The organism is Meiothermus sp., assembly GCF_026004075.1.
In the GTDB taxonomy this organism is placed as follows: Bacteria; Deinococcota; Deinococci; order Deinococcales; family Thermaceae; genus Meiothermus.
Map to the genome: position 1 here is coordinate 1,158,080 of NZ_BPIK01000001.1, position 114,755 is coordinate 1,272,834.

Genomic DNA, 114,755 nt, shown 5'->3' on the forward strand with positions numbered 1-114,755 from the left:
AGGTGGCGGTACAACTGGTCGAAGAGGCCGAGCTGGGGGGCAGGAAACCCACCGACTGGTCTCGCTGGCTCATTCTGGGACTGGCGGTAGGGTGGAGCGTATTCCAGGTCTGGGCTACCTGGATAGGCTCACTGGATCAGCTATTTTTTCGGGCAGCCCACCTGGCTTTTGCTTTCGCCCTGGTGTTTTTGGTCTATCCCTTCAACCGCCGTAGCCGACGCGACCGGATTCCCCTGTTCGATTGGATTCTGGGAATTACCGCAACCCTCTCGGCTGGCTACGTCATGTGGCAGTACAAAGAGATGATTGAGGTGCGCGGTGGACTGGCTAACCAAACCGACCTGGTTGTGGGCAGTGTAACTATTTTGATGCTGCTGCTGGCCGGCTGGCGCTCGCTGGGGCCAGCCATGCCAATTATCTCTGTTGTGTTTATGCTGTTTGCGCTTACTGGGCCACAGGGCCTTTTCCAGTGGCAGATGCCGGGCGTGCTGGGCCAGCTGCACGCGGGGGTGCAGTGGCGCTCGCTGGTTAGCCAACTGTTTATGAATGCCTCGGATAGTATCTGGGGTACGCCAATTGGGGTAGCAGCCCGGACGGTTTTCGTGTTTGTGCTGTTTGGGGCCATCCTCGAGCGGGCCGGGGCCGGCAAATGGTTCACCGACCTGGCCTTTAGCCTGCTGGGCGGGGTGCGTGGAGGCCCGGCCAAAGCCTCTATCGTTTCCTCGGCCCTCACGGGCGTGGTCTCGGGCTCCTCGATCTCCAACGTAGTCACCAGTGGAACCTTCACAATTCCGGCCATGCGCCGGGCCGGTTATTCTGCCGAGAAAGCCGGTGCGGTTGAGGTAGCGGCTAGCTCCAACGGGCAGCTCATGCCCCCCGTGATGGGGGCGGCGGCTTTTATCATGGCCGACTTTCTGGGTGTACCCTACTCGGCACTGGTTCTAATGGCAGTGGTTCCAGCCTTACTAGCCTACACAACGTTGTTTATTCTGGTTGACCTCGAGGCGGTCAAGCTTGGCCTGAAGGGCTTACCTAAAGCCGATTTGCCTAAATTCTGGCCGACCTTGCGAGCCGGTTTGCACTATGTTTTCCCCCTGGCCTATTTGCTGTACGCCCTGCTAATTATCGAGCTATCGCCCGAGCGAGCTGCCCTCAACACCATTTTTCTAATGATCGGCGTAGCGTTGCTACAGGAGGTATATATCGCCCTGCGCTCCGGGCACGGAATAGGGAGTGGCCTGCACTCATTTGCCCGCATCGTGATTGAGGGCTTTGCCAACGGGGCCCGTAACATGGTGGGTATTGCTATTGCCACCGCACTGGCAGGCATCATCATCGCGGTGGTGCTCATTACCAACATCGGTTTTGGCCTGACCGATCTGCTCCAAACCATTTCCGGGGGTAATCTGCTGGTGGCTTTGTTTTTGGCCCAGCTCATCAGTCTGGTCTTGGGCATGGGTTTGCCGACAACCGCCAACTACGTGGTGATGGCTAGCTTGGTGGTTCCGGTGATTACCAAAATTGCTGGACAAAGCGGCATAGATTATGGCTCCCTCACTTTTTCGGGGATTGAAGTGCCAATCGTCAAAATAGTGGCTCACATGTTTGCCTTTTACTTTGGCATTATGGCCGATTCCACCCCTCCGGTGGCCCTCGCGGCCTATGCGGCCTCGGCCATTGCCAAAGGCGACCCCTTCAAGACGGGCATCCAGGGCTTTATCTACGAGCTACGGACCGCCTTGCTGGCCTATATGATCTTCTTCAACCCCGGCTTGCTGATGATTGGGGTGGAGAGCGTGCTCGAGGGCGGGCGCATCGTCGGAACCGCCTTGCTGGGGCTCACGGCGTTCTCGGCAGCCACACTTGGATATTTGCTGGGGCCGGCAAACGGATTGCAGCGCCTGCTTTATCTGGTCGCAGCTTTTATGCTTATGCCCAATAATCCCAATACCGAAATAGTGGGAATTGGGATAATGACCCTGACCACTCTCTGGCAGTGGTGGGTTCGAAGAGCAGCGAGTAAAACTGGGGCTGCATAGGCCTGTCCAGACGGCTCCTATACCACGTAGCACCGAGCCATGGTTATGCAGGATCTTTGCGAGACGGATATGAACCAAAACTTGACCTTCGACGCGAATGAAAATTTTCTGGACGGAACTACTTGACCATGAAGCACCCCTGGCTTTGAGGAGGCGTGGCTTAGTACAGCTCTCCGCCCTGACTTTGTTGCTTCAGCTTTTGCACCTGGGACTAGCCTGGCTGGCAGTGCCCGATTTATCGGGATTGCCGCAGTGGGTCACCTGGGGGGTGAGCGGTTTTTTTACTCTGCTGCTGCTTGCTATCGGGGCACTTCAAATTCGCCTTTTAATTAAGAAACCTCGCCTCGAGCCCGTGCGACAGGTTTTTTTGAGCGCGTTTTGGCTGGGGGCGGCCTGCCTGGCGGCTATTTTTGCCGCCCGGCTAGGTTTTCACCTTGGGGTGGGTTTTTTTTTGTTGTTGGGCTGCCTGGGCTACGGGGTTGCCTTTGGGCGCTTGTGGCTTGGGCTGCAGAAAGCGTAGCCACCAGGGCTTGTTACGTGGGGCGGGTTTCGCCAGCAGCTGCTTGATCTGAGGCAGCGCGGCCTCGGCCCGCTTTCGGCCTAGTTCATAGGCTAGATGAGCTTTAGTGTAGTCGAAGGTTTCGATGGGGGGATCGGCCTCCAACGAAATTACCAAGGCGGCCTGGGCCAGCGCAATACTCAAGAGCCGTCGACGCGAAGCCTCACCAGCCTGAAGAGCTGCCTCCAGCGCACTCTTGGGAGTATTGGGTGTTACCCGATTGGATACATCCACAGCTACAATCGGCCCAGCCTGCAAGGTTTTGGCTGCGGTAACCGGCACTTTTTCGGCTACATCACCATCTACCAACAACCTGCCATGCCAGAGCACCGGAGGAAAAATGCTGGGCACGGCACTGCTGGCGGCCAGCGCCTCGGCAACTGGCCCGGCCCGTAGCATTACGGGCTCTCCGGTGGAGAGATCGCTAGCCTGGATGACCAATGGGATAGGGCTATCTTCAATCCGACGATCGCCGAACAAAGCTCGATAGCCCTCACGAATTTTGACGCCTTCGGCTAAATAGGGCCGCCGCACGAAATCAACCAAGCGGGTCACCTGATGCAAAGCGCCATTCTTTTGCAAACGCTCGAGCTCGGGGTCTTTGAGCCACTCGCTGAGCTGGCTGTGATGCACCTTGATGCCAAAAGCAAATAAAGCAGCGGCCAGCGCGCCAGCAGAGCTACCGGCCAGTCCAGTGATGGGAATGTTGGCCTCGGTGAGCACGTCGAGTATCGCCGTATGCGCGCTGCCGCGCACACCACCACCCCCGAGCGCCAGCACGATGCCATCCATGTATTACCATGGTAGCAAAAAGTTAGACTTAGTGCAGTGATATTGATTAAGATTTGGCTAAAACTCTTTTGGCATGGGTTGCTCGGTGCATTCGTCCCAATTTGAAGGTGGGAGCGGAGTGCAGGCAAATGCATCGCGACCAGGGCCGGATCAAAATTAGAAGATTATCACATGGGGTCGGGGAATAGGGGTAGCATAGAAGGCATGATTCCAGAGCTATCCAAAGTGCCGGGCGTGCTGGGTGAGATTTCGCGCCAGCGCTTGCGTGATGTGATGGAGCTCGAGGCCCAAGAATGGCCGAAGCCGTCCCTTCCACCCTCGTTTAGCCAGGCCTTGCGCTTGCCCGGCTTATCCCTGATTGCCGAAGTAAAGCGCAAGAGCCCATCGCAAGGGGAGATTGCGCTGGAACTCGAGGCAGCCGAGGTAGCTAGAGCGTATGTGGCCGGTGGGGCCAGGGCCATCAGCGTACTTACTGAACCACACTACTTTGCTGGATCCGTTCGGGACTTGCAGGAAGTGCGCCGGGCGGTCGACGTTCCAGTTCTTCGCAAAGACTTTACTGTGCACCCCGTTCAGATTGCCGAGACCAGGGCCCTGGGTGCTTCGGCAGTGCTGCTAATTGTGGCGGTGCTCGGACGCTGGATTGAACAATACCTGGAGTTGGCGCGGCAGGAGGGTCTGGATGCCCTGGTGGAAGTACACAGCGAAGCTGAGCTCGAGCTGGCCTTATCGGCGGGTGCTTCAATCATCGGAGTTAATAACCGCAACCTGGCCGATCTGAGCATTGACCGCAGCACCGCCCCGCGCCTGGGCCGCCTGGCTCGAGCGTCTGGTTTCCGTGGCTTGCTGGTAGCCGAGTCGGGTTATAGCGAAGCTGCACAACTGGCTGAGCTCGAGGGCCTTTTCGATGCCGTCCTAATTGGAACCAGCCTGGCCCGTAGCCACAACTGGCAAGTTGCGGTGGCTCAGATGACCCGCTCGTAACAGGGGTGCGGGGCTAGACTGAAGATGAATCGGGGGTGCGCCCAACAGAGGTGTGGTTTTGCAGCCCCAACCGCCTTTAGGTATAGATTGGTGCTGGGGCAGCGTTTTTGATCACGGCTCGGGTTACTTCGAAAGGTTCAGTTAACACTCGACGATAAAAAGTTCGCTCCAAACCCGCGTCCACCCCCCTGAGAGCGCCGCGATAACGCGAGGACTCCATGGCCTATTACCTGAGCTTGCTTGGCCCACCTCAGCTTTGGCTGGATGGCAAGCTGGTTCCGTTGCTACCACGCAAGGCAGTAGCAATGGCGGCCTATCTGGCTGTGGCAGGCCACCCGGTAGACCGGGGCCGTTTGGCTGATTTGCTATGGGAGGGTGACGAGGAGGGGGTTCGTAGAAACTTGCGCCAGGAGCTTTTTCGTTTAAAAAACACATCCTGGGAGCTGGTGTTTGTGCAGACCCCTACGGCAATTGGGCTGGGGCCGGTGGAGGTCGACCTCGAGGTTTTTCTGGCCCGGATGGCTAATGGCGCCTGGGGAGAGGCGGCGGCCCTGTGGCGGGGTGGCTTTCTGGCTGAACTGGAACCAAAAGCTTCGGAAAGCTTTCTGGATTGGTTGATCCCAGAACGGGAACGCTGGGCAGGCCTTTACCGCGAGGCCTTACTCGGACTGGCCCGTAGCCACGAAGCCTCGGCCAACTATCCCGAGGCCCTTAAGGTGTACTCGAGGCTTCTTGGCGATGATCCCTTGCAAGAGCCTGTGCAGATGGCAGTAATGCGCCTATACCTGCAGATGGGCGATCGTGCAGCGGCGCTACGACAGCTCGAGCAGTTTAGAAGCCAGCTACGGGATCAGCTGGGCCTGGATGTGAGCCAGGAGATGCAGGCGTTTGGAGTGCAGGTGCGCGAGGGTAGGCTCCTGACCAGCCAGAATGGTCTCCCTTATGCGTGGGGTGAGCCACCACTGGTAGGGCGCGAAAAGGATCTGCTCTGGCTCGAGGCCCACTGGGGTCAGGGCTTGCTGCTACTGCTGGGAGAGGCCGGGATGGGTAAAACCCGACTGGCACTGGAGTATGCCCGACACCGGACGGGCACAGGGCCCGCCGAAGTACTGCGCATCCGCCAGCGCGAAAGCGGCCAGGAGATTGGGTTTAGCGCTGTTTTAGAGGTGTTGCGCCAGGCTTACGAGGATGGCAGGCTGGATCACCTGGAGTCGCCCTGGCGAGAAGAGCTGGCCCAGCTTTTGCCTGAGCTGGGTACGCCCCCTGCCAACGCTCATAAAGCCCGATTCTTCGAGGCACTCTGCAGGGGTTTTCAAGCCATTGTGCGCCCGGGCGGGGTAGTGTTGTGGGATGACCTGCACTGGTTGGACTGGGCTAGCCTGGAGTTTTTGCCCTACCTGGTGCGCCGGGCCAGGGGTTTGGGTTTGGCGCTGATTGGTACCTCGAGGCTCGAGGCGCTGCAGAAGAATGTCCTCGTACGCAGGGTCTTGCAAGACCTGGCCCAGGAGGGACGTATGTACCAGCGGTTGCTCGAGCCCATCGATCAGCCAGCCCTGGTGCAGTTACTGCGACAGCTATCGGGCCAAAAAGAAGGGGGTGGGCGCTTTGCCGAGCGCTTGCTTCAGGCCACGGAAGGCAACATGTTTTACATCCTCGAGACCCTGCGCTACCTCTTCGACCAAGGGGTGCTACGGGCCGAAGGTGGTGCCTGGCATACCCCCTTCGATAGCTTTACTACCGACTATCGCGAGCTGCCCCTACCCCCCAACGTGCGCGATGCCCTCCTGGAGCGCTTGCGGCGTATTGGAGAGACCGCGCTGCTTATCGTGCAGGCTTTTGCTCTGGCTGATTTTCCCCTGTCTCCGGAGCTTGTGGCGTGCTTGCTGCGGGGGCTCCAGGCCCCTATTGCCGAGCTGGAAAACCTAACCCAAGGGGGATTTTTGCGATTGGACTCAACTGGCTACACCCTGCGGCACGAGCTAGTACGGCAGACCGTGCTGGCTGAGATGAGCGAGTCCCGCCGCCGCTGGTTGCATGCCCGGATTGCCGATGTACTGCGTGAAGTATCCGGCCCGCTACCTCAGATGGCAGCACACCTCGAGGCTGCCGGCCAGCGCGCAGAGGCCTATGTGGCCTACCTGGCAGCAGCGCGCAGCCTGCGCCGGGGGCCGCTGGCCCGGCAAGCACTGGAATACTACCAGCGGGCCCAGACGCTGTGTCCACTGCTGGAACCCGAGCTCGAGCGGTTTCGTATGCTAGTCGAGGCTGCCGAAACCCGTGTCGCGCTGGGCCAGTTGCAAATTCCTGAACGCCAGGAGATAGGCCGCCTGGCTGAGAATTTGGGTGACCACGAACGCTTTCGGATGTTTTTGCTCAGTACCGATGTAGCCCTAGTCTCGGGTCGGGTGGCCGAGGGTATCCAGGCAGTGCGCGAGGCCATGCGGCTGGCCCAGACACCCTGGCAGCGGGGCCACGCCCTGTTCAAACTGGCCTGGCTCGAGTACCGCGGTGGCGACCCCGATGCCCAGCTCGAGCCTTTGCTGGCCTCCATCCAGGCTTTCCACGATATCGGTAACCAGGCCATGGAAACCCTGGCCTTGCGCAACCTTTCGGGCTACTGGTTCCGCTTGGGCGAGCTGGAACAGCACCAACAGGTTTATACGCAGGCCTATGCGCTCGCGGCCCAACTTAAAGACGACCTGCTGCTGCGCCGGCTGCGGGCCGATAAGCTGATGGTGGACTGGGTCAAGGGCGACTATGCCGCCAGCACGCAGGTAGCCGACCTGCTCTACCAGGAGGCCCGCGAACGCGGCGACTGGTGGGCGGTGTGGGATGCTTTACTGGGCCTCCTGCTCAATGCGGCAGCGCTGGGCCTGGAGCCCGAACTCGAGGCCACCGTACAGCGGGCCATGGTCGAGGCCGCCGAAGTCGGGGCCTGGCGCGACCTGGCCCTGCTCCGCTCCGACTACGGCAACGCCCTGATGGTCTCGGGCCGTCTGGAGGAAGCCCAGCGTGAGCTCGAGGCCGCCCTACGCGACCTGCACGAGATGGGTGAGCGGGCCCGTCTGGGCCATGTGCTTTTCAACCTGGGCTTTACCCTGCTCGAGCAGGGGCATCTTGAACAAAGCCGACAGACCCTCGAGCAGTCGGTGAAGGTCTGGCGCGACAGAAAGGAATACCGCCACACTGCCCGCTCACTGGCAGCCCTGGCCCTGAACCATTTACGGGCCGGTAACCGCAAGAAAGCCCGGCAAACCTCGGCAGAGGCTTTTGAGCTGCGCGCGCCGTGGGCACTGGGCATCTATGACCTCCCCTTGGTTCTGTATATCAGGGCGCGGGCCCTGGGAGACAAGCAAGGGGCGGACTTACTGGCCGAAACCCAGAACTTGCTACGTAATTTGGCGCAGCAGCTACCCCCTCACCTTGGCGAGCGGCTTTTGCAAAACCGGTATGTGGCCTGGGCTTTGAGCAAAGTGCCTGAAAGATGACCCCGCCACAAAACTGAAAAGCAAACGATGGATTGAAGTGCGCTTTACTCAGAACAGTAACGGCGATATAACGCCAGCCTTGCTAGCCTCTAGCTGGCTACAACCTGAAACCCATCAACATGGTTGAGCTCGGAGGTTTGTATGAAACGTTTATTGTGGCTCCTGAGCATGTGTTTGATTTCCCTGCTGACGGCCTGCTCCGGTGGGGGCGGCGGGGGCACCACCCCGAGCCTGGTGGTCTCGCCCAAGACCGCGACCCTAGCCGCGGGCACCGGCAACGCCACCTTCAACGCCACCCTCAGCAACGCCACCGGCACCATCAACTGGGCACTGAGCCCTAACCTTGGTACGCTCTCTGCCACCACCGGCACCTCCGTCACCTACACCCCGCCCGCCACCGTGGCCAGCACCACCAGCGTCACCCTCACGGCTACCTCGGGCAGCCTGAGCGATACCGCCACGATTACAATTAACCCGCCTACTACCATCACGGTAGCCGGTAAGGTGCTCAAGTTCAACGGCGATCCCATTGACGGCGTGAGTGTCCAGGTCAGGGACTCGACCGGCGCGAAACCGCTGGTGCTTTCCAACGCGTCGGGCGACTTCAGCGTTTCGGGCGTGCAAACCCCATATACCCTGTCGGTAGTTCCCAACGCGGCGACCGGCCTGCTGCCCGTCACCTACGCGAACGTGACCCGCACCGACCCCAAAGTGGTGGTGACTACGCTGGCCGCGCCGCCCACCTTCTGCACCCTGGCCAACTCGACCCTGAACATCACACTCTCGGCTGCGGTGGGTGCCGGGAACACAGGCCGGGTCTACTTCGTGGGGGACGGTGTGAGCATCGCCCCGCTAATCTCCTTCCGGCAGTCGGGCGCCTTGGCCCCAGGAGCGACCAACACCTCCATTTCGATCACCCACGATAACTCCCTCTGCGTTCCCACTATCAACGGTAAGGCGTTGTTTATCGAGCGGGACGGGGGTGGTACGGTCGTTAAGGTAGCCATTGACGATGTTAGTGTCACCACCGGCAACGTGACCAACAAGAGCCTGACCGTCGTGCCCGCCACCTCCAGGACGATTTCGGGCTCTGTAGCCTTCCCATCCGGCATCGCTTCTGCACAGGTGGTCGCCTCCATTAAGGTGAACAACTCCTACGTCCAACTACAGCCATTCGCCAGTACAACTACGGCCAGCCCCAACTACACGCTGGCCGTAGTGGATCTGCCCGGAATCCAGTATCGCGTGACCGCTATTGGTGGTGCTTTCCCGCAGCAAAGCTGGGAGCATAGCGACATCCTCAACGTCGCCCCTGGCAACCTGACCGGGATTAACCTGAGCTTGGCGAGCTTGGCCGCCACGGTTGGTCCGGTTGGGGCCATCAACACCACCACGCCGACCTTCTCCTACACCCCGGTGAGCGGGAAGAACTTCTACTACACATATATGGCTGGGGGCGCAGGTGACACGTGGCTGGGAGCCACCACCGATACCTCCATCACCCTTCCCAGTGGCCTGCCAGCGCCGGCCCGCAACGCGGTTGGGAGCGCTTACGCCTGGTACGCGCTCAACGCAATCAACGTCCGCAATCCCGGCTCCAACGTAGCGGATGCAATCCTGGACGGCCGTCTAGTCAAACACTCGTTCTTCTACAACTTAGCGCTCTACGAGCCCGACCAGATCGCCTCAGGTTCACTCAACTTTACCGCGACCAACTACAACATCATTCCATAGCAATCCCGCCTACATGGCAAAGGCCGGGGAGCGATTCCCCGGCCTTCTTTCGCAGGTGGCTCAAAACCGGCTGGCCACCCTGTCCCAGTTAATCACGTTCCAGATGGCCGCCAGATAGTCGGGGCGACGGTTCTGGTACTTGAGGTAGTAGGCGTGCTCCCACACGTCAATGCCCAAAAGCGGTGTGTGGCCTTCCATCAGGGGGGAGTCCTGGTTGGCAGTGCTATAGACCTGCAGCTTGCCGTCTTTGTCCTTGACCAGCCAGGCCCAGCCGGAGCCAAAGCGGGTCGCGCCAGCCTGGGTTAGCTTGGCTTTCAGTTCCTCGAAAGAGCCGAAGGTGGCATTGATGGCCTCGGCCAGCTTGCCGGTGGGCTCTTTGGAGCCACCGGGGGTAAGGATGTCCCAGAATAGGGTGTGGTTGTGGTGGCCGCCGCCGTTGTTGCGCACCGCGGTGCGGATGTCTTCGGGCACCTGGTCAATTTTGGTCAGCAGATCCTCGAGGCTCCAGCTATGCAGCTCGGGGTGCTTTTCCAGAGCTGCATTCAGATTGTTCACATAGGCCGCATGGTGCTTGCCATGGTGAATCTCCATGGTCAACGCGTCAATGTAGGGCTCCAGTGCATCCTTGGGATAACCGAGTTCGGGTAGTTTGAACGGATAACTCATAGTTGAACCTCCCAGGTGTACTCTATTACCGCATGTCCGGTTCGGGCTGTGACTGAGGTCTCAAAATGCCGCTAGTTGTGGGTCATCTCTAGGGGCACCACCCACTTATCAAATTCTTCCTCGGTTAGGTAGCCCAGCGCCAGGGCTGCTTCTTTGAGACTGGTACCTTCTTTGTGGGCCTTTTTAGCGATGGCTGCAGCCTTGTCGTAGCCGATGTGGCGGTTGAGGGCGGTGACCACCATTAGGTTTTTCTCTAGGTTTTCTCGGATACGAGGTAGGTTGGGTTCAATACCCACCGCACAGTTGTCGTTGAAGGCGGCGCAGGCATCCCCCAGCAGTTGAATGCTGGTCAGGACGTTGTACACCATAACCGGCTTGAACACGTTGAGCTGGAAATTGCCCTGGGAACCCGCAAAAGCCACCGCCGCATCGTTCCCAAAGACCTGGACGCACACCATGGTCATAGCTTCGCTCTGGGTGGGGTTGACCTTTCCTGGCATGATGGAGCTGCCGGGTTCGTTCTCAGGGATGATAATCTCGCCAATCCCATTGCGTGGGCCCGAGGCCAGCCAGCGTACATCGTTGGCCATCTTCATCAGAGCCCCGGCCAGGGTACGCAGGGCGGCGCTGGTGGTGACCAGAGCATCGTGGGCTGCGAGTGCGGCAAATTTGTTTTTGGCCGAAACAAAGGGGAAGCCAGTTTCCTTGGCAAAATACGAGGCGGCCAGGTCACCAAACTTGGGGTGGGCGTTAAGACCAGTACCCACCGCCGTTCCGCCAATGGCCAGCTCATAGAGGCCCTGCTCGGCGTGGCGAACCTCTCCAAGACAGTAGTCTATCTGGGCTACCCAGCTTCCAATTTCCTGCCCCAGGGTAATGGGGGTGGCGTCCTGCAGGTGGGTGCGGCCAACCTTCACCACATCCTTATAGGCCTCGGCCTTGGCGGCCAGGGTATCGCGCAGCTTTTGCACATTGGGGTATAGCTGTCGGTGCAGCTCCTCTACTACCGCGATGTGCATGGCCGTAGGGAAGGTGTCGTTGGAGGACTGGCCGCGGTTGACATCGTCGTTGGGATGAATAGGTTTTTTGGAGCCCAGCGGACTCCCGGCCAGCTCATTGGCCCTGTTGGCAATGACCTCGTTGGCGTTCATGTTGGTCTGGGTACCGGAGCCAGTCTGGAAGACCACCAGTGGAAAGTGGTCATCCAGCTTGCCGGCAATTACCTCGTCGGCAGCCCGCACGATGAGGTCGGCCTTCTCTCGAGGCAGCTCACCCAGATCGGCGTTGGCTAAAGCCGCCCCTTTTTTTAGGATGCCCATGGCCCGGATGATGGAGCGGGGCATCTTGAAGCGCTCCTGCCCAATCGGGAAGTTCTGTAACGAACGCTGGGTCTGGGCCCCCCAGTAGCGGCTTTCTTCGACCTGCACTTCGCCCATGGTGTCGGTTTCGATTCGGTATCCCATAGCGGCTATATTCTATGGGCTTTGGCGGTCGGGATGTAGGGACGGCCTGCCCAGTTAGAACGCTCGAGCGCTATTCCTAACTGCTGAACGGTACAACCTGCTTTAGAAAAGCCTAAACAGTGATGCCTCGCTGGAGTTTCCAATAAACAAAACCGTAAAAGAGGATCAATAGCCCGCACACCACAGCCCCGCCCCAAAATGGGCCGCTGGGGCCCAGCCAGTCCCATAAAAACCCACCTACCGCCGGTCCGGTGGCCGCACCCAGTCCTTCCACTACCATCAAAGATCCCCAGATGGCTGCCCGATTCTCTGTGGGTAACAAGCGCACCAAGAGCGCATTCCAGCTAGGCACGAAGGTGGCAAAAGCCGCACCGCCCAGCAGGCACAATAGCAGGAATTGGGGGTACGAGGGTTGCTGCGCAATCAACAAGAAGATGGCTGCTAAAGTGCCCAAGCTTGCAGTTAAGGGAAGCCAGACCCCTTTGCGGTCAGGCAGGCGACCGAAAACACCTGCACCCAAAAAAACCACCACCGCCGCCAAGCCGATGGCCAGGTAAAGCTGCCACTCGGTGAGCTTGAGCTGTGTCAGAGTGAACTTAAGGATAATCAGATTGAAGAGGTTTTGCAAAAAAAGCTGAGCGAAGGCGGTTGGAACGACGATCAATACCGGCACGAGCTGTCGAAGGCTAAGGCTATGTTTCGGCAAAGGCTCCCGGACGCCCAGGCTAATCAGACCCAGCAGGGTGACCAAACCCAGGGCAACAAAGAGAAGCAGCGAGGTGCTTTCAGGCAGATTTTTTATAAAAAAGGTTCCTAAAACCCAGCCCAGACCAATCCAGGGCATTACCAGAAACTGTGAATAGGCGATGGCCCTTCCTTCCCGTCCGGACACGGCAATTCGGCTAGCAAAAGATAGATAGCCCGGCTGCAAACCAGAGATACTAAGGCCCCACAGCAACATACTGCCCAGTAAAAACCAGCCATTTGGGTTGAGAATTGTACCGGACAAAGCCAGCAGGCCTACCAGGCCCGAAAGCACACCCACTGCGCCAAAGCCTATGCGCTGAACCAGAAAACCACCCACTCCGCGACTCAAAGCTTCGGTTAGAGAGTGAACAACCCAGGCCAGGCCGACCAGACTCAGGCTAAGACCTAATTCCTTGGATGAGAAGGGCATGTATACCCAGAAGAAGGCCGAGCGAGTGAACTCCAAGAGTCCCAGCGTGGAGAGCATCGCGATGAATTTGGGAAATTCTTGCTTCTGCCATGGAAGCTTGTCCAAGGCGTTCATATGACCCTCCTCGGGGCTCTGGGAGCTCTAAGGCTGGCTCTAAACCAAAGGCAATATAAAAGATATGCTGCCGTCATTGTACTAAGCGGCCCATTGAGCCGAGCCGGCTCTGCTTGGTGGAAACCCATACTGCGATTCTAACAGCCTATCCGGCGCTCAATAAGCAAAAGGTATCGACTACGAGATGCTGCTTGCTTTTGACCCGCGTACTTTCCCTCGTTGTTGGCCGTTCGGTTTTGCGGAAACTCATATTAAAGCTGATTGTTTGATTCCGGGGAGGTACGGAACCCCTCGAGCCAGCCTTTCCAGATGGGTTTTATACCCTGTGGCCCCTTTTTCAGGAGGCGAACCGCGAACACCCCCAGGCTATTCAGTAGCCAGTAGGTTTTGCCAAGGGGCCCAAAGGCATCGGAGCGCACCAGCCAGGCCCGGTTGCGGGCCTCGAGGTAAAACACCTCGTCCGAAGCGTTGATTGCCGAGCTATAGGGGTTGCGGGTTTTGTGCACCACCAGGCTGTCTCGCACGAGGTAGCCCACCCCCCGGCGCAGCAGGCGCCCGCTGTACTCGAGGTCGTCGTTGTACAAAAAATAGGCCGCCGTTGGAAGGGGATGGGTTTGGGCGGCTCGCAGATTGACCAGCATGGAGGCATACGTGCCAAAGCGAACTGGCATCAGACCTTGGGAATGTGCTTTGAGCATAAGAGCCGGCCTGCGGAGATCGGGCCAGGGTATGCCCATGGGATGAACGCGCCCGTCTACCCAGAGCAGGCGGCTCAGCACAAGGTTGGGCTCGGGGCCGATACCTCGAGCCCGCTCCAGGCCCTCCAACAGCTTCTGGAGGCTGTCGGGCCTTGGGTGGGCGTCGTCGTCGAGGAGCCAGACCCAGTCGAAATCCCTTCGGCGGGCCTCGGCCAGCCCAAAGTGGAAACCCCCGGCAGCCCCGGTATTGCGCTCGAGGCGCAGGTGTTCAACCTCACGCTCAGCCAGCAGGGCCGGGGTGCCGTCGGTAGAGGCGTTATCAACCACCAAAACATGATCGGGGGGGCGATCCTGCGCGGCCAGTAAGTCCAGGCACTCGGCCAGCAGGTGCTTGCGGTTGTGGGTGACGACCAGGGCCAGTACTTTTTCGTTCATAGTATCGCTTGGATTTCTGCGGCAATTTTAGGTATAGCTCCCTGCGGCCCATTGCGCTCAAACCCCTCTCGCCGTGCCTCCTCCCGGGCTTCAGGGTTCAGCAAAAACAGCCGAACTGCCTCCGCTATGGTTTCTGGTTTAGCCTCCACTAAGCGCATAGCCTTGCCCAGCAACCGGCTTTGCCGCAGGGCGTTGGGGTAGATGTACTGCGGCCCTGGGGTGGGGAAGGCCACCACCGGGATACCCATTCCGGCCGCCTGTTCGCTGGCAGTGCCGGCGGTGCCAATAGCCACATATCCCACGTGCAGAATAGCCGAAAAGCCCCCCCGCAAGAGCCAGACCTGCTGACCGTTGTGTTGGGCGATGGCGGTTTGCTCATCCTGGATGGCCAGGGCCCAGCCCTCGGCCAGCGGTACGTTGGTAAAGTCGCCGGCCCAGGCCACCAGGGGTTGCAGCTCAGGTAGCAGCGCAGCAGTTTGCAGCATGAGGGGCAGGCTGAAGCGCACATCGGCCCGGGTGCCGGGCAAGAGCACCAGCACCTTGCGCCCGTCCAGCAGCCCGTTCAAATCGCGCTCAGGAGGGCCCAGGGTGTCCATAGCCATACTGCCCACAAAACGGGCCTTATGCATGCCAAGCTGCTGGGCCCGCTGCTCACTGAGCTTGTCCCGCACATATACGGCCCGTACAAAGCGGTGCATCCAGCGCTCGTAGAACATATAGTCTTCGGCGGCGAACTGGTTGGGCTGGCGCAACCGCTCCCACACACTTCGTCCTGCCCAGTAATGGTGCGAAATTTGAGGCTGAAGGTGAAAAAGGGGCAGCCGCCCCCAGTCCGAGGCCAGCACCCCCACGGCCAGCGCGTAGGCATCGCCTACCACCGCAACAGCCCGCACCTCGCGGCGGGCAAGCTGGGCTGCGCGGATTTGCAGGACGATTTCTTGCAAAAAACCCGCCTGCAGGTCGGCCAGCAGGTTTTCCAGGCTGTTGAAGGGAAAGCCCCCGGAGGGCATCTGTTTGCGTGGCCCCAGGATGCGTTCAACGCGGCCTTCGTAGCGCCGGCCCGGGCCTACCAGGGGCAGCGCAACCAGTCGCAGGCCCTCCAGGTGCTGGCAGAGGGTGGCCCCAATCAGGTCTTCGGCGTTGCCGCCCGAGATGATAAGTACGTCGGTCATGGTGTTTTGGAAGGGGGGCTGGTGAACCCCTGCTCGAGAAAGTGTTGATCAAAAGCGAAAGCCTGGCGGATGTTTTGTTCTCGCATCCACAAAAAGCTCACCCAGTCTACCAGGCTTACCTCTCGACGCCCGGCGCTAAGCAAGGCAGCCAACGCCTGCTGATGCAGGGCCAGGCTCACAGGGTATAAGGCTATCACGCCCATTAACGCCTCGAGCGCGCGCACGGCTTCTATCCCCAGCCGGCGCTGTACCAGGGCAGTGATTTCTACCCCCACATAGGTGTGCGTGCAAAGGGGCTCACCTTCTTCCAGGAGCATCTCCCAGCGTTCTTTGGCTTCTAGATGGTTTTGGTCGTCCCGATCTAGAAGGGCATACAGGGCCGAGGTGTCAACGAGGGTCAAAGGCCTCCTCCAGGTAGCGGTCGTGGTTTTTGCTCACATCCTGCAGGCCCGAAGCAAAGCGCCCCACCACGCCCAGGGCCTGTTCTTTGCGCCAGCGGTAGGCTTGTTGTTTTTCTTCCAACATTCGATCTACGGCCCTGCGCACGGCCTCCGCAACGGAGATACCCTCGCGCTGAGCCATTTCCCGCAGTTGTTGCCACTGTGCTTCCCCGAGCTGTACCTGAGTACGAACCATGCTTAAATGATAACATCAGACGCTACAATGATGGCATTCGCCCGCTAGAGCCGCCGGTAGTGCAATCGGCGCTGTCCCTGTAGACTGGAGCCGACACCCCCCAGGTTTTCCTGGTGGGCTTCGATGATTTGTTATGAACCTTACCGAGCCCTCTGTTCTGAACCGCTACCTGCCCGGCCTGCCCCAGGTGGCCCGCGCGCTGATCTTCGCCCAGCACCCAGGCCCCCGGGTGCTGCTCTGCCCCGAGGAGCGGCTGGGTTTGTATTCCGACCTGGGCGCGCTGGGGGTCTCGGCCTATGTGAACCCTGGTTTGGAAGCCATCGGCGAGGCCGGGGTGGTGGTGATGAGCTACCGCGCGGCTCTCGAGGGCTTTCCCTCCCAGCCCGAAGACTGGCGGCTGGTGCTCGAGGTGGGCCGGCGCTACCTGCGCGACGAGCTGCTGGAGCGCCTTTTGCGCATGGGATACCTGCGCGAAGAGGACTACCGCGTACAGGGGGACGTCCTCGAGCTGGGCGGGGTGCGCCTCGAGTTTTTTGGTGACGAGCTCGAGGTGCTGAAGGTAGACGGCCAGCCCCGCCAGCGCCACGTCCTCACGGCCCGTGCGGGCAAGGCCGAAGCCTGGGACTCCCACAAGATTCTGCACTTCCCCGGCCCGGTCTTCCTCGACACCCCGGCCCTGGCCCCGGAGGCACTGTGGCCTTTGCTGGCCGGGCGGGATCGGGTGGCCTTTGGCCTGGGGGGGCCCGAACTGCCCACCTTGTCCCTGGACTACAAGCCCCTGCCCCCCTACCGGGCCCGCATCTCCCAGTTTGTCGAGGATGTGCATAACTGGGTGGGGGCGGGCTGGTCGGTGGTGTTCTTTTATCGCCACGCCAAAAGCCGAAACTACCTGCTCTCCAAGCTTCAGGCCCGCTACCCCGACCTGGCCGTGGTTTCCACCCCCACCCTGGGCCCCCGTCCCGGCAGCCTCAACCTGGTACCGGCCTCCTTCGAAGGGGCTTTCCTCGAGCCCGAGCGCCGCACCGTCTACCTGAGCGAGGCCCACCTGTACGCCTTCGGCGGGGCCGAGGTGCTGCGTAACCGCAAGCTGCTCTCCGGCGAGGAAACCGACCCCGGCGCCCTGGCCGTGGGCGACTACCTGATCCACCCCGAGCACGGCATCGGCCAGTACCTGGGCCTGGAGACCCGCGAGGTGCTGGGGGCCCAGCGCGACTACCTGGTGCTGCGCTATGCGGGCGAGGCCCGGATGTACCTGCCGGTCGAGCTGCTCCCGCTCCTGAAGCGCCACCCTGGCACCACCGACGACCCCCCGGCGCTTTCCTCGCTGGGCAAGGGCGAGTGGAAGCGGAGCCGCGAAAAAGCCGCCAAAGATGCGGAAGAACTGGCCCAGCGTATGCTGGTGCTGCACGCCAGGCGCGAGGCCACGCCGGGACGGGCTTTTGGGCCGCTGCCGGACTGGGATGTTCTTATTGAGCAAAACTTCCCCTTCGAACTCACCCCCGACCAGCAGAAGGCCCTCGAGGAGGCCCTGCGCGACCTCGAGGCCCCCCGGCCCATGGAACGCCTGATCTCGGGTGACGTGGGCTTTGGCAAGACCGAGGTGGCCCTGCGGGCGGCCTTCCGGGTGGTGGGGCATGGGGCCCAGGTGGCGGTGCTGGTGCCCACCACCCTCCTGGCCGAGCAGCACAAGGAGACCTTTCAGAAGCGCCTGGCGGGCCTGCCGGTGCGGGTGGCGGCGCTCTCGCGCTTCACTTCCGAGCGCGAGGCCCGCGAGGTACTGCGGGGCCTCGAGCAGGGCACGGTAGACATCGTGATCGGCACCCACCGGCTGCTCTCGCCCGACGTGCGCTTCAAAGACCTGGGCCTACTGGTAGTGGACGAGGAGCACCGCTTTGGGGTGGGCCAGAAGGAGCGCATCCGCGAACTCAAAGAGGCCGTGGACACCCTCTACCTCTCGGCCACCCCCATCCCCCGCAGCCTCTACAGCGCCCTGGTGGGCCTGCGCGACCTCAGCAGCATCCAGACCCCGCCCCCCGGCCGCAAGCCCATCCGCACCCTGCTGGCCCCCTACGACCCGGCCCTGGTGCGGCAAGGCATTATGGACGAGCTCGAGCGCGGTGGCAAAGCCTTCTACGTGCACGACCGGGTCGCCACCATCCTGGCCCGGCGTAGCTACCTGGAAGCCCTGGTGCCCGAGGCCCGCTTCGGGGTGGTGCATGGGCAGATGCACGAGTCCGAGGTGGAGGAGACCATGCTGGCCTTTGCCGAGGGGGCCTTCGATGTACTTCTAGCCACCACCATCATTGAGTCCGGCCTCGACATCCCCGAGGCCAACACCATCCTGGTTGAGCGGGCCGATAAGCTGGGCCTGGCCGCGCTCTACCAGCTCCGGGGCCGGGTGGGGCGGCGCGACCAGGAGGCCTGGGCCTACCTCTTCCACCCCCTGCGCCTCACCGAAGGGGCCGAACGCCGCCTGGCCGCCATTGCCGACCTCTCCGACCTGGGCTCCGGCCACCTGCTGGCCGAAAAGGATATGGAAATCCGCGGGGTGGGCAACCTGCTGGGCCCCGAGCAGCACGGCCACATCCGCGCGGTGAGCCTGGAAATCTACACCGAGCTGCTCTCCGAGGCCATCCGCAAGCTAAAGGGCGAACAGACCGAACCCGAGCGCCACGTGACCCTCGACCTACAGCTCTCGGCCCGGCTCTCCCCGGAGTACATCCAGAGCCCCGCCGCCCGCAGCCGCTACTATGGCCGCCTGGCCGAGTGCAAAAACCTGGCCCAGCTCGCCCGCCTGGTCAAAGAACTCAAGGAGCGCTACGGCCCGGCTCCCCAGGAGGTGGAGAACTTCCTGGCCCTCACCCGCCTGCGCCTGCTGGCCGAGGGCCGGGGGGTGGTCTCCATCACCGAGGACATGCTGCACTTGCAAATCGCCTTCCAGACCTCCGCCCTCGACTACGACGCCAAAGCCCTGCGGGCCCTGCCCTTCCGGGTCGAACCCACCCAGTACCCCCCCGGCTTCCGCATCCCCAAAAAAGGCCTGCGCCCCGAGGAGTATGTGCAGGCCCTGAGCGAGGTGCTGTACCTGGTGGGTTGATGTGTACTGCGAGAGTTTAGGCCTTAAGTTGCATTTCCACCCAGGCCACCACCCGCCGGGCAAGCTCGAGGGCTTCTAGGTAGGCGGCCTCATCCAGATCGGGGTAATCCCCTGGGTAGCGGGTTACCACGGCGTAAAAAGACAGCACCTCGGCAGCTTTGATCTCCTCCGGTACGGCCATGCCTGCTGCTTCCAACTGCTGCAACAAGAGGCCGATGTCGTGTGTTTTGGGGAAGGGCTGATGGTATGCCAGCAGCAGGGCCTAGAGGGCTTTTTCGGTGGCTTGCTGCGCGTCGAAGCAGAGGTCTTCGTAAAGAATTTCTGGGGCGAGGCGGCCTGCGTTGGCGCGGGCAAGGCTACCTTTGGCCCGCAGTAACCAGGCTTTTGGGTTGTTGCCCTTACCCGGCATACACAATCTGACCGTTGCGCTGCGCTTCGGAGTAGATGGGCATCCAAGCCTTGCGCGCGCGCTCGAGCTGTTCAGGTGTAGTCAGAATCAAATCTACCCCAAAGCTCCGCCTAACCTGACCAAGGCAGCGGTACAAGGCTTTATAGTTTTCTAGGGTGATGTACTCCTCTGGTACCACCACCAGCAAATCGTAATCGCTGTCGGGGCGGCCTTGGCCTTTGGCCCTCGAGCCAAACAAAATAATCTGCCGGGCCGGCACCACCTCCAGGATGCGCTCCAACACCGGCTTTAGCTCGGGGTGGTTCATGCTTTTATGCTAGCACGCCATCTGTGCTTCTACCCAGGCCACCACCTGTCAAGCCAGATATCCAGCACTTCAAGCGCTGAAGGATTTGGCCTTTGACAACTGGTCGTTTCCTGCGGCCGTACCGTAAGATAAGCGTATGGACAGAAGAATACGGGTACTCATAGCAAAACCAGGTCTCGATGGTCACGACCGAGGGGCCAAGGTGGTGGCCCGGGCCCTGCGCGATGCAGGAATGGAGGTCATTTATACGGGCTTGCGGCAAACCCCAGAGATGATAGTCTCTGCTGCTTTGCAGGAAGACGTAGATGCTATTGGCTTATCGGTGTTGTCGGGGGCGCACATGCACTACTTCAGCGAGGTGCGGCGGTTGCTAAAAGAACAGGGCGCCGACGACATTTTGCTCTTTGGCGGTGGCATTATCCCCGACGAAGACGTACCCTATCTCAAAGAGATGGGCGTGGCGGCGGTTTTTGGGCCTGGTACCAGCACCCAGGACATTGTCGACTTCCTAAAGAAAGCCACCCCGCAACGCTGGGCTGCTCAGGGATAAGCCACTCGGGAGGATAACCATGGCAACCCCTCGAAAAACCCCCAAGGCCAGCGGAAAAAAAACCACCTCTAAAACCAAATCCCAAGCAAAGCCCACCGCATGGGTCAGGGTGCCCGACGAAAACGAGGTGCCCGAGGATGTGCGGGTGTTGTTTGGCAAGTTCAAGGAAAAAACCGGCTTTATCCCCAACGTAGCCCGCAACTTTGCTCTCACCCCCGAGCACTTCCTGCGCTGGTTTCGCTACTACGACTATTTGATGCGCAACGAAGGCCAGAGCCACCTGACCCGCAAAGAGCGCGAGATGATCGCAGTGGTGGTCTCTTCGGCCAACGAGTGCGAGTACTGCCTGGCCTCCCACTCGGCCTATTTGCGCGAGATTGCCGGCGACCCTGTGCTGCCCGACGTGCTCGCGGCCAACTACCGGCGGGCCCACCTGACGCCCAGAGAGCACGCCCTGCTCGAGTTCGCCCACCAGATAACCGTGGACTCTGCGGTGATGAGTTCTGCCGATGTGCAGATGCTTCGCGCCATTGGGCTTTCCGACGAGGCCATTTTCGAAGCCGCTCAGGTTGCGGCCATGTTCAACTTCACCAACCGCATTGCCAACGCGATGGGTTGGGTGCCCAACGAGGAGTACTACTACCAGCACCGGGACAAAAAGTAGACTGATGCTATGGAAGGCTTGAAGCCTTTTGGCTTGTGGGGATTAATTGCGGTTTTGGTGGGGGGCCTGATTTACCTCGCCCAGTGGCAGGGCTGGATTCCCGGTACGTTTCCGTACTGGGCGCTGGGCGTAGTGCTGATACTTGCGCTGGGATTTGCCAATTTGCTGGCCAGAGGGCCCCGGTAACCCACAGACTTTATGCTATCCCTGTAGCCCGTTTATCGGGTGCCTAGCGTTCTAAAGATGAGTGTACAGTACTGGTTCGAAAGCGCCTCGAGGGTTAGTTTGCCGCCGGGGCGATACCAGTGATACGTCCAGTTAAGAGCCGAAAGAACAAATAGGGCAGCAAGCCGAACATCTTCAACCTGAAACTGGCCCTGCTGCACACCTGCTTCAATCACTCTACGAAAATGCGCTTCGTAGGCATCCCGCCGGGCGGTAATTTTACGTTGTAGCTCGGGGTTTAAGAACTTCCACTCGTGAAAGAAAACCGTGGCATTGTCCAGCTCACGCACGATGACCTCGAGGTGTCCCCGCACGAGACGCTCGAGCTGCTCCTTGGGTGAAAGATCGGGGGATATCGCTTCGGCGCTGCTCAAAAACTCATCCGCGGCCCGATTAACCAGCTCAAACAACACCTCTTCTTTCGACTGGATGTGGGCGTACAGGCTGCCTCCCTGTAGATTTACAGCCCTGGCCAGATCCCGCATCGACGTTGCATGAAACCCCTGACGGCTAAATAACTGGCCTGCGGCATCGAGAATTTCATCTCGACGATTGGCCTTTTCTCCTTTAGCCTCTTCAAACGAACGATTGTTTGACACCCTGGCGCCGAGTATAGGATTTGTAGGGCACTGCGTCAATCCAAGAGCCTGCTTCAAGCAATTATTGCGCCGACTTGCCCGCTTTGGCTGGCTTGACGTTAAGAGGGGTGGAGCCTACAATACCTTTTGCTGTTGCGGCGCGGTGAGCGTAGCTCAGCCGGTTAGAGCACCGGTCTGTGGAACCGGGGGTCGTGGGTTCAAGTCCCATCGCTCACCCCAAAACTCGAAGGGAAAGGCCTGTAGAGGCTTTTCTCCTCATGCGCGGATGGTGGAACTGGTAGACACGCAAGACTTAGGATCTTGTGCCGCAAGGTGTGGGGGTTCAAGTCCCCCTCCGCGCACCACACAACCCCGGAATGAGCCGGGGTTTTTGCGTTTTATAGCGACTGTTTTTTTGATGACAATCTATCCGATACGACCTTCGATAAGAAAAACCCCTCTGCAAAGAGAGGGGAAGGAGGAGGGGCGATGCCAACAAACCTAGGGTAGGAAGGACCAGCCGTTGCGGTACTTGAGCAGGAGCGCTTTTTCAACCAACACTTTGTTGAAGTCGCCAAGCACGTTGGGTAGCATCACCTGGAATTGCCGCGGCGGGAATAGATGATTGCCAAGGATGATGACCTCCTTGTTTCCGGCGTCCATCACGCATACCGCGGGCATGGAGCCAAAGGACTTGCAATGTAGGTTGTTGAGATTGCCGTGCAGAATCTCACTGATGTTGCGGGCAGCAACCTTGGCCATCTCATCTGTAGGGAAGCCGGTTTTGGGAACACCGAAAGGCACATCGCCCTTGAAGGGGTTGGGTACTTTGGCCGCCAAGCCTACGGCAAAAACGTTGGGATAACGGGTGCTTTGGTAGCCGTCTGTTACCTCCACAAAGCCTTTGGCATCGGTTAGCTCGGGGGTATTTTTCATCACGTCGGCACCCTCGAAGGGTGGTACCAACATGGTGAACTTTGAAGGCAGAAACTCGCCGGAAGCGAGCATCACACCATCGGGACGAACCTCGGTGATGGCGGCATTAGCGCGGTAATCAATGCCCTGCATTTTCAGGAAGGTCTTGAGCATGGTTTCCCCACCGCTCATGCCACCGATGCCGAAGTGTCCGAGTTTGGGCTCGGGAGTAACCCAAGTGATACTGACCTGCTTACGCTTGCCGGCCTTGCGTACCTGATGGTCGAAATTGAACAGATACTCGTAGCCTGCGCCCATGCAGCTAGCACCCGGCACTGCACCAATTACTACCGGGCCTGGGTTTTGCAGGAATTGCTTATAGGCCTCGTAGGTTTTTTCAGCGTCGGGTGGGGTGAAGATCGAGTGCGAATAGCCCTTGGGCCCCAGGCCTGGCACGGCATCCCAGGCCAGCTTAGCACCCGTAGCGATGACCAAGAAGTCGTAGTCGATGACGGTTCCGTCGGCTAGCTCTACCTGGTTATCCTGCGGCCTAACCTTGGTGGCCTCACCCAAGATGAACTCGATACCTCCACGACGGAAGGTTTTTTCGGCGTCGAAAGTGATATCCGACACCTTGCGGCGACCAAATGGCACCCAGATGAGGGAGGGGATGTAAACAAACTCTTTTTGCCTCGAGACCACCATAATCCTGGCCTCTTTGCCCAGCCTACGCTTTAGCTCGAAAGCGCTGGTCATTCCACCGAAGTTTCCGCCTAGTACGACGATGTTTTTCATATCTTGCTCCTTGCTTCACAAACTACTACATACGGGCAGGGGGTATACAGGGTCAGGTGTCCCGCCTACATCCGCTTCCGAAATTGCCGATACAACACTGAGGGTCGGAGGGCTCGCTGATGTTGCCGGTGTGTTGGCTTTACTCAAAGATCTCTGCAAAACACTTCGAACTGTGTTACTGGAGATGCCGCAGGTGCATCTCAAATGCACCCGGGGTTGTAAACTATGACCTTGGCGACCCCTGCGGTCGAACTCGAGGTGTGTTGTGGCAGAAATTTTAGAACGCGATGGCTACAAGGTAAAAATCAAGGTGGAGGTTCCCGCCAGCCAGGTTGAGCAAACTTACCGCTCGGTTTTGAGCGACTATGCCAGCCGGGTCAGGGTTCCAGGTTTTAGGCCAGGGAAGGCTCCGGCCAAGGTTATCGAGGCGAAGATAGGGAAAGAGTCCCTGCTCGACGAAGTCAAAGAGGTTTTGCGCGATGAAACTTTCCCCAAAGCTGCCCGCGAACTTTCACTCCTGCCGGTGGGTGCTCGAGTTCTGGAAGAACACCTGACCTTTGGAGAGCCTTTCGTTTACACTGTTGAGGTCGAGAACTACCCGGAAGTAAAGCTTCCCGACTGGCGCTCGATCAAGCTCGAGGTCGAAACGCCCGAGCTTACCGAAGATGTGGTCAACCGTGCGCTAGAGGATTTGCGCAGCCGCTACGGCGAAATGGTGGCCGTGGAGCGGGAAGCCCAGGCCAGCGACCACGTGTTTATCGAGACCGACGACGGCGGCCGCTTCCCGGTGGTAATGGAGAATGCACAGCCCCACGTGCGCGAGGCCTTGCTGGGCAAGAAGGCCGGTGACGAGGTGTTGGTACCGGTAAAAGACGGTGAAAGCGTAGTGCGCGAGGTTAAGACCAAGGTGCTGGAAGTCAAGACCTTGCAGTTGCCTGAACTTGACGACGAGTTCGCCAAAACGGTGGGCGAAGATAACCTCGAGGCCCTCAGGGCCAAGGTTCGGGAAAGCCTCAAGGCACAGTTTGAGCGCGAAACCCAAAACACCAAGGCTTCGCAACTACTGGACAAGCTGGCCGAGGCGCTCGAGGTTGAAATTCCCCCTACCATGCAGCTACGTGAGGAGCGCAGTTTGCTGGAAAGCCTGGCTGAAGACCTACAGCAGCAAGGGATCGATATTAACGAGTATCTCAAGCAACTTGAAAGTGAAGGCAAGCTCGAGGAGTTCAAGCAAAACCTGAGCCAGAGCGCAAGTAAACGCCTGCGCCGCTCCCTGGCGGTGGAAGCCCTGGCCGAAGAACTCAAGACCGAGCTAAGCCAGGAAGAGTTCAACGAATTTTTGGCCGAAGTGGCCCGCTCATACCGTACAACACCCTCGAGGCTCCAGAGCGAACTTGGGCAGGAAGCCATTGCCCGCTTACGAATCCAGCGCTTGCACGACAAGGCCCTCATGGAGGCTGTAAAAATCCTCGAGGGTGCTCAAGCCTGAGCAATACTGATACTGATAACGGCAGGGTCGGGGAGACCCTGCCGGATCCGTTTTGACTGGTGTGAACTGTTTTGCGCCAGTACCAACCTCGATTGGTTTGCTGCTATACGGTAGCGGAAGCTTTTCTATTCGACAGCTCCGCCATGCTCCGACCAGCCTGGCAACAATGCTTCTGGAGCGCGGCAGCCGTAGGATTCAACAGGATGGCTTTCTTATTTTCCTTCGGTTAGGAAGGCCTTCTAATCCGGCATAACAGCCCTATGTGCGCCAATGCCCTCTTGACCTCAACTTCAGTCATACAATAGAGCCGATATGATCGTTCCATATGTCATCGAACAAACTGCCCGTGGCGAGCGAGTCTACGATATTTATAGTCGCTTACTCAAAGATCGCATCATTTTTTTGGGTACGCCCATAGATGCTCAGGTAGCCAATACGGTTGTGGCGCAAATCCTCTTTCTGGCAGCGCAAAACCCCAATCAGGAGATTCGCATGTACATCAACTCACCTGGTGGCGATGTGGATGCGGGGTTAGCCATTTACGACACCATGCAGTTTGTGACGGCCCCGGTTTCGACCATTTGTGTCGGGCTTGCGGCTTCGATGGGCGCCGTGCTGCTGGCGGCTGGTGAGCGCGGTAAACGCTATGCCTTGCCGCATTCCAAGGTAATGATTCATCAGCCCTGGGCGAGGGGTTTGGGTGGACAAGCCACCGATATTGCAATCCAGGCCGAACAGATACTAAAGACCCGTAAGGTGCTCAACGAGATTCTTGCCCGGCACACTAACCAGCCGCTGGAAAAAGTCGAGCGCGATACCGAGCGCGATTACTACCTTACTGCCGAAGAAGCGGCGGGCTATGGACTGGTAGATCAGGTGGTTAGCCGTGAGACGCTCTAAGCCTTCTTGTAGCTTCTGTGGCAAAAAACACCCTGAGGTAGAGCATCTGATTGAGTCGCCCCTGGGCGAGGTGTACATCTGTAATGAGTGCGTCGAGCGGGCCAACGATCTTCTGACTGCTGAACCCAAGCCCAACTTTGTAGGGCCGCGCCACCTACCCAAGCCGGCTGAAATCAAAAGCTTTCTCGATCAGTACGTGATCGGCCAAGAGTTGCCCAAGAAGACCCTTTCAGTTGCAGTGTACAACCACTATAAGCGTCTTCTGCACCCGGAGGCCGAGGTTCAGAAGTCCAACGTGCTGCTGATTGGCCCGACCGGAACTGGAAAAACCCTGCTGGCCGAGACCCTGGCCCGAATGCTGGATGTACCATTTGCTATCGCCGACGCCACCACCCTCACCGAAGCAGGATATGTTGGCGAGGATGTGGAAAATGTCTTGCTGCGCCTGCTTCAAGCAGCCGACTTCGATGTTCAAGCAGCAGAGAAGGGTATCATCTACATCGACGAGATCGACAAAATTGCCCGCAAGTCTGAGAACCCCAGCCTAACCCGTGACGTTTCGGGAGAGGGTGTACAGCAAGCTTTGCTGAAGATCATCGAGGGCACGGTGGCCAACGTTCCGCCACAGGGCGGTCGTAAGCACCCCCATCAGGAGTTCATCGCGCTGAATACCAAGAACATTCTGTTTATTTTGGGTGGGGCTTTTGATGGCCTCGAGCGTATTGTGCTTTCGCGTGTGGACCAGAACCCCATTGGTTTTACACGCCCTAAGAAGGCCGAAGAAAAGCCCGAGGTGATCCCCGAAGACCTCGTTCGATTTGGCTTGATTCCGGAATTTGTAGGCCGTATGCCGGTGATGGTGCAGCTCGAGGCCCTCGACGAAGAAGCCCTGGTACGTATCCTGACCGAGCCCAGGAACGCCCTCATTCGCCAATACCAAGAGTTGCTGCGTATGGAGGGCATCGAGATTAGGTTTACGCCGGGCGTTCTTCGCGAAATTGCCCGCCGCGCCCTTAAGCGCGGTACAGGTGCGCGTGGTCTGCGCTCTGTTATCGAAAAGGCTATGGTGGAGCTGATGTTTGAGCTGCCTTCCTCTGGCGTCAAGGAGCTGGTCTTCGATCTACCTCACCTCGACAAACCGCTGATGGCGCTCGAGGAAGCACGCTTACGCCAGGCCTCCTGATACTTTTTTATCGCGCCGTACTACAGGGGTACGCATTCAATCCATCAAAGAGCCACACCTCTGCCAAAGCTTCTATACCGAACCAAAAAAGCCCCGCCTAGCGGGGCTTTTTTCTTTATGCACTTACTCACGATTTGAGTTCATGATGGCTATGTAGTGCAGGATGGTGGCCAGGGAGTTGGCCAAAGCAGCCACGTAGGTCATGGCAGCAGCGGTTAGAACGGCACGAGCGCCCTTCATCTCGCTGCTGTCAAGGAAGTTCATCTTTTTGAGGATGCTCAGGGCCCGGTTAGAGGCGTCAAACTCCACTGGAAGCGTTACAAGCTGGAATAGCGCGGCAGCAGCAAAGAGCCAGATGCCGATGTTCATCAGCCCGGTCGCGCCCATGAACATCCCGGCGATGAAAATCCAGGGCCCCCACATGCTGCCGATGCTGGCTACCGGCAGGATGCTATGACGTACCCGCAACCAGGCGTAGCCCTTAGCGTCCTGCAGGGCGTGTCCTACCTCGTGCGCCGCTACCGCGAGGGCGGCAGCCGAGGGGGAGTGGAAATTGGGCTCCGAAAGTCGCACAGCTTTAGCGATGGGGTCGTAGTGGTCGGTCAGAGCCCCTGGTACCATCTCAACCCGCACGTTGTGCAGACCGTAGGCGTCTAGAATTGCCCGGGCTACCTGCTCGCCTGTAACACCTCGACTATTGGCGACCCGACTATAACGGGCATAGGTGCTCTGGAGCCAGAACTGGATAAAGAGCGTGGCTACAAAAACTATGATCATCAACAAGAACGTTATCGTCATTAACTCCTCCTACACATACAAAGGTAGCAGAACCACTATAAGTAATCTGAGCTTTGGGTCACTAGCTTACGAAATTTCTACATTCGAGCCAAAGCCGCCTGACTACGGCTGCAAAGGCTGACTGCGCACCGTGAAGCGCAGGGCGGTACGTTCCTCGCTCTCGAGTTCTAACTTTACAAAGGCTGGCTTCACAACCAAATCAAGGTTATCTGGAGCAATGTACCCCCTGGCAATGGCAATGGCCTTAACAGCTTGATTGACGGCTTCAGGGCCGATGGCCTGCACCTCAACCTCGTTTTGGGAGCGCAGCAGTGCAGCTATAGCGCCTGCAACAGAGTTGGGACGTGACTTGCCGGATACACGCAGCGTTTCCACAAAACCTCCTAGTACACCGTCCGCTGATAAGAACCACGTAACATTAACAAATGTACGAAAACTGCCGGATTTACTCCATAACTGGCCCCACTTTTACCCTGATGGGTTGTATGGGCCGGTAGACGTAACGCACTTACCAGCATTCTAAGAGCAGAGGCGAAGCGATGTCAAGAAAATACGTATGCATAGGGGATCTCATGGGCTTGCACGAGCTGACCAACTGCTCCCAGATAAACCCTGCACACACTGGGCTCCAAACTGCAAATTGCGGGGTTCTTACACCAAACCCTTGTATTGACGAGGGCTGGGGTGATTCGTATACTGCTTCAAATCTTCGCAAACTTATGCGAAGATCCCCCCCCTTACATCATGCTCAAACCCGGAGGTCTGATAGATGAAATTTAGTGAGGCATATCCTGGTATACCAAACGGCCGTGACGCTTGTGGCATCATTGCAATCGCCGAGAAAAGTGCGCGCCCAAGCCACGCCAACGTGCAGCGTACCATCGAAAGCCTCTATAGAATGGCGCACCGGGCCGGTTTGATTCGGGGGGAAGGCGATGGTACGGGCATTCAGACCGACCTACCGCGGGAACTCTGGGCTGGCTACCTCTACGAAGCGGGGCTGGATAGCAACCTGGCGCAAAACCCCCGTTTTTTTGTGGGGCACTTCTTCGTACCCAAAAGCGAAGGCGCCCGCATCCAGGAACTGTTTGACCTGTTCCGGGTAGAGGGCTCCAAACGGGGCATCAAGCTCCTCTTAGAGCGCAAAGGGGAGACCAACAGCCGTGTGCTGGGGCCGGTCGGCAGGCGCACCGAGCCGCTTTTTTACCAGGTGGCGGGCCTATCCACCGACGGCGACGGCCCCTTGTGGGAGCTGGGCCTCTTGCTCGAGCAGCGCTTCCCGGTGCACGTGGTTTCGCTCTCCACCGCCACCGTGGTCTACAAGGTGCGTGGCTCTGCCGAGATTCTCAAGCGCTATTTCCCCGAGCTTTCGCGGGCCGAGTACAAGTCCACCATCACCCTGGGCCACAACCGCTACTCCACCAACACCATGTCCACCTTCGAGGCGGTGCAGCCCTTTGGCCTCCTGGGCCACAACGGTGAGATCAACACCATCGAGCGGCTGCGGCGCGAGGGGCGCTTTCTGGGCATCCCGCTTACCGGCGGCTCCGACTCGCAGGATCTGAACCGCATTTTAGAGGGCCTGCTTTACCGCTTTGGTCTCTCCTTGCCGGAGGCCATGGATGTGGCCTTCCCGCCCATCCTGGGTGAGATTAAGAACTACTCCCCAGCCCTGCAAGACCTGTACATGAACCTGCGCCAGCGTTTTGGCCCGCTGGCCCAGGGCCCCGCCGCCCTGGTGACACGCCACCGCGAAGAGGCGGTGTTCGGCACCGATGCCATGGGCCTGCGCCCCTTGTGGTTTGTCGAGACCGATTCGGAGTACGTTTTTAGCTCGGAGCGGGGCGTGTTTACCGTGGAGGAGTTTGTTTCGGAGCCGCGCCCGTTTGCCCCCGGCGAGAAGATGTACCTGCGCCTCACCCCCGACGGGGCCCGCCTTTTCCCCTTCGATCGTCACCAGCGGCAGGTGCTCGAGCGCATTCTGACCAAAACCCACAGCCTCGAGGGCTACGCCGCCCACCTGGCCGGGCCCCGCTATGCCTCGGTTCCGCCGCTGGCGGGGGGTAGCGAGGCTCAGGTCGAAGACAAGCCCGCTCCGCCTTCGCTAAACCTCGAGCGGGCCTACGGCTGGGATCGCTGGGATGCGGGCTACCTCGAGGCCCTGGCCGAAAACGGCAACGAGCCCATCGGCTCGCTGGGCTACGACGGCCCCATCGCGGCTTTGAACCCCGAAAAACCCAACCTCTCGGAGTTCTTCAAGGAAACTGTGGCGGTGGTGACCAACCCCGCCATCGACCGCGAACGCGAGATTGAGCACTTCTCCACCCGCAGCATCCTGGGCCGGCGCCCCCTGCCCGACGGGCGCGGGGCGGGCCACGTGGAAGAGCTGGTGGTGCCCCTGCTGCTCGAGGAAACCACCTCCTCGGTGGGGGCCATTGCCCAGGGTCAGGGCACCCTCACCTACGAGGAGGCCCTGCGCCGCTTCCAACACGCCGTCTTGCCGTTGCAGTTTTCGGTAGAGGAAGGAATTGTCGCAGGCCTCAAGCGCCTGCAGGAGGCGGCGGTCGAGGCTGTCCGGGGTGGGGCGGAGCTGCTGGTGCTCTCGGATCGCGGGGCTTTTGAGGGCGGGGTCTGGCTGGATGTGTACCTGGCCCTGGCGGCGGTGGGCCGGGCCCTGGAGGAGGCCCGCGACGAAGAGGGCATTTCGCTACGCCGGCGCACCTCGCTCCTGGTGCACTCCGGCGGGGTGCGCAACCTGCACGATATAGCAGTCTGTTTGGGTCTGGGGGCCGATGCGGTGGCCCCCTGGCTGATGCAGCAAAAAGCCCAGGCTTCCAAGGGTACGCTGGGCTTACAGAACCTGCTCGAGGGCCTCAAGAAGGGCCTGGAAAAGGTCATTTCCACCATGGGCATCCACGAGGTGCGGGGTTATGGGCGCATCTTCAGCGCCATTGGCCTCAAGCCCGAGCTGGCCGAGTACTTTGGCATCCGCAACTTTTTGGGTTCCGAGCGGGCAGGTTATGGCCTGCTGGAGCTCGAGCGCACCCTTCTGGAGCGGCTCAACCTGCTCAACGCCGAGAAGGTACCCCCGGCCAAAGACTTCCGCTTCAACTCCCGCATTTTCAAGGCGGCCATGGATGTTTCCTCGGGCCAGTCGCCCTACGAGCACTTCCAGGAAAAGGTACGGGGGCTCGAGCACGAGTCGCCGGTTGCAGCCCGGCAGCTTCTGGGGGTCAGGTTCCTGGACAAGCCCGGGATCAACCCCGAGGAAGTGGACCTGAGCGTGGGCGGGCACTCGCTGCCGTTTGTGATCACCGCCATGAGCTTCGGCTCCCAGGGCGAGGCCAGCTTCCGGGCCTACATCGAGGCCGCCAAAAAGCTCAACATGGTCTGCATCAACGGCGAGGGCGGCGAAATCCCCGATATGCTGGGCAAGTACACCCACTGGCGCGGCCAGCAGGTGGCCTCGGGCCGCTTCGGGGCGCACGCCTACATGCTCAACTCGGCGGGCTTCATCGAGATTAAAATCGGCCAGGGGGCTAAACCCGGTGAGGGGGGCCACCTGCCCGGCAAAAAAGTTACCGCAAAGGTGGCCGCGGCGCGCAACGCGGTGCCGGGTGTAGACCTCATCTCACCCTCCAACAACCACGACCTCTACTCCATCGAAGACCTGGCCCAGCTCATCGAAGAGCTCAAAACCGTGAACCCCAAGGCCAAGGTCTCGGTCAAGGTGCCGGTGATCCCCGGTATCGGTACCATTGCGGTGGGTATCGCCAAGGCCGGAGCCGACGTAATCGCCTTGTCGGGCTTCGAGGGGGGTACGGGGGCGGCCCGCTGGCACGCCCTCAAGTACGCTGGTCTGCCGGTGGAGATTGGGGTGCGCCGGGCCCACCGGGCGCTGGTGCGGGCGGGTATGCGCGACCGGGTCGAAATCTGGGCCGATGGCGGCCTCAAAACCGCCTACGATACCCTCCGCATGGTGCTACTGGGCGCCGATCGGGTGGGCATGGCGACCATGGCCATGGTGGCGATTGGCTGTACCATCTGCCGCCAGTGCCAGATGGACACCTGCCACGTGGGCATCGCCACCCAGATCGAGACCGTGGAGCAGGCCCAGGCCCACGGGCTCAAGCGCTTTGTGCCCCAGGAACTCGAGCGGGCCGTGGAGCAGCTCACCACCTTTTTTGGGGCCAAGGGTCAGGAGCTGCGGCGGCTGGTGGCGGCCCTGGGCGTCGGCAGCCTGCGCGAGCTGGTCGGTCGCAGCGACCTGCTGCTGCAAGAAGGCCATACCGATGAACTCGACCTCGGCTACTTCTTTGAGCCGGTCTCGGCCCCGGAGTGGCTGGGCGAACGTTCGGCCCATGTGCTGCGCAAGCCCCTGAACCAGCTCACCCGCTCCATCACCGAGGTCATCACCCAGGCCTATGCCGAGGGTGGGCGTGAGCTGTTGTTCCAGGAAGGGCCGGTAGGCTCCACCGACCGGGCCCTGGGCACCCATCTGGCCGGTGAAATCGCCCGCCGCCGTCTGTACGGCAAAGGCTGGGATGCCAAGGTGGAGATTCGCTTCGATGCCGGGAGTGTGGCCGGCAACGGGGTGGCCGCGTTCAATGTGGAGGGGCTCGAGATTGTGGTGGAAGGGGGCGCCCAGGACGGCATCGCCAAGAACGCCTACGGCGGCAAGGTAGCCATCCTGAAGGGCCGCAACCCCTTTGGTCAGTACGTAGATGGCTCGGTGGGCAAATCCTTTGCCTATGGGGCCATCGGCGGCCTGCTGATTGTGGAAGGGCAGGCCGACAGCCGCTTCTGTATCCGCCTTTCCGGGGCCGATGTGGTGCTGGCAGGGGAGCCCGACCGTCCGGTGCAGGACGAGCTGGGCAATATCGCGGCCCGGGCCCAGGCCAAGGGTTTCGCTTTCGAGTACATGACCCGCGGTCGGGCGGTGGTGCTGGGTGACCCCGGCCCCTGGATCTGCTCGGGCATGACCGGCGGGCGGGTCTACCTGCGCTACTGGCCCGAGATGGGCCTGACTGAAGAAGCCATGCAACGCCGGCTGGCCAAAGGGGCCAAGGTGGTCATCCAGAAGCTGGACGAGCGGGGCATTGCCGATGTGCGCGAACTGATGAGCGCCTACCTCGACGCTTTGCGCGCGGCGGAGCGGGAAGATAAAGTCGAGCGGTTGCTCCGGCTGCTGGCCGACCCCGCTGCCCACTTCCGCATGGTGTTGCCCGTCAACCAGCAGGTAGCGCAGGAAGTCAGCACGGAGTAGCGGTGCTTTCAAGCCGATTCAAAAAGATAGTCTTCAAGCAAACTCCAGAAAGCTATCTTTTCGGATCCTAGCTTTGCCACGCGGGTAACTCTGGTTGGGTTGTTTTATCAGCCCTGGTTGGCGCATTGCCCGAATCTGGTAGTTATGCAGCGTGGTGTTTTCGGGCGTGCCTAGCAAAACGCGCCCTAGATGTCCTTTCTGCTTTGTGGCGTGGGCCTGTTCAGTATTATTGTGTCAAGGTACAATTGTCCCTGATGGAAGCGGGGGCGTTGCTGAGCAAACTGATTAGCCGTACCGGCCTGCTCGATCAGCACGTCCAAACACTGCGCAGGCTCGAGCCCCTGATGGCCCCCATGGCCTCGGAAATTGCGCTGGCGTTTTATGATTACCTGGGCCGGGACGAGGAGATGCGGGCCATTTTGTGGGAGGTTCCGGGAAGGGTCGAGCGCCTGTATCAAAGTTTTGCCGACTGGTACCGGGGCCTTTTTTGTGGGCGATACGACGCAGAATATGCGGAAAAGCGCGCCCGCATTGGCCTGGTGCACGCGGCGGTGGGGGTTAAACCCAGCTTTATCATGCCGGCTTTTGGCATCGTGCAAGAACTCTCGCTCGAGCACCTGCGCAACACCCTGCGTACCCCCGAAGTCTTTAGCGCGGTGGAAGCCTTCGAGAAAATCATGGCCATTGAGGCGGGCCTTATGCAGGACAGCTATATGCAGGCCATGGAGTATGGCTATCGCCTGGGTATGGCCGCCGACCAAGAAAAAGCCCTGGTAGTGGGAGCACGGGCCATTTTAGGAAAGACCAACTAACCTTGTAGATCATGAGCCTTCCAGAGGCCTGCGATAGAATCCCTGGGATGAATGCCGGAGCGCTGCTGCAAACCCTGGTGCGACGCACGGGCCTGACCGAGCTGCACATACAAACCTTGCGGAGCCTCGAGCCCATCGCCGGCCCGCTGGCGCCCGAGGTGGCCCTGGCATTCTACGACTACCTGGGCCGCGACCCCGAGATGCACGAAATTCTCTGGAGCGTGCCGGGCCGGGTAGAGCGGCTATATCGGTCGTTTGCGGCCTGGTACCGCGAGCTTTTTTCCGGTCAGTATGACGCCATTTACGCTGAGCGCCGGATTCGTATCGGACTGGTACACGCCCGGGTAGGGGTACGCCCCAGCCACTACATTCCAGCGGTGGGCATTGTGCAGGAACTGACCCTCGAGCACCTTCGCAATGCCCTGCGGGGGCCCGAGATTCTGGCGGCCATGACCGCCTTTGAAAAGATTATGGCCATCGAGATTGCCCTCATGCAGGAGAGCTACTTCAGCGCTTTGACCGAGGGTCTCAAGCACACCCACGATGAGCAGGCGGCCCTGGTCGAGGGGGCACGGGTGCTACTGGAGAAAGCCTGCTGAAACCATCACCAAAAGCCAAGTTTCCCGTGATATCAAAATCGCCTGCGCGATTCCAGTAAAGTCGCTGACCTCAGGACAAAAAATCGTGCGAAGGGCGGGAAGTCACTCAAAATAGATCCATCACTTGCTGAAATGACGGGTTTTATTTTGCAAGTTTTGAGTATGCTGTAAGGGCATGAAAACCACCCCGCTTTACCAAGCCCATCTGGCCCTGGGGGCTAAGATGGTGCCTTTTGCTGGTTACGAGATGCCCATTCAGTACACCTCCATCACCTCCGAACACCTGGCGGTGCGCGGGCTGGCGGGTATGTTCGATGTGAGCCACATGGGTGAGTTCTGGATAAAGGGGCCGGGGGCGCTGGATTTTTTGCAGTACGTCACCCTGAACGATGCGGCCAAGCTTAAGGTGGGCCGGGCCCAGTACTCCATGCTGCCCAATGCACAGGGGGGCGTGGTGGACGATATTTATATTTATCGCACCGGCGAGGAAGAGTACCTGATGGTGGTGAACGCCGCCAATATCGAGAAGGACTGGGGGCATCTTCAGCGCCTGGCGGAAGGCTTCGAGGTGAGGCTCGAGGACGCCTCAGACGCTTTCGCCCTTATCGCTGTTCAAGGCCCCAATGCTGTGGCGATATTACAAAAACTAACCGATACCGACCTGGTCTCGCGCAAAAAGAACGACACCTTTATGGGGAAGCTGGCGGGCAAGTGGGCCCGTTTCGCTCGAACCGGCTATACCGGTGAGGACGGCTACGAGGTGTTCGTGGCCCCCGACGAAGCCACAGCGGTCTGGGAAGCCCTCCTGGCTGCCGATGTGACGCCCTGCGGCCTGGGTGCGCGCGACACCCTGCGCCTCGAGGCCGGCTTTCCCCTATACGGCCACGAACTTACCGATACCACCAACCCTCTGTGCACACCCTTTGGCTGGGTGGTCAAGAGCCAGAAAGAGTTTTTTGGTAAACAAGCCATGCTGGAAGCCGTTTGCGACCGCCGGCTGGTGGGGCTGCTGGTCGAGGGAGGGATTCCCCGCGAGGGCTACCGGGTGCTGGGAGGGGGCAAGGAGGTCGGCATCCTCACCTCGGGAACTCACTCCCCAGTGCTCAAAAAGGGTATCGGACTGGCCTATGTGCAGTCCGAATGGGCCGAGGTGGGCACATCGCTGGAGGTTGAGATTCGTGGCAGGGCCGTGCCGGCCGCTGTGGTCGAGACGCCTTTCGTGAAGCGCTAGATGGTGGGCCTTTTAGGCAATAAACTGACAGCCGAGGTGAGACGATGAACTATCCTACAGAGCTCAAATACACCAAGACGCACGAATGGGTTCGCCTCGAGGGCGACGTGGCCGTGGTGGGCATCACCGATTTCGCCCAGGATGCCCTGGGGGATGTGGTGTTTGTGGACTTGCCGCAGGTGGGTAAGGCCGTAGAGGCCGGGTCGGCGGTGGCGGTGGTGGAGTCGGTCAAGACCGCCTCCGACATCTACGCCCCGGTAGCCGGAGAGATTCTCGAGGTCAACAGCGCCCTTTCCGACAAACCCGAGCTTATCAACCAGTCGCCCTACGGCGAGGGCTGGCTGTTCAAAATGAAGATAAACCCGGCAGACCTGAACGGGCTCTTGTCGGCGGCGGAGTATCAGGCCGTGGCAGAAAGCCAGTAACCCCCTAGCTAAAACTGTACAAGTGTCACTTTTTGAGCTGTGCTGGTTTGGGCTATCATGGCTCTGGTACAAGTAGCGCGCTGCTGATGGGAGAGATGGGCCCGTCCCACGCCGAAGGAGCAACCACCCCGGAAACTCTCAGGCAAAAGGACCACAGCGGCACAATCTGGAGAGAGGCGAGAACCGCCCGCCGACGGGATAACACTCTCAGGCAAAAGGACAGATGGGGTCAGTGGAGGAGACCGCATGACCCCTGAACGCAAACCCCGTTCCACCGATTTCTCGCGCCGCCACATTGGCCCCACCCCTGCGGACATCGAGCAGATGCTGCAAGCCGTGGGGGTTTCCTCGCTGGAGGAACTCATCCAACAGACCGTGCCGGCCTCCATCCGCGAGGCCGAGCCGCTCGACATTGGCCCCGGCCTGAGCGAGACCGAGATGCTGGCGCGCATGCGGGTCATCGCCAGCAAGAACCAGGTGTTTACCTCGCTCATCGGGCAGGGCTACTACGGCACCATTCTGCCCCCGGTGATCCAGCGCAACCTGCTGGAAAACCCGGCCTGGTATACCGCCTACACCCCCTACCAGCCCGAGATTAGCCAGGGCCGCCTCGAGGCCTTGCTCAACTTCCAGACCATGGTGGCCGACCTCACCGGTCTGGACATCGCCAACGCCTCCCTCCTGGACGAGGCCACGGCGGCGGCCGAGGCCATGGCGGTGGCCCAGCGCAGTTGCAAAGCCCCGCGCACGGCCTTTTTTGTGGACAGGAACGTGCACCCCCAGACGCTGGCGGTTTTGCAGACCCGGGCCGAACCCCTGGGCTGGCAGCTGGTGGTGGGCGACCCCGAGACCGACCTGAACCCGGAGGGGCTGTTCGGGGCGATCTTCCAGTACCCCGACACCCTGGGCCAGATCCGCGACCTGCGCGGCCCCATCGAGCGGGTTAAGGCGGCTGGCGGGCTGGCAGTGGTGGCCGCTGACTTGCTGGCCCTGACCCTGCTCACCCCGCCCGGCGAGCTGGGGGCCGATATCGCGGTGGGCTCGGCCCAGCGCTTTGGGGTGCCCATGGGCTACGGCGGGCCCCACGCCGGTTATATGGCGGTCAGGGACGCCCTCAAGCGGGCCCTGCCGGGGCGGCTGGTGGGGGTTTCGATCGACTCGAGGGGCAACCGGGCCTACCGCCTGACCCTCCAGACCCGCGAGCAGCACATCCGCCGCGAAAAGGCCACCTCCAACATCTGCACGGCGCAGGTGCTGCTGGCGGTGATCGCCTCGATGTACGCGGTCTACCACGGGCCCGAAGGCCTGCGCGAGATTGCCCAGAGCGTGCACGACAAAACCGCGGTGCTGGCCGCGGGCCTGAAGCGCCTGGGTTTTGAGCGGGTCAATGCCCACTTCTTCGATACCCTGACCATCCGGGCCGAGGGCCGGGTAGAGGAAATTTTGGCCGAGGCCCGCCGCCGCCGCATCAACCTGCGCAAAGTGGACGAGGCCCACATTGGCATCGCCCTCGACGAGACCACCACCCCCGAGGTCATCGAGGCGGTCTGGCAGGCTTTTGGGGGCGACTTCAAGTACCAGGACTTTGTCCCCGAAAACCACCTACCGGCTGCTTTGCAGCGCACCAGCCCCTACCTGACCCATCCGGTCTTCAACCGCTACCACTCCGAAACCGAGCTGATGCGCTACATGCGCCGCCTGGCCGACCGCGACCTGGCGCTCGACCGCGCCATGATTCCCCTGGGCTCCTGCACCATGAAGCTCAACGCCGCGGCCGAGATGATGCCCATTAGCTGGCCCGAGTTCGCCAATTTGCACCCCTTTGCACCCGCCGAGCAGGCCCAGGGCTACCATGAGCTCTTCGAGACCCTGAGCCGCTGGCTGTGTGAAATCACCGGCTACGACGCGGTCTCGCTCCAGCCCAACTCCGGGGCCCAGGGCGAGTATGCCGGGCTGCTGGCTATCCGGGCCTACCACCGCTCGAGGGGTGAGGGGCACCGCAACGTCTGCTTGATTCCTTCCTCGGCCCACGGCACCAACCCGGCCTCGGCCCATATGGCCGGGATGGAAGTGGTGGTGGTGGCCTGCGACGCGCAGGGCTACGTGGATCTGAACGACCTCGAGGCCAAAGCCAAGCAGCACGCCGACAGACTGGCGGCGGTGATGGTCACCTATCCCTCCACCCACGGGGTATTTGAGGAGAAGATACGCGAGCTGTGCGAAATTGTGCACCGCTATGGGGGACAGGTCTACCTGGACGGAGCCAACCTCAACGCCCAGGTGGGGCTGGCCAAACCCGGCCACTACGGGGCCGATGTCTCGCACCTCAACCTGCACAAGACCTTTGCCATCCCCCATGGCGGCGGTGGGCCGGGGATGGGCCCCATCGCGGTCAAGGCTCACCTGGCCCCTTTCTTGCCGGGGCATCCCGTGCTCGACGGTGGGACGGCCCCGGTGGGGCCGGTGGCGGCGGCCCGCTACGGCTCCGCCTCGATTCTGCCCATATCGTTCGCCTACATCTGGATGATGGGCAGCGAGGGGCTCAAGCGGGCTACCGAGGTGGCCATCCTGAACGCCAACTACATTGCCAGCCGGCTCGAGCCCTACTTTCCGGTGCTTTATAAAAACGAAAAAGGCCGGGTGGCCCACGAGTGCATCCTCGACCCCCGGGCCTTCAAAACCCGCTGCGACATCACCGCAGAGGACATCGCCAAACGCCTGATTGACTACGGTTTCCACGCCCCCACCATGAGCTTCCCGGTGCCCGGAACCCTCATGGTGGAGCCGACCGAGTCGGAGTCGAAGTACGAGCTTGACCGCTTTATTGACGCTATGATTGCCATCCGCCAGGAAATCGCCCAGATCGAGCGCGGCGAACTCACCGCCGAGGAAAGCCCCCTGCGCCATGCCCCCCACACCGTGCTGGACATTGCTGACGAGCACTGGAACCGCAAGTACACCCGCGCTCAGGGCTGCTTCCCTGCCGGCCAGTCGGCCATGGATAAGTACTGGAGCCCAGTTAACCGGGTCGATAATGTCTATGGCGATCGCCACATCGTTTGTTCCTGTCCGCCGGTGGAAGAATACGCGTAGGGGTTGATACCGTTTCCGCTTGAATCTGAATCCTTCACCGCTATGCGTAGCCAAAGGCGAAGGATTCAAGGGATTCAAGCCGACCGAAGGGAGTAGAAAAGCATTTCGGCAGTATTGTTTTCAAAAGTGAACGATACTGCCGAAATGCGTATTGAGTGGCCCGCCAATCTCCAGCGCGAGGTTTTACCCCGGCTAAGGCAGGTTCGAACACTCGCAAATGAGCTGGTGTGATGCCGGAAAACGCGGTGCTAGAGAAAATCACCCAGAATGCGCTCCACCTGGTCGGTTTCGATTAGAAAGGCATCGTGACCGTGCGGGCTGTGAATTTCGCGGTAGATGCCGCCGCTCAGAGCGGCCATCTCACGGACTTCCTGGGCGGTATAGAGCACATCGGTATTGATGCCGACGAACAGGCTGGGGATATGCTTTAGCTGGCGCAGGGCTGCCTCGAGGCTCCCACGTCCGCGGCCCACATCGTGGGTATCCATAGCCTCTGAGAGGGTTAGGTAGGCGTTGGCATCGAAGCGTTTGGCGAATTTTTCGCCCTGGTACAGCACATAGCTCTCCCCTCGCTCCGGGTGCTGCTGCCAGCGCAGCCGGAAGGAATCGGGGGAGCGAAAAGAGAGCATGGCAATGGCCCGGCCGAGCTGAAGCCCCAAGGGCTGTTCGGTGTAATAGCCGCCTCGGTAGCCGGGGTCGGCCAGCACCGCCTCGCGCGAGAGTCGGTTGAAGGCCCGGGCCCAGGGGCTGTGCACCGGCGGCGCGGCCAGCACCACCATCTTGTTCACCCGTTCGGGGTACAGCAGGGCAAACTCCAGCGCCACCATGCCCCCCAGGCTGCCGCCCAGCAGGGTCACCTGTTCGATACCCAGAAAGTCCAGCAGCTTGGCCTGGGCTCGAGCCAGGTCGCGCACGGTGAGCTTGGGAAACTCCGGGCCATACGGGCGACCGGTCTCGGGGTTCTGTGAGAGCGGGCCGGTTGAGCCGTAGCAACTGCCGATGTGATTGGCGCAGATAACGAAATATTTATCGGTATCCAGCATCCGGCCCGGCCCGGCCAGCTCGTCCCACCAGCCATCGGGCCCGAAGGCCTGATCCAGTTTGGGCAGGCTGCGCAGGGTTTCCTGGGTATAGGTTCCGGCCAGATGTGCCGAGCCTGTCCAGGCGTGGAAGACCAGCACCGCGTTGCTGCGCTCAAAGTTAAGCTGGCCGTAGGTCTCGTAGCGCATGCGCAGCTCGGGCAGCACGCCGCCGTACTCGAGGCGGAACCCGCCTGCCACCAGGGCCTGGGCCGGTACCGGCGGCGGCACCCGGCCCCGGCTTTTGGGCGGCTTGATCAGCAGGGCTTCGTGGTCGCCCCAGGCTTCTTGAATAAGCAGATCAGTCATCTTATGCGCCCTCGGTACGCTGCAACGCGGGGTCAGACGCCCACCCTCGAGCGCAGGGCTTGTTTGAGATCAGCTTGGATGTCTTCGATGGCTTCCAGTCCCACGCTAATCCGCACCAGCTCGGGGTTGACCCCAGCGCGAACCTGCTCCTCCGGCGATAGCTGGGAATGGGTGGTGGAGGCGGGGTGAATTGCCAGGGTGCGGGTATCGCCCACATTGGCCAGGTGGGAGACCAGCTCGAGCCGGTTAATAAAGCTCTTGGCAGCCTCGTACCCACCCTTGAGACCGAAGGTAAGCACCGAGCCTGGCCTGCCCTTGAAGTACTTCTGGGCCTTGGCGTAGCTGGGGTGATCGTCTAGGCCGGGGTAGTTGACCCAGGCTACCTCGTCCTGCTCACGCAGCCAGTGGGCCAGGGCCAGGGTGTTCTGCACGTGCCGCTCGGAGCGCAGCGAGAGGGTCTCGAGGCCCAGGAGCAGCAAGAAAGCCTCGAAAGGCCCCAGGCACTGCCCCTGATCGCGCAGGCCGTCCACGCGGGCCTTGATGATGAAGGCCAGGTTGCCCAGGGCCTTGTGCAGCTCGAGGCCGTGGTAGCCGGGCTGGGGCTGGGTAATCAGGGGGTAGCGCCCGTTGTCCCAGTTGAAGTTGCCCCCGTCCACAATCAGACCGGCGATGGCCGCACCGTGCCCCCCGATCCACTTGGTGCCGGAGTGGGTTACCACGTTGGCCCCCCACTCGATGGGGCGGAAGAGATAGCCCCCGTGCCCAAAGGTGTTGTCCACAATCAGGGCGATGCCCTGCTCCTGGGCGGCCTGGGCGATGAGTTCGAAGTCGGGGATGTTGAGGGCTGGGTTACCCAGCGACTCCAGGTACCAGAAGCGGGTTTTATCGTCGGTCAGGCGGATAAAATCGTCCACGCTCTCCGCGCTGTCGGTAAAACGGCTTTCGATGCCGAGCCGGGGCAGCGTCACTTTGAACTGATTGATGCTGCCACCATAGAGGTTGGGGGTAGAAACAAAATTATCGCCGGCCTGAGCGATGTTTGTGATAGCCAGGAACTGCGCGGCATGGCCTGAGCTGGTAGCCAGGGCTGCCACCCCCCCCTCGAGGGCCGCGATGCGCTTCTCCAGCACATCGGTGGTGGGGTTCATGATGCGGGTGTAGATGTTGCCGAACTCCTGCAACCCAAAGAGCCGGGCAGCGTGGTCGGCATCCTTGAACTGATACGAGGTGGTGGCGTAGATGGGTACCTGACGGGCCCCGGTGGTGGGATCAGGGCTATAGCCGGCGTGCAGTTGCAGGGTTTCGAAACGGTGTTTTTGTGACATGCTGCTCTCCTACCGTCTGGTGGACAGGGGCCAGAGCCGTCTGTCCTAAAGGGTTTGTCCGCGTGGGATTTGGGGCGCTTTTGGTAGGAGTTTTGCTATAGCAAAACCCCCTACCAGACGTTCTTTTATGACTGGAAGGGGGTACGGCTTGTGCGTTCCCTTCTCTTATCTTTCCCAGCTGCCAGGCTATGCCTAGCCTCGAACATTGTGTGCCTACAAAGTTCGGCAGTTGGGCCGGAATTAGCACCGTGCAAAAAGCTTTCTGGTGATGATCAGAAACTTTTTGTGGGTTGCTGCGACTTCACAGGGCCGAATCCCTCCATCGCTCTGGATAAAAGAACTTTCTGATTTTGGCCGCGCCCCAGCGCGGATAGAAGTGAGTGTAGATAGACAACCGGTGTATGTCAAGCCCGAAGCCTGCGGGGCTTTGGGTAGGTTTGACACAAAGCGGACTGACCTCTAAAATACCGATTGCTGTCCTGCGGGATTCGCAGCAAGCGATTCCGAACGACTGATCCGAACTGGGGCATCGTCTAATGGCAGGACAACGGTCTTTGGAACCGTCGGTCGTGGTTCGAGTCCACGTGCCCCAGCCAGCAACAGGGCGCCAAAACCCGAGGGTGAATATCCCTCGGGTTTTGTCTTTTTTGGGTGATTCTGTGGTTTGTGGGTTCAGGTTTTGGCCCGCGGCGGCTCTCCACGTCCACTGCCCAGCCCTGCGGCTTGAGCAAGATGCTGGCTTGGAAAAGGCTTTGGTTTTACAAGCTGTGATATTTGGGGCTAGGGCCTGGCGTTCGGTTTGGTACTATTTGACCTATATGGCGGACGCAGTGCCAAGCAATAAAGTGTTGGTGGTTACCTCGAGCCAGACCTTACGCGCATTACTCGAGCTGGTTATAGAGGAGCACGGTATTGAAGTTCAATTCCACGAGACAGCTAAAGAGGGCCTGGATTACCTGAAAGCGCACACCCCCCGTGCAATTGTGCTGGACGATGCAATAGAAATAGATCCTTTCTCAATCGCTTCCAGGCTCAAAATGAGCCGCCGACTGAGGGAAGTGCCGGTCGTGCTCCTTACCACTGATGGAGACGAGCGAACCAAGCTAACGGCCGAGTTCGCTAGAGTCGATCACGTGATTTCTAAACCGGTAGACCGTAAGGCATTTTCTAACATCCTTCGCCACCTGCCACAACAGCAACCCAGCGCATAGGAGTGAGAAATACCTCAGCTGATCCACAACTGTAACCCGGTGTGAATGTAGCTTTTTTACCCTGCGCAGAATACGGCATCGCCTGCTGCTGTTTTGGGGTCAAGCTGTGAGCAGAATCGGACAATTTGTGGCTTTTTGCCAAAACTGCTCTTACAAACCCTCTAATCTACTGCTGCTAAACTGAAGCACGTGCATAGATTGATCCGAGTTTTGCGGGTGGTCATATTTGCAGGGATTCTGGGGGTTCTTGGGGCTGGGGGATATGTATCCTGGTTGCTGCTGCGCGACCTGCCCAGCCTCGAGACCCTCGAGGATCTGCGTTTTACAGCAACCTCAACATTTTTTACCCGCGATGGCATACCCATCGCCGACCTGGCCTCGGTAGAGAATGGACGCGCTATTGCCCGGCAGCTGGTACGGTTATCCGAAGTATCGCCAGCTGCAGCCGTAGCGGTAGTGGTTTCGGAGGATCAGCGTTTTTTTAGGCACTACGGTATAGATTTTATCCGCCTGCTGGGTGGCCTGTACTACACCTTCCGTGGCGACCTGCAGGGGGGCTCCACCATCACTACCCAAGTGGTTAAAAACACCCTGCTCAAGGATCTGGCCTTTGAGCGCAGGGGTATAAGCGGCCTCGAGCGTAAGCTCAAGGAGTTTCCACTGGCCATCCAGGTCGAGCGGCGCTACTCCAAAGAAGAAATTTTGGAAATGTATTTGAACGTGGTGCCTTGGGGGGGGAACGCACAGGGAATATGGGCGGCTGCCCAGGCCTATTTTGGCAAGGAACCTTCCGAACTCAACCTGGCCGAGGGAGCTTATCTGGCCGTTCTGATACCTGCGCCCAACACCCGCTACCTGGACTTTAGCGCAGCCCGGCGCCGCATGAAGGTTCTGCTCAGCAATATGGTTTCGGAGGGGTGGGTTAGCCAGGCCGAAGCGGATGCGGCTTGGCGCTACAATTTAGTGCCCAAGGGCTGGGAAGTGGTCTACGACGAGAACGGTAACCTAAAATCGGCCAAGCTTGTTGACCCCAGTGTTCGCATCGTACCTGAGCGAAATGTACGCCTGGCCCCTTACTTTGTGTACGAGGTACAGCGCTACTTGAAAGAAAAACTTGGCGCAGACAAGCTCCGCGATCAGGGGGGCTTGCGTATCATTACTACCCTCGACCTCAGAATGCAATCCGCTGCCGAAAAGGCCGTTACGGGTCGTCGCCTGCCCGACCAGGCGCAGCTGGCCTTGGTGGGCCTCGAGCCCAATTCGGGCGAAGTGCTGGCTATGGTGGGGGCACGCCCTGGCACCGAAGGTGAATTTAATCGGGCTACCCAGGCCTGGCGTAGCCCCGGCTCGGCCATCAAGCCATTTACCTATGGTGTGGCCCTGGAGGCTGGCTGGACGCAGGCCACTACCGTGCGGGACTCGCCGGTGGAGTACCCCACACCCAGGGGCGTATGGCGACCCAAAAACTTCGATGGAACCTACCTCGATCGCCCGGTCAGCATCCGCTATGCCCTGGATCGATCTTTGAACCTGCCGGCCATTCGTACGGCAGAGGCCATCGGGGTTCAGCGACTGGGCGATAAACTCCGGGCTGCTGGCTTTCGCCTGACCAACAATATGGCCGTGCTGGCTAACGCGATTGGTGGAGGGGCTGATATTACACCCATGGGCCTAGCAGCGGCTTACGCCAGCTTTGTCAATGGCGGCTACCGAGTCGAACCACAGCTTGTGCTTCGTGTAGAGGATAGCAATGGTCGCATAATCTTTCAGCCTGAACCCAAAAAAGTTTTGCTCTGGACGCCACAGGTCGCCTACCAGATATGGGACATGCTTAAAGGCTACGTTTACGATGTGCCCCCTGGGTTTCGCTCGAGCCTGGCAGCAGGGGCCCGAATTCCTGGTCGCATTGTCGGCGGAAAAACGGGAACCAGCGACGAGGCCATTGACCTGTGGTTTGCAGGAGCGACACGAGGCCTGGTAGCCACCCTGTGGATCGGCCGGGACGACCACAAACCCCAGCGTATGGGCGGCGTAGAACCGAGCAGTTCGATGGTAAACCCCCCGATCTGGCGCGACTTCGTAGAACAGGCACTGCGTGGCCGCCCGACGGGTGATTTTCCGCAGCCCTCGGGACTGGTCTTGGCCAACTTCGACTTGCTTACCGGCAACATAAGCTCTAGTGGTGTAGCAGCGCTGTTTCCTGCCCGCCAGCTACAGCGTATCCAGGCTTCCAATACCCAGCCTGCCGTGCTGGATGCCCCACCACAACCCACCTACATCACGCGTCCGGGCCCGGCAGTGGCCTCGGGCAAGGCCTACCTTACCATCGCGGTAGACCGTGTGACCAACTGCTTGGCTGCCCCAGACACCCCTACCGAACGGGTGGTATGGCTGCAAGTTTCGGAGGGTGGGATTGGCGAGTACCAATGTAACTGAGGGTGATTGGCACAAAGATCACCCCAGCCTGAAAAGCACCCTTGCGAAGCCGGCAATGATGTCACCCACAGGGCTCACTCCTCAAAAATCGTATGCCGTGCTACACTGCCTTCTAGCAGCTTTCTTAGGGTGCGTATTGTGCCTTTGCGTGTAGATGTGTTACACTAACGTTTGTGTTTTGTGGCCTGCACCCCAGGTGTGCCCCACAAAAAGCGTAAGAGCCAGCCGCCGCAGGGATTTTTTTCGCCTGCGGAAGAACCCTGTTAGCTTACGAAAACCCCCTAACGACCCCAAGCATGTCGTAGCTGCACCGACTGGGTGCAGACAAGAGCCCACGGGTTATGAGGTGTTTTGATGAAGATAGAGCGGTTCGGCAAGATTAAAGAAGTTATTCCCCTTCCACCCCTCACCGAGATCCAGGTCGACTCTTTTGCCAAAGCCTTACAGGCCAATGTTCCCCCTTCCAAAAGGGAGAACATTGGGCTGCAAGCGGCCTTTAAAGAAACCTTCCCAATTGAAGAAGGGGAGAAGGGGCGAGGGTTGGTGCTGGATTTCCTCGAGTACCGTCTGGGTGAACCACCCTTCGGTCAGGATGAGTGCCGTGAAAAAGACCTGACCTACCAGGCCCCCCTTTACGCCAAACTGCTGTTGGTGCACAAGGACACAGGCCTTCTCAAAGAAGACGAGGTTTTTCTGGGTGATCTGCCCCTCATGACCGAAGACGGCTCATTTATCGTCAACGGTGCAGACCGGGTGATCGTTTCGCAGATTCACCGTTCGCCGGGGGTGTATTTCACCGCCGACCAGGCCCGTCCCGGCAAGTATGTGGCCTCGGTTATTCCCCTGCCCAAGCGCGGCCCCTGGATTGACCTCGAGTTCGAGCAGTCCGGTGTGGTAGTGATGAAGGTCAATAAGAAGAAATTCCCCCTGGCCCTTTTGCTAAGGGTGCTTGGGTTCACGGCCGAAACCCTGAGCAAGGAGCTGGAAGGTTACCCCGATCTGCTGCCAGGCTTGCTGGAAGCCCAGTTTCGGGGTACCAAGGCCCTCGAGATGGGCATAGACGAAGCCCTCTTGAAGCTCTTTACCGAACTGCGCCCGGGTGACCCGCCCAAGCGCGACAAAGCCATCACCTACCTGCACTCGCTGTTGTCCGACCCCCGCCGCTACGATCTGGGAGAAGCCGGAAGGTACAAAGCTCAGCAGAAACTGGGCATTCAGCTATCCGGCCGCATGCTGATCAGGTTCGAAAATGGCGAGTTCAAAGACGAAGCCCTGCTGCCGGTACTCAAATACCTATTTGCCCTGCAAAGCGGTGAAACTGGCTACGAGGCCGACGACATCGACCACTTGGGTAACCGCCGCATTCGCACCGTAGGCGAGCTGCTGGCCGACCAGTTCCGGGTGGGGCTTTCGCGCCTGGCTCGAGGGGTGCGCGAGCGTATGCTCCTGGGGACACCCGAATCGGCCACCCCGGCCAAGCTGGTCAACAACCGCCCGCTGGTGGCGGCCATCCGCGAGTTCTTTGGTCGTAGCCAGCTCAGCCAGTTCAAAGACCAGACCAACCCACTCTCCGAATTGCGTCATAAGCGCCGCATCTCCGCCCTGGGGCCGGGCGGCCTGACCCGCGAGCGGGCAGGCTTCGACGTGCGCGACGTCCACCGTACCCATTACGGCCGCATTTGCCCTATCGAAACCCCCGAAGGCGCCAACATCGGTCTGATTTCTTCGCTGGCCTCGTTTGGCCGCATCAACGACCTGGGCTTCATCCTCACGCCTTACCGCAAGGTGGTCAACGGGCGGGTCACCGATCAGGTTGATTTCATGACCGCCACCGAAGAAGACCGCTACGCCATTGCCCAGGCCAACACGCCGCTCAAGCCCGACGGCCACTTCGATACCCAGCAGGTGGTGGTGCGCAAGAAGGGTGAACCGATTGTCATGCGCCCTGAAGAAGTGGAATACATGGACGTTTCACCCAAGCAGATTTTTTCGGTGAACACCAACCTGATTCCCTTCCTCGAGCACGACGACGCCAACCGCGCCCTGATGGGTTCCAACATGCAGGCCCAGGCGGTGCCGCTGCTGCGCGCCCAGAGCCCGGTGGTCATGACTGGAGTGGAAGAACGTGTGGTGCGCGACTCCCTTACTTCGTTGTACTCCCACGTAGATGGGGTGGTGGAGTACGTAGACGGCTCCAAAATCCTGGTCAGGGGCGAAGATAAAGGCCTGTACGAATTCAACCTGCGCCGCTTCACTCGCTCCAACCAAGGAACTGCCCTTGACCAGCGTCCCCGTGTTTCCAAAGGCCAAAAAGTACGCAAGGGCGATCTGCTGGCCGATGGCCCGGCCTCTGAAGAGGGCTATCTGGCCCTGGGGCAGAACATCCTGCTGGCCATCATGCCCTTCGACGGCTACAACTACGAAGACGCAATTGTAATCTCCGAAGACCTTCTGCGCCGCGACTTCTACACCTCGGTGCACATCGAGCGCTACGAGATCGAGGCCCGCGACACCAAGCTGGGCCCCGAGCGCGTAACCCGCGATATCCCCAACCTATCCGAGGCCGCCCTGCGCGACCTTGACGAGGACGGCGTGGTGCGAATTGGGGCCGAGGTTAAGGCCGGGGATATCCTGGTGGGCCGTACCAGCTTCAAGGGCGAGACCGAGCCCACCCCCGAAGAGCGGCTTTTGCGCAGTATCTTTGGTGAGAAGGCCCGTGATGTGAAGGATACCTCCCTGCGGGTGCCGCCCGGCGAAGGGGGCATCGTGGTGCGCACCCTGCGCCTGCGCCGCGGCGACCCCGGTGTGGAACTCAAGCCTGGCGTGCGTGAAGTGGTGCGGGTGTATGTGGCCCAGAAGCGCAAGTTGCAGGTGGGCGACAAGCTGGCCAACCGCCACGGTAACAAGGGCGTGGTCTCCAAAATCTTGCCACCCGAGGACATGCCGCACATGCCCGATGGTACGCCGGTGGATATCGTGCTCAACCCGCTGGGTGTGCCCAGCCGTATGAACCTGGGCCAGATTCTGGAAACCCACCTGGGCCTGGCAGGCTACGAGTTAGGCATCAAGTTTGTAACGCCGGTTTTTGATGGTATTACGGAGGACGAGATCAAGCAGTTGCTGGGCAAAGCCTTCGATAAGAAGTGGGAGGCTCGCACCAAAGCCGGTTTTGGCCTGGATAACCGCGAGCGGGAGGTGCTGGCCCGGGCGGCGAAGCTGGGGTTGGTGAGCGCAGACGCCAGTGAGGTGGAGCAGCTCCGCGAGGTGTTCCAGCAGGGCAAGAGCGTGCTTTACGACGGCCGCACCGGCGAGCCCATCGAGGCCCCAATTGTGGTGGGCGTGATGTACATCATGAAGCTTTACCACATGGTGGAAGATAAGATGCACGCCCGTTCCACTGGCCCCTACTCCCTCATCACCCAGCAGCCCCTGGGCGGTAAGGCACAGTTTGGTGGACAGCGCTTCGGGGAGATGGAAGTTTGGGCGCTCGAGGCCTATGGGGCGGCCCACACGTTGCAGGAGATCTTAACCATCAAGTCCGACGATATCGAAGGACGTAATGCGGCTTACGAAGCGGTGGTGAAGGGCGAGGATGTGCCCGAGGCCAGTGTGCCGGAAAGCTTCAGGGTGTTGGTGAAGGAGTTGCAGTCGCTGGGCCTGGATGTGGAGACCTACGACGAAAATTCCCGCAACCTGGACATCTTTGAAGGGTTGGCCAGCAGGCGTTAATTGTGGATTGAATTCCTGGTGCGAGACAGTAAGCACAAAAGGAATGGCGCCATTTCTTCAAACTGGCAGTGCACGGAGTGAGCGATGATCAAACGAGAAGTTCGCAAAGTAAGAATCGGCCTGGCTTCTCCGGATAAGATTCGGAGCTGGAGCTATGGCGAGGTTGAAAAACCCGAGACCATCAACTACCGCACCCTGAAACCCGAACGCGATGGGCTGTTCGACGAGCGCATCTTCGGGCCGCAAAAAGACTATGAGTGCGCCTGCGGTAAGTACAAGCGCCAGCGCTTCGAGGGCAAAGTGTGCGAGCGCTGTGGGGTGGAGGTAACCAAGAGCATCGTTCGGCGCTACCGTATGGGGCACGTGGAACTCGCGACTCCGGTGGCCCACATCTGGTACGTCAAGGATGTGCCCAGCAAGATTGGCACCCTGCTCGACCTATCGGCCCAGGAGCTGGAGCAGGTTCTGTACTTTGCCAAGTACATCACCATCGACCCCAAGGGGGCCATGCTGAACGGCGTGCCGGTGCAGAAGCGCCAGCTCCTCACCGACGACGAGTACCGCGAGCTGCGCTTTGGCCGGCAGGAAACCTACACCATCCCGGCCGGTGTCGAAACCTTCGTCAAGGACGGGGACGAAGTAAAAAAAGGCCAGGAACTGGCCCCCGGCGTGGTGAGCAAGATGGACGGGCTGGTGCTCTTTCGTTTCCCCCGTCGCATTCGGGTGGAGTATGCCTTCAAAGAGCGGGCCAGCCTGACCCTGCCCAGGGCGGCCTGGATTGAACAGGAGACCTACAAGCCGGGCGAGCCTTTGGCCGAGCTCGAGGCTTCCTACCAGATCACCAGCGAAGATGCTGGGGTGGTGGATCTGGAAGAGCTGAGTGACGGTGCTCTGGTCAAAATCCTCGACCCGGACACCGCCGCGCTCGTTGCGATTTACCTGATTCCGGCCGGTATGCACCTCAAAGTGGGGCAGGGCGAGCTGGTCGGGAACGGCGACGTGCTGGCCCAGGGCAAAGGACAGCTTCGGATGCCCAAAGGCCTGAAGGTCGAAAAGATGGTGGCCGAAACCTCCAAAAAAGAGGTACAGCTCAGCTTTACCCTCGAGCGCACCCGTGTGGCTGACTACCCCCTCCAGCCCCATATGCACGTCCTGGTTGGTGAGGGCACCCAGGTGCGCAAAGGCGACAAGCTGGTCGGGGCCATCGAGCCGGAGGAAGAGGTCTACGCCGAGGCCGACGGGGTGGTGCACCTGCACGAGCCGGCCTCCATCGTGGTGATGAAGGCCAAGCTCTACCCCTTCGAAGACGACGTGGACGTGACCAACGGCGACCGGGTCTCACCCGGCGATGCCCTGGCCGATGGCGGCAAGGTCACCTCGGAGATCTACGGCCGGGTGGAGGTGGACTTCATCCGCATGGCAGTACGGGTGATCGAGTCCTACGACATCGACGCCAAGATGGGGGCCCAGGCCATCCAGGAGCTGCTCAAGGAGATTGACCTGGGTGTGCTCGAGGCCGAACTGGTCGAGGAGATGAAGCACCCCAGCCGGGCCAAGCGGGCCAAGGCCCGTAAGCGCCTGGAAGTGGTGCGGGCCTTCCGCGACTCGGGCAACCGCCCCGAGTGGATGATCCTCGAGGCCGTGCCGGTGCTGCCCCCCGACCTGCGCCCGATGGTGCAGGTAGACGGCGGGCGCTTTGCGACCTCCGACCTCAACGACCTCTACCGCCGCCTGATCAACCGCAACAACCGTCTGCGCAAGCTCCTGTCACAGGGTGCGCCCGAGATGATCATCCGCAACGAGAAGCGGATGCTCCAGGAAGCCGTGGACGCCCTGCTGGACAACGGACGCCGGGGCACGCCGGTTACCAACCCCGGCTCTGACCGGGCTCTGCGCTCCCTTACCGACATCCTCTCGGGCAAGCAGGGCCGCTTCCGTCAGAACCTGCTGGGCAAGCGCGTGGACTACTCGGGCCGCTCGGTGATTGTGGTGGGGCCGCAGCTCAAACTGCACCAGTGCGGTTTGCCCAAGCGCATGGCCCTGGAACTCTTCAAGCCCTTTTTGCTCAAGAAAATGGAGGAGAAGGGCATCGCCAACAACGTCAAAAGCGCCCGCAAGATGCTCGAGCGTTCCCGCGACATCAAAGACGAGGTCTGGGACGCCCTGGAAGAGGTCATCCACGGCAAGGTGGTGCTCCTGAACCGCGCTCCCACCCTGCACCGCCTGGGCATTCAGGCCTTCCAGCCGGTCTTGGTGGAGGGGCAGAGCATCCAGCTTCACCCGCTGGTCTGCGAGGCCTTCAACGCCGACTTCGACGGCGACCAGATGGCCGTGCACGTGCCGCTATCCAGCTACGCCCAGGCCGAGGCCCGCATCCAGATGCTCTCCTCGCACAACATCCTCTCGCCGGCCTCGGGTGAGCCGGTGGCCAAGCCGGCCCGCGATATCATCCTGGGCCTTTACTACATCACCCAGCTCCGCCGCGAGAAGAAAGGCCAGGGTCTGGAGTTTGCCAGCATCGAAGAAGCCCTCCAAGCCTACGAGCAGGGCCGGGTGGCCCTCAACGCTAAAATCAAGGTAGCGGGCAAGGAAACTAGCGTGGGCCGCCTGAAGTACGTCTTCAGCAGCGTGGACGAGGCCCTGCTGGCCGTGCAGAGCGGGGTGGTGGATCACCAGGATGTGGTCACGGTGCGCCTAGGCGACAAGCTGCTGGAAACCTCGCCGGGCCGGATGCTGTTCCTGCGGATTGTGAGCGAGGCCATCGAAGACCCCGAGAAGGCCCAGGAACTGGTGAACCTCGAGGTAGCCCAGGAGAAGAACTCCCTCAAAGACCTGGTCTACAAGAGCTTCCTGCTGCTGGGCATCGAGAAAACCGCCAAGCTCCTGGACGCCCTCAAGTACTATGGCTTCGTGCTCTCCACCACCTCGGGCATTACCATCGGTATCGATGACGCGGTGATCCCGGCGGAGAAGAAGCAGTACCTGCAGGAGGCCGACGCCAAGCTGGCTCAGATCGAGCAGGCTTTCGAGATGGGCCTGATGACCGAAGAGGAGCGCTTCCAGCAGATTTTGCAGCTCTGGAGCCAGACCACCGAGAAGGTCACCAGCGCGGTGTTCAAAAACTTCGAGGAAAACTATCCCTTCAACCCGCTCTACGTGATGAGCCAGTCGGGGGCCCGTGGGAACCCCCAGCAGATCCGCCAGATCTCCGGGATGCGCGGCCTGATGGCCAAGCCCTCGGGTGAGACCTACCCGGTGCCGGTAAAGGCCTCCTTCCGCGAGGGCCTCACGGTGCTGGAGTACTTCATCTCCACCCACGGGGCCCGTAAGGGTGGGGCCGATACCGCGCTGCGTACCGCCGACTCGGGCTACCTGACCCGCAAGCTGCACGATGTGGCCCACGAGGTGATCGTGCGGGAGGCCGACTGCGGTACACCCGACTATATCTCGGTGCCCCTCTTGCAGTTCGACGAGGCTTTCCGCAACAAGCGCCTGCGCAAGAAGGGCGACATTGAGTCGGGGCTGTATGGTCGCACGCTGGCTAGAGAGCTCGAGGTCAGGGGCCGGGTCTTCCCGGAAGGGCACCAACTGAGCCTCGAGGACGTCAATTTCATCGTCAAGGCTGCCGAAGAGCGCCTGATTGAGGAAGTGCCGGTGCGCTCGCCCCTTACCTGCCGCACCCGCTACGGAGTCTGCCAGCAGTGCTACGGCTGGGATCTGTCGGCGGCCAAGCTGGTCTCGATTGGCGAAAGCGTGGGGGTGGTGGCCGCCGAGTCCATCGGCGAGCCCGGCACCCAGCTCACCATGCGTACCTTCCACACCGGCGGTGTAGCCACCGGCACCGACATCACCCAGGGTCTGCCCCGCGTGATCGAGCTGTTCGAGGCCCGTCGCCCCAAGGTGAAGGCGGTAATTGCCGAAATTGACGGAACAGTACACATCGAGGAGCTCGAGGACAAGGTGGTCATCTACGTCTCGAGCGAGGGCTTCTCCAAGGAGTACAAAGTGTCCAAGGAGACCCGCATTACCGTCAAGGAGGGCGAAACGGTGGAGGCCGGCCAGCCCCTGACCCGCGGTGCGATTGACCCCCACCAGCTTCTGGAGGCCAAAGGCCCCGAGGCGGTGGAACGCTACCTGACCGACGAAATCCAGCGCGTCTACCGCGCCCAGGGCGTGAAGCTGCACGACAAGCACATCGAGGTCATTGTGCGGCAGATGCTCAAGTACGTCGAAATTACCGACCCGGGCGATAGCCGTTACCTGGAAGGCCAGGTCATCGAGAAGTGGGATGTGGAATCGACCAACGAGGCCCTGATGGCCGAAGGCAAGACCCCGGCCAGCTGGAAGCCCATGCTGATGGGGGTGACCAAGAGCGCCCTCTCAACCAAGAGCTGGCTCTCGGCGGCCAGCTTCCAGCACACCACCCACGTGCTCACCGAGGCCGCCATTGCCGGCAAGCTCGACGAGCTAATTGGCCTGAAAGAGAACGTGATCCTGGGCAAGCTGATTCCCGCCGGTACCGGCTCCGACTTTGTGCGCGACACCCAGGTGGTTGACCAGAAGACCCTCAAGCGCCTCGAGGAGGCCCGCCGCGAGGCCGAGCAGGCACCGGCTGGAACCCGCCGCCCCGGTGTGCGCCCCGAGCAACCTGCGCGCGAACTGTAAAACCCTGCTATGGGCTGTAGGCTGTTGGCGCTGGCTAGCGGCCTACAGCGCTGGTTTGGTGGAGAATGAAAGCCAAACTTTACCTAACTTTTCAGCAGGTGGGAGCTGATTTATTTGCAGCAGGGCTGGCCTCGGCCACCTCGGGCAACTATTCCGTTCGTGTGGGGGAGGGCCTCTGGATAACCCGCTCGGGTGCTCAGAAGGCCCACCTAACTCCGGAAGATATCATGCTCTTGCCCCTCGAGTCTGACCCCGAAAAAGACCGGGGCGCGTCGGTGGAGCGGGTGATCCACCGTGCCATCTATCATCAAACCGATGCCACCGCCGTGGTGCACGCCCATCCGCGCCACGCCATTGCCCTGTCGTTTCACCTCGATGCCATCGAACCGATTGACCTCGAGGGGCGCTATTACTTCGAGCGAATCCCGGTGGTAGCCCCTAAAACACTTTCAGGAACCCAGGAAGCAGCCGAGGCAGTAGCAGAGGCTCTTGAGCAGCACTCTGCTTGCGTGGTTCGCGGCCACGGGGCCTTTGTTAAAAGTAGCCTGGAGGCTCCGGAGCAGGCCCTACTGCAAGCTTACTCGTTGATGACGAGCCTCGAGGAAGCCTGTGAAGTGCTTTTTCTCGAGCGTCTGTGGTGGGGAGGTCGTAGTAGGGCTTCCTCGAAGTGAGCGTCTCGAGGAAACCTGCGAGGTGCTGTTTCTCGAGCACCTATGGCGGGGAGGGCAAAGCGGGGCTTCATCGAAGTAAGAGGAAGCTACAGAAGGGTTCCGGTGCGGCTTAGGGGTAGACTGGGCCTTGATGAAGGTGCTTTTCGTAGAAGGTAAGAACCCGGAACCCCTGCACCAGCTCGCCCGGCAACATCCCTATCCCTACCGTCTGCTTCACCGGCCTGAACAGGGGCTTTACCTGCTCGAGGTCTGGGCGTATGGCCCCGAGCTGGAGACAGCGGCGATGGCGCTCGAGGGTTTTCATAGCTGGAGCTTTGAACTGCTCGAAGAAGGGCTTTGCCGCCCCTGAAGGAACCTTATGCGTGAAGAAATTGACCTGATTGCAGTGGACGATGGTGTAGAAGTTTATGTAGAGGACACCGGCCCGCTCGAAGCCCCGGCGATTGTGGTGCTGCACGGCGGGCCGGGGAGTAGCAGCTATATCTTGCGGGAGGGTCTGGAGGAGTACCTCGAGGGCTTTCGCGTAATTTACCTAGATCAGCGTGGGGGTGGGCGCAGCCCGGCCCTGCCCGAGATACCAGGTCTTTTTACCATTGATGCTCTGGTAAGCGACCTTTTCCACCTGCGCGACCACCTGGGCCTCAGTTCCTGGACGCTGTTGGCGCACGGCTTCGGAGGCGTGCTGGCGCTAGATTATGCGCGCCGCTCGCCCGATACCACCGAGCGTCTGGTGCTCATCAACCCCTGGACCAACTTCCCCTGGCTGGCCCGGCAGCTTTACCGGGCCTCGCTGGCGCTGCGGGGCATGGATGAAAATGCCGATATACCGCTGCCCGAAGACGGCACCCGGCTATTGCAGGAGGCCTTTGCATCCGTAGACCCCAAAGCAGCCTTCGACCAACTGCTGTTTCCCAGCCAGCACAGCCGAATGGAGTACGAGTGGCTGGCCGAGGGTTCAACTGTCGTGGGTGCCGATACGCCGGGGCGGATGTTTGTGCTCAACGGCCTCTGGCGGCTGGATTACACCCCTTACGTGCTCGAGGTTCGCTCGGACACTACGGTGCTGGTTGGTACCCTGGATGCCAGCAGCTACCCGGAAGCCCAGACCGTCGCCGATCTGGTGGGGGGCCGACTCGAGCTCATCGAGGGGGCGGGCCATTATCCCTGGATAGATCAACCCTACGCCTTCGAGGAGGCACTGCAAAACGCCTTGCCAGACCTACTTTGAGGCTAGACTTTCGCTACGGCCAGCTCGCCATCGCTGCATTTCAGCAAAGACAGCTAACAAATTGCCCAAGAAGCTGTAGCCCCGTCTTAGGTTAAGTTCAATACACAACCTCCCAAGGTTTGGCCGTAGCCTGAACCTCGGGAGGAAGACCATGAAAAAGTGGATGATGATTGTTGGCTTGTTGTTTGTTGGTGTGGTGGTGGCTCAGGTATCCAGCCTTGCTGAGAATATCCGCGCCTACGCAAGCTGGACTCGAGTAAATGTTAACAAGATCAACTCTGCTGGAGCACACCCCTTGGGTAAGGATGTGTATGTCAACCTGACCCCCGACAAGCTGCTGGGCACAAACGGCAATTACAAACTACCCTTTGCCCAGGGGACGATTTTTGTCAAGGAGCGCGTAGATCCCCAGACCCTGCAGGTAACCAATATCTGGGTGATGCAAAAACGCAGCGACAGGGCGGGCGACTGGGCCTGGGCCGCCTACGAGCGTAAGGACAACACATTCCAGGGCGGCGCACTGGCCGACCCAGCGATGTGCGTGGGTTGCCACCAGCAGGCTAATTCAACCGACCAAGTTTTTACCCAGTGGGGCCGGCGGTAACTAAGCCAACTCACCGAAGCCCTCGAGCCAGCGCTCGAGGGCTTGCAAGTTAACCCGATACCGGCCCCTTGTGCCCTCCACCAGCCCCAGGTTACGCAACTCACCCAGTGTGTTGGTAACGGTAACCCGGGTGGTTCCGCACATGGCGGCCAGATCTTCCTGCCTGAGTTCCATGGGTAATTCGCGCCAAGGGGAAAAGTCGGGCACGCTAAAGCGCTGGGCCAGCCAGGCGAATGCACGACCCAGACGATAGGCCGCTGGTGCGGCGGAAGCCTCGAGCTGACCTTCGAGCTGGCTTACCCTTTCAGCCAGTACCTGGGCCAAGCGCAGCGGAACATTGGGTAGCTCTTTAGACACCTGTATAAGCTGGCTTTTCTCGACCGGGCAAATTATCACCCGACTGAGGCAGATGGCCGTAGTGGTATGCGTAGCGTCCGGGGATAGGAAATTGATGCCCAGTAGGTCGCCGCCCCCAGCCACATACACGATGCGCTCCTGGCTTCCGCTGCCCAGCTTCAGTAGCTTGACCTGGCCCTCGATTAAAATAAACAGGCTTAAGCAAGGGTCGCCTTGGTGGAAAAGCACCTCCCCTGGCTCGAATGCTCGAGGTGGGCAGAACTGCCCTAGCATCTGGCGCTCGTGCTCGCTTAGCTGCTCCAGAAAACTGGGTTGGCGTATATAAGCCATGATGCGCAATTATACCTGTATACCTGCGCTCTTCTGGCGCTTTGGTAATACGCTTTGCACCACGCAACCGACCGAGCCTATATGTGAAGCGCTTTGTCCCAGGTGGCCAACGCAGCTTCCTTGAGCACTTCGGCCAGGGTGGGGTGGGCGTGGGAGGCGCGGGCCAGATCCTCCGAAGAGGCATGGAAGGCCATGGCAACGGCTGCCTCGGCTATCAGGTCGCCCGCTCGAGGCCCGATGATGTGAACCCCCAGGATGCGGTCGGTCTCGGCGTGGGCCAGAATTTTTGCGAAGCCGTCGGTGTCGTTCATGGCTCGAGCCCGTCCGTTGGCCGAGAACGGGAAGGAGCCTTTTTTGTAGGGAATGCCCGCCGCCTTGAGTTCCTCTTCGGTCTTGCCTACTGAGGCAATTTCGGGATGGGTATATACCACGTTGGGTATGGAGCTGTAGTCGACATGCCCATAGCCCGTCACCATATACTCCACCGCGGCGTAACCTTCCTCCTCGGCTTTGTGGGCCAGCATGGGGCCAGCGATCACGTCGCCAATGGCAAAGATATTTGGCACCGCAGTCTGGTAATGGGCGTTGACGGGAATCCGGCCCCGCTCGTCGGTGCGGAGGCCCACGTTTTCCAGGCCCAGCCCATCGGTGTTGGGGATGCGCCCGGTAGCCAGCAGAACCCGGTCGGCCACAAGAGGTTCGCCACCTTCGTACTCCACAACGCCTTTCCCATCTTTGGCGTAAGCCGCAGTCACCCGCACCCCGGTGCGGATGTCCAGGCCCTGTTTTTTGAAAATCTTTTCGGCGGCTCTGGCGACCTCGCTGTCCATGCCCCCCAGGATGTGGGGGAGGTACTCCAGCACTGTTACCTTGGCCCCCAGACGGTTCCATACCGAGCCGAGCTCGAGGCCGATCACCCCACCCCCGATCACCACTAGGCGCTCGGGCACGCTGGGGTAGGCGATGGCCTGATCCGAGGTACCCACGATCTCGTAGTCGAGCCGAACCCCTTTGAGGGGGGCCACCTTGGAGCCCGTCGCAATCAGGATGCGCTCGGTCTCGAGCTCCTGCACCCCTTCGGGGCCTTCGACCCGCACCTTATTGGGGGTGAGAATCGTGCCGTGGCCCAGGTAGCGCGTCACCTTGTTTTTCTTGAACAGGTACTCCACGCCCCCGGTGTTGGCTTTGACCACCTTGTCCTTGTGGGCCATCAGAGCCGCCAGATCCAGCTCGACCTGGCCGATTTTGGCTCCGATGATCTGGTTATGCTGGGCGGCGTGGATTTTTTCGCTCGCGTCCAGAAGGGCTTTGGAGGGTATGCAGCCCACCCGCAGGCAGGTGCCACCCAGGGCTTGCTCTTTTTCCACGCAGGCCACATCCAGACCGAGCTGGGCCGCCTTGATGGCCGCCACATACCCGCCGGGCCCCGCGCCGATAACCACAAGTTGATGTTTGGGCATATTTCCTCACCAAAGTTTAGATTTCCAGGGTTAGCCGTACGGGGTTTTCGATGAGTTCCTTGATGCGCTTGAGGAAGGTGACGGCCTCCCGCCCATCCACAATGCGGTGATCGTAGGAAAGGGCCAGGTTCATCATGGGGCGGATGACCACCGCGCCGTTTTTGGCAACCGGACGCTCGACGATGGCGTGCATGCCCAGGATGCCCACCTGGGGCGGATTAAGAATGGGTGTGGAGTTGAGCGAGCCGTAGATGCCCCCGTTGGTGATGGTGAAGGTGCCGCCCATCAACTCTTCGGGTTTGATTTTCTTTTCCCGCACCCGGGCCCCGAAGTCGGCGATCACCGCCTCAATCTGGGCCATCGAGAGCCGGTCGGCATCGCGAATCACCGGTACCACCAGGCCTTCGCCCCCGCCCACAGCGATGCCGATGTCGTAGTAGCGGTGGTAAACGATATCGGTTCCGCGGATTTCGGCGTTGAGCTGCGGGATTTCTTGCAGGGCCTGCACCACTGCTTTCACAAAGAAGCTCATGAAGCCCAGCTTGAAGCCGTATTTTTTCTGGAAGGCCTCGCCGTACTCCTTGCGGAGTTCCATCACCGCGCTCATATCGGCTTCGTTGAAGGTGGTGAGCATGGCGGTGTTCTGCTTAGCTGCCAGCAAGCGCTCGGCGATGCGGCGGCGCAGGGGGGTCATGGGCACCACGTCCTCGCGGCGCTCACCCTTTTGCACCGGTGGGACGGGTGGGGCGCTGGGTGTGGGCTGTGGGGCGGGGGGCGGTGTGGCTACGGCTCGCTGCACGTCTTCTTTCAAGACCCGGCCGCCGGGGCCGCTCCCAGGGATGCTCGAGGCCTGCAAACCGGCCTGCGCTGCCAGCCGCTCGGCCGCCGGCATCACCTTGCTCTCGGCAGCCGCGGCCTGGCTCGGGGCGGGCGCGCTCTGGGCAGGGGTGCTGCTCGAGGCCTCGGCGACGCCTTCTTCTATTAAAGCCACTACATCGCCCACCTTGGCCTGTCCGCTGGGGATGAGGATTTTGCTTAGCCGCCCGGCCACCGGTGCGGGTAGCTCGAGGGTGGCTTTATCGGTAACCAGTTCCACCAGGGGCTCATCGACCTTAACCGTATCCCCTTCCTTCTTAAGCCACTGACCAATCTCAACTTCGGTGATGGACTCACCAACTGCGGGTATTTTGAGTTCCAAGCCCATACTGCCTCCATCCGCGGGTATCACACCCAAACTTGAACTTTACCTCATCTATGCCAAGCTCGATCTGCGCGAGGCCTCACAGCCCCAGGGCTGCCGAAACGATCGCCTGCTGCTCTTTATCGTGCACTTTTTTCGAGCCCACTGCCGGGCTGCTGGACTCGGGCCGGGCCACCACGCGCAACGGGTGCCCAAACATGCGGTCGCCAAAGCGGGCCCGGATAAACCACCAGGCTCCCATGTTGGCAGGTTCTTCCTGCACCCAGACCACCTCGGTTGGCTCGGGGTAGGGGGCCAGGGCAGCCTCGAGCTCTTTGTTCGGGAAGGGATACAGCTGCTCGAGGCGAACGATGTCCACATCGTCTTTCTGAGCGGCCTTGCGGGCGGCCTCGAGGTCGTAAAAAACCTTCCCCGAGCAGAGTATGACCCGCTTGGCTTTGCTGTTGGGCGTACCGGCCAGTACGCGCTGGAACCGACCTTGCGCCAGCTCCTCGAGGCGGGAGACCGCATCGGGGTTACGCAGGAGGCTCTTGGGGGTCATCACAATAAGGGGCTTACGCCAGGGCCGCACCACCTGACGGCGCAGCAGGTGGAAGTACTGGGCTGGGGTGGTGGGGTAGGCGACCTGCATGTTGTCGTTGGAGCAAAGCTGCAAGAAGCGCTCGAGGCGGGCGCTGCTGTGCTCGGGGCCGCCCCCCTCCATGCCGTGCGGGAGCAGCAGCACAATCCCCGAAAGTCGGCTCCACTTGGCCTCGGCCGAGGCGATAAACTGGTCGATAATCACCTGAGCCGTGTTGACGAAGTCGCCATACTGGGCCTCCCAGCCCACCAGGGCCTCGGGCATATCCAGGCTATAGCCGTACTCAAAGCCCAGCACCCCCGCTTCCGATAGGGCCGAGTTGTACAGCTCTACCGGGGCCTGCCCTTCAGCCAGGTGATTGGCTGGGATATACCGTTCCCCAGTGATGTGATCGGTGTAGCCGCCGTGACGCTGGGTAAAGGTTCCCCGTACCACATCCTGCCCGGAGATGCGTACTCGGTGCCCCTCCACCGCCAGCGAAGCAAAGGCCAGCATCTCGGCAGCGGCCCAGTCCAACGGGCGCTTGCCTAGCCCCATCTCGCGCCGGGCCTCCACGAACCGCGCCAGCTTGGGGTGTAACTGAAAACCCTCGGGTAGGTGGGTTAGCCGCTCCATTAAGGCCGCGAGCTTCTCCGTGGCAACCCCGGTCTCAGGGTCGGGAACCCCTTCCTCCGGGCCGCCCAGATAGCCCTTCCAGACCCCACCACCGGCAGGGGGGCGGGTGGGTGTGGGTTCCCGTCGGGCCCCTGAGAAGGCGGCCTCGAGGGTGTCCTGATATTGTTTGGCCAGGGCTTCACAGGCTTCGGGGGTGCACAGGCCTTCCTGCTCGAGCTTAGCCTGGTAGCTAAGGTACAGGGGCTTCTTGGCCGCAATGCGGCGGTACATATCGGGCTGGGTAAAGCTGGGCTCGTCGGTTTCGTTGTGGCCGCGCTTGCGGTAACCAATCAGGTCGATGAACACGTCTCGCTTGAACTCCTTGCGGAAGTCCATGGCCAGCGCTACCACGCCCACCAGGGCCTCGGGGTCTTCGGCATTGACGTGGAAGATGGGGGACTCCACCATCTTGGCGATCTCGGTGGAGTAACGCCCGGCGGTGTACTCGTGGGGCTCGGTGGTGAAGCCCACCTGGTTATTCAGGATGATATGCACTGCCCCGCCCACGGTGTAAGCCGGCAGTCCAGAAATATTAAGTGTTTCCTGCACGATGCCTTCGCCAATAAAAGCAGCATCGCCGTGCACCAGCAAGAGCATGCCTTTTTCCCGCTTTACATCCCCAAAGCGGTCTTGCTTGGCGCGGGTTCGACCCATAGCCACCGGGGCCACAAACTCCAGGTGGGAGGGGTTGAAGTTGAGCGACAGATGCAGCTTGCCGTAAGGGGTCTCGATATCGTTGGAATAGCCCAGGTGGTACTTCACATCGCCGTGGTAGCCCTCGGGAAAGTGCTCCTCGAACTCCAGGAAGATGTCCCGCATGGGCTTCTTAACTACGTTGGCCAATACGTTCAGGCGGCCCCGGTGGGCCATGCCCATCACCACCTCCACCACTCCCTGACGGGCCGCATTTTCAAGAGCGAGATCCAGCAGGGGTATCAGCGACTCAGTACCCTCGAGGCTAAAGGTTTTGGCCCCCAGGTACTTCTTCTGCAAGAACTCCTCAAAGAGCGTGGCTTGCATTAGCCGCTCGTGAATTTTTCTTTTCTGCTCTGGTGAGGGGCGCAAAAAGCCGGACGCCAGGCGGGCCTCAATCCAGTTGCGAACCACCGGATCGTCGAGATGGCCATACTCGATGCCCACCGTGCCGCCAAAACGGGCCTTGTACTGCTCCAACACCGCCCGCAGTGTGGGCGCCCCTAGTTCTGCTGGAATGGGCCGGTCGAGGTCGGCCTCGCTCAGGCCAAAGAACCCGGGGTCAAGCTCAGGGGGCGTACGCCGCTCCCGTTCCAGGGGGTCTATGCGTGCGACCAGGTGCCCCCGCTCGCGGTAGGTGCGCAGGAAACGCACCGCTCGCAAAAAAAACGAGGCCAGCTCGGATAGCGAGGCCTCGTTGGGCGGTTGTCGCTCGGCTATGCCGTTGGTGCCCGCAGGCTCGAGCTGAACACGTTGGAAGTAGCTCGCCCACTCGGCCGGGATGGAGGCCGGGTTCTTCTCGTACTCCTGGTACAGCGCCTCGAGGAAAGCCAGATTCGAACTATCTATCGACCGTTCCATACTCACGGTTTCCTAGTCTACTAGGTTCTGGCCCAAAAAACGTATTGACTCTACCGTCCATCTTGAAAGCGTAGGATCATGCCAGGGTATCTACCAGCGCGGCGGCCTCGAGGTCGAGGTGCGTTACCCCACCTGCCGAATGGGTTACGTAGGCCACCTTTACTTTGTTCCACATGATTTCCAGGCTGTCGGGGTGATGGTTGGTCTTTTCGGCCAGGAGCGCCACCTTGACTGCAAAGGCAACCCCCTGGGCATATGTGTCGAACGCAAAAGTTTTCTCGACCCGGCCTTGAACCAATTGCCACCCAGGCAAGCGCTGCAGCGCGCTGGCAACCTCATTCTTACCGAGCTTGACGGCCATATGTAACCTCCAGACCTCTACCTTACGCCACCTCGAGCCTCGAGAGTGCAGTGAAAACCGCTTTATGCCCTTTGCCGCTCATGGTGTGCGCTGCGGCCACCCACCATCCCACCACCTCGGATTGCACAACGTAAAAATACTGTGATATACTCCTTCCCGGCGCCTTTTTTGGGTAGGTTGCCCCGAGCCACCCAAATAAAGGCAAATTACAGTCTGCGACGGCGTTGGTAGGCGCTGACGCAAAATGGAGATAGCAGTGTTCAAGACCTATGTTCCTGAACCCAAAGAGCCCGGCTGGGTTCTAATTGATGCTGAAGGCCAGCCCATCGGTCGCGTGGCCTCGAAAATCGCTTCGGTTTTACGCGGTAAGCACAAGCCCGACTTCACCCCAAACATGGCTATGGGCGACTGCGTGGTGGTCATCAACGCGGACAAGGTGGTGCTGAAAGGCTCCAAGCCCCGCACCAAGATTTACACCCGCTACTCTGGCTACCCTGGCGGCCTCAAGCGCACCGTGGGGGCGGTCATGCTGGCCCAAAAGCCTGTAAAAGCTGTGGAACATGCCGTCAAAGGTATGCTCCCTAAAGGTACTCTGGGCAATATCATGTTTCGCCGGCTAAAAGTTTATGCCGGAGCCAACCACCCTCACGCGGCCCAAAAGCCCGTTAAGATGGAGGTCGAATAATGGAATACTATTACGGAACGGGCCGTCGTAAAACCAGCGTTGCACGGGTCTTCCTGCGCCCGGGTAATGGCAAGATCGAGATTAACGGTATCCCCTTTACCGAATACTTTGGCGGTCTGGTCAAGGCTGTTGCGGCCCTCGAGCCCCTGCGCCGTGCGGATGCTTCCAGCCGCTTTGATGCCTATATCACCGTGCAAGGTGGAGGTAAAGCCGGTCAGATTGACGCCATTCAGCTTGGCATTGCCCGCGCTTTGGTCAACTACAACCCCGATCTGCGCACCAAGCTCAAGCCTGCCGGCTTGCTTTCCCGTGACCCACGCGAAGTTGAGCGCAAGAAGTACGGTAAGCACAAAGCCCGTCGCGCACCTCAGTACAGCAAGCGCTAGGCATCGAGATTCGAAGCCTCCACCCCAAAGGTGGGGGTTTTTTTCTTGTAACCCACAGCCTGGAGGTGTTCACGGAAAAAACTCAGCCAACCTCAATAGAGAAAAAATTGAAAGAGCCGCAGTATGCTGTGAAGCATGAATAATGCCGAACTAAAGCGCATTATAGACGCACACGACTGGCTCTGGGAGAAGTGGTGGCCTGCCCTGCTGGCGCTAACACCTGAGCAGGCACACCGGGAGGTTGGGGGCTCGTTTCCTAGTGTGCTTGCAACCACGGCACACATGGTCGGCGCCGAGATGGTCTGGCTCGAGCGCCTGCAAGGCAACCCGACAGCCCGCTTTCCGGATCACCCTGCCGAAATTAGGGGCCTATATGAAGCCTGGCAACAACTGACTGTCAGGCGCAAAGACTGGCTTTATGTTGCCGATCCAAACGCACAAATAACCTATAGCTTCTCAGCCGGAACTGCTACCAACACCGTAGCTGAAATTGTGCTGCACGTTGCCAGCCATGCCCATTTTCACCGGGGCCAACTGGCAGCTCAAATGAGACTTCTGGGGCTGCAGCCACCCTCGGCCCACTTTATTGGATTTTTCCGGTGCTGAGTAACCTGCTTCGACAGGGTCGGCTTTGCCGAATATCACGAGAAATTCTTGTGTCACTCAACAAAACCACTACATACAGGGCGCACATGACACTTATCTGACCAAACTGTCGCTACACTTATAACTGATGTCTAGGCTGCTGCTGGTCGAAGATGAGCCTGCTGTACGGCTGGGTCTTCGCCTTTCGCTTTCAAAGGTTGGGCATCAGGTGCTGGAAGCAGCTACAGCTGCAGAGGCCTGGGAAAAGATGTCTGGTGTCGACCTGGTCATACTCGACTGGATGCTGCCCGATGAGCCTGGGGTACGCGTGCTAGAGCGGCTGCGCCGGGACGGACGCTACGAGCACCTGCCAGTGCTGATGCTGACGGCCAGGGCCAGTGAGGGTGACCGTGTAGAGGGTTTGACCCGAGGCGCCGACGACTACCTCACAAAACCCTTCTCCGCTCCCGAGCTAATCGCACGTATTCAGGCGCTTTTGCGGCGCGTGGGTAAGAGTGGTCGCCTCGAGCGCGGGGTACTCAGCCTTGACCTCGAGCGCCACCAAGCATATTTAGATGGACATAGCCTCGAGCTAACCCGCCGGGAGTTTGAACTGCTGGCTTTTTTGGCACGGCACCCTGGCCGGGTATATACCCGCGAAGAACTGCTTGAGCGGGTCTGGGGGCAGGAGTTTTTGGGTACCGCCCGAACGGTCGATCAACACATCGCCCAACTGCGCGATAAACTGTGCGAAGATCCCAAGGCCCCGCGGTTCCTCGAAACCCTGCGTGGGGTAGGTTACCGATTTAAGGAGTGAGGCACAGTGCTGGAAGCCCAGTTGCAGAGTGCATGGGAAGCGGCCCGCGAAGGGGTGCTGATCCATGCTGATGGGCGTGTGGTTTACATAAACCCGATCGCGGCTAGGTTGCTGGAAGTAGAACGTGATAAAGTACTGGGCCGCTCGCTACTGATGGCTCTACGCGACCACAAGCTCGAGTTGGTGTGTTGCACGGGTGGTGAAGCCACCATCGAGACCCGTAGCCGCACCCTCTGGGTCAAGGCTGTTCCAGGCATATTGTTAATTTGGGATAAGACCGAGGAGACAGACCGCTCGGAGGCGCTCCAGGAGTCCAGCAGAATTCTAGCCCACGAGTTCCGAACGCCTGTGGCTGGAATGCTTTCGCTGCTGGAAGCCTTGCAAAGCGGCTTACCTGAGGCCGAGGCCCAGGAGGCCCTTCAGATGCTCTACCAGGAAACCCTGCGCTTGCGCCGTTTGGTGGAAGACCTCCCGCTGGATCGCCGCCCCTCGCAGAACCGAACATTTGCCCTCGAGGAGCTACAGAGTCGTCTGGAGCGCTTTCTAGCGCCCCAACTGGCACAGAAGTCGGCCTGGATTCGGTGGCAGACCCCCCATACCGTCTGGGCCAGTCCCGACGCGGTGTACCAGGCCTTGCTCAACTTGCTCGATAATGCCCTCAAGTACGGCACGGGCCAGGAAATCGTCGTGGAGAGTGGTCAGAATAGCCAGGAAGTATGGCTCGAGGTTCGTAACCAGGGTCAACCCCTCCAGGACTTCGAGCGGCTTTTTCAGGCTGGCCAGCGGGGTGTCCACGCTGCTAATGTGCGCGGAACAGGCCTGGGGCTGGCCTTGGTGCGTCGCCTGGCGGCCGGTTGGGGTGGTACGGCCTATGGCCGAGCTACGGAGAACGGCAACGCCTTTGGCCTGACCTTCCCGATCTACGCGAATAAGACCTCGAGCCGCCCCACAACCCAAGCGCCAGCTTAAACTATACGAGGAGTGTGACTATGCGCGAAATTCTAGACCGGGAACTAAACCAACTGACCGAACAAACCATTCGAATGATCTCGCTAGTACGCGAGATGACGGAGAAGAGCGCCAGAGCCCTAAGCGAGCAAGACCCGCAACTGGCGCAAGAGATCATTGCCCAGGATGCACAGGTGGATGCAATGGAACTGGAAATTGAATCCAGAACCATCACCCTGATCGCCCGGCAGGGATTGGTGGCTTCTGACCTGCGATTTGCTTTCACCATCATCAAAGCCCTAACCGACCTCGAGCGAGCCGCCGACTATGCCGCCCATGTTGCCGAGGACGTGATCCTGTTAGCCAAAGAACCACCGCTTAAAAATTACGTCACCCTTCCAGAGATGGGCCGCCGTTTGGCTCAAATGCTGAATCTCATTTCTAAGGCTTTTGCTGAACGTGATATTGAAGCTGCTAAAGAAGTTTTCCGTCGCGACGACGAAATTGACGCACTCTACGAAGAAGTTTCGCGCGAGCTGCTTACCTATATGATGGAAGACCCACGAACCATCAGCAAAGCCCTTACACTGGGCCGCGTAGCCCGCAGCTATGAGCGCCTGGGCGATCACCTCGAGAATATCTCGGAGCGCATCATCTACTGGCTTACCGGAAAAATGGAAAAAAAGCCCGAAGATGTCTACTAGCAACTAAAACCAGATCCGCTTAACTCATAATCCCTGGGTGATACGCCTGCCTGGCCGAAGCGGCCGGTGTAGCAGAGGGAGAAATTGCCTATGGGATTGGAGAGGTTTCCTTTGCCAGGAACGGCTCGAGGTGCCGTCTTGAGTTCCGTTGAATAAGGGACACAAGACCCCTAGGGGACGATTTAGGGTATTGCACAGAGAAAAGCCTCGTACTGGCTTCCCCTGCCCGCACCCAAGGAGACCGCTTATGTTCAAGAAAATCCTAATACCGACGGATGGCAGCGAATTGGGTCGAGAAGCCCTCGAGCAGGGACTCGACCTGGCCAGACTATCGGATGGAGAGGTCACCATTCTGTATGCCATTGAAACCCCATATGAACTCGTTTCAAGCTACGCTCAGCCCACCGAGTCGCTTGAACAGCAGATGAAATCGTACAAAGCCGAGGCTACAAAGGTTCTTCGGGAAATATCGGCCCAAGCCGAGGCGAAGGGGATTCGTATCCGGACGATGATTGTGGAGCAGCATCCGGTTCCAGCCATCCTCGAGGCCGCCAAAGAACACGATCTGGTGGTCATGGCGACCCACGGACGCAAAGGCATTGATCGAGTACTCATGGGTAGCGTGACGGACAAAGTGCTGCATAACTGCTCAACGCCCATTCTGGTTGTGCGTGGTGCGTAAATTTGGTAGAGGCGCTGGGCGGATCCTAGCGAAGCACAGTAATCTCCTTTATTTGCAACAGATAGGCTCACCTTTTCTTTATTGGACTCATCCTGTACACTTTTGCTTTGGGTACGAGGAGGAATGCATGATTAGCGTTACTGACCTGCGCAACGGAACCAAAGTAAAAATGGATGGTGCACTATGGCAGTGCATCGAGTATCAACATCAGAAAATCGGGCGTGGTGGTGCAAAGGTGGTAGCGAAGTTCAGGAACCTCGAGACTGGTGCTACCGTTGAACGCTCCTTCAACTCCGGCGAAAAACTCGAGGACATCTACGTCGAAACCAAGGATCTGCAATACCTCTACCCAGAAGGTGACGAGCTGGTATTCATGGATCTGGAGACTTACGAGCAATTCCATGTGCCACGTGACATTTCAGAGGCCACCAAATTTCTCAAAGAGGGTATGACAGTCCAGGGCGCAATGTACAATGGACGTCCGCTAGACATAACCTTACCTGCTTCTGTAGAGCTCAAGATTATCGAGACGCCCCCGGGTGTGCGTGGCGATACCGTATCGGGAGGTACCAAGCCCGCTACCCTCGAGACCGGCGCTGTGGTGCAGGTGCCCTTATTTGTAGAGACTGGAGAGGTTATTCGGGTTGATACCCGTAGTGGTGAGTATCTTGGCCGCGCCTAGGCCTAACCTCCCGCATCCCTCATTAGTCCAACCGGCAAAAACGAGTTGTGGACAGCCACATAGCTCTTCTGGGGGCCCTTGTTTTTGTCGAGAACTGCCTTCGGTTGGCTTGACTCCTTCACCTCTGACTGCGCATGCGGTGAAGGATTCAAGCGGAAACGATATAACACTTGCCCAATTGGGCAAGTGTTTTTTTGTCATCGCGACCAACGTTTTTTGCTACTGCGCTCAAGCCTGAAGCAGCCAGCACGCCCATCGGTACTTGGGTGTCGGGTGTCGATTTGCACATCGAGGCGTAAAATCAACTCCATGGCTTTATACTTCTATAGGCTATAGATCAGTGCTGTTTCGGAGGCAGTCATGAATGCAAAGGAACTTAAGTCTATCCTCCAAGCCCTGCAAGAACACGAGGTGGCCGAGCTGACCCTCGAGACCCCCGATTACAAGCTGACTGTTAGAAGGGGGGGGGAAATACAGTATGTGGCTGCACCAGCGCCTGTGGTTATACAGCCCCAGGCCGTGGCGCCTACCCCGACCCCAGCGACCCCAGCACCCGCTCCGGCTCCAGCCCCTGCACCTGCACCTGCCCCTAAACCTGAAATGCCCAAGGAAGACACCAGCAAGTACGTTGAGGTAAAGGCTCCTATCGTGGGTACCTTTTACCGTGCACCTTCCCCTGATGCAGAACCTTTCGTTAAAGAGGGCGACATGGTCAAAAAGGGCCAGGTTTTGTGCATCATTGAGGCCATGAAGCTCATGAACGAAATAGAGAGCGAAGTATCTGGTGTGGTTCGAAAAATTTTGGTTTCCAATGGGGAGCCTGTCGAATACGGCCAGACACTGTTCCTAATTGAACCTGCCTGAACGAGCCCAAAAGCGTCTTACCGACCAGCGATGTACTAAGAGAAGGTTCTATGTTCAAAAAAATAATGGTTGCCAACCGAGGTGAGATTGCCCTGCGGGTACTCAGGGCAGCCAGAGAACTAGGTGTAAAGGTGGTGGTGGCACACAGTGAGGCCGATAGCCAGTCGTTACCGGTTCTGCTCGCCGACGAAGCCATTTGCATCGGGCCGCCGCCTTCGGCTCAAAGCTACCTTAACATCCCCAATTTGCTCTCGGCGGCCTTAATATCTGGAGCTGAGGCCATTCATCCCGGCTACGGTTTTCTGGCCGAGAATCCTCAGTTTGCCGAAATGTGCCGCGACCACGGCATTGCATTTATTGGCCCTACGCCGGAGTCCATGCATAGCTTAGGTTCCAAGGCTGGGGGGCGGGAGATCGCCGCCAAATCCAATGTGCCAACCGTGCCTGGAACCGGGGTTTTGCAGTCGGTGGAGGAGGCCCTCGAGGCTGCCGAACAAATTGGCTACCCAGTACTCCTCAAGGCCAGCGCCGGGGGGGGTGGCCGTGGCCAAAAGGTGGTGCGATCCTCCGAGGAGATGAAAACGGCCTTTGCTCAAGCCCAGGTCGAGGCCCAGAATTACTTCTCCGATCCGGCCCTGATTTTAGAGAAATACATAGAGCTGTTTCGCCATGTTGAGGTGCAGGTGCTGGGGGACGGCAAAGGCCATGTGGTGCATGTCGGTGAGCGCGACTGCTCGATTCAGCGCCGAAACCAAAAGCTGATTGAGGAGGCCCCCAGCCGCCTGGAGGAGCCCCTGCGTCAGGAAATCTTGGCGGCAGGGGTGCGCCTGGCCAAGTATGTGAACTACCAGGGGGCTGGTACGCTCGAGTTCATCGTAGATCCCGATGGCAACTTCTACTTTATGGAGATGAACACGCGTATCCAGGTTGAGCATTGTGTTTCTGAGATGGTTTCGGGTTTGGATCTGGTCAAGTGGCAAATTAAAATCGCCGCGGGAGAGCCTTTCACCCTCGAGCAAAGTGATATTAAGCTCCACGGCCACGCCATCGAATGTCGTATCAACGCCGAGGATTACGAAAAAGATTTCCGGCCTAGCATCGGCAAGATCGAGACGCTGCACTTTCCCGGTGGCCCCGGTGTTCGGGTGGACTCACATCTTTATGCCGGCTACAGCATTCCACCCAACTACGACTCGCTGGTAGCCAAGTTGATTGTGCACGGTGAGACCCGTGAAGAGGCCATTGCACGCATGCGCCGTGCTCTGACTGAGACTGTTATCGAAGGGCCGGGGGTCAAAACCACCGTACCCTTTCACCTCAAGGTTATGGATAATGCCTTCTACAGGCGAGGAGCGATTTATACCAATTTTGTAACTACTCGCATGTCGGATTGAGTGCGGGTACGGTTTTTAGGCAGCCCACTTCAGATATGGCTGCTTTGGCATCATTTGACTGAACTGCCAGGCCGACTGAATACTTCTGGATAGCGGGGGGAGATACCGGCTAAGCTGTAAGCCAAACCTCTGGGATTCCACCCCAAAAAGCCTTATGCTACAAGACTGGAGGGAGTTATGGAGAAAGGAACTCTGCGAGTCAAAACCGGATTCGCTGAAATGTTCAAGGGCGGCGTAATCATGGACGTAGTTAACGCGCAGCAGGCCGAAATTGCGCAAGAGGCCGGCGCGGTTGCAGTGATGGCCCTCGAGCGTGTGCCAGCAGACATCCGTGCTCAGGGCGGGGTAGCGCGCATGTCCGACCCCAAACTAATCAAAGAAATCATGGGCGCTGTCTCAATTCCGGTTATGGCCAAGTGCCGGATTGGGCATACAGTTGAAGCCCAGATCCTTGAGGCCCTTGGGGTCGACTTTATTGACGAATCGGAGGTGCTTACCCCGGCGGATGAATCATTTCACATTGATAAGCATGCCTTCAAAGTACCTTTTGTTTGTGGCGCTACAGATATAGGCGAGGCTCTGCGGCGAATTGGAGAAGGCGCCGCCATGATTCGAACCAAGGGCGAAGCGGGTACCGGCAACGTGGTTGAAGCGGTTCGCCATGCCCGCAGTGTCCTTGGTGCGATTCGCCAAATTCAATCACTGCCACGTGAAGAGCTCATGACCTATGCCAAAAATCATGGCGCACCCTACGAGTTGGTTGTCTGGGTTCATGAAAATGGCAGACTGCCGGTGGTTAACTTTGCGGCTGGCGGCGTCGCAACCCCAGCCGATGCGGCGCTCATGATGCAACTTGGCATGGATGGCGTATTTGTAGGCTCTGGAATCTTCAAATCGGGCGATCCGCGCAAGCGGGCCAGGGCTATTGTGCGCGCTGTAACGCACTACAATAACCCGGAGGTACTGGCCGAGGTCTCTGAAGATCTGGGCGACCCTATGGTGGGTATCAATCTGGACTTTCTCTCTGAAGAGGAAAGGCTGGCAAAACGAGGCTGGTAACGCTACTAATTAATATTCCCCCTCGCCTACTTTCGTACGAGGGGGGGTTTTATTTCTTGCATACTTGCAAGAATCAACCGCCTACAACCATCTTTACCGAGTTCAACTTGCGAATGCGTTACACATGGCGTTACGTAATGTGTTATATTTGTAACAATATGCAACCGGAGGCATTTGGGCTGGCGATCTTTGGAATTACTGCTTTGATAGCCCTGATTCCGGCCTGGTTTATACCAATGCTTAATCAACGTCGCCAGGAACGGGAGATGTCTATCCTAAACAAAATGCACCGCTTTGCCCTCCGACACAATACTTTTGTGAGAAATCAGGGCGGGATTCGCTATGTAGTGGTATTGGGTAAGAACGGCTTTTGCTACATGCTGAGTGGCGAGTTTGTTTCTCGAGAGCGGCTTTTGAAAGCATTGGGTGAAGAGAACGAAAAATACTTGCTTAAAGCCGAGAGCGAGGAGAGCCGCCATAGCACGGCCACAACCTTGGTGACCATCCCTGCCTAACCTTCAGACAGCCTTATTTGCCCCCCACGGTGGGGCGTGTGCCTCCCCCATGGGTTTTCTACGTGACCAGCTTGTGAGCGGCAAGGTCACGAAGCTGGTTGAAAGGGGCTATAAATATTATCTTCACAAGCATAATGTATCGTGAAAATAAGCACATATAGATAGATAGAAGTGTGGTGATAAAAACCACGGAGGGGCCTGCTGGGAGTACGAAATAAATACAGTGAGGTACGATTGTGGTTGTGAAGATAGGCGTAATGGCAATACAAGGAGACTTTCGCGAGCACAAAGAGATGCTAAAAGCCCTGGGAGCTGAGGTTGTGGAAGTGCGCCTCCCCGAGCACCTCGAGGGTCTGCAAGGGCTTATTGTGCCGGGGGGAGAGTCTACTACCATTGGCATGTTGGCGCGGGAGTATGGCCTCGAGGAGGCGGTACGGTCGCAGGTTCGGGCTGGCAGCCTGGCAGTATGGGGTACTTGTGCAGGCGCAATCTGGCTGGCTAAGCAGATTCCGCAGTATCCCGACCAGCCTCGGCTAGGCTGCCTCGATATTGCAATACAGCGTAACGGGTATGGCCGCCAGGTAGACAGCTTCGAGGCCAACTTAAAAGTTGAGGGACTGGATCAGCCTTTTCATGCTTTTTTTATCCGAGCCCCGCTGATTTTGAGCGTAGGTAACGGCGTAGAGGTATTGGCCACACACAACAATGATCCTGTGTTGGTGAGATCGGGCAGGCTTTGGGCCAGTACTTTTCACCCCGAGCTGACTGGGGATTTGCGCATTCACCGACTTTTTCTAGAAAGCTTATAGTGATTTGGATACTTATTTCACGAACCAGATTTATCGTGACATATTTCACTATTGAACTGCACGATTGAGGACAGCAGGGGATAACACCGGGCCCAGCCAGGCTGGTACACTAAAGTGCTCTATGGCTGGACTCGAGAACCGCAAGGCACGCCACGACTACGAGATACTGGAAACCTACGAGGCTGGCCTGGCGCTCAAAGGTACAGAGGTTAAGTCTATCCGCTCGGGTCAGGTAGACTTTACCGGCACCTTTGCGCGTTTCCAGAACGGGGAGCTGTTCCTCGAAAACCTTTATATCGCACCCTACGAAAAAGGCGGCTACACCAACCACGACCCGCGCCGCCCGCGTAAACTTTTGTTGCACAAGCACGAGCTAAGCAAGCTCAAAGCTCGAGTTGAGCAAAAAGGGCTGACCCTGGTTCCGCTCAAGATCTATTTCAACGAACGGGGCAAAGCCAAGCTCCTGCTGGCGCTTGCAAGGGGCAAGCGGGCTTACCAGAAGAAAGCTGACGACAAAAAGCGGGCCGTGCAGCGGGCCCTCGAGGAATGGTAGCCAAAATCCAAATCACCGCTGGACTTGCGCTTCTAATCTGCGCCAAGTAAAACTGTAGCGACTGGACGAAGCATGCGGCGTTTATTGACATTTTTCACGGCATTGCTTGGCCTGACCTGGGCTCAATACGAAGGTCGCTTACTTGTAGGATTTCAGGAAAGTCAGGCCATTTACCCCGGTGGTAGTACGGTGGCCTACGGCCCGGCCAGGTTTATCGCCGAGGCTTTGGGGCTGGGCTACCTCGAGGCTTCAGGTAAGGTATATCTGAGCTTGGGTAGCCGGGTGGCGGCTTTTCCCATTAACAGTCAGGGCGCCGATGCTGTTCGATTGCTCAATGCGTATCAAAGCCAGGGTAGCCTGTGGGTTCCTGTTCGGGAGCTGGCCCGCATATTGGATCTCTACTACCGCAACGACTACGGGGCCTCGGTACTGGCCTTGCGCCCGGCGCGGCTCCTGGAGGTACAGCGGGCCACAGCAGGCTCGAGCGAACGCTACATCTTGCGTTTTGATCGGGACGTGCAAGTACGACTTTTAGCCAATAACCCGCCCCGCCTGGCTTTGATCGGGGTTACCGAAGCGCCGGACGCTCCGCCCAACTCGGCTATTAGCTTCAGCAAAGAAAGCTGGGGCACTGAGATCTACCTACCTCAGGGCAATCAACCGCCCCGCTTGCTCTTTTTGCCTCAGCAGGTAGTGGTGGAACGCGGTTCCACAGCCAAGCTGCCCCGCGTGGTGCTCGATGCTGGTCATGGCGGGGCCGACAGCGGCGTGGTGGTTGGGAACCTGCGAGAAAAAGACCTGGTGCTTTCTGTAGCTCAGCAGATGCAAAAACTGCTTCAGGGGAGGCTCGAGGTTGTCCTGACCCGTAACGGTGACCGAGCAGTACCCCTCCTGGCTCGAGCCCAGTATGCCTCAACTGCGCAGGTGTTCATCAGCCTCCATGCGGACGCGGGTGGCCGCGTGACGGTGTTTAGCCACCCCGAGATACAGACCCTTCGACTGCTGGAAAAAGGGCGCGAGCTTTCGGCCCGCAGTCCGGCTGCCCAGCGGGCTATCCTGGAGCGCTTTGTGGCCGCCCCTGGCTCATCGGCGCGTTTTGCCCAGGCAGTCTCGCAAGGGTTTGCCAAAGCCGGTATTGTAGCCAACACCAGTCAGGATGCCATGTATGTGCTCTCGATGGCGGGGGGCTCGGCAGTTTTGGTTGAGGTGGGATTCGAGCAGCTGCGCTCACCCCAAGGCCGGACACAGATAGCTGAAATACTGGCGGCTGCAGTGCTCAATCACCTGGGTCTATCCACCAATCCTACAGGAGGCACCCGGCCATGAGACGAATCCTGACCTTCACAAATTTTTTGGGCCTCCTGATGCTGCTCCTGGGTGGCTGGGCGCTATGGGCTATACAGGGTGATAATGGCTCGAGGTCGCTCAATCTGCCCTCCGACCTTGATAACCAAGGCCCACGTACCATCCGCTTACACTTTGCCAAGGACACTGGGGACGGTCTGGTAGTGGAAGAGCGCACGATTCAGGTGGTCGAAGGGGAGTACACCATGGGGAGGGTGCTGGAAGAGTTGGTGCGCGGGCCGCAAGTACCGGGCGCGGCACCGCTGGTGCCCGCTGGTACACCGGCTCCTACGGTTTTCCTGCGCGATGGCACAGCTTTGGTAGATCTACCGGCAGCCTATAGGCGCCTGGGATACGGTACATCCGGTGAAACAGCCCTCATTTATGGCATAACCAACACCCTGCTGGAGTTCAAGGAAGTGGAGCAGGTTAAGTTTTTGCTCGATGGCCAAGAAGTTGAAAGCATCGGGCACCTCTCGTTGCTGGATCCGTTTAGGCGAGCGGGTCAGTAAGAACCTGCCGCAGACACCTATGAAAATCGAGCGACTCTTTTTGCAAGGTTTTAAATCATTTGGCGAGCGCACCAGCCTCGAGTTTGGCCCTGGTATATACGGTATTGTGGGCCCCAATGGTTCGGGAAAAAGCAACCTGGTTGAGGCCCTGCGTTGGGTGGTGGGTGCCCGGGCCAGAGAGCTGCGGGGCGAGGAAGCAATGGCCCTCCTATTTCACGGCTCGGATGGCAAAGCGCCGCTGGGATTTGCAGAAGTCGGGCTGGAGCTGGGGGGCAATGGCAAGCGGGTGAGCCTGAGTCGGCGCCTAGAACGAGATGGCAGCAGTGAGATCCGGCTCAACAATATGCGCAGCACCCTGCGCCAGATTGAGCAGGCCCTGATGGGAACGGGGCTATCGCGAAATGGGTACGCCATTGTGGGGCAGGGTGAGGTGGGGCAGATCTTGCAGGCGGGGCCGGAGGTGCTGCTGTCATACCTGGAGGAAGCGGCGGGGTTGCGGGCTGTAACCCAAGCCAGCAAAACTGCCCACGAACGCCTTGAAAGCGCCACCCTTGAGCTGCAAACCCGCGCCCAGGAGCTGGCCGAGCGGAAAGCCTTGGTTGCCGAAAAAGCCCAGCAGGCCGAAGCGGCTTGCCAGGCAGCCGCTCTGGCAGCCCGTAGCCTGGTTTTGCGAAGAAGTGTAATAGCAGCGCGTATCCGCGAAGCCGACCAGGAAGCCAAAAGCGCCCAGCAAAAAGCCGAGGCCCTCGAGCGCGAGCGAATCCAGACAGCCCAGCGCTTACGGGAGCTCGAGGACGAAAAAAGCCAGGCTTTGGAGGCCTTAGAGGTGGCCCAGAGCACTTACAGCGAAGCCCTCCGACAGGCCGAAGCCTTAGAGGGTGAGCTGCGCTTGGTTGAGCAAGAGCGGATCTCTCTGGAAGGTTTGCTGCGCCGGTTGACAGCAGACACTAAGGAGGGCGAGGCCCGCCTGGATCGCCTTCGGGCCTTGCAAGCACCCGTACCTCCCAGCGAAGAAGAGCCCACCCCCGATTTGCTGCAAAGCCACCAACTACGCCTGAAGGAACTTCAGTCGGCGATTCAGAGCGAGGAAAGCCGGCTGGCTTCGGCCCAGAAAGCCTATGAGCGGTTTTTGCAGGCCCAGGCTACCTACGAAGCACAGAAGCTGGCGCACGAACAGATGCTGGCCCAGCAAGCGGCCCTCGAGGCCGATCGGGCCCGGCTCGAGGAAGAGCTATCGGCCCTGCGGGCCCAGGTAGCTGCGGCCCAGGCCAGAGAAAGTGAGTTACGCGCCCGCTTGAACGACCTGGTTAAGCAGGAAGGACAGGTCAGCAGCGAGGCCCGTGCGGCCCGTGCTGAAGCCGGTCGCCTCGAGGCCCTGCTGCGCTCTGGGGCCGACCTGGCCGAAGGCCCCAAACGGTCCCGCGATGCTGGAATTCCTGGTCTGGTGGGTGTGGTGGCCGACTTGCTCCTGGTACCTGCGGGTCTGGAGCTGGCTATTGAAGTGGCCCTGGGGGCGCGCATGCAGTGGGTGCTATGCGAGAACGAACAGGCCGCCCAGGCTGCTGTCAAGCACCTGAAGCAGCATGGAGGTCGGGCTACTTTTCTGCCCCGTACCCTTCTACGACCATCACGCGGACGAGCACGAGACTGGGCCACGATGCCTGGGGTTGTGGGGGTTGCCCGAGATCTGGTGCAGCTACCCACCTGCTCAGAAGCCCTGCCCACCTTGCTGGGAGAGACACTGGTCATGGAGAACCTCGAATCCGCACTGGCGCTGGTACGCCAGCACCCTGATCACCCTCGCATCGTAACCCTAGACGGAGAACTGCTGGAAACCAGCGGGGCCATTACTGGCGGGCGCTTACAAAAAGGCGGTCAGATGCTGGCCCTGCGTCGCCGCTTCCAGGACACCCAGGCTGAAGCCCTGCGCCTCGAGGGCGAAGCTCAGACCCTGCGTAGTCAGACCGAGTTGCTCCGGGCTGAGCTGGCGGGACAGCACTTAACCCAACTGCTAAAGCGGCAGGCCGATCTGGAATCCGAGCTCAAGGCCGTGCGCTCGAGCCTGGCGCGGCTCGTACACAGTCCTATGCCTCATGCCCCCGAGCCGGTCGAACCCCCCCAGCCCGACCGCCTCCAGGCCCTGCGCAGCGAGCGTGAAGCCCTGGGCACAGTGCTAGCCCAGGCGCGTGAGGTGGCCGCTCGCTGGCAACGCTATCGCGAAGATTGGGAGCGCTATACCGTGGCGCAAAAGGATATTGCCGACCTCGAGGCCCGCCTGCACAGCCTGCGAAGCGAGCAGGCCGAGCTGAGACAACAACTTCTCCACCTCCAGTCCCGTAAAGCCGACCTCGAGCAGATCAAACAAAGCCTGAACCTGTCTCACCTGGAAGGACTGCTTCAAACAGCCCGCACTCGTACCCGGGCCCTTTCGGAAGAGGAATCGCGGCTGATTGCTCGCACCAATACGCTTCTTTCCGACCTCGAGGCCCTCCACCTCACGCAAGCCCGACGCGAGGCCACCATCGAGACCCTGCAACAGGAGCTTTCCCAGTTGCCTTCCGGCCCGGTAGAGACAGGCTCTTCGCGTAGCCTGGCCCGGGCCCTTTCCGAAACGGAAGCAGCCCTGGAGGCCCTGGGCCCCATCAACCATCTGGCAGAGCAAGAATACGCTTTATTGAAGGAAGACATCGCCAAACTCGAGCAGGCCTTACAGGAGTCCGAGGTGGTGGTACACAAGCTCGAGGCGGAGCTGCACCTCGTGGAGGCGGAGTATCGAGAGCGCATGCAACAGGTATACCGGGTATTCAAGGAAAAGTTCGCCCATTACGCCAGCGCCCTGCTGGACGCAGAGGTAGAACTCGAGCGCACTCACCAGGGCCTCGAGCTCGTCCTCAGACCCGCCGGGAAGCGCACTGTTAACCTAAATTTGCTCTCGATGGGCGAGCGCACAATGGGCGCCCTGGCCTTTTTGTTTGCCCTCTCGGAGGTAGGCGAGGAGCAAGGTGGTCTTCCCATTGCTGTCCTGGACGAAGTCGATGCCCCATTGGATGAGGCCAACATCCAGCGCTTCTGCCGTTTTTTACAGCACTTTAAAGGCCAGACCCAGTTCATTTTGGTAACCCATCAGAAGCGCACCATGGAAGCCTGCGATGCGTTATACGGCGTGACCACCGAGAAGGGTGTGAGCCGGGTATACAGCATCAAGCGCGAGGAGGTTTTGGTCTAATACCAGATTCGGTGTTGGGGCAGATACCTAGCGGGTCTGTTTACCAGCCGAACGATTCCTCTGGGACAGGCTGTCTACTGGTTGCTTTCGTCTGGAGGTGCCGTAGCTACGTCTGGAATTTTGTTTTTGTTGGCATACATACGCTGATCGGCTATTTGGAGCAGCACCTCTGCGCTCTGGGCATCGACAGGGAAGCTTGCATAGCCGATGTTGGCAGAAAGACAATAATCACCTATGCATATGCTCGAGATGGCCTCGAGTATCCGGTTGCTCACCACAGCAGCGGCTTCCTTGGGGGTCTGGGGTAACAAAAGCGCAAACTCGTCACCACCCCAGCGGAATATCATGTCACCAGCCCTTTGCGTCTGGCTTAGTGTTCGTGCCACCGCGATGAGAGCCTGATCGCCCATCGAGTGGCCCAGTCGGTCGTTAATGGGCTTGAAGTTTTTGAGATCAAGCACAAGCAGGGTGAGCGGGTACTGGTAGCGGGCAGCCCGCTCGCACTCTTCCTTCAGGCGCAGGTCAAAGGCTCGGCGGTTGTACAGTCCTGTGAGGCCATCGGTAAGAGCTGCCTTTTCCAGAGCTGCACGGCTCTGTATCTCGTGTACCAAGGTGGCAATGGGGGTGGCAAAAAGTTGGACTGTGGCTAGGGAGTCTTCAGCAAAAGCCTCACTGTCGTGCAGGCTATCCAGATTCATATAGGCCAGCACCCTACCTTGGTGGCTTACAGGTAGGCACAGATTGGCACCCCTACCTTCGGATACAAGCTGGTCTCGACGCAAGATGCGCGGCCGACCCCGTGAGGCCATGCTTTTGTCGTACGCATACCAGGTTTGAAATGTGGCTTCGCTCCAGCGCTGACCACAGTCCCAAACAGAGCCAACAGCAGCCTCGCAGGCAAACTCGTTGCCGTCGCGAACCCATAAGCTGCCCGCGTCGCTACCCGGTACCAGATCTACGGCGGCCTCGAGGATGTGCCGGTATACCTGCCGGGATGGATACGACCAGGCCTCGGTCAGCAGGCGGTTAATGCGCTTGTGCAGTTCTTCCAGCAAGGCCCGTTCCAGCGCCGAACTCAGCAGCCGTTCTATACCCAAGAGTATTTCTTGCTTGCTGGGCGTCCAGGCAATGCGACGCCGGGTGCCGAGTACCAGTACTACCCGGCCCTTCATGGCGTCACGGGTATGTACCGGGTAGGCCACCAGGGTTTCGAAACCGAGCTGCTTTAATTCGGGAATAACCTCAGGGAGACTGGAGTAATTTTCGGTAAACTGGGCCGTACCCGTATGGTAGGTCTGCCAGACCAGCCCTTGCTCACGATAGGGCAGCTTTCGGGCTAAAGGTGTTAGCTGGGGGCGCAGCTCCCGTGGAAAGCGCCAGGCCAGTCCACGCAAAGTTCCGCGCCGATACTGTAAAACCACCCCCGCCTCCATATCCAGGGCCGGCAACAAATACCGCAAGGCAACCTCGGCGACCTTGCGCTTGTCGCTGGCCGAGGTCAGGTGATCGGCTACCTTGAGCAGGAGGCGACGCAGCTCGAGGTCGTGGAGCTGCTCGAGCTGGCGGCTCATGGCCAGGGCCAGGCGGGAGAACAGCTCGATCTCCTGTTTCTGCCAGCCCTCGCCGCGCAAAAATTGGAGCACCGCCACTGTCTCGTTGCGTACCCGCAAAGCGACCGCAAGCTCGTATGGGCCGGTAGGGGCGGGAAAGCCCAGCCAGGTCGGCAGGGCGACCTTTTCCCCTATCCCCATTTCCTCCGACCAGGTCGGGCCAGGTTCTTGCAAAGCCCTCTGGACGACGGGGCTGGGCGAAATCTCCGATGAGGCTGTGCCGGGGTTTTCCAGCAGAGTAAGCTGGCCTGCGCCAGAAGGAATCCAAATTCGAAGTAGGCTACCATGCAGGAGCTGTGCCAGCATGGTGGGCAACTGTCGGAGAAGCTGCTCGCGGTTAAGAAACCGCGGCAGAACCTCGAGGCCTTGCATGAAAACTCCCTGTAGCTGGGTTAGCTGGCGAGCCTTGTGGTGCGCCCGGCGCAGGCTTCGGCCTATCTGATCAGCCAGATAGGCTGAAAGCGACAAAATAATGCCCATGACCAGATAGTCCTGGGGGCTCGAGCGAAACAAGCCCAGAACTCCAACCGACCCCAGGGCCAGGGTCAGTCCCACACCCAGCCCGTAGACGCTCGAGGCAGTCGCGGTAAAAAACATGAGCCACGGGAGGGCATAGATGCCATCTAGCCTGAGCGCGTAAACCACCCCAACAGCGACGGGCGAGATTACCAGTATGACGGGATAGGGCAGGGCCATACACCAAACCGTAGATTGACCATACTTTATCAAACAGCGGTATCCTCGAGCGCACCGATTTGATGGGTTGTCGTGGGTTTTTGTACTTTAGGCCATGTAACGTCAGCTGGTGATAAATGTACAAAAAAATTTCTTCAAAAAATCTATTATGCCGCTCATGAGGATTTTATCTTTTGTAATGGCTCTTGTAACGGCTTGGAGTCTGGCTTTGCCTCTGGACGTGCCCCACGATCACTGGGCGGCAACGGCGGTGGACGAGGTGGTCAAACGGGGGTGGCTGCAAGGCTACCCTGGCGGCACTTTTCGGGGCGAGGTGGCGCTGGATCGCTACCAACTGGCCGCCACCCTGGCCAGGGTACTGGCCGATAGCCCGTTGCCTGTGCGGGAAGCAGAGGTGCGCTTCAAGGATGTCAAGCCCAACCACTGGGCTTTACCTGGAATCCGGCGGATGGTAGGGGAGGGGCTGGTACAGGGTTTTCCTGATCAAACCTACCGAGGCACATCGGTGCTGACCCGTTATCAGCTAGCAGTGGTGCTCGATAAACTTGTCCAGAACCTGGGGATAACCTTCCTAGCCAAAACCATGCGCCCCGGCGACCTGGCCGCTGGTCACTGGGCCGAGGCAGCTGTGTTGCGGGTGATTGCGCTGGATATCCTACCCTTGGGATCGGATGGTCTGTTTAGGGGTACTGATTCCGTCAATCGCTACCAGATGGCAAGGGCCTTGTGGCGTATCGGTCAGTTGATAGTTGCGCCCCAATCCTCGGCTGAACCGACCCCAGCCGAACCCAGGGTAGCTACAGGGCAAAATTCAACACCGGCGCAAGCCTCAAGGCAAACCACAGGACAAGCCTCGGCGCCGCAAGCAGATGCGCCCCTTAGCCGGGTTCAGGAAGTCCAGCCACCTGCGGCCCAGGAAAGCATCGTTTTGGCTGATATAAGCACCGTTCCCTTGCCGGGGGAATGGTCTGGGGTAGAGCTCGAGGCCAGCTTAGTGCATGTCGGACAGGCCCAGCAAAATGGCCGGGCTTGGGCAACCTTCAAACACAACGACCTGCGCGCCACTGGACTGTTGCGGCTCGAAGAAAAACCGGTTCTCGAAGCTTTTTATCCGCTAAACGAGGCGGTGGCGGTTTCCAGTGAGGGCTGGGCCTGGCTCGAGGGCGGGCAAAAACTGATGCATGTTGACTTCAAAACCCAAAAGGCCCGTTATTTTGGTCCCATTGGGCAAAATGGCTCCCGGGAAGCCCTGCCACCGGTCTTTGCTCTCGGCGTAGAACAGGGTCTTCTGGGTGGCGTAGCCCTGGATGAAAGCCGCAACTATCTGGCCCTCATCAACGGGCGTCCGTTGTGCCTCCCTAGCTGCGAAAAAGCCTCGAGTTCAACAGTACTTCGTCTGGTGCTGCTGGGCCTTAACCCCGACGGCCTATTTGCGGAGTATGCCTACATGCTCGAGGCCCCGGGTAACCGTGTGGTGGGACTGGCCTGGCCCAAGCCACGGCTTCTTTTGGTGCACGAGCATGACGGCCAGAAAAGCCGGATTTACGCAGTGGATCTCAATCAGGCCGACGACCTGGCTTTTACCGAGTGGGATAGCCCGGAAGCGGGTTTAGAGATAAAGCCACAGATAAAGCCGCTGCCCAAGAAGCTCGTGCTCGAGGTCGCCCTGGAGCAACCCAAAGGGCTGGCCATCGTGAGCCCAAGCGAGGCCATAACGGCCCAGAAGGGCCTGCTGCGCCTGAAGCTCGAGAAGCCCCTGTGGTAGCGGCGTCTGCGGCTTTCTGAAGAGCTAGCTTGGAATGGTGAGCCGGGTGGGGTTGGGTGTCTGCATAGACTCTTCGCGCTCCACCCGGCTCACGATTTCCTCGCTACCCAACAGGCTGACCAGTTGCTGCTGGGTTACCAGCTTCCCCCCACACATGTACACCAGGCCCCGCCGCTGGTGGGTTACAACAAACGGCACTCCGTTGTGATAGCGCACCACCGTGTTATGCCGCCGGGCGTGTCGAACCATGCGCGCAAGGGCCTGCACGTCTCGATCCACTTTGTGGTTTTGGGCCTGTGGATACCAGACTGAAAACAAAATAACCATCACCAGGCTAGCCATTATCAAGGCTGTTATAAAGTTGATTTCCATTTGGCTTGCAGTATAGCTAGCGGACGCTGAGCATGAGGCGTTACTTTAAGGAAGATTAAATTTGTCAACTGACCGTGTGTGGAGATTTGGTTAGCGGATTTTTGTGAATTCAAAATGCGCACTTATTTTCCTAAGTGCGCATTTTGTATACTGAGCCCATGCTGGTACCGCTAGCCAACTGGCACAATCCGAGCAAGCGCAGACTCGAGGCCATCCGGGCTGCCCACGAGCGCAACCAGGCAGGCTTGCTCGAGCTGCTCGAGGCTTACCTGATACTCAAAGGTCGAAAACGAGCTACCCTGAGCCGCCGCACGCTGGAAAACTACCGCCTGGCGGTTCGAGACTACCTGGCCTGGGCTTGGTCCGACACGCAGTCGCTGGATATTCTCAAAGCCACAGCCGATGACCTTGACCGCTATATCGCCCATCTGCAGGTGCACGGCGGCAACCTGAATAACTCCGAACGCCGCCACCTCAAACCCGGCTCCATCGCTACCTATGTGGCGGGTGTACGGGCCTTTTACCGGGCGCTGGAGTGGGCCAATGCTGCAACGCTGCCGCAGGTGCCATCGCCCAGCGATCCCACGCCTCCAGAGGAACGCCGCCCCGCTTTACCGGATAGCCTGTACAAGAAGCTCTTGCAGCACCTATCTGGTCCAAGCCCACATAATACCCGCGACCGCTTGGCCGTACGATTGATGGCCGAGGCAGGGCTCCGCATTAGTGAGGTAATTAACTTACAGGTGGATGACCTCAGCTTGAACGAACGCTTACTGGTAGTACGAGCTGGTAAGGGTGGTAAACAGCGCTCGGTGCCGCTCTCCAAAGCATTGGTGCAAGAAATTGAGGGCTGGCTCAGGCTGCGCCTGGCCTATGTAGCCGCTGGAGAACGCTCGCTGCTAATAAACCTGGGCGGTCGCAAAGCCAATGGGCGGGCCATGACCGATAAGTCGCTGCGGAAAATACTCAACCGCCACTACCGCGACCTGGGCTTCCCCGAGCGCTACTATGGCGCCCACATGCTGCGCCACACCGCCGGAACCCGCTTTTATAAGCTTAGCCGGGATTTACACGCAACCGCCCGCATACTGGGGCACGCCAACGTGAACACCAGCGCCATTTACGCCAAGATGGATCTGGAAGGGTTATTTGATGTTGTAGACAAGCTAGATGACTAGAGGTTCTCACTGAACCGGGTTTTGATACGAGCTATTTTTATTCGGCATATTCCACCATAAGCATGGCAGGGATCATTGGCACAAAAAGAGTCCCCTACGGCTCTTCATCGATCCGGGTTTTATGTTAGGATTTGGAGCGATGATTACGCAAAAAGGACTGCTCGAGATATTCAATATAGTAACCCGGGTCATTTTTAATCTGGCACTGGTAGCCCTGCTCGTAGGGCTACTGGTAAGTGTAGGGCGAACCCTGCTGGAGCTGGGCCTGGCATTTACCCAGCCTACGGTGCGGCTTGGTTTGAAAGACCTGGTAACAAACGTTTTGTCGCTGGTGATTGTGCTCGAGCTGGTGCGGGCCTTTGTAGACTACTTCGAGTTCGATCGGATTCGGGCTGAAATTCTGGTGGAAGTTGCGGTGGCTTTTGTACTCCGGGAGATGATGCTGGGCTTGTTTGCAGGCGAGATCAAAGGTCTGGACGTTTTGGTTTGGAGCGCGGGCATTCTGGCCCTGATCGGGGCCAGGGCTCTGGCCATTGCCTTCCCTTATGGCAAGGAGAAAAAACATGCGGGTTGAAGAGAGTGTGCTGCCTGGTGTAGGACGGAAGTTTACCGTTACGGTTCGATCGGGTGACCGTCTAGTGATCGTAATTCACCACTCGGGCTCGAGGGAGCTTCAGTATTACGAAAAAGGCAACCCGGATGAGCCTGCTGCAGTGCTCGATTTGACCGATGAGGAGGCCCGAGAGCTGGGTGCCATTCTGGCCGGCGTTCTTTTTACTCCCGAGGCCATTGGCGATACCCAGGCCAAGCTGGCCCAGGATACCATCGAATGGATCAAGCTGGGGCCTGGAGCCCCCTGCGTAGGCCGCACAGTAGCGGAATTGCACGAGCAAGGAGCTCACCTCCTGGCTGTTCTACGTGAAGGGGAAGCCCTGATTCCCAATCCGCCTCCGAGCCTGTCCCTGAACGTAGGCGATACCCTGGTGTTGGCTGGGCCTCGGGGAGCAGTTGAGCGTCTGCGAAAGCAGATGATTGGGTAACCATGCATGAGTCCGTAACAGCCTTCGCCATCGCCACTTTACTGCTGGGATTGGGGGCTGCACTTGTTCATCGCTGGCACTTCCCGCCACTGGCGGCCTATCTGCTGGTAGGTCTTGCGTTGGGAGAGTTCCTGGATACTGAAAGCCTCGAGCCTCTCCCCTCTTTGGGCCTGCTGTTGCTGATGTTTTCGGTGGGCCTCGAGTTTGGCCCGGATCGCTTACAGCAGATGTCGGGCCGTGTTTTGCGTGCAGGGGGTTGGGATGCCCTGGCCCTCCCCATCGGGGTACTGGTGGGCTTGCTGGCAGGGCTTGATTGGAAGGGGGCCTTGCTACTGGCTGGGGTGATGTATGTTTCCTCCTCCGCAGTGATTGTCAAGCTTATTCTAGACCTGCGCCGGGCCGCCAACTCCGAGAGTGAAGTGGTGCTGGGGGTGCTGGTTTTTGAAGACCTGCTCATCGCCATACTGCTGGTCTTGGTACAGGGTGGAACAGGTCTTAGCTTTGCGGTGGTGGCAGGTCTGGTCGGGTTGTTGTGGCTACTGCTGCACCTGGGGGGTAGATGGCTTAATCAGCAGGTACAGCACCTGTCCGATGAGCTGGTTTTGCTGCTGGGAGCTGCGCTGGTTAGTGGTACCGCTATTCTATTCCACACCGTAGGAGCCTCAGAGGCGGTAGCAGCGTTTATCTGCGGGGTGCTGGCAGCTGGACTGGGCTTGCGCGAACGCTTTGAGCAACTGTTTGGTTCCGTGCGTGACCTGGGGGTGGCCCTCTTTTTTCTAACTGTAGGGGCTGAAGCCCTGGGGCTCTTGGACGCGGTAACAGTGGGAGTAGTGGGCCTGGCCTTGCTGGCGCTCCTAATCAAACTACCCCTCAACTTTAAAGGGGCGCAGATGGCCGGGCTTTCGCAGAAGAGAAGCGGCTTCGCAGCTATCTACTTGATTCCTCGAGGCGAGTTCAATCTCATTTTGGGGGCCATGGCCCTGCAACAGGGCTACCCCCTGGTAGGACAGGTGGCGGTGTTGCTGGTATTGGTTTCAATTCCGCTGGGCAGTCTGCTTATGCGCTTTGCCCCTTCCTGGTATGATGGACGCAGAAAATGATACCCATACGCGATTCTCTGTTATTTCATGGGCCTGCCCCGGCCACCAAGATCATTATTGTTCTCTGCGGCCTGGCGTTCTATCTTCAAATATCGTGGGGCTTTGAGGAGACCATAGCGCAATTTGGCTTTATTCCAGCCACGTTCTTTCTGGATCCTCTCGGGCAAGGCTACCGCCTGCTCAGCAGCATGTTTGTACATGGGTCGCTGGGGCACTTGATAGGCAACGTATGGTTTTTGTGGGTATTTGGGCCGGGGCTCGAGGGCCGCTTGGGCAGCTGGCGCTATTTAGGGCTTTACTTGTTGTCTGGAGTGGTTGCCGCCTTAACCCAGGCCCTGTTCACACCTGATCCCAGCCTGCCAATGGTAGGGGCTTCGGGGGCCATTTCTGGGGTGACCGGGGGCTATCTGATCCTGTTTCCCGGCGCACTTGTGCTTACGTGGATGTTTCCCTTTTTTTGGCTCTGGCTGCCCGCAACGCTTTACCTTGGATACTGGGCGACTATACAGCTTATCAACGCCCTGCTGGGCCTGCCCGGTGTCGCCTGGTGGGCTCATCTGGGTGGTTTTGTGGCCGGTATGGTGTTGGCTCGATGGTTCAGACCAAAGCGGAGCTACCAGGCCGTCCCCTACTGGGAGCACTGGTATTATTTTCGCTAACATGCACATAGGAGGCCTATGGAGATCTTCTTTCAGTTGTTCTGGCTGTTTTTTATCCTCTCGAGCCTGAGTCCTTACTTCAACCAGCAGATGCTGCTGGCTGCACGCGCTCGGCGAATTACCGATCTCGAGCGCAAACGCAAAAGCCGCGTCATCACCCTGATTCACCGACAGGAGGGGTTTTCCTTTCTGGGGATTCCGTTTGCACGCTACATAGACATCGACGATTCAGAGCAGGTTTTGCGTGCAATTCGCATGACTGACCAGAGCGTACCCATCGACCTTATCCTGCATACCCCCGGCGGGTTGGTACTGGCTGCCGAGCAGATCGCCGAGGCTCTCTTAAAGCATCCTGCCAGGGTTACGGTCTTCGTACCACACTACGCCATGTCGGGTGGAACCCTGATTGCCCTGGCTGCTGATGAAATCGTGATGGATCCCAACGCGGTGCTGGGGCCGGTGGATCCCCAGCTTGGGCAGTATCCAGCAGCCTCTATCTTGCGGGTTTTGGAGCAAAAGCCCATGGCGGAGATCGACGATCAGACCCTGATCATGGCCGATGTAGCCCGCAAAGCCCTGGCGCAGGTCAAGCGCACGGTGGCCGGCCTCTTGCGCAAACACTTTGACGAGCAAAAAAGCCAGGAGCTCGCCGATCTACTTTCGCAGGGTACCTGGACGCACGATTACCCCATTAGCGTTGAGGAAGCCCGCAGCATGGGCCTGCGGGTATCCACCGAGATGCCCATAGAGGTTTATGAACTCATGGGTATGTACCCTCAGCCGCGGGGTGGAAAGCCCAGTGTGCAGTATGTGCCCCTACCCTATGGGCGAGAGGAGCCTAGGTCTGGGCGGCGCTGATTGCTGCCAGGTTCCCTCAGCTCGTAACCAAAGGACAGCCAGCCAGTACCACTGCTGTGTGCAAATTGTGTTTTCCGCAATTAACGCCCCGTAAGGAGGTCGCTTAGCCTTCAAAAGGCGGCTGTTGGAATTCGGTTTCATACGCATTTCGGTAGTATCGTTCACTTTGACAAGCCTAAACGATACTACCGAAATGCTTTTCTACTCCCTTCGGTCGGCTTGAATCCTTCACCTCTGACTCGTCCAACGCTGAAGGATTCAAGCGGAAAGGGTATCACTTTCTGAAAACTGCTCTAATCCGCTTAGAATAAAGTTTATGTTGAAGGCCGTTCCCGGAACCAGCGACATTTTCCCCCAAGCCAAAGACTATCCTTTTCGTGAGCCGGTATTTCGGTACATCACCACAACCGCAGAGGAAGTGTTGCGTGGGGCTGGGGCCCAGATGGTGCATACGCCCATTTTCGAGTACCTCGAGGTCTTCCAAAAGGGCGTGGGACTCACCTCGGATATCGTCGTAAAAAAGGAGATGTACGTACTCGAGGATCGGGGTGGGCGGCTGCTGGCCTTGCGCCCCGAGCCTACCGCGGCCATCGTGCGGGCTTACAACGAGCACGGCATGAAAGTCTGGCCTCAGCCGGTGCGGCTTTTTACCTGGGGGCCTATCTTCCGTGGCGAGCGCCAGCAAAAAGGCCGCTACAAGCAGTTTCACCAGGTCGATTACGAGGCGCTGGGTTTGTCAGATCCCTTGCTCGATGCCGAGGCCATTGCTCTGATGGTACGTATCTATAAAACCCTGGGCCTCAAGAACCTCGAGGTCAAACTAGGCTCAGTGGGTGATCCCGAGGATCGCCTTCGTTACAACCAGTATCTGCGTACCCTGTTTGAGCCGTATACTCAGGCGCTATCGGAGGACTCGAGGGTTCGACTAGAAGCCAACCCCATGCGCATCCTGGACTCCAAAAGCGAGCGCGACCAGCAAATTATTGCCGAACTCCAACCCAAACCTATGCTGGAGTTTCTGGGCCCCGAGGCCCGGGCTTTCCATGAGCAGGTATGCCGATACCTGGCCGAACTCGGGGTACCCTTTAGCATCGATCCCAGTATGGTGCGCGGCTTGGATTATTACGTGCGAACGGCCTGGGAGGTGCACCATACAAGCATTGGGGCAAAATCGGCTCTGGGGGGTGGGGGGCGGTACGATGGCCTGTCTGAGATGCTGGGTGGCCCGCCGGTTCCGGGGGTGGGTTTTGGCATTGGTATAGAGCGAGTAGCCATCGCCCTACAAGAAGAAGGCGTACCCATCCCTGCCGACCCTTCGCCTACTCTCTACCTGGCTCCCCTGGATGAAGCTGCAAAAATCGAAGCGCTGGTTCTGGCCGAGCAGTTACGGCCAAAAATTTATGTTGAAATAGGCTATGCCCCAAAAAGCCCTCGAAAGGCTCTTGAGGACGCCCTCAAGAAAGGGGCGCGGTATGTGGGCTTTCTGGGTGAATCTGAGCGAGCCAGGGGTGTAATTACCCTCAAGCATCTGGAAAGCGGTAAGCAGACTGCGCTCGAGCCCCTGCAGTTGCACAGCTTGTTTGAAGGCCCGGAACCCAAGTAGGCTTGGACTAAACGCCACGGGCTTGCTGGTTGCGCTTGACATGGCTCCAGGCGTGGGCAATGGCCTGGTCGGTGGTCTCAAAGAGGTGGTGACCATTGGTGGTTATCTCGTCTAGGAGGCCCATGCGCTCCAGTACCTGCTTGGGCTGTGGCTGAAGGCCCGAAATTAGGAATTTAATCCCTCTCCGCTCGAGGGCTTGCTTCATGGATAGCAGTGCGTTGGCACCGCTGGCATCAATCACCTTAACCCGCCTCATACGCAGAATCAGGACATCTACCTCAGAAACCTGAGTTAGGCTGTTGATAAACTCTCCTGCTGCAGCAAAGAACAACGGGCCGTCTACCCGGAAAGCCACCACCCGCTCGCGCAGAAGGTCATGATCGACATCTAGGTGCGCTGGTATTTGTGGAGCCAAGTCCATGGGTTCTAGGCTCAAAGAGTTTTTCATGCGCTGAACAAATAAAATACCCGCGAGTGCAAGCCCGACCTCGATGGCTAGAATCAAGTCGAAAGCCACCGTCACTGCCATGGTTGCCAGCATGATACTCAAGTCGCTTTTGGTAGAGCGCAAGATGGCTTGTACAGCTTCCCACTCCACCATGCGAACTGCTACAACCATCAAAATACCCGCCAATGCAGCCAGGGGAATTATCTGTGCCAAGGGGCCCAAGGAAACTACCACGAGAAATAAAAACACCGAATGGATAATGCCGGAAAGCCTGGTTTGCGCCCCAGAGCGCACGTTGACGGCTGTGCGGGCAATTGCTCCGGTGGCAGGAATACCTCCAAAAATGGGGGCCAGTATATTGGCCAGGCTCGAGCCGATCAACTCGCGATCCGGGTCGTGCTTTTCCCGGATGGTCATGCTATCGGCTACCACAGCCGAAAGCAAGGTTTCGATGCCCGCCAGCAATGCTACGGCTAGTGCCGGGCTAAATAGCAGGCTTATATCGGAAAAACTCCAGTTGGGCCAGTGCGGCGCCGGCAGGCTGGACGGGATGGGGCCAATGCGTGGAACCTCGCGAAACAGCAGGCTCACCAACGTGACCAGAACAAGGGCCACGATGCTACCAGGGATGTGCTTGATGTAGCGGTTCCACAGCAAGATTAGACCTATGGTGAGGGCAGTCAGGAAAAGCGTTGTGAGCTGGGGTTGCAACAGGTAGGCCCGGAAGGCCTCGAGGGTGGTCGGCAAAATATGTTCGCCTTTAGGCGTCGCAACACCCAGCAAGGCCGGGATTTGTTGCAGAAAAATAATGATGGCGATGCCATTGGTGAACCCAATGACCACGGGGTAGGGAATCAGTTGAATTAGACGGCCAAAGCGCAATAGCCCCAGTACCAGCAGAATCAGCCCGGCCATGATGCCCACCAAAAAAATTTTGTCCACCCCATACTGCGCAATTATGGGCAACAGCACCACCGTCATAGCTCCGGTTGGGCCGGAAATGTTGTAGCGCGAGCCGCCAAAGGCAGAGCCGGCCAAACCTGCTACGATTGCGGTAAACAGCCCCGCTGCGGCCCCTGCGCCGCTGGTCACACCGAATGCCAGCGCCAGAGGCAGGGCCACCACGCCTACCGTAAGACCTGCCAGCAGATCCTGCTGGAAGCGTTGCAGGTTGTACTCGGCCAGTTCATGCCGCCAGGCAGGAACAGGATTGAGCAGCTCGAGCGACTTAAAAAACTGAGTGACGCTGGGGTTGGGGTTCATGGCCGTACTTTTTCCTCCTGGCGAATCTGCTCCAGCTTTGCCCAAGGCTGGGCTAGTTGGCGTTCGAAAATGGCCCGGCCCAGGTCCAGAAAGGTATAGACATCGGGATCAACCGTACGGTAATACACCGTGGTACCTTGCTTGCGTGTCTCCACAAAGCCCCGTTGGCGCAAAATGGAAAGCTGCTGTGAGACTGCGGGCTGGTCGGCCTCGAGTTCGTCCACCAAGGTACCTACACTCTTCTCCCCTGTTCGCAGAGCATCCAGTATGGCCAGGCGTAAAGGGTGGCTCAGTGCCCTGAAGAATTCTGCTTTGAAGCGGTGCAGGGCCGAGTTCATAGTTGCCACCATTATATACATACAATCATATATAAAGATATTATTTGTATATGCCCGTTGAATTCTAGTAACTATCTGACTATTTGTGCAATCTATCACGATAATAATCACTCGTGAGATAATTACCTAAAATAGACAGATCAAGCTCGGTCGCCGATTGCTTTGAGAAGTCTTTAGAAAAAGGTATGCTAAAGCCTATGCGTCGTACGCTTTATTGCGGCAACTTGCGCGAACAACATGCAGGACAAAGGGTAGTGCTGGAAGGCTGGGTCAACCGCCGACGCGACCTGGGGGGTTTAATCTTTATAGACCTGCGAGACCGCGAAGGAATTGTGCAGGTGGTGGTTCACCCCGACAGCGCGTGTTTTGCCGAGGCCAACCAGGTGCGCTCGGAGTGGGTGGTGCGCATCGAAGGGGTGGTACGCAAACGCCCTAGCGAACAGGTGAACCCCAAACTGCAGACCGGCGCGGTCGAGGTAGCCGCGGAAGGGCTCCTAGTGCTCTCCGAGGCCAGGACGCCGCCATTTCCCATAGATGCCGGCTGGCGCGGTGAGGCCGACCAGAGTGTGAACGAGGAGGTGCGTCTAAAGAACCGCGTGGTGGATCTGCGCCGCAAGCGTCTGCACGAGAACCTGCGCTTGCGGCACAAGGTGATTGCAGCCATCTACCGCTTCCTCGATCAGGAAGGGTTTATCAGCATCGAGACCCCCTACCTGACCCGCTCCACCCCCGAAGGTGCGCGCGACTTTCTGGTGCCCTCGAGGCTCGAGCCCGGCCACTTCTACGCCCTGCCTCAATCGCCTCAGCTCTTCAAGCAGATGCTGATGGTGGCTGGTTACGACCGCTATTTCCAGATTGCCCGCTGCTTCCGCGATGAAGACCTGCGGGCCGATCGCCAGCCCGACTTCACCCAGCTTGATATGGAGATGTCTTTTGTTACGCAGGAAGACATCATCTCGCTCAACGAACGGCTGGCTGCGTATATCCTGCATGAGACCCTGGGACAGAAGCTCGCCCTCCCCTTCCCCCGCCTAACTTATGCCGAAGTAATGAACCGCTATGGCTCCGACAAGCCCGACCTGCGCTTTGGGCTAGAGCTACAGGACGTAACCGAGGCCTTCAAGGGGGGCGAGTTTCGCGCCTTCACCAGCGCCGAGGTGGTCAAGGCCCTGGTGGTGCCGGGCCTGCTCTCGCGCCGGGAGATCGAGGAACTCGAGGCCCTGGCAAAGACCAAAGGCGCGGCGGGGCTGGCTTGGGCCAGGTTTGAAAGCGGTGTGCTTTCAGGCGGGATTGCCAAGTTCGTACCTCCCAGTCTGCTCGAGAAGCTTGCTGTGCAGGAAGGGCAAACGCTTTTGTTCGTGGCAGGCCCCTGGCGAAAAGCAGTCGAGAGCCTAGGGCTGGTACGGCTCGAGCTCGGTCGTCGGCTAGGTCTGATTGAGTCAGGGTTTAAGTTCTTGTGGGTGGTGGATTTCCCCCTGCTGGAATGGGATGAGGAAGCAGGCCGCTGGACCTACATGCACCACCCTTTCACCAGCCCAAACTTAGACGATTTGCATCTGCTCGAGGCTAATCCCGGCCAGGTGCGAGCCTATGCCTACGACTTCGTGCTCAATGGCAGCGAGATAGGTGGCGGCTCCATTCGCATACACCAGCGAGACCTGCAAGAGCGCATGTTTGCGCTGCTGGGCATTCGCCCAGAGGAAGCCCAGCAAAAGTTTGGGTTCTTGCTCGAGGCTTTGTCTTACGGAGCACCCCCGCATGGAGGGATTGCCTGGGGGTTGGATCGGTTTGTGGCTCATTTGGCTGGTGAGGAATCCATACGCGAGGTGATTGCTTTCCCCAAGAATAAAGAGGGGAAGGAAACCCTTACCGGCGCACCCGCCCCGGTCGACGAGGCCCAGTTGATCGCGCTCGGATTAGCGTTGCGGGATAATACCAAATTATGAAGCCCATAAATCACAGCCATATGGAGTCCACCGGTGCGAGCCTTGTATGGATCGAAATGGGCTTGATCCCCGTCCTGAAACCAGCATCCAGTGTGAGCGCTGAGGGAACCCAAATTCTCCGCAAGAGGGGGAGGCCTGGTGTCTAAGTCAAATCATCGCGTACCGTACCTGTTGGCCGATGCCTTTACCGAGGTGTCGGGTGGGGGTAACCGGGTAGCCTTGGTGCTGGACGCACGCGGATTGACCACAGAAGAGATGCAGCTGGTGGCTGTCAAGTTGGGACAGCCCCAAGCTGCATTCATAACTGACTGGGAAAATACGAGTTTTGACGTGCGCTTTTTTGCAGCCAACGGCGAGGTGGAGTTTAGCGGTCACGCTGCCGTAGCCCTGGCGTTGGCTTTAGCAAGAGAGGATAAGCTGCCAGGCACCAGCAAGCTGTATCTTCGCACCATTGGAGCCTCGCTTTTAGCCGAACTTTCGGAGGATCGAGCTTTAGTACAGAGCCCAAGTCCTCGTTTTCGCGACCCCCCTTCCTGGAAAGTGTTGCAAGAGTTCATCGAGGTAATGGGGGCCAACGAGCGTTACCTGCATCGGGGTCTACCCTATGGCATTACGTTTACTGGGTTGTGGACATTGTTTATGCCGGTTGTAGCACCAGGACTGGTGGATGCCCTCGAGCCTGACATGGAACGCCTGGCCGCACTTTCGAATGCCCTCGAGGTCGCCACGGTTCACGTTTATGCCCCATATGGTCCTCGACGCTTTTATGCCCGTACTTTTGCTCCCGCCTTAGGCATCCCAGAAGATCCCGTCACCGGATCACCCAACGCAGCTCTGGGCGCTCTACTGGCCCGGGCCGGAGTGGTGCCACGCTGGGAGGGCGAAGTGAATCTGACCATCACTCAGGGTCACCGCATGGGCGGCCCCGGACAGGTGGATGTTCGGGTTGAGTACGGGCCCGCAGGAAACATTCTGGGGGTGTTTATTGGGGGTACTGCAGTAATCGCCGAGCGTGGTGTGGTGGAGCTGGGTGGGGAGCCCAACTGATCTGGGTTCTTGAGTTGGATTCCCCTAGCAAAACGGCTCCCTTTTGAGGTGACGCGTGATCAACAGGCTGGTTTAGCGCCATGAAATCATCTGTTCAACTCGTACTAGTGGACGTCGACGGTACGCTATATGGGCCAGAAGGCGTACCCGAGTGCGCCTGGAAGGCTGCCCGGCGAGCAAAAGCAGCCGGGCTACACCTATCAATATGCACCGGGCGTCCTGGACGTGGCTTCGCGCTTCACTACGCCAAAGAGCTCGACCCCGAAGGGCTGCACATTTTTGAGTCGGGTGCCGTTGTTGTCTCGGGCTTAGGTGAGGTGGTTCGAGCCTCGACCCTGCCTCCGGTGGCGTACCGAAGGCTTCTCGAGCTAAGCAGAGCCTACGGCATACCCTTTGAGGTTTATACCGCCACTGGCGGCTTTTTCCGCGAAAGCACACACCCCGATCTGCTTTTTCACGAAAACATGCTGGGCTTATCTGCCCAGCAGAAGAACCTGGGTGAGATAAGCGATGGGGTGGTACGGGTACAGTATGTCTGGCGCCCTTCCCCTGCTTGGCAGGCGGTACGTGAGGAGATCGTTCGAATGCCGGAGATCGAGCTACACGAGGCCACCAGCCCGGGCATGCCGGGGGTGGTGTTTAGCTCGGTCACGGCGGCCGGGGTCTCCAAGCGAGCATCTGCCGAATGGGTAGCTAAGCAGCTGGGGCTAAGCTTGAGCCATTGCGCCATGGTGGGCGATGGGGAAAACGACCTCGAGCTTATTCAGGCGGTAGCCCTCGGTATTGCCATGGGTAACGCTCCGGATAAGGTCAAGCGGGCTGCCCAGCGGGTGGTGGGAACGGTGGAGGCGTGCGGCCTCGAGCAGGCTTTGGATATCATTCTTAGTGAAGTGGTTTTGTACTAGATTGTGCATATTTTCACGATAAAATAAGTTTGTGAGAAAAGTATCCAGTGAAAGGTTCTCATGATCAAACTCATCGCACTCGACCTCGATGGAACCTTCTATGCAGGCCGAAGCCTGGGGGTTCCTGAATCAGCCTGGGAAGCCGTGGAAAAAGCACGCTTGCAGGGCATTAGGTTCGCTGTGTGTACAGGGCGGCCCCAGGGAGGCTATGGGCTTTTATATGCCAAACGATTAGAACCCAACGGCCCACACGTCTTCAACGACGGTGCCTCGGTGTGCAACGCCAAGGGGGAATCGCTGTTTGCTCATCCGTTGCCACACCTGACCGAACTGGTGGGGTTAGCCCGGAAGTATCGATTGCCCTTCGATCTGATGGGGGCTGCAGGTGGCCGCTATTACGAGGAAGATCTGATGCCCCCGGAACTGCTCTCACACATCGAAATTACAGGCGTTGAAGCCCGATCGGCCCTTGCTGAGGAGATTGAGGAAACCCTGGTACGGCTGTGGTTTGTTGTAAGCGACCCAAGTCTATGGGAAACCGTCAGACCTGAGCTATCAAGCATGCCAGAAATAGACCTGGCCGAGTACAAGAGCCCCCGTGAGGTAATTACTGGGGTAATCCGCAAAAGCGTTACAAAAGCCACGGGCTTGCACTGGTTAGCTGAGTATTACGGCATATCTCTCGGTGAAATAGCCATGGTTGGTGATAGTCATAACGACCTCGAGGCCATCCGAGAGGCTGGCTTAGGTATTGCCATGGGCAATGCGGTAGATGAGATTCGAGCCATTGCCGATCACATCACCGGCCATGTTCGTGAACATGGCTTCGCCGAGGCAATCGAGTACATTCTGAGGTTTAATCGGCGCTCTTTGTAGTTAGCTTTGTTCTTCGAACCCAGCGTCGATTTATCCACTACGGAGCGAGGAGCAAAACTTCCCGTGAGGTACTACTCTGAAAAGGTATGCTAGGGATATTCTTCCCTTTCTTCATATCGAAACTGGTGTCACCATGACCCTATGTTTGGGATTCGCGACCCAAGGCTCGGCGCTTTGGTGATCACCATGTTTACCCCTTTCGCGTTACAGCTGCTGGGTTGGGCTGGCACTCCACTCGGTGGAGGGCCCTGCGGGGCCATTGGATTAGATCAGCTCCTGCTCGAGCAGCCCCAAGCCTTCTTTTATGCGCAAATCATGCTATGGGGAATTGCGTTGCTCATGGCTACAGGTTTTTTTATTTTGATGCTTGGCTTCATGAGCAACGGCTCGGTTTCCAGTTCTCAGGCCAGACCGTTTGTACTGTTGGGTCTCGCAATTAGCAGCACCACCGCACTAATTTACCTATTGACGCGTACAACTGGCCTTCCCGCACCAAGCTCTATTGGCTGGCTGATGGGTGGCCCTGAACCCCTAGATATCATTGGGGTGCTGGTATTGGCAGTACTTGTTGTTAACAGTTTTCTTGCATTGCAGTGGCTCAATAAAACCAAAATCGGCCAGGGCGATGCACCTGCTACACCGACTTGAGTTTAAGTTTCAGCTCTACAGACCGGAGGCAAATAAATGGTGTTGAGGACTCCAAATTGTGTTAGCATGTACATCCGTGACAACTATCTCTGGAGGCCGTTGGGTAGCCGAAATTTACGGCTGCAACCTGGAAGTGCTGGAGAATCCCAAATTAGTTGAGCTGGCGCTACGCGATGCTGTGCTCAAGTTAGGAGCGCCTCCGGGAAGCGTGCAGTCTACTGTGTACAAGTTTTATCCCCAAGGCCTTTCGGCGGCCATACTCTCTCCTGTAGCTGCGGTGATGATTCACACCTGGCCCGAGGATAATGCCTCAGCAGCACTCGACCTTTATTTTTATAAGCACGATGTGGATCCCGAAGCAGTGTTGCGGGGCCTGGCAAGGGCCTTTGGGGCTCAGGAAGAGTCGGCCTTTCGCTTTTGGCGTGGAGGCGAGCATGAAATCAAGCGTCGTGTACAGGAAGCGCGCAGCGATGTAAGGTGAGTAGCTGTTGCTATCACCGCCAGCCAGAGAAGTCTAAGAAGCCATAAAGGTGGCCTTAGCGCCCCAAAACCACATCTGGAGGAATCGGTATGGAATACGGTATGTACTACCTCGAGCAGGTCACGCCTTACGAAGCCATCTATCGCCGCATGGATAAAGTACTGGCCGCTGGACGAACCAAATTTCAGGATTACTTTATCTTTCAGTCTGGCGGTTTCGGCAAGGTGCTGGTGCTGGACAAAGACGTACAGTCTACCGAGCGAGACGAGTACATCTACCACGAGACCCTAGTCCACCCAGCTATGCTGGCTCATCCCAACCCCCGCTCGGTGTTTATTGTCGGCGGCGGTGAAGGGGCCACATTGCGCGAAGTTTTGCGACATCCGAGCGTAGAAAAAGCCGTAATGTGCGACATAGACGATGAGCTAGTAGCCATGGCCCGTACCCTGCTTCCTGAGTGGCACCAGGGGGCCTTCGACGATCCCAGAGCTTTGGTAATTACCGAGGATGCTAGGGGCTGGCTGGAAAATCATCCCGATACCTACGACGTTATCATCGTAGACTTGAACGACCCTATCGGCGAGGATAATCCGGCCCGTATGCTCTTCACGGTGGAGTTTTATGAATTGCTCAAGCGCCGCCTTAATCCTGGCGGCCTGATGGCCATGCAAGCAGGTATGATCCTGCTCACTCATCACAAAATGCACCCGGTAGTACACAACACCGTTCGGCAGGTTTTCAAGCATACCCGTAGCTACCGTAACTATATTCCCGGTTTCATGCTCAACTTTGGTTTTATCGTGGCCTCTGATGCCGTGGACATTACAGGTTTGAGCGAGGGCGTACTCGAGGCCCGTATTCTGGAGCGACAGCTTTCACTCAAGCACCTCGATGCGCCGTTCATCGAGGCCATGTTTGTTTTGCCGAAAGACCTCAGAGAAGCCATTGCAGCGGAAAAAATGGTCTCGAAGGACGCCGCGCCCTTCTGGCTCACCGAAGAGGGTGAAGCGCGCCAGGTCAGCAGTTAGTTGCAGAAGGCCTGGGTATCGAGCTTGCTGGAGAATCTCCATATCATCCTTTTTTTCACCGTAAAGGCATAGAATCTAAGTCATGCAAAGGACTCTTTTCGCCATAGTTGCAATCCTGGCTATCGCCATCGCAGCCGTTCTATTTCTGGTCTTGCGCCCAAAGCCCACCACAAGCGCTACCGATGCTGTCGCCGGTGCGCGTTTTGTAATTGGCAGCCCAGATGCCAAGGTTACTGTAGTGGACTTCTCTAACTATCTCTGTGGCCACTGTCGCGACCATGCCAACGATGTGTTCCCGCTCATCAAGCGCGACTATATAGACACCGGGAAAATTCGATATGTATTCCGCGATTTTCCCTTTGGCGGACAGGAAAATGTCATCCGGGCTGGAGAGGCTGCTGCCTGTGCGGCCGATAACAATCTGTACCTCGAGTACCACGAAGCGCTCTTTCGGGCTCAGATGCAGTGGGCCGGTCTAAGCGGAGAAGCCCTCGATAACTACTTCGCCGACCTGGCCGGGCAAATCGGAGTTGCACCAGCAACTTTCTTGCAGTGCCTTAAGTCGGGCAACAAGCGGGCTGGCGTTCTGGCCGACCAGAAACTGGCCACCGACCTGGGGCTGACCGGCACCCCCACCTTTATTGTGAACGGGGAAAAGTATACCGGTCAGCGGCCCTATGAAAGCTGGAAAGAGATTCTAGATAAGGCCCTGGCAGGCCAGTCCGGTGGCAGCGACCAGGGGGGCGCCAGCAGCCCCGCCAAGCCTTAGACTTCCACCTTCCACTTGGGGCCTTCGCGGGTATCCTCTACGACCACCCCCAGCTCGGTTAGGCGTTCGCGGATACGATCCGACAGGGCAAAATTGCGGCTTCGGCGTGCTTCTTCCCGGATCTCCAGCAGCAGCTTTACCAGGCCGTCCAGCAAGTCTCCACCGAGTTGGTTTTCCAGCACCCGCGCTGGAAACAGCCCCAACACCCCCTCGCCCAGCTCCCTGAAGACTTTTTCGGCTCGAGCCAGGCTTTCCTTGCCAGGCCGCTCGGCCAGGGCTTTGTTAAGCTCGGTGACAAACTTAAAGAACGCGGCGATAGCCTGAGGGGTATTCAGGTCGTCGTCCAGGGCTCGAGCAAACTCAAGCTCGAGCTCCTCTACAGCCCTTTCCAGCCCTGGGTGCCTGCCGTGGGGAGCGGTGTGTTGCAGCCGGTGCACCTCGCGGTAGGCGTTCAGCAGGCGCAGGTAGCCGTTCTTGGCAGCCTCGAGGCCCTCGTCGGTAAAGTCCAGCACGCTGCGGTAGTGGCTGTTAAGCAGGTAGAAGCGGATGTACATGGGCTCGTAGCGCGCCCGGAGTTCGGCCAGGGTGATGAAGTTGCCGGTGCTCTTGGCCATTTTCTGCCCGTTTAAAAGCACGTGGTAATGGTGCATCCAGTAGCGGGCAAAAGGGTGGCCAGCGGCCTCGGCCTGGGCAATTTCGGCCTCGTGGTGGGGGAACTGCAAGTCCACGCCCCCAGCGTGAATATCGAAGCCGTCGCCCAGGTACTTGAGGCTCATGGCCGAGCACTCGATGTGCCAGCCCGGAAACCCCACCCCCCAGGGCGAGTTCCAGCGCATGATGTGCTCGGGCTCGGCCCGCTTCCAAAGGGCAAAGTCGCGGGGGTCTTCCTTCTCTTCGCGCACCTCGACCCGCGCCCCGGCCTCCTGTTCCTCGATGTCACGGTTGGAGAGTTTGCCGAAGGCGGGCCAGCTTTTCACCCGAAAGTAGACCGAGCCGTTGACCACGTAGGCGTGCCCCCGCTCGAGCAGGGCTTCCGTAAGCTCGATTTGTTCGGGGATGTGCCCGGCGGCCCGGGGGCTGATGTCGGGACGGAGTACGTTCAGGGCCTGCATCTCGTCGAAGTAGCTCCACATGTACTTCTCGGCTATTTCCATGGGCTCGAGGCGCTCGAGCTTGGCGCGCCGCTGGATTTTGTCCTCCCCTTCGTCGGCATCGTCGGTCAGGTGGCCCACGTCGGTGATGTTGGAAACAAAGCGCACCTTATAGCCCTGGTGTCGCAGCCAGCGCCGCAGCACGTCGTAGACAATGGGGCCGCGGGCGTGCCCAAGGTGCGGGTCGGAGTAGACCGTGGGACCGCAGACATAGATGCCCACGTAGCCCGGTGTAGCGGGTACAAAAGGTTCTTTTTCGCGTTTGAGGGTGTTGTAAATCTGTAAGGACATCTTTATCTCCTTAGCAATATTCAGCTTGTGGGCAGCAGTCCTAAGAAAAACGCCGGGCTGGCGGCCTGTGGCACACCATGACCCCGGCGGGATCGTCTGCTTAACATCGGAGAGCAAACATAGCTGGAGTATAGCACCTCAAGCCGCGGTGCAGCGCTCCTTAAGGCCGCGCAAAAGGTCGTCTATGTTTTCCTGCATGAGTTTTTTGACCAGTTTTTGCAGCAAACCGCCAAAGATGGGGATGTTGAGCTCGTACTCGAGCTTCAGCACTGCCCGGGTACCCTCGCCCTCGGGCAGGAAGGTCCAGGAACCCCGGTAGACGTCAAAGTCGCCCTCTTTGCTGTCGAACTCGTTGCGCAGCTCGGCGTCGAACCAGCGCTCCTCCTCGATCCAGTGCACTTTTTTGCCCATCGCCACCGCTACAAACTTGGTGCGCGAGGTGCTTCCGTGGTCTTCCAGCACCTCGAGGGTCTCCACGTCCTTGAGGTAGGGTTTGAGGCCGGCCAGGTCGCGCGCCGCCGCATAGACTTCCTTGGGGGGTTTAGGAATGTAGAGTTCGGAGATCACTTCTGGCATAGCGCTAGTTTATACCGGTTCCGCTTGAACTCTTCGCCTTTGGGTGTAATCAAGTGAACGATGCTGCCGGAATGCGTATTACAGGCAAACCATCCGGCCATAGGGTAGGCTGTGAGCCATGTCCCACGATTTTGAAGAGAAACTCCGGCGGCTGGCTGAGGTAACAGTCAAGGTGGGGATTGGGCTACAACCGGGCCAGAAGCTCTTTATCAACGCCAACCTCGAGGCCCTGCCGCTCACCCGGCGGGTGGTGGAGGAAGCCTATAAGGCGGGCTCGAGGCTGGTGGTCACCCAGTTCTACGACGAACAGCTCAACCTAGCGCGCTACCGTTATGCCCCGCGGGACTCTTTCCAGGAGTACGCAGGCTTTATGGTGGAGGCCCGGCTCAAAGCGCTGGACGAGGGCTACGCCTGGCTGAGCATTCTGGCCGACGACCCCGAAATACTACAGGGGCAAGACCCTGAGCTAACCCGTCAGGCTTCGCAAACAGCGGCCCGGTACAGCAAGCCCTTCTCGGATCGGATTAGCGGGTTTGCCACCAACTGGTGCATTGTTGGGGCCGCTTCTCCGCGCTGGGCCCAGAAGGTTTTTCCGGGCGAGCCGCCAGAGCAGCAGATGGAGAAACTGTGGGAGGCCATCTTCAAGGTAAGCCGGGTAGACCAGGCCGACCCCGTGGCGGCCTGGCAGGCCCATCTGGACAGCCTCGAGCACCGCGTACAGCAGCTCAACGCCAAGCGCTACGCCGCCCTGCACTTCCGGGGGCCCGGCACCGACCTGCGGGTGGGGCTGGCCGAGGGCCATCTCTGGGCGGGTGGGGCCGGTCGGGCCCAGAACGGGGCCCGCTGCGTACCCAACATGCCCACCGAGGAGGTGTTTACCACCCCCCACCGCGAACGGGTGGAGGGTTGGGTGCAAAGCACCAAGCCCCTGAGCCTGCACGGGAACTTGCTCGAGGGCCTCCGGATGCGCTTCGAGCAGGGCCAGGTAGTCGAGGCCCACGCCGAGCGGGGCCAGGAGATCCTGACCCACCTGCTCCAGACCGACGAAGGGGCAAGGCGGCTGGGGGAGGTGGCGCTGGTGCCCCATAGCTCGCCCATCGCGCAGTCGGGGTTGCTCTTTTACGAAGCCCTCTACGACGAAAACGCCGCCAGCCACCTGGCCCTGGGCGCCAGCTACGACGAATGCCTGCAAGACGGCCACCGCTTATCCCCCGAACAAAAACTGGCCGCCGGGGCCAACGATAGCCTGATTCACATTGACTGGATGATTGGCTCCGAACACGTGGATGTGGATGGGATTACCCAGAGCGGCGAAGCCGAACCCTTGATGCGAAAGGGCGAATGGGTGGACTGATACCGTTTCCGCTTGAATCCTTCAGCGCTACGCGCAGTCAGAGGTGGAGGATTCAAACAGACCGAAGGGAGTAGAAAAGCATTTCGATAGCATCGTTTAGGCTTGCCGAAGTGAACGATACTGCGCGAAACGCGCATGAGCACCTGACCTGATGCGATAGACTTGGGGCGGAAGGGAGGGACTTTGTGAGCGGCCATCAGACCCTGCCGGGCGCGTTTGAGTTCCACGTTTCCAAGAGCGCGCGGGACTACTACCGATTCGATCTTTCGCTGTTTTCGCTTAGCGGCAACGTCATCCTGGCCGACTTTGAAGCAGCCCGGCGCTTCGCCGAGGCCATCAACGCCAGGCGCGACCTGCTGCACCACCCCGAGCAAGCCGTGAGCCCCGGCCAGCTCAACGCCATGGGCCTGATTGACGAGCTGCTGCACCTCATCGTGCGGCAGTACCTGGAAGCGCACCCCCGCGCCATGCAGGAGGCCCTGGCGGCCCTGAAGCGCAACCTGGGCCCCGATGCGGTAGAACAGGCCCTGCGCGCCTTTGCAGCCCTTTTCCCCCCCATCCGGGTCTACCGGGGCGAGATCAGCCTGGACGAGTACCTGGCCGATACCACCGAGGGCCGCTCCAACCGGGAGATTCTGCTGGAAGAGCTCCTGATGCTGTGGATGGCCAACGCCAACCCGGCCTTCAGTCCGCTGGCCGAATTGTTCGAGGACGACGAGCTCGAGCGCACCACCGCCTATCTGCCCATCATTCAGAACCTGGAAACCTTCTTCGAGGGCCAGCCGGCCTTCGGCCAGACCGGCCTCTCCCTTTTCAAAACCCTGCGGCTCCCAGCCCTGCTGCACCCCCATTCGCTGGAAGCCCAGCTCGAGTTTTTATTGCACCGCTTTGGTGGTAGTCTGGGACGCTTCTACTACCGAATGCTGGTTGGTCTCGACGTGATCCGCGAGGAGGGGCGCTCGTTTGCCGCGCCGGTTCAATTTGACGGGCCGGGCGGTGGGGGCGGGGGCGAAAGTGAAATGCTGGACATCCAGCGGCTCCTCTCCGAGCCCGAACCCGAGGCCTTCAGCCCCGACCTGGACTGGATGCCGCGCTGCGTCCTGATCGCCAAGAACACCTATGTCTGGCTGGATCAGCTCTCCAAAAAATACCGCCGCGAGATCAAAACCCTCGACCAGATTCCCGAGGAGGAGCTGGCCCAGCTGCAAAGCTGGGGGGTGACGGGCCTGTGGCTCATTGGGCTTTGGGAGCGCAGCAAAGCCTCAGCGCGCATCAAGCAACTAATGGGCAACCCCGACGCCATCGCCTCGGCCTACGCGCTGTACGACTATGTGATTGCCAAAGAGCTGGGGGGTGAGGAGGCCCTCGAGGTGCTCCGGCAAAAAGCCGCCCGCTACGGCCTCCGCCTGGCCTCGGACATGGTGCCCAACCACGTGGGCATCGACGGGCGCTGGGTGATGGAGCACCCCGACTGGTTTATCCAGCTTCCCTATCCGCCCTATCCCAGCTACACCTTCAACGGGCCGGATCTGTCGTCCGACGAGCGGGTGGCCATCTTCCTGGAAGACCACTACTACGACAAAACCGACGCGGCGGTGGTGTTCAAATGGGTTAATCGGCAGACCGGCGAGGTGCGCTACATCTACCACGGCAACGACGGCACCGCCATGCCCTGGAACGACACCGCCCAGCTCAACTACCTGCTGCCCGAGGTGCGCGAGGCGGTGATTCAGACCATCCTGCACGTGGCCCGGCAGTTTCCCATCATCCGCTTCGACGCGGCCATGACCCTGGCCAAGCGCCACATCCAGCGGCTGTGGTGGCCCGAGCCGGGGGGCTCGCCCTGGGGGGCCTCGGTGCCCAGCCGGGCCGCCTTCGCCATGAGCAAAGAAGACTTCGACCGGGCCATGCCCAGGGAGTTCTGGCGCGAGGTGGTGGATCGGGCCGCGGTGGAGGCCCCCAACACCCTGCTGCTGGCCGAGGCTTTCTGGATGATGGAGGGCTACTTCGTGCGCACCCTGGGCATGCACCGGGTCTACAACTCGGCCTTCATGAACATGCTGCGCGACGAGAAAAACGCCGAGTACCGGCAGATTGTGAAAAATACGCTCGAGTTCGAGCCGGAAATCCTCAAGCGCTTCGTTAACTTCCTCAACAACCCCGACGAAAAAACCGCCATCGAGCAGTTTGGCAAGGGCGACAAGTACTTCGGGGTGATGACCCTGTGCGCGACCCTGCCGGGCCTGCCCATGCTGGGCCACGGACAGGTGGAGGGGCTCACCGAACGCTACGGCATGGAGTACCGCCGGGCCTACTACGACGAAACCCCCGACGAGGGCCTGATCGCCTACCACCAGCAGCAGATTTTTCCCTTGCTCAAAAAGCGCCACCTGTTTGCTGAAGTAGAGAACTTCGTGTTCTACGAGGCCCAGACCGGCGACGCGGTCAACGAGGATGTGTTCGTTTATTCCAATCGGGCGGACAGCGAGCGGGCTTTGGTGGTGTACCACAACAAAAACGCCGAAACCCGAATCTGGGTGCGGCAGTCGGTGGCCCAGCCCTTCAAAACGGCACAGGGCCGCGAGACCCGGCGGGTGGGGCTGGGGCAGGGTTTGCAGCTCAGCTACGACGCCCGCACCTTCAGCATCTTCCGCGACCTGGTAACGGGCCTCGAGCACCTGCACAACAACCAGGCCCTGCACGAGCAGGGGCTCTACCTGGAGCTCGGCCCCTACCAGCGCAAGGTGTTCCTGGACTGGCGTGAGGTCTACGACCACGACGGCACCTATGCCCGGCTGGCCCAGATGCTCTCCGGGCGCGGCGTTCCCAGCGTGGCCGAGGCCCGGCAGGAGCTCTGGCTGGGGCCCATCCTGCAACCCTTCCGCGAGCTGGTGAGCCCGGCCCTGTTCCGCAGGCTGCTGGCCGCCCAGGGCGGGCTGGACGGGGCTTTGCGGGCGGAGGTGCAGGAAAAGCTTCTAGCGCTGTATAGGGGCATTGACGCACACGCCGAGCACAAACTGGCCTTGCTGCCGGTACAGCAGGTGCTGGATGGCCTGGCGGGGGTGCTCGAGGCCGGCCCACATACGCTGGAGACCGGCGGCGCGCTTTTGGGCTGGGCCTTTATCCGTGGCCTGGGAAGCCCGACGCACCTGGAGGAGTGGCGGCTGGGGCGGGTACTGGAGCAGACCCTGGGCGAGCTGGGCCTGGAGGAGGCCGCCGTCCGCCGTGCGGTGGGCCTCACCCGGCTGCTACTGGCCCAGGGTGAGCTAGCGCTGAAGCCAAACCGCCTACCCCAGCAGATGCCTAGGCTGCTGAAAGACCCCGCCGTGCAAAGTTTTTTAGGGGTCAACCGCTTCGCGGAGCGGGTCTACTTCAACCGCGAGGCCCATCAGGCCTGGCTCGAGGGCCTGGGGAAGCTGGGGCAGGCCCTGTACCTCGCACAGAGAAAACCCGCCGCCCAGCTCGAGAAGCTGCGCAAAACCTGGCAAGCCCTGCAGCAAAAGCTCGAGCAGGCCGCGCTGAACTCGGGTTTTACGGTGGAGGGGTATTTGCGAGCCATCGCGCAAAAACCCCGGTCTAAAAAAGCCCGCCCCCCTCGCAAGGCTTCGGCAAAGGTTTCCTCACCTGCCGTCAAAAGCAAGCCCAAGGCCAGGAGCCCTGGGGACGACCTCGAGCGCATCAAGGGCATCGGCCCCAAGATTGCTTCAGCCTTAGAAGCCGCCGGCATCCGCACCTACGCCCAGCTTGCCAAAACCAAAGAGAGCACCCTTCGCGCGGCGCTGGCCGAGGCCGGAATAAGGCTGGCCCCCAGCCTGGGCACCTGGGCCAAACAGGCATCCTACCTGGCCAGGGGCGATGAGCAGGGTCTGGCAAACTACCTGCGGCGCCAGCGGTCATCCGGGCGTGGGCTGTAATTCGGTGATTTCGGGCCGCAGGTTGAGCTTTTCGATGTACTCGAGGTAATCGGCCTCGCTCAAGGGATACTTACCGGCCACGGCCACTATAAAGGCCTCCATCACGTTGGTACCGAAGCTGCGGCCCTCGAGGCGGGGGGTGGTGGTGATCAGCTTGGCGATGCCCCGGGCCCGCATGAACTCGATGTCCTCGGGGGTGGTAGTGTTGGTCAGGATGATCTTGCCCTGCATACTGGGCGGCATGAAGCGGCGCATATAGTGCCAGTCCCCGGCCACCACGTCGGCCCACTCGAAGTAGCGCTGCCGCCAGTCCTGCACCTGCTTTTCCTGCTTTTCACCGGTGGGATAAAGCCACTGGAAGGGCAGCTGGGTGATGATGGGCAGCAGAATGTAGGCGATTTTTTGCAGCAGCGAGAGGCGGTAAAGCGGGATGGGCACCCCCAGGCCAAAAATCAGGTCGCCAAAAAGCGTCCGGGCCCCCGCAGCATCCAGTGCTTCGGCCAGCCCAAAGCGATCCACCGCACTGGGGATGAGCACCTTTTTGTCTTTCCAGCCAATCTGGGGCTCGAGCAGCCGGATGGCGTTGCGCTCGAGGGTGTGCTTCAGCCCCGAGCCATCCAGCATGGGGGTCTTCCGGGCCGCCCGGGCCATGCGCGCAGCGTCGCGGAAGGTATAGCGGCGGTTACCCGCATACACGTAGAGGTCGGCCCCGCCCAGCCCAAAGGCGTCTACCTTTCCATCCAGTTCCCTCACCAGCTCGATGGCCTTCTCCCAGCTCCCATCGGTGCCAATGCGCTCGAGTACAAAGGTCTCCCCCAGGCTTTCTACATACACCTCGGCCCTGGAGTTGCGCTTGGACGAACCTATCGAAACACTCACGACGCGCTTGGGCATGGCTCACACTCTACTATCGCAGTTCAAAACGCTTCCGCTGTTCATGGTGCAACCACCAGCCGAATCAGGCCTACCAGCCCCAAGCCCACCGCCAGGGCCCACAAAATCTGCGCTGTGCGCTTGCTGGCCGCGCCCTGGCCGGCCAAGACCCAGACCAGCAAACCCAGCAGCGCGGCCCCCAGGGCCAGGGTAAAAAGCAGCGCGGGCAGGTTCGAAAGAACCGTCTGAACCATTCAAACCCCCAACAGGGACTTCACCTCGGCGGCCACCCGCTCCTTGGTGAAGCCCAGCTTGCTGTACACATCGGCATAGGGGGCGCTGGCGCCAAAGCGATCGAGCCCCACCGTTTTGTGGGCGTAGCGTTCCCAGCCCAGCGTCGTACCGGCCTCGAGGGACAGGGTAGGCAGGCTTTTGGGCAGAACGGCCTGGCGGTAGTCCTCGGGCTGGGCCTCGAAGGCCTCCCAGCAGGGCAGCGAGACCACCCGCACCGGTATCCCCTCGGCGGCCAGCAGTTGCTGGGCTTCCAGCGCCAGGGCTACCTCCGAGCCGGTCGCCACAATGGCCGCCTGGGGGTTTGGCACATCGGAGAGGGTGTAGCCCCCGCGCTCCACCCCCTCGAGGCGCACCCCAGCCAGCACCGGCAGGGCCTGGCGGGTCAGGATCAGGGCTGTGGGGCCGTCGGTGCGCGCCAGGGCCATCTTCCAGGCCGCCGCGGTCTCGTTGGCATCGGCGGGGCGGATCACCCACAGGTTGGGGATGGCCCGCAGGCTCATCACGTGCTCGATGGGCTGGTGGGTGGGGCCGTCCTCCCCTACCGCAATCGAGTCGTGGGTGAAAACGAAAATGGTGGGGGTGCCCATCAGGGCCGCCATGCGGATGGCCGGGCGCATGTAGTCCGAAAAGACCAGAAAGGTGCCCCCATATGGGCGCAGCGCTCTGCTCAGGACAATGCCGTTCATGGCCGCGCCCATAGCGTGTTCCCGCACCCCATAGCGGATATACCGCCCGCCGGGGTTATCGGGGCCAAAATCGGTCATATCGGGGGTGCGGGTGTTGTTGGAGGGGGTAAGGTCGGCGGAACCGCCCACCAGCTCCGGCAGCACCGGAACCAGTTTTTCCAGCACTTTACCCGAGGCCGCGCGGGTAGCCAGCTTCTCCCCGGCGCTAAAACTGGGGAGGTGGCTTTCCCAGCCCTGCGGGAGCGCACCACGCAGGCGACGCTGGAACTCGGCGGCTTTTTCGGGGTGGGACTTGGCAAAAGCCTCCAATTTCTCCTGCCACTCGGCCTGGGCTTGCTGGCCCCGCGCGATGGCCTGCCGGTAGTGAGCGTACACCTCCTCCGGTATTTCAAAAGGCGCATACGGCCAGCCCAGAGCTTGCCGGGTGGCCGCCACCTTCTCGGGTCCCATGGCGTCGGAGTGGGCTTTGTGGTGGCCTGCCAGGGGCGAGCCAAAGCCAATAATCGAGCGCACCGAGATCAGGCTGGGGCGGGGGTCGGCCTGGGCTTCGCGCAGGGCAGCCCGGATAGCCTCGAGGTCTTCCCCGTGCACCCCCGATACCACGTGCCAGCCGTAGGCCTCGTAGCGCTTAAGGCGGTCCTCGGTAAAGGCCAGCGCAGTACTGCCGTCGATGGAGATCTCGTTGTCGTCGTAGAGCACAATCAGCTTGCCCAGCCGCAGGTGCCCGGCCAGCGAGGAGGCCTCGGCGCTCACCCCCTCCATCAGGTCGCCGTCCGAGGCAATGACGTAGGTGTAGTGTTCGGCAATTTCGCCGAACTCGGCCACCAGCTTGCGCTCGGCAATGGCTATGCCAACGGCGGTCGAGATGCCCTGCCCCAGGGGCCCGGTGGTCACCTCGACGCCGGGGGTGTGGCCGTACTCGGGGTGCCCGGGGGTCTTGGAACCCCACTGACGGAAGCGTTTGAGTTCTTCAATGGGCAGATCGTAGCCGGTCAGGTGCAGCAGGGCATAGAGCAGCATCGAACCATGCCCCGCCGAGAGCACAAAGCGGTCTCGAGCCGGCCAGTGGGGGTCTTTGGGGTTGTGCTTCAGAAACTCCGTCCACAGCACATACGCCGCCGGGGCCATGCCCATCGGCATCCCAGGGTGGCCGGACTTGGCCTGCTCAACCGCGTCCAGGGCCAGCATGCGGATGGCATCAATGGAAGCTTTTGCAATGGGGGGTATCTGGGTCATACCCAGCAATCATACCGTTTTGAGGTCTTTTTACCGAGTGTGTGCGGGGCGTTTTAATCCTCGAGCGTTAGCGAAACAACCCCGTCAAAAAGCGTTTCAAAAGGACAACCTCTTCGAGTTTTTGGAATTTTTGAATCCAGTCAAGGGGACATTTTTCCCTGGGACACATGTCCTCTAACCAAGTTCTTAGACTCCCGCAAAGGGGGACGCAGTCCTATGGAAGAAAAAGAACAACGACCCATTGGAGCTTTGTTGGTTGTCGGTGTGGTCACGGTCTTTATCCTGGCCTTTTGGTTTTTCCACTTCTTCATGTACCTTGCAAGGGGATAAGGTATGGAACACCAGGAACACATCATCGAGCGCTACGAGCGGGCCTGGATCTTCTTCGGCCTGGCCATGATTACGGTTTTCATAATCCTGGTAGGCTATCTGATGCTCACCAAAGGTAACACCAACCCAGTGGGTGTGGGTCGTATCGATGCTACCAAGGTGCGTACCGAGGGCGAGTTTGCCAACCCCCGCGTCGAGCAGGTGGGCAACGAGTACGTGGCCTATGTACAGGCCTTTGCCTTTGGCTACTTACCATCGGAGATGCGGTTCAAGGTGGGTAGGAAGGTCACCTTCTACGTCACCTCCCCGGACGTGCAACACAGCTTCCACGTACACAACACCAACATCAACGTACAGGTGATTCCCGGAGAGATCGCCAAGGTGAGCTACACCTTCACCAAGCCCGGCGAGTACCCCATCATCTGTAACGAATACTGCGGAATCGGCCACGCCAACATGATCAGCAAGCTCATTGTGGAGCCGTAAAAGGAGTGCTCAATGGCGGTCAAAACCCTGTTCAACTACGATGCCTACGCATCTGCACCCGAAAAGAAGTACGCCCTGTACATGATGATGCTGGGCTTTGCAGCCCTGGCGCTGGGCACGTTTTTTGGCCCCTTCCAGGCCATGAACTACGGGGGTCTGGATCTCTACCCCCTGCTTAAGCCAGTTTTCCAGAACTACTACCAGGGGCTGACCCTCCACGGAGTGCTCAATGCCATCGTGTTTACCCAGCTTTTCGCCCAGACCATCATGGTCTATCTGCCAGCGCGGGAACTGGGTCTGCGGCCCAACATGACCCTGGCCTGGGTCTCGTTCTGGATGGCGCTGGGTGGATTGCTCCTGGCCGCCGTGCCCCTGCTGCTCAACGAAGCCTCGGTGCTCTACACCTTTTATGCCCCCCTCAAGGCGCACTGGGCCTTCTATCTGGGCGCGGCTATTTTTGTGCTCTCGAGCTATGTGAGCATCTACCTGGTGCTGGAGATGTGGGCCCGCTGGCGCAGGGCTAACCCGGGCAAAATCACCCCCCTGGCTACCTTCATGGCAGTTACCTTCTGGCTGATGTGGTTCCTGGCCAGCCTGGGGCTGGTGGTTGAGGCGCTGTTTCTGATTGCCTGGTCGTTTGGGCTGGTAGCGGGGGTAGACCCGCTCTTGATGCGCACCCTGTTCTGGTACACCGGCCACCCCATCGTCTATTTCTGGCTGCTGCCGGCCTATACCCTGGCCTACGTAACCCTGCCCAAGCTGGCCGGGGGCAAGCTGGTCTCCGACCCTTTAGCAAGGTTGGTTTTCATCCTCTTCCTGCTGTTCTCGGTGCCGGTGGGTTTCCACCACCAGTTCGCCGACCCCGGCATCGCCCCCTACTGGAAGATGATTCATACCATCCTGACCATGATGGTTGCAGTTCCCAGTTTGATCACTGCTTTTACCATTGCAGCTTCGCTCGAGATTGCAGGCCGGGCCAACGGCGGTAAGGGCCTGCTGGGCTGGATTGGAGTCCTACCCTGGAACAACCCCACGGTGCTGGCCTTCTTGCTGGGCTTCTTGGCCTTCATCCCAGGCGGGGCCGGCGGTATAGTCAATGCCAGCTTCAACCTGAACCAGAACGTGCACAACACCGTCTGGATCCCAGGCCACTTCCACCTGCAAGTAGGCACCCTGGTGACCATGGCCGCCATGGGCACGGCCTTCTGGCTGATTCCTCACCTCACCGGCAAACCCCTCGTCGCCCGTGGAATGGCCGTGGCCTCGCAGTGGCTGTGGTTCCTGGGGATGTTCATCATGACCTTCGCCCTGCACTGGATGGGCTTCCTCTACGCTATCCCCCGCCGTGCGCACATTTCCGCCAGCCCCATCGCCATGGAGGCCTATAAAGAAAGCGCGGCCTGGATGGTCTTGAACATCGTCTCAGGGGTTATCCTGTTCATCGCAGCCCTGCTGTTCTTCTACGTGATTTTCGCCACGGCCCTGCAAAACCGCCGGGAGCCAGTCAAAGTGCTTGCCGAGGTACCTTTCACCGAGGTGATGTCCAAGCCCGAGGGCAGCGGGCTGGCCCAGCTCACCGAACGGGTCTGGTTCTGGTTTGGTATCGCAGTGGTGCTGGTGGTGCTGGCCTATGGCCCGGTGCTCTTCCAGATGTTCACCAACATGAATCCCGTTCCGGGTCAGCGGCTCTGGTAGCTTCCCCCCTTCAGAAGAATGTCCCTGGATAAGCTCAGGGGCATTCTTCAGTTATCTGTGAGTCGGACATAGAGTGTAACTGATGAGGAAGCTGCCTCCCACTGTATATGTTCTAGGCGCGGTGAGTTTTTTTACGGACATTGCCTCCGAGATGGTCTACCCGCTACTCCCACTGTTTCTGACCGGGGTTTTGGGGGCTTCCACAACGGTGGTGGGGTTGGTGGAGGGCATCGCCGAGGCCACGGCCAGTCTGTTTAAGGTGGTGGGGGGGCGGATCTCCGACCGCATGGCTGCCAGAAAGCCGCTTATTCTGCTGGGGTACGGCTTCCCGGCTCTGCTGCGGCCCATACTGGCCCTGGCCGTAGCGCCCTGGCAGGTGCTGGCTTACCGCTTTCTGGATCGGATAGGCAAAGGGCTTCGCACGGCCCCCAGGGATGCTCTGATTGCAGAAACGGTAGACCAGGACAGCTATGGGCGGGCTTACGGGTTTCACCGTGCCATGGACAGTCTGGGGGCAACCATTGGGCCGCTGCTGGCCTTTTTACTTCTCCCGTTGCTGGACTTCCGAGGGGTTTTCTGGGTTTCGGCCATTCCGGCTCTTTTGGCCACCCTGGTCATCCTGTTCTTTTTACGAGAGAAGCGAGGCCAGGCCAGGCCCCTTCCACCCCTTCGGCTATCGGCTTTTTCCCTTCGCTATCGCTGGTTCTTGCTGGTAACGGGCGTGGCTACGCTGGGTCTGTCGTCTAATGCGTTCCTGATTTTGCGCCTAAGCGACCTGGGGCTGAGTGCAGCCCAGGCCACCCTGGTCTACACCGCATATAACCTGCTCTATGCCCTAATGGCCTACCCCCTGGGATCGCTGGCCGACCGGGTGGGGGCTCGAGCTCTGGTGATGCTGGGCTTTGTCACCTACGCCCTGGTGTACCTGGGGTTCGGGCTCAGCAGCGCTGGCTGGCAGGGCGTTGTTTTATTCTTGCTTTATGCCCTGTACAGTGCGGCCTTTGAAGGCAGCAGCCGGGCTTATCTGGCCCAGATTATCCCTGCAACCGAAAAGGCCAGCGCCATTGGGCTTTACCACACCCTGGTAGGCTTGCTCCTGCTACCGGCCAGCACCCTGTTTGGTTTTTTATGGCAGCATTTCGGTTCCAGTCTGGCCTTTTTCACCGCGGCCAGCCTTGCCGTTGCTGCGGTAATCCTATTTTGGCTTGACCCTACGTCCAGGCGCGGCTATACTTCTTAGTTGGCCCCATCTATGGGCCATGAGGAAGCCCCGGTCAGCAGACTGCGGCTCACCCGACAAGGAGATACAGATGCCATTTACTAGAGAAGAAAAGGCCAGCGTTATCGAGAAGCATGCCCACAAGCCCGGCGATACCGGCTCCACCGAGGTACAGGTGGCCCTGCTCACCGAGCGCATTAACCGGCTATCGGCCCACCTAACCGCCAACAAAAAAGATGCGGCTGCCAAACGGGGCCTTTTGATCATGGTAGGTCAGCGCAAGCGGCTTTTGAGCTACCTGGAAAATAAAGACAAGGCCCGCTATAAGGCACTGATTGAAAAGCTCGGGCTGCGCAAGTAAGAAACTCCGGGGGCGACCCCGGATGTTCTCTATCGTGTACAATATAGGCGACTCGGTAGGCGGGGCCGGGGGTTTTGGCTCCGCCAGAACCTTAAAACCATGCTCTATTTCAGTTTAGACTCAATTACCAGCTCGGCGTCTAGAATATGCCCCAACCCATAGGCTGTTCATTTATCCCCTCGAGTGTGTGGCACGCGAATCTCTCCGCTCAAATTGCCATGGGGGCCTTTCTTGTGCGTGCCGCATCTAAGCGACCCATAGCCCAGGGCGGTTTTGTAAAAACAAAAGTAAGCAGCTCGACATATGCAGCCGCGACTGTCGCAGGCTCACACTGGTTACAGTTGGGCATAGAGCCTACAAGCCAGACATAAAAACGTCTTTCAGCGCACCCAGCGCTATATCTGGGCTTTCAGGAGAAGATATGAATGAGGAAAACCCTATACCCCAAGCACGACGCTACAGCGTAGACGTCGGGGGGCGCACGCTCACCATTGAGACCGGCAAGTACGCCAAGCACGTTTCCGGATCGGTCTGGGTTACCTATGGCGAAACCGTGGTAATGGCCACAGCCCAGGCCTCCGATGCGCCCATTCAGGCCGACTTTTTGCCCCTGACGGTGGAGTTTGAAGAACGGCACTACGCCGTCGGGCGCATTCCGGGTAGCTTTATGCGGCGAGAAGGGCGGCCCGGCGAAAAAGCCATCCTCTCGGCCCGCCTGACCGACCGGCCCATCCGGCCCCTTTTCCCCAAGGGCTTCCGGCACGAGGTGCAGGTGCTGCTAACGGTGCTTTCTGCCGACCAGGAAAACACCCCGGATATCCTGGGGCCCATTGCAGCCAGCGCAGCC

Annotated in this window: 97 protein-coding genes, 3 tRNA genes and 2 riboswitches (2 of these 102 running past the window's edge); of the genes, 69 read left to right on the forward strand and 31 right to left on the reverse strand. The window is 59.3% G+C overall.

All coding sequences use genetic code 11. The features are described from left to right. Positions 1–2,039: the 3' portion of a TRAP transporter permease gene (locus Q0X18_RS05590; protein WP_297559577.1), read on the forward strand. It extends 19 nt beyond the left edge of the window; only the last 2,039 of its 2,058 coding nucleotides appear in the window; the start codon falls outside the window, past its left edge; the stop codon is at positions 2,037–2,039. 421 nt (positions 2,040–2,460) lie between these two features. Here the strand turns inward: Q0X18_RS05590 and Q0X18_RS05595 are convergent, their stop codons facing one another. Next, positions 2,461–3,390, reverse strand: a complete 930-nt coding sequence (locus Q0X18_RS05595) for a patatin-like phospholipase family protein (RefSeq protein ID WP_297559579.1) — start codon at positions 3,388–3,390, stop codon at positions 2,461–2,463. Positions 3,391–3,594: 204 nt separating this feature from the next. On the opposite strand from Q0X18_RS05595, the gene trpC reads away from it, so the two are divergent. The 3 genes from trpC (at position 3,595) to Q0X18_RS05610 (ending at position 9,596) form a co-directional block, all read left to right on the forward strand. After that, the gene (gene trpC / locus Q0X18_RS05600; RefSeq protein WP_297559582.1) at positions 3,595–4,374 is read left to right on the forward strand and encodes an indole-3-glycerol phosphate synthase TrpC; all 780 of its coding nucleotides are present in this window, start codon (positions 3,595–3,597) and stop codon (positions 4,372–4,374) included. Positions 4,375–4,592: 218 nt separating this feature from the next. Next, positions 4,593–7,862 (forward strand): AAA family ATPase, encoded by a 3,270-nt coding sequence (locus Q0X18_RS05605; protein WP_297559584.1) that lies wholly within the window; start codon positions 4,593–4,595, stop codon positions 7,860–7,862. Between the two features lie 141 nt (positions 7,863–8,003). Continuing rightward, entirely contained in the window at positions 8,004–9,596 is a 1,593-nt protein-coding gene (locus Q0X18_RS05610) for a carboxypeptidase-like regulatory domain-containing protein (protein ID WP_297559586.1), read from the forward strand. A 60-nt stretch (positions 9,597–9,656) separates the two neighbouring features. Here Q0X18_RS05610 and Q0X18_RS05615 read toward each other — a convergent pair whose 3' ends face one another. The 7 genes from Q0X18_RS05615 to Q0X18_RS05645 form a co-directional block, all read right to left on the reverse strand. Continuing rightward, on the reverse strand, positions 9,657–10,262 hold the full coding sequence (locus Q0X18_RS05615; RefSeq protein WP_297559588.1) for a superoxide dismutase: 606 nt from the start codon (positions 10,260–10,262) through the stop codon (positions 9,657–9,659). Positions 10,263–10,333: 71 nt separating this feature from the next. After that, a complete protein-coding gene (fumC, locus tag Q0X18_RS05620; RefSeq protein ID WP_297559590.1) occupies positions 10,334–11,725 on the reverse strand; it encodes a class II fumarate hydratase in 1,392 nt (463 codons plus the stop codon). A gap of 112 nt (positions 11,726–11,837) precedes the next feature. Beyond that, entirely contained in the window at positions 11,838–13,016 is a 1,179-nt protein-coding gene (locus tag Q0X18_RS05625) for an MFS transporter (RefSeq protein ID WP_297559592.1), read from the reverse strand. Between the two features lie 251 nt (positions 13,017–13,267). Beyond that, on the reverse strand, positions 13,268–14,149 hold the full coding sequence (locus tag Q0X18_RS05630) for a glycosyltransferase (RefSeq protein ID WP_297559594.1): 882 nt from the start codon (positions 14,147–14,149) through the stop codon (positions 13,268–13,270). Next, the gene (locus Q0X18_RS05635; RefSeq protein WP_297559596.1) at positions 14,146–15,321 is read right to left on the reverse strand and encodes a lipid-A-disaccharide synthase-related protein; all 1,176 of its coding nucleotides are present in this window, start codon (positions 15,319–15,321) and stop codon (positions 14,146–14,148) included. The genes Q0X18_RS05630 and Q0X18_RS05635 overlap by 4 nt, the downstream gene beginning before the upstream one ends. Beyond that, positions 15,318–15,722 (reverse strand): type II toxin-antitoxin system VapC family toxin, encoded by a 405-nt coding sequence (locus Q0X18_RS05640; protein ID WP_297559598.1) that lies wholly within the window; start codon positions 15,720–15,722, stop codon positions 15,318–15,320. Before Q0X18_RS05640 ends, Q0X18_RS05635 begins: the two co-directional genes overlap by 4 nt. Then, on the reverse strand, positions 15,709–15,957 hold the full coding sequence (locus Q0X18_RS05645) for a ribbon-helix-helix protein, CopG family (RefSeq protein WP_297559600.1): 249 nt from the start codon (positions 15,955–15,957) through the stop codon (positions 15,709–15,711). Before Q0X18_RS05645 ends, Q0X18_RS05640 begins: the two co-directional genes overlap by 14 nt. Before the next feature lie 133 nt (positions 15,958–16,090). Between Q0X18_RS05645 and mfd the strand changes: the two genes are divergently transcribed. Next, positions 16,091–19,054 carry a transcription-repair coupling factor gene (mfd, locus tag Q0X18_RS05650; protein ID WP_297559602.1) on the forward strand — a complete coding sequence of 988 codons (2,964 nt, stop codon included), beginning with the start codon at positions 16,091–16,093 and terminating at the stop codon, positions 19,052–19,054. 16 nt (positions 19,055–19,070) lie between these two features. On the opposite strand, the gene Q0X18_RS05655 is transcribed toward mfd, so the two are convergent. The 3 genes from Q0X18_RS05655 to Q0X18_RS05665 are packed head-to-tail and all read right to left on the reverse strand — an operon-like array spanning position 19,071 to position 19,770. Then, the gene (locus Q0X18_RS05655) at positions 19,071–19,313 is read right to left on the reverse strand and encodes a HEPN domain-containing protein (RefSeq protein WP_308446051.1); all 243 of its coding nucleotides are present in this window, start codon (positions 19,311–19,313) and stop codon (positions 19,071–19,073) included. Between the two features lie 3 nt (positions 19,314–19,316). Then, positions 19,317–19,463, reverse strand: a complete 147-nt coding sequence (locus tag Q0X18_RS05660; protein WP_297559604.1) for a hypothetical protein — start codon at positions 19,461–19,463, stop codon at positions 19,317–19,319. Beyond that, positions 19,453–19,770 carry a nucleotidyltransferase domain-containing protein gene (locus Q0X18_RS05665; protein WP_297559607.1) on the reverse strand — a complete coding sequence of 106 codons (318 nt, stop codon included), beginning with the start codon at positions 19,768–19,770 and terminating at the stop codon, positions 19,453–19,455. The genes Q0X18_RS05660 and Q0X18_RS05665 overlap by 11 nt, the downstream gene beginning before the upstream one ends. Positions 19,771–19,906: 136 nt before the next feature. On the opposite strand from Q0X18_RS05665, the gene Q0X18_RS05670 reads away from it, so the two are divergent. From Q0X18_RS05670 to Q0X18_RS05680, 3 genes are read left to right on the forward strand one after another with little or no spacing between them, the layout of a single operon-like run. Next, positions 19,907–20,320 (forward strand): cobalamin B12-binding domain-containing protein, encoded by a 414-nt coding sequence (locus tag Q0X18_RS05670; RefSeq protein ID WP_297559609.1) that lies wholly within the window; start codon positions 19,907–19,909, stop codon positions 20,318–20,320. Between the two features lie 19 nt (positions 20,321–20,339). After that, on the forward strand, positions 20,340–20,984 hold the full coding sequence (locus Q0X18_RS05675; RefSeq protein WP_297559611.1) for a peroxidase-related enzyme: 645 nt from the start codon (positions 20,340–20,342) through the stop codon (positions 20,982–20,984). Positions 20,985–20,993: 9 nt separating this feature from the next. Continuing rightward, the gene (locus tag Q0X18_RS05680) at positions 20,994–21,170 is read left to right on the forward strand and encodes a hypothetical protein (protein WP_297559613.1); all 177 of its coding nucleotides are present in this window, start codon (positions 20,994–20,996) and stop codon (positions 21,168–21,170) included. 32 nt (positions 21,171–21,202) lie between these two features. Here the strand turns inward: Q0X18_RS05680 and Q0X18_RS05685 are convergent, their stop codons facing one another. Then, a complete protein-coding gene (locus tag Q0X18_RS05685; RefSeq protein ID WP_297559615.1) occupies positions 21,203–21,808 on the reverse strand; it encodes a TetR/AcrR family transcriptional regulator in 606 nt (201 codons plus the stop codon). Between the two features lie 142 nt (positions 21,809–21,950). Between Q0X18_RS05685 and Q0X18_RS05690 the strand changes: the two genes are divergently transcribed. Together Q0X18_RS05690 and Q0X18_RS05695 are read left to right on the forward strand one after the other, a co-directional pair. Further along, positions 21,951–22,027, forward strand: a tRNA-His gene (locus Q0X18_RS05690). 40 nt (positions 22,028–22,067) lie between these two features. Further along, positions 22,068–22,152 (forward strand) — tRNA-Leu (locus Q0X18_RS05695). A gap of 136 nt (positions 22,153–22,288) precedes the next feature. Here Q0X18_RS05695 and Q0X18_RS05700 read toward each other — a convergent pair. Beyond that, a complete protein-coding gene (locus Q0X18_RS05700) occupies positions 22,289–23,497 on the reverse strand; it encodes an NAD(P)/FAD-dependent oxidoreductase (protein WP_297559618.1) in 1,209 nt (402 codons plus the stop codon). Between the two features lie 265 nt (positions 23,498–23,762). Here Q0X18_RS05700 and tig point away from each other — a divergent pair, with 265 nt between their 5' ends. The 3 genes from tig to clpX all read left to right on the forward strand — a co-directional run bounded on the left by tig (position 23,763) and on the right by clpX (position 27,069). Further along, entirely contained in the window at positions 23,763–24,986 is a 1,224-nt protein-coding gene (tig, locus tag Q0X18_RS05705) for a trigger factor (protein ID WP_297559620.1), read from the forward strand. 312 nt (positions 24,987–25,298) lie between these two features. Next, the gene (locus tag Q0X18_RS05710) at positions 25,299–25,886 is read left to right on the forward strand and encodes an ATP-dependent Clp protease proteolytic subunit (protein ID WP_297559622.1); all 588 of its coding nucleotides are present in this window, start codon (positions 25,299–25,301) and stop codon (positions 25,884–25,886) included. Further along, the gene (gene clpX / locus Q0X18_RS05715) at positions 25,873–27,069 is read left to right on the forward strand and encodes an ATP-dependent Clp protease ATP-binding subunit ClpX (RefSeq protein ID WP_297559624.1); all 1,197 of its coding nucleotides are present in this window, start codon (positions 25,873–25,875) and stop codon (positions 27,067–27,069) included. Before Q0X18_RS05710 ends, clpX begins: the two co-directional genes overlap by 14 nt. A 123-nt stretch (positions 27,070–27,192) precedes the next feature. On the opposite strand, the gene Q0X18_RS05720 is transcribed toward clpX, so the two are convergent. After that, on the reverse strand, positions 27,193–27,867 hold the full coding sequence (locus Q0X18_RS05720; RefSeq protein WP_297559626.1) for a zinc metallopeptidase: 675 nt from the start codon (positions 27,865–27,867) through the stop codon (positions 27,193–27,195). Between the two features lie 102 nt (positions 27,868–27,969). Next, a complete protein-coding gene (locus tag Q0X18_RS05725; protein WP_297559628.1) occupies positions 27,970–28,242 on the reverse strand; it encodes a stage V sporulation protein S in 273 nt (90 codons plus the stop codon). A 394-nt stretch (positions 28,243–28,636) separates the two neighbouring features. On the opposite strand from Q0X18_RS05725, the gene Q0X18_RS05730 reads away from it, so the two are divergent. From Q0X18_RS05730 to gcvP, 6 genes are all read left to right on the forward strand, one after another. Further along, positions 28,637–33,133, forward strand: coding sequence for a glutamate synthase-related protein (locus Q0X18_RS05730; RefSeq protein ID WP_297559630.1), 4,497 nt, complete (start codon positions 28,637–28,639; stop codon positions 33,131–33,133). Between the two features lie 254 nt (positions 33,134–33,387). Beyond that, positions 33,388–33,945 carry a protoglobin domain-containing protein gene (locus Q0X18_RS05735; RefSeq protein ID WP_297559632.1) on the forward strand — a complete coding sequence of 186 codons (558 nt, stop codon included), beginning with the start codon at positions 33,388–33,390 and terminating at the stop codon, positions 33,943–33,945. Positions 33,946–33,992: 47 nt separating this feature from the next. Continuing rightward, positions 33,993–34,544, forward strand: a complete 552-nt coding sequence (locus Q0X18_RS05740; RefSeq protein WP_297563018.1) for a protoglobin domain-containing protein — start codon at positions 33,993–33,995, stop codon at positions 34,542–34,544. Between the two features lie 175 nt (positions 34,545–34,719). Continuing rightward, entirely contained in the window at positions 34,720–35,775 is a 1,056-nt protein-coding gene (gene gcvT / locus Q0X18_RS05745) for a glycine cleavage system aminomethyltransferase GcvT (protein ID WP_297559634.1), read from the forward strand. A gap of 44 nt (positions 35,776–35,819) precedes the next feature. Further along, positions 35,820–36,200, forward strand: coding sequence for a glycine cleavage system protein GcvH (gene gcvH / locus Q0X18_RS05750; protein WP_297559636.1), 381 nt, complete (start codon positions 35,820–35,822; stop codon positions 36,198–36,200). 77 nt (positions 36,201–36,277) lie between these two features. Beyond that, positions 36,278–36,363: riboswitch (glycine riboswitch) on the forward strand. 83 nt (positions 36,364–36,446) lie between these two features. Further along, entirely contained in the window at positions 36,447–39,293 is a 2,847-nt protein-coding gene (gcvP, locus tag Q0X18_RS05755; protein ID WP_297559638.1) for an aminomethyl-transferring glycine dehydrogenase, read from the forward strand. Positions 39,294–39,541: 248 nt separating this feature from the next. On the opposite strand, the gene metX is transcribed toward gcvP, so the two are convergent. Further along, the gene (gene metX / locus Q0X18_RS05760; RefSeq protein WP_297559640.1) at positions 39,542–40,681 is read right to left on the reverse strand and encodes a homoserine O-acetyltransferase; all 1,140 of its coding nucleotides are present in this window, start codon (positions 40,679–40,681) and stop codon (positions 39,542–39,544) included. A gap of 32 nt (positions 40,682–40,713) precedes the next feature. Continuing rightward, complete coding sequence (locus Q0X18_RS05765) at positions 40,714–42,006, reverse strand: O-acetylhomoserine aminocarboxypropyltransferase/cysteine synthase family protein (RefSeq protein ID WP_297559642.1); 1,293 nt, start codon at positions 42,004–42,006, stop codon at positions 40,714–40,716. Between the two features lie 162 nt (positions 42,007–42,168). Then, positions 42,169–42,344: riboswitch (SAM riboswitch) on the reverse strand. Between the two features lie 184 nt (positions 42,345–42,528). Here Q0X18_RS05765 and Q0X18_RS05770 point away from each other — a divergent pair. The 9 genes from Q0X18_RS05770 (at position 42,529) to Q0X18_RS05810 (ending at position 56,550) form a co-directional block, all read left to right on the forward strand. Continuing rightward, positions 42,529–42,602, forward strand: a tRNA-Gln gene (locus Q0X18_RS05770). Positions 42,603–42,746: 144 nt separating this feature from the next. Next, positions 42,747–43,217: a PleD family two-component system response regulator gene (locus Q0X18_RS05775; RefSeq protein ID WP_297559644.1), complete on the forward strand. Its 471-nt coding sequence runs from the start codon at positions 42,747–42,749 to the stop codon at positions 43,215–43,217. A gap of 189 nt (positions 43,218–43,406) precedes the next feature. Beyond that, positions 43,407–45,653, forward strand: a complete 2,247-nt coding sequence (locus Q0X18_RS05780) for a transglycosylase domain-containing protein (protein ID WP_297559646.1) — start codon at positions 43,407–43,409, stop codon at positions 45,651–45,653. Between the two features lie 354 nt (positions 45,654–46,007). Then, entirely contained in the window at positions 46,008–49,382 is a 3,375-nt protein-coding gene (locus Q0X18_RS05785; protein WP_297559648.1) for a DNA-directed RNA polymerase subunit beta, read from the forward strand. A gap of 87 nt (positions 49,383–49,469) precedes the next feature. Then, positions 49,470–54,047: a DNA-directed RNA polymerase subunit beta' gene (locus Q0X18_RS05790; RefSeq protein ID WP_297563020.1), complete on the forward strand. Its 4,578-nt coding sequence runs from the start codon at positions 49,470–49,472 to the stop codon at positions 54,045–54,047. Positions 54,048–54,112: 65 nt separating this feature from the next. Next, the gene (locus Q0X18_RS05795; RefSeq protein ID WP_297559655.1) at positions 54,113–54,718 is read left to right on the forward strand and encodes a class II aldolase/adducin family protein; all 606 of its coding nucleotides are present in this window, start codon (positions 54,113–54,115) and stop codon (positions 54,716–54,718) included. Positions 54,719–54,848: 130 nt separating this feature from the next. Continuing rightward, positions 54,849–55,067: a hypothetical protein gene (locus Q0X18_RS05800; RefSeq protein WP_297559658.1), complete on the forward strand. Its 219-nt coding sequence runs from the start codon at positions 54,849–54,851 to the stop codon at positions 55,065–55,067. A 9-nt stretch (positions 55,068–55,076) separates the two neighbouring features. Then, complete coding sequence (locus Q0X18_RS05805) at positions 55,077–55,946, forward strand: alpha/beta fold hydrolase (RefSeq protein ID WP_297559660.1); 870 nt, start codon at positions 55,077–55,079, stop codon at positions 55,944–55,946. Between the two features lie 151 nt (positions 55,947–56,097). Next, positions 56,098–56,550 carry a cytochrome P460 family protein gene (locus Q0X18_RS05810; RefSeq protein WP_297559662.1) on the forward strand — a complete coding sequence of 151 codons (453 nt, stop codon included), beginning with the start codon at positions 56,098–56,100 and terminating at the stop codon, positions 56,548–56,550. Here Q0X18_RS05810 and Q0X18_RS05815 read toward each other — a convergent pair whose 3' ends face one another. From Q0X18_RS05815 to Q0X18_RS05835, 5 genes are all read right to left on the reverse strand, one after another. After that, entirely contained in the window at positions 56,551–57,237 is a 687-nt protein-coding gene (locus Q0X18_RS05815) for a Crp/Fnr family transcriptional regulator (protein WP_297559664.1), read from the reverse strand. A gap of 77 nt (positions 57,238–57,314) precedes the next feature. Then, positions 57,315–58,697 carry a dihydrolipoyl dehydrogenase gene (gene lpdA / locus Q0X18_RS05820; protein ID WP_297559667.1) on the reverse strand — a complete coding sequence of 461 codons (1,383 nt, stop codon included), beginning with the start codon at positions 58,695–58,697 and terminating at the stop codon, positions 57,315–57,317. Between the two features lie 16 nt (positions 58,698–58,713). Beyond that, on the reverse strand, positions 58,714–59,901 hold the full coding sequence (odhB, locus tag Q0X18_RS05825) for a 2-oxoglutarate dehydrogenase complex dihydrolipoyllysine-residue succinyltransferase (protein WP_297559669.1): 1,188 nt from the start codon (positions 59,899–59,901) through the stop codon (positions 58,714–58,716). 76 nt (positions 59,902–59,977) lie between these two features. Continuing rightward, positions 59,978–62,686 (reverse strand): 2-oxoglutarate dehydrogenase E1 component, encoded by a 2,709-nt coding sequence (locus tag Q0X18_RS05830; RefSeq protein ID WP_297559671.1) that lies wholly within the window; start codon positions 62,684–62,686, stop codon positions 59,978–59,980. A 76-nt stretch (positions 62,687–62,762) separates the two neighbouring features. Continuing rightward, positions 62,763–63,047 carry a 4a-hydroxytetrahydrobiopterin dehydratase gene (locus Q0X18_RS05835; RefSeq protein WP_297559673.1) on the reverse strand — a complete coding sequence of 95 codons (285 nt, stop codon included), beginning with the start codon at positions 63,045–63,047 and terminating at the stop codon, positions 62,763–62,765. 244 nt (positions 63,048–63,291) lie between these two features. On the opposite strand from Q0X18_RS05835, the gene rplM reads away from it, so the two are divergent. From rplM to Q0X18_RS05920, 17 genes are all read left to right on the forward strand, one after another. Beyond that, a complete protein-coding gene (gene rplM / locus Q0X18_RS05840; RefSeq protein ID WP_297559675.1) occupies positions 63,292–63,732 on the forward strand; it encodes a 50S ribosomal protein L13 in 441 nt (146 codons plus the stop codon). After that, positions 63,732–64,118 carry a 30S ribosomal protein S9 gene (rpsI, locus tag Q0X18_RS05845; RefSeq protein ID WP_297559677.1) on the forward strand — a complete coding sequence of 129 codons (387 nt, stop codon included), beginning with the start codon at positions 63,732–63,734 and terminating at the stop codon, positions 64,116–64,118. The genes rplM and rpsI overlap by 1 nt, the downstream gene beginning before the upstream one ends. A gap of 135 nt (positions 64,119–64,253) precedes the next feature. Next, on the forward strand, positions 64,254–64,724 hold the full coding sequence (locus tag Q0X18_RS05850; protein ID WP_297559679.1) for a DinB family protein: 471 nt from the start codon (positions 64,254–64,256) through the stop codon (positions 64,722–64,724). Positions 64,725–64,851: 127 nt separating this feature from the next. Beyond that, positions 64,852–65,520 (forward strand): response regulator transcription factor, encoded by a 669-nt coding sequence (locus Q0X18_RS05855; RefSeq protein WP_297559681.1) that lies wholly within the window; start codon positions 64,852–64,854, stop codon positions 65,518–65,520. A 9-nt stretch (positions 65,521–65,529) separates the two neighbouring features. Beyond that, positions 65,530–66,489, forward strand: coding sequence for an ATP-binding protein (locus Q0X18_RS05860; protein ID WP_297563022.1), 960 nt, complete (start codon positions 65,530–65,532; stop codon positions 66,487–66,489). A gap of 20 nt (positions 66,490–66,509) precedes the next feature. Continuing rightward, a complete protein-coding gene (gene phoU / locus Q0X18_RS05865; protein ID WP_297559683.1) occupies positions 66,510–67,172 on the forward strand; it encodes a phosphate signaling complex protein PhoU in 663 nt (220 codons plus the stop codon). Between the two features lie 247 nt (positions 67,173–67,419). Next, positions 67,420–67,854: a universal stress protein gene (locus Q0X18_RS05870; RefSeq protein ID WP_297559685.1), complete on the forward strand. Its 435-nt coding sequence runs from the start codon at positions 67,420–67,422 to the stop codon at positions 67,852–67,854. 127 nt (positions 67,855–67,981) lie between these two features. Continuing rightward, entirely contained in the window at positions 67,982–68,536 is a 555-nt protein-coding gene (gene efp, locus Q0X18_RS05875; protein ID WP_297559687.1) for an elongation factor P, read from the forward strand. Between the two features lie 360 nt (positions 68,537–68,896). Next, on the forward strand, positions 68,897–69,400 hold the full coding sequence (gene accB, locus Q0X18_RS05880) for an acetyl-CoA carboxylase biotin carboxyl carrier protein (RefSeq protein ID WP_297559689.1): 504 nt from the start codon (positions 68,897–68,899) through the stop codon (positions 69,398–69,400). 50 nt (positions 69,401–69,450) lie between these two features. Then, the gene (gene accC, locus Q0X18_RS05885; protein WP_297559691.1) at positions 69,451–70,794 is read left to right on the forward strand and encodes an acetyl-CoA carboxylase biotin carboxylase subunit; all 1,344 of its coding nucleotides are present in this window, start codon (positions 69,451–69,453) and stop codon (positions 70,792–70,794) included. A 177-nt stretch (positions 70,795–70,971) separates the two neighbouring features. Beyond that, positions 70,972–71,853 (forward strand): pyridoxal 5'-phosphate synthase lyase subunit PdxS, encoded by an 882-nt coding sequence (gene pdxS, locus Q0X18_RS05890; RefSeq protein ID WP_297559693.1) that lies wholly within the window; start codon positions 70,972–70,974, stop codon positions 71,851–71,853. Positions 71,854–72,011: 158 nt separating this feature from the next. Further along, the gene (locus Q0X18_RS05895) at positions 72,012–72,368 is read left to right on the forward strand and encodes a hypothetical protein (RefSeq protein WP_297559695.1); all 357 of its coding nucleotides are present in this window, start codon (positions 72,012–72,014) and stop codon (positions 72,366–72,368) included. 257 nt (positions 72,369–72,625) lie between these two features. Further along, a complete protein-coding gene (gene pdxT, locus Q0X18_RS05900) occupies positions 72,626–73,177 on the forward strand; it encodes a pyridoxal 5'-phosphate synthase glutaminase subunit PdxT (protein WP_374707522.1) in 552 nt (183 codons plus the stop codon). Positions 73,178–73,298: 121 nt separating this feature from the next. Further along, on the forward strand, positions 73,299–73,730 hold the full coding sequence (gene smpB / locus Q0X18_RS05905; protein WP_297559699.1) for an SsrA-binding protein SmpB: 432 nt from the start codon (positions 73,299–73,301) through the stop codon (positions 73,728–73,730). A gap of 72 nt (positions 73,731–73,802) precedes the next feature. Then, complete coding sequence (locus tag Q0X18_RS05910; protein ID WP_297559701.1) at positions 73,803–75,056, forward strand: N-acetylmuramoyl-L-alanine amidase; 1,254 nt, start codon at positions 73,803–73,805, stop codon at positions 75,054–75,056. After that, positions 75,053–75,586 carry a GerMN domain-containing protein gene (locus Q0X18_RS05915; RefSeq protein ID WP_297559703.1) on the forward strand — a complete coding sequence of 178 codons (534 nt, stop codon included), beginning with the start codon at positions 75,053–75,055 and terminating at the stop codon, positions 75,584–75,586. Before Q0X18_RS05910 ends, Q0X18_RS05915 begins: the two co-directional genes overlap by 4 nt. Positions 75,587–75,605: 19 nt before the next feature. Continuing rightward, positions 75,606–78,812 carry an AAA family ATPase gene (locus tag Q0X18_RS05920; RefSeq protein WP_297559705.1) on the forward strand — a complete coding sequence of 1,069 codons (3,207 nt, stop codon included), beginning with the start codon at positions 75,606–75,608 and terminating at the stop codon, positions 78,810–78,812. Positions 78,813–78,886: 74 nt separating this feature from the next. Here Q0X18_RS05920 and Q0X18_RS05925 read toward each other — a convergent pair whose 3' ends face one another. Beyond that, entirely contained in the window at positions 78,887–81,118 is a 2,232-nt protein-coding gene (locus Q0X18_RS05925; protein WP_297559708.1) for a diguanylate cyclase domain-containing protein, read from the reverse strand. A 157-nt stretch (positions 81,119–81,275) separates the two neighbouring features. On the opposite strand from Q0X18_RS05925, the gene Q0X18_RS05930 reads away from it, so the two are divergent. Further along, entirely contained in the window at positions 81,276–82,883 is a 1,608-nt protein-coding gene (locus tag Q0X18_RS05930; protein ID WP_297559710.1) for an S-layer homology domain-containing protein, read from the forward strand. A gap of 24 nt (positions 82,884–82,907) precedes the next feature. On the opposite strand, the gene Q0X18_RS05935 is transcribed toward Q0X18_RS05930, so the two are convergent. Beyond that, entirely contained in the window at positions 82,908–83,255 is a 348-nt protein-coding gene (locus tag Q0X18_RS05935) for a hypothetical protein (RefSeq protein WP_297559713.1), read from the reverse strand. Between the two features lie 158 nt (positions 83,256–83,413). Here Q0X18_RS05935 and Q0X18_RS05940 point away from each other — a divergent pair, with 158 nt between their 5' ends. The 7 genes from Q0X18_RS05940 to hisS all read left to right on the forward strand — a co-directional run bounded on the left by Q0X18_RS05940 (position 83,414) and on the right by hisS (position 89,693). Further along, entirely contained in the window at positions 83,414–84,433 is a 1,020-nt protein-coding gene (locus tag Q0X18_RS05940; protein ID WP_297559716.1) for a tyrosine-type recombinase/integrase, read from the forward strand. A gap of 139 nt (positions 84,434–84,572) precedes the next feature. Beyond that, positions 84,573–85,007, forward strand: a complete 435-nt coding sequence (locus Q0X18_RS05945) for a phosphate-starvation-inducible PsiE family protein (RefSeq protein WP_297559718.1) — start codon at positions 84,573–84,575, stop codon at positions 85,005–85,007. Continuing rightward, a complete protein-coding gene (locus tag Q0X18_RS05950; protein WP_297559720.1) occupies positions 84,997–85,473 on the forward strand; it encodes a cation:proton antiporter regulatory subunit in 477 nt (158 codons plus the stop codon). The genes Q0X18_RS05945 and Q0X18_RS05950 overlap by 11 nt, the downstream gene beginning before the upstream one ends. A gap of 2 nt (positions 85,474–85,475) precedes the next feature. Further along, a complete protein-coding gene (locus Q0X18_RS05955; RefSeq protein ID WP_297559722.1) occupies positions 85,476–86,573 on the forward strand; it encodes a cation:proton antiporter in 1,098 nt (365 codons plus the stop codon). Next, positions 86,570–87,232, forward strand: a complete 663-nt coding sequence (locus tag Q0X18_RS05960) for a rhomboid family intramembrane serine protease (protein ID WP_297559725.1) — start codon at positions 86,570–86,572, stop codon at positions 87,230–87,232. Before Q0X18_RS05955 ends, Q0X18_RS05960 begins: the two co-directional genes overlap by 4 nt. Positions 87,233–87,250: 18 nt before the next feature. After that, complete coding sequence (locus tag Q0X18_RS05965) at positions 87,251–88,090, forward strand: ATP-dependent Clp protease proteolytic subunit (protein ID WP_297559728.1); 840 nt, start codon at positions 87,251–87,253, stop codon at positions 88,088–88,090. 316 nt (positions 88,091–88,406) lie between these two features. After that, positions 88,407–89,693: a histidine--tRNA ligase gene (gene hisS, locus Q0X18_RS05970; RefSeq protein ID WP_297559731.1), complete on the forward strand. Its 1,287-nt coding sequence runs from the start codon at positions 88,407–88,409 to the stop codon at positions 89,691–89,693. A 7-nt stretch (positions 89,694–89,700) separates the two neighbouring features. Here the strand turns inward: hisS and Q0X18_RS05975 are convergent, their stop codons facing one another. Together Q0X18_RS05975 and Q0X18_RS05980 are read right to left on the reverse strand one after the other, a co-directional pair. Next, complete coding sequence (locus tag Q0X18_RS05975; protein WP_297559733.1) at positions 89,701–91,404, reverse strand: SulP family inorganic anion transporter; 1,704 nt, start codon at positions 91,402–91,404, stop codon at positions 89,701–89,703. Beyond that, positions 91,401–91,742, reverse strand: a complete 342-nt coding sequence (locus tag Q0X18_RS05980) for a metalloregulator ArsR/SmtB family transcription factor (protein ID WP_297559736.1) — start codon at positions 91,740–91,742, stop codon at positions 91,401–91,403. Before Q0X18_RS05980 ends, Q0X18_RS05975 begins: the two co-directional genes overlap by 4 nt. A gap of 197 nt (positions 91,743–91,939) precedes the next feature. On the opposite strand from Q0X18_RS05980, the gene aspS reads away from it, so the two are divergent. The 8 genes from aspS (at position 91,940) to Q0X18_RS06020 (ending at position 99,442) form a co-directional block, all read left to right on the forward strand. Beyond that, a complete protein-coding gene (gene aspS, locus Q0X18_RS05985) occupies positions 91,940–93,688 on the forward strand; it encodes an aspartate--tRNA ligase (RefSeq protein ID WP_297559739.1) in 1,749 nt (582 codons plus the stop codon). Between the two features lie 138 nt (positions 93,689–93,826). After that, the gene (locus tag Q0X18_RS05990; protein ID WP_297559742.1) at positions 93,827–94,735 is read left to right on the forward strand and encodes a PhzF family phenazine biosynthesis protein; all 909 of its coding nucleotides are present in this window, start codon (positions 93,827–93,829) and stop codon (positions 94,733–94,735) included. Between the two features lie 80 nt (positions 94,736–94,815). After that, positions 94,816–95,640: an HAD family hydrolase gene (locus tag Q0X18_RS05995; protein ID WP_297559745.1), complete on the forward strand. Its 825-nt coding sequence runs from the start codon at positions 94,816–94,818 to the stop codon at positions 95,638–95,640. A 60-nt stretch (positions 95,641–95,700) separates the two neighbouring features. After that, positions 95,701–96,516 (forward strand): HAD family hydrolase, encoded by an 816-nt coding sequence (locus Q0X18_RS06000; protein WP_297559749.1) that lies wholly within the window; start codon positions 95,701–95,703, stop codon positions 96,514–96,516. Between the two features lie 141 nt (positions 96,517–96,657). Further along, positions 96,658–97,164, forward strand: coding sequence for a hypothetical protein (locus Q0X18_RS06005; protein ID WP_297559752.1), 507 nt, complete (start codon positions 96,658–96,660; stop codon positions 97,162–97,164). 76 nt (positions 97,165–97,240) lie between these two features. Then, positions 97,241–97,645 carry an S-adenosylmethionine decarboxylase family protein gene (locus tag Q0X18_RS06010; protein ID WP_297559754.1) on the forward strand — a complete coding sequence of 135 codons (405 nt, stop codon included), beginning with the start codon at positions 97,241–97,243 and terminating at the stop codon, positions 97,643–97,645. Positions 97,646–97,734: 89 nt separating this feature from the next. Continuing rightward, a complete protein-coding gene (speE, locus tag Q0X18_RS06015; RefSeq protein ID WP_297559756.1) occupies positions 97,735–98,673 on the forward strand; it encodes a polyamine aminopropyltransferase in 939 nt (312 codons plus the stop codon). Positions 98,674–98,755: 82 nt separating this feature from the next. Beyond that, the gene (locus tag Q0X18_RS06020; RefSeq protein WP_297559759.1) at positions 98,756–99,442 is read left to right on the forward strand and encodes a DsbA family protein; all 687 of its coding nucleotides are present in this window, start codon (positions 98,756–98,758) and stop codon (positions 99,440–99,442) included. Here Q0X18_RS06020 and cysS read toward each other — a convergent pair. Further along, on the reverse strand, positions 99,439–100,884 hold the full coding sequence (gene cysS, locus Q0X18_RS06025; RefSeq protein ID WP_297559761.1) for a cysteine--tRNA ligase: 1,446 nt from the start codon (positions 100,882–100,884) through the stop codon (positions 99,439–99,441). The two genes, Q0X18_RS06020 and cysS, sit on opposite strands and share 4 nt — an antisense overlap. 138 nt (positions 100,885–101,022) lie before the next feature. Then, positions 101,023–101,460 carry a type II toxin-antitoxin system RatA family toxin gene (locus Q0X18_RS06030; protein ID WP_297559762.1) on the reverse strand — a complete coding sequence of 146 codons (438 nt, stop codon included), beginning with the start codon at positions 101,458–101,460 and terminating at the stop codon, positions 101,023–101,025. A 118-nt stretch (positions 101,461–101,578) separates the two neighbouring features. Between Q0X18_RS06030 and Q0X18_RS06035 the strand changes: the two genes are divergently transcribed. Continuing rightward, positions 101,579–102,814 (forward strand): aminopeptidase, encoded by a 1,236-nt coding sequence (locus Q0X18_RS06035; RefSeq protein ID WP_297559763.1) that lies wholly within the window; start codon positions 101,579–101,581, stop codon positions 102,812–102,814. 185 nt (positions 102,815–102,999) lie between these two features. Further along, complete coding sequence (locus Q0X18_RS06040) at positions 103,000–106,728, forward strand: alpha-amylase family glycosyl hydrolase (RefSeq protein ID WP_297559764.1); 3,729 nt, start codon at positions 103,000–103,002, stop codon at positions 106,726–106,728. Here the strand turns inward: Q0X18_RS06040 and Q0X18_RS06045 are convergent. The 3 genes from Q0X18_RS06045 to tkt are packed head-to-tail and all read right to left on the reverse strand — an operon-like array spanning position 106,708 to position 109,817. After that, positions 106,708–107,622 (reverse strand): quinate 5-dehydrogenase, encoded by a 915-nt coding sequence (locus tag Q0X18_RS06045; protein ID WP_297559766.1) that lies wholly within the window; start codon positions 107,620–107,622, stop codon positions 106,708–106,710. The two genes, Q0X18_RS06040 and Q0X18_RS06045, sit on opposite strands and share 21 nt — an antisense overlap. A gap of 41 nt (positions 107,623–107,663) precedes the next feature. After that, positions 107,664–107,855, reverse strand: a complete 192-nt coding sequence (locus Q0X18_RS06050; RefSeq protein ID WP_297559767.1) for a hypothetical protein — start codon at positions 107,853–107,855, stop codon at positions 107,664–107,666. After that, entirely contained in the window at positions 107,856–109,817 is a 1,962-nt protein-coding gene (tkt, locus tag Q0X18_RS06055; RefSeq protein ID WP_297559769.1) for a transketolase, read from the reverse strand. It lies immediately after the preceding gene. A 216-nt stretch (positions 109,818–110,033) separates the two neighbouring features. Here tkt and Q0X18_RS06060 point away from each other — a divergent pair, with 216 nt between their 5' ends. The 6 genes from Q0X18_RS06060 to pnp all read left to right on the forward strand — a co-directional run. After that, positions 110,034–110,147, forward strand: coding sequence for a cytochrome c oxidase subunit 2A (locus Q0X18_RS06060; RefSeq protein ID WP_297559771.1), 114 nt, complete (start codon positions 110,034–110,036; stop codon positions 110,145–110,147). Positions 110,148–110,150: 3 nt separating this feature from the next. Continuing rightward, positions 110,151–110,633, forward strand: coding sequence for a cytochrome c oxidase subunit II (locus Q0X18_RS06065; protein WP_297559774.1), 483 nt, complete (start codon positions 110,151–110,153; stop codon positions 110,631–110,633). Positions 110,634–110,645: 12 nt separating this feature from the next. Continuing rightward, complete coding sequence (locus Q0X18_RS06070) at positions 110,646–112,328, forward strand: cbb3-type cytochrome c oxidase subunit I (RefSeq protein ID WP_297559777.1); 1,683 nt, start codon at positions 110,646–110,648, stop codon at positions 112,326–112,328. Between the two features lie 82 nt (positions 112,329–112,410). Further along, positions 112,411–113,568, forward strand: coding sequence for an MFS transporter (locus Q0X18_RS06075; RefSeq protein WP_297559779.1), 1,158 nt, complete (start codon positions 112,411–112,413; stop codon positions 113,566–113,568). 70 nt (positions 113,569–113,638) lie between these two features. Further along, positions 113,639–113,908 carry a 30S ribosomal protein S15 gene (gene rpsO / locus Q0X18_RS06080; protein ID WP_297559781.1) on the forward strand — a complete coding sequence of 90 codons (270 nt, stop codon included), beginning with the start codon at positions 113,639–113,641 and terminating at the stop codon, positions 113,906–113,908. A 421-nt stretch (positions 113,909–114,329) separates the two neighbouring features. Beyond that, a protein-coding gene (pnp, locus tag Q0X18_RS06085) for a polyribonucleotide nucleotidyltransferase (protein WP_297559783.1) crosses the window boundary here: on the forward strand, positions 114,330–114,755 show its beginning. The gene runs 1,719 nt beyond the window's last position; 426 of the gene's 2,145 nt are visible here — the first part of the coding sequence; its start codon is at positions 114,330–114,332; its stop codon lies beyond the right edge, outside the window.

What these genes read in the sequence shown, in the direction of transcription:
- Q0X18_RS05595 (WP_297559579.1), bottom strand. Translation starts at nt 3,390, where the DNA reads ATGGATGGCATCGTGCTGGCGCTCGGGGGTGGTGGTGTGCGCGGCAGC.
- trpC (WP_297559582.1), top strand. Translation starts at nt 3,595, where the DNA reads ATGATTCCAGAGCTATCCAAAGTGCCGGGCGTGCTGGGTGAGATTTCG.
- Q0X18_RS05605 (WP_297559584.1), top strand. Translation starts at nt 4,593, where the DNA reads ATGGCCTATTACCTGAGCTTGCTTGGCCCACCTCAGCTTTGGCTGGAT.
- Q0X18_RS05610 (WP_297559586.1), top strand. Translation starts at nt 8,004, where the DNA reads ATGAAACGTTTATTGTGGCTCCTGAGCATGTGTTTGATTTCCCTGCTG.
- Q0X18_RS05615 (WP_297559588.1), bottom strand. Translation starts at nt 10,262, where the DNA reads ATGAGTTATCCGTTCAAACTACCCGAACTCGGTTATCCCAAGGATGCA.
- fumC (WP_297559590.1), bottom strand. Translation starts at nt 11,725, where the DNA reads ATGGGATACCGAATCGAAACCGACACCATGGGCGAAGTGCAGGTCGAA.
- Q0X18_RS05625 (WP_297559592.1), bottom strand. Translation starts at nt 13,016, where the DNA reads ATGAACGCCTTGGACAAGCTTCCATGGCAGAAGCAAGAATTTCCCAAA.
- Q0X18_RS05630 (WP_297559594.1), bottom strand. Translation starts at nt 14,149, where the DNA reads ATGAACGAAAAAGTACTGGCCCTGGTCGTCACCCACAACCGCAAGCAC.
- Q0X18_RS05635 (WP_297559596.1), bottom strand. Translation starts at nt 15,321, where the DNA reads ATGACCGACGTACTTATCATCTCGGGCGGCAACGCCGAAGACCTGATT.
- Q0X18_RS05645 (WP_297559600.1), bottom strand. Translation starts at nt 15,957, where the DNA reads ATGGTTCGTACTCAGGTACAGCTCGGGGAAGCACAGTGGCAACAACTG.
- mfd (WP_297559602.1), top strand. Translation starts at nt 16,091, where the DNA reads ATGAACCTTACCGAGCCCTCTGTTCTGAACCGCTACCTGCCCGGCCTG.
- Q0X18_RS05660 (WP_297559604.1), bottom strand. Translation starts at nt 19,463, where the DNA reads ATGCCGGGTAAGGGCAACAACCCAAAAGCCTGGTTACTGCGGGCCAAA.
- Q0X18_RS05665 (WP_297559607.1), bottom strand. Translation starts at nt 19,770, where the DNA reads ATGAACCACCCCGAGCTAAAGCCGGTGTTGGAGCGCATCCTGGAGGTG.
- Q0X18_RS05670 (WP_297559609.1), top strand. Translation starts at nt 19,907, where the DNA reads ATGGACAGAAGAATACGGGTACTCATAGCAAAACCAGGTCTCGATGGT.
- Q0X18_RS05675 (WP_297559611.1), top strand. Translation starts at nt 20,340, where the DNA reads ATGGCAACCCCTCGAAAAACCCCCAAGGCCAGCGGAAAAAAAACCACC.
- Q0X18_RS05680 (WP_297559613.1), top strand. Translation starts at nt 20,994, where the DNA reads ATGGAAGGCTTGAAGCCTTTTGGCTTGTGGGGATTAATTGCGGTTTTG.
- Q0X18_RS05700 (WP_297559618.1), bottom strand. Translation starts at nt 23,497, where the DNA reads ATGAAAAACATCGTCGTACTAGGCGGAAACTTCGGTGGAATGACCAGC.
- Q0X18_RS05710 (WP_297559622.1), top strand. Translation starts at nt 25,299, where the DNA reads ATGATCGTTCCATATGTCATCGAACAAACTGCCCGTGGCGAGCGAGTC.
- Q0X18_RS05720 (WP_297559626.1), bottom strand. Translation starts at nt 27,867, where the DNA reads ATGACGATAACGTTCTTGTTGATGATCATAGTTTTTGTAGCCACGCTC.
- Q0X18_RS05730 (WP_297559630.1), top strand. Translation starts at nt 28,637, where the DNA reads ATGAAATTTAGTGAGGCATATCCTGGTATACCAAACGGCCGTGACGCT.
- Q0X18_RS05735 (WP_297559632.1), top strand. Translation starts at nt 33,388, where the DNA reads ATGGAAGCGGGGGCGTTGCTGAGCAAACTGATTAGCCGTACCGGCCTG.
- Q0X18_RS05740 (WP_297563018.1), top strand. Translation starts at nt 33,993, where the DNA reads ATGAATGCCGGAGCGCTGCTGCAAACCCTGGTGCGACGCACGGGCCTG.
- gcvT (WP_297559634.1), top strand. Translation starts at nt 34,720, where the DNA reads ATGAAAACCACCCCGCTTTACCAAGCCCATCTGGCCCTGGGGGCTAAG.
- gcvH (WP_297559636.1), top strand. Translation starts at nt 35,820, where the DNA reads ATGAACTATCCTACAGAGCTCAAATACACCAAGACGCACGAATGGGTT.
- gcvP (WP_297559638.1), top strand. Translation starts at nt 36,447, where the DNA reads ATGACCCCTGAACGCAAACCCCGTTCCACCGATTTCTCGCGCCGCCAC.
- metX (WP_297559640.1), bottom strand. Translation starts at nt 40,681, where the DNA reads ATGACTGATCTGCTTATTCAAGAAGCCTGGGGCGACCACGAAGCCCTG.
- Q0X18_RS05765 (WP_297559642.1), bottom strand. Translation starts at nt 42,006, where the DNA reads ATGTCACAAAAACACCGTTTCGAAACCCTGCAACTGCACGCCGGCTAT.
- Q0X18_RS05785 (WP_297559648.1), top strand. Translation starts at nt 46,008, where the DNA reads ATGAAGATAGAGCGGTTCGGCAAGATTAAAGAAGTTATTCCCCTTCCA.
- Q0X18_RS05795 (WP_297559655.1), top strand. Translation starts at nt 54,113, where the DNA reads ATGAAAGCCAAACTTTACCTAACTTTTCAGCAGGTGGGAGCTGATTTA.
- Q0X18_RS05800 (WP_297559658.1), top strand. Translation starts at nt 54,849, where the DNA reads ATGAAGGTGCTTTTCGTAGAAGGTAAGAACCCGGAACCCCTGCACCAG.
- Q0X18_RS05805 (WP_297559660.1), top strand. Translation starts at nt 55,077, where the DNA reads ATGCGTGAAGAAATTGACCTGATTGCAGTGGACGATGGTGTAGAAGTT.
- Q0X18_RS05810 (WP_297559662.1), top strand. Translation starts at nt 56,098, where the DNA reads ATGAAAAAGTGGATGATGATTGTTGGCTTGTTGTTTGTTGGTGTGGTG.
- Q0X18_RS05815 (WP_297559664.1), bottom strand. Translation starts at nt 57,237, where the DNA reads ATGGCTTATATACGCCAACCCAGTTTTCTGGAGCAGCTAAGCGAGCAC.
- lpdA (WP_297559667.1), bottom strand. Translation starts at nt 58,697, where the DNA reads ATGCCCAAACATCAACTTGTGGTTATCGGCGCGGGGCCCGGCGGGTAT.
- odhB (WP_297559669.1), bottom strand. Translation starts at nt 59,901, where the DNA reads ATGGGCTTGGAACTCAAAATACCCGCAGTTGGTGAGTCCATCACCGAA.
- Q0X18_RS05830 (WP_297559671.1), bottom strand. Translation starts at nt 62,686, where the DNA reads ATGGAACGGTCGATAGATAGTTCGAATCTGGCTTTCCTCGAGGCGCTG.
- Q0X18_RS05835 (WP_297559673.1), bottom strand. Translation starts at nt 63,047, where the DNA reads ATGGCCGTCAAGCTCGGTAAGAATGAGGTTGCCAGCGCGCTGCAGCGC.
- rplM (WP_297559675.1), top strand. Translation starts at nt 63,292, where the DNA reads ATGGAGATAGCAGTGTTCAAGACCTATGTTCCTGAACCCAAAGAGCCC.
- rpsI (WP_297559677.1), top strand. Translation starts at nt 63,732, where the DNA reads ATGGAATACTATTACGGAACGGGCCGTCGTAAAACCAGCGTTGCACGG.
- Q0X18_RS05850 (WP_297559679.1), top strand. Translation starts at nt 64,254, where the DNA reads ATGAATAATGCCGAACTAAAGCGCATTATAGACGCACACGACTGGCTC.
- Q0X18_RS05855 (WP_297559681.1), top strand. Translation starts at nt 64,852, where the DNA reads ATGTCTAGGCTGCTGCTGGTCGAAGATGAGCCTGCTGTACGGCTGGGT.
- phoU (WP_297559683.1), top strand. Translation starts at nt 66,510, where the DNA reads ATGCGCGAAATTCTAGACCGGGAACTAAACCAACTGACCGAACAAACC.
- Q0X18_RS05870 (WP_297559685.1), top strand. Translation starts at nt 67,420, where the DNA reads ATGTTCAAGAAAATCCTAATACCGACGGATGGCAGCGAATTGGGTCGA.
- efp (WP_297559687.1), top strand. Translation starts at nt 67,982, where the DNA reads ATGATTAGCGTTACTGACCTGCGCAACGGAACCAAAGTAAAAATGGAT.
- accB (WP_297559689.1), top strand. Translation starts at nt 68,897, where the DNA reads ATGAATGCAAAGGAACTTAAGTCTATCCTCCAAGCCCTGCAAGAACAC.
- accC (WP_297559691.1), top strand. Translation starts at nt 69,451, where the DNA reads ATGTTCAAAAAAATAATGGTTGCCAACCGAGGTGAGATTGCCCTGCGG.
- pdxS (WP_297559693.1), top strand. Translation starts at nt 70,972, where the DNA reads ATGGAGAAAGGAACTCTGCGAGTCAAAACCGGATTCGCTGAAATGTTC.
- Q0X18_RS05895 (WP_297559695.1), top strand. Translation starts at nt 72,012, where the DNA reads ATGCAACCGGAGGCATTTGGGCTGGCGATCTTTGGAATTACTGCTTTG.
- pdxT (WP_374707522.1), top strand. Translation starts at nt 72,626, where the DNA reads ATGGCAATACAAGGAGACTTTCGCGAGCACAAAGAGATGCTAAAAGCC.
- smpB (WP_297559699.1), top strand. Translation starts at nt 73,299, where the DNA reads ATGGCTGGACTCGAGAACCGCAAGGCACGCCACGACTACGAGATACTG.
- Q0X18_RS05910 (WP_297559701.1), top strand. Translation starts at nt 73,803, where the DNA reads ATGCGGCGTTTATTGACATTTTTCACGGCATTGCTTGGCCTGACCTGG.
- Q0X18_RS05915 (WP_297559703.1), top strand. Translation starts at nt 75,053, where the DNA reads ATGAGACGAATCCTGACCTTCACAAATTTTTTGGGCCTCCTGATGCTG.
- Q0X18_RS05920 (WP_297559705.1), top strand. Translation starts at nt 75,606, where the DNA reads ATGAAAATCGAGCGACTCTTTTTGCAAGGTTTTAAATCATTTGGCGAG.
- Q0X18_RS05925 (WP_297559708.1), bottom strand. Translation starts at nt 81,118, where the DNA reads ATGGCCCTGCCCTATCCCGTCATACTGGTAATCTCGCCCGTCGCTGTT.
- Q0X18_RS05930 (WP_297559710.1), top strand. Translation starts at nt 81,276, where the DNA reads ATGAGGATTTTATCTTTTGTAATGGCTCTTGTAACGGCTTGGAGTCTG.
- Q0X18_RS05935 (WP_297559713.1), bottom strand. Translation starts at nt 83,255, where the DNA reads ATGGAAATCAACTTTATAACAGCCTTGATAATGGCTAGCCTGGTGATG.
- Q0X18_RS05940 (WP_297559716.1), top strand. Translation starts at nt 83,414, where the DNA reads ATGCTGGTACCGCTAGCCAACTGGCACAATCCGAGCAAGCGCAGACTC.
- Q0X18_RS05945 (WP_297559718.1), top strand. Translation starts at nt 84,573, where the DNA reads ATGATTACGCAAAAAGGACTGCTCGAGATATTCAATATAGTAACCCGG.
- Q0X18_RS05950 (WP_297559720.1), top strand. Translation starts at nt 84,997, where the DNA reads ATGCGGGTTGAAGAGAGTGTGCTGCCTGGTGTAGGACGGAAGTTTACC.
- Q0X18_RS05955 (WP_297559722.1), top strand. Translation starts at nt 85,476, where the DNA reads ATGCATGAGTCCGTAACAGCCTTCGCCATCGCCACTTTACTGCTGGGA.
- Q0X18_RS05960 (WP_297559725.1), top strand. Translation starts at nt 86,570, where the DNA reads ATGATACCCATACGCGATTCTCTGTTATTTCATGGGCCTGCCCCGGCC.
- Q0X18_RS05965 (WP_297559728.1), top strand. Translation starts at nt 87,251, where the DNA reads ATGGAGATCTTCTTTCAGTTGTTCTGGCTGTTTTTTATCCTCTCGAGC.
- hisS (WP_297559731.1), top strand. Translation starts at nt 88,407, where the DNA reads ATGTTGAAGGCCGTTCCCGGAACCAGCGACATTTTCCCCCAAGCCAAA.
- Q0X18_RS05975 (WP_297559733.1), bottom strand. Translation starts at nt 91,404, where the DNA reads ATGAACCCCAACCCCAGCGTCACTCAGTTTTTTAAGTCGCTCGAGCTG.
- Q0X18_RS05980 (WP_297559736.1), bottom strand. Translation starts at nt 91,742, where the DNA reads ATGAACTCGGCCCTGCACCGCTTCAAAGCAGAATTCTTCAGGGCACTG.
- aspS (WP_297559739.1), top strand. Translation starts at nt 91,940, where the DNA reads ATGCGTCGTACGCTTTATTGCGGCAACTTGCGCGAACAACATGCAGGA.
- Q0X18_RS05995 (WP_297559745.1), top strand. Translation starts at nt 94,816, where the DNA reads ATGAAATCATCTGTTCAACTCGTACTAGTGGACGTCGACGGTACGCTA.
- Q0X18_RS06000 (WP_297559749.1), top strand. Translation starts at nt 95,701, where the DNA reads ATGATCAAACTCATCGCACTCGACCTCGATGGAACCTTCTATGCAGGC.
- Q0X18_RS06005 (WP_297559752.1), top strand. Translation starts at nt 96,658, where the DNA reads ATGTTTGGGATTCGCGACCCAAGGCTCGGCGCTTTGGTGATCACCATG.
- speE (WP_297559756.1), top strand. Translation starts at nt 97,735, where the DNA reads ATGGAATACGGTATGTACTACCTCGAGCAGGTCACGCCTTACGAAGCC.
- Q0X18_RS06020 (WP_297559759.1), top strand. Translation starts at nt 98,756, where the DNA reads ATGCAAAGGACTCTTTTCGCCATAGTTGCAATCCTGGCTATCGCCATC.
- cysS (WP_297559761.1), bottom strand. Translation starts at nt 100,884, where the DNA reads ATGTCCTTACAGATTTACAACACCCTCAAACGCGAAAAAGAACCTTTT.
- Q0X18_RS06030 (WP_297559762.1), bottom strand. Translation starts at nt 101,460, where the DNA reads ATGCCAGAAGTGATCTCCGAACTCTACATTCCTAAACCCCCCAAGGAA.
- Q0X18_RS06035 (WP_297559763.1), top strand. Translation starts at nt 101,579, where the DNA reads ATGTCCCACGATTTTGAAGAGAAACTCCGGCGGCTGGCTGAGGTAACA.
- Q0X18_RS06045 (WP_297559766.1), bottom strand. Translation starts at nt 107,622, where the DNA reads ATGCCCAAGCGCGTCGTGAGTGTTTCGATAGGTTCGTCCAAGCGCAAC.
- Q0X18_RS06050 (WP_297559767.1), bottom strand. Translation starts at nt 107,855, where the DNA reads ATGGTTCAGACGGTTCTTTCGAACCTGCCCGCGCTGCTTTTTACCCTG.
- tkt (WP_297559769.1), bottom strand. Translation starts at nt 109,817, where the DNA reads ATGACCCAGATACCCCCCATTGCAAAAGCTTCCATTGATGCCATCCGC.
- Q0X18_RS06060 (WP_297559771.1), top strand. Translation starts at nt 110,034, where the DNA reads ATGGAAGAAAAAGAACAACGACCCATTGGAGCTTTGTTGGTTGTCGGT.
- Q0X18_RS06065 (WP_297559774.1), top strand. Translation starts at nt 110,151, where the DNA reads ATGGAACACCAGGAACACATCATCGAGCGCTACGAGCGGGCCTGGATC.
- Q0X18_RS06070 (WP_297559777.1), top strand. Translation starts at nt 110,646, where the DNA reads ATGGCGGTCAAAACCCTGTTCAACTACGATGCCTACGCATCTGCACCC.
- Q0X18_RS06075 (WP_297559779.1), top strand. Translation starts at nt 112,411, where the DNA reads ATGAGGAAGCTGCCTCCCACTGTATATGTTCTAGGCGCGGTGAGTTTT.
- rpsO (WP_297559781.1), top strand. Translation starts at nt 113,639, where the DNA reads ATGCCATTTACTAGAGAAGAAAAGGCCAGCGTTATCGAGAAGCATGCC.